At 65.0% G+C, this 115,343-nt stretch carries 96 protein-coding genes, 1 tRNA gene and 3 pseudogenes (2 of these 100 running past the window's edge); 65 read left to right on the plus strand and 35 right to left on the minus strand.

Translation table 11 applies throughout. The features are described from left to right. From OKW43_RS19710 to OKW43_RS19745, 8 genes are all read right to left on the minus strand, one after another. Positions 1-353: the 5' end (the start) of a MotA/TolQ/ExbB proton channel family protein gene (locus tag OKW43_RS19710; protein WP_429449222.1), read on the minus strand. Its footprint begins 379 nt before the window's first position; 353 of the gene's 732 nt are visible here — the first part of the coding sequence; it begins with the start codon at positions 351-353; its stop codon lies beyond the left edge, outside the window. 27 nt (positions 354-380) lie between these two features. After that, complete coding sequence (locus OKW43_RS19715; protein WP_429449224.1) at positions 381-1,124, minus strand: energy transducer TonB; 744 nt, start codon at positions 1,122-1,124, stop codon at positions 381-383. Between the two features lie 329 nt (positions 1,125-1,453). Further along, a complete protein-coding gene (locus OKW43_RS19720) occupies positions 1,454-1,708 on the minus strand; it encodes a (2Fe-2S)-binding protein (protein ID WP_187638914.1) in 255 nt (84 codons plus the stop codon). A gap of 173 nt (positions 1,709-1,881) precedes the next feature. Next, a complete protein-coding gene (gene murI, locus OKW43_RS19725) occupies positions 1,882-2,775 on the minus strand; it encodes a glutamate racemase (protein WP_429449226.1) in 894 nt (297 codons plus the stop codon). Positions 2,776-2,929: 154 nt separating this feature from the next. Continuing rightward, positions 2,930-3,409, minus strand: coding sequence for a bacterioferritin (bfr, locus tag OKW43_RS19730; RefSeq protein WP_429449228.1), 480 nt, complete (start codon positions 3,407-3,409; stop codon positions 2,930-2,932). Positions 3,410-3,607: 198 nt separating this feature from the next. Continuing rightward, positions 3,608-5,131: a fumarate hydratase gene (locus OKW43_RS19735; protein WP_429449230.1), complete on the minus strand. Its 1,524-nt coding sequence runs from the start codon at positions 5,129-5,131 to the stop codon at positions 3,608-3,610. 48 nt (positions 5,132-5,179) lie between these two features. Beyond that, positions 5,180-5,746: a TIGR00645 family protein gene (locus OKW43_RS19740; RefSeq protein ID WP_429449232.1), complete on the minus strand. Its 567-nt coding sequence runs from the start codon at positions 5,744-5,746 to the stop codon at positions 5,180-5,182. Positions 5,747-5,954: 208 nt separating this feature from the next. Further along, positions 5,955-6,857, minus strand: coding sequence for a DMT family transporter (locus tag OKW43_RS19745; RefSeq protein ID WP_187639456.1), 903 nt, complete (start codon positions 6,855-6,857; stop codon positions 5,955-5,957). 410 nt (positions 6,858-7,267) lie between these two features. On the opposite strand from OKW43_RS19745, the gene acs reads away from it, so the two are divergent. The 4 genes from acs to OKW43_RS19765 all read left to right on the plus strand — a co-directional run bounded on the left by acs (position 7,268) and on the right by OKW43_RS19765 (position 11,995). Beyond that, positions 7,268-9,250: an acetate--CoA ligase gene (gene acs, locus OKW43_RS19750; protein ID WP_429449234.1), complete on the plus strand. Its 1,983-nt coding sequence runs from the start codon at positions 7,268-7,270 to the stop codon at positions 9,248-9,250. A gap of 156 nt (positions 9,251-9,406) precedes the next feature. Next, positions 9,407-9,811: a DUF4212 domain-containing protein gene (locus tag OKW43_RS19755; RefSeq protein ID WP_187639458.1), complete on the plus strand. Its 405-nt coding sequence runs from the start codon at positions 9,407-9,409 to the stop codon at positions 9,809-9,811. Then, entirely contained in the window at positions 9,765-11,834 is a 2,070-nt protein-coding gene (locus OKW43_RS19760) for a sodium:solute symporter family protein (RefSeq protein ID WP_429449236.1), read from the plus strand. The genes OKW43_RS19755 and OKW43_RS19760 overlap by 47 nt, the downstream gene beginning before the upstream one ends. 70 nt (positions 11,835-11,904) lie before the next feature. Beyond that, positions 11,905-11,995: transfer RNA gene (locus tag OKW43_RS19765), tRNA-Ser, on the plus strand. 132 nt (positions 11,996-12,127) lie between these two features. On the opposite strand, the gene OKW43_RS19770 is transcribed toward OKW43_RS19765, so the two are convergent. Continuing rightward, positions 12,128-12,529 carry a hypothetical protein gene (locus OKW43_RS19770; protein WP_429449238.1) on the minus strand — a complete coding sequence of 134 codons (402 nt, stop codon included), beginning with the start codon at positions 12,527-12,529 and terminating at the stop codon, positions 12,128-12,130. Positions 12,530-12,565: 36 nt separating this feature from the next. Between OKW43_RS19770 and OKW43_RS19775 the strand changes: the two genes are divergently transcribed. From OKW43_RS19775 to OKW43_RS19800, 6 genes are all read left to right on the plus strand, one after another. Continuing rightward, entirely contained in the window at positions 12,566-12,958 is a 393-nt protein-coding gene (locus OKW43_RS19775) for a hypothetical protein (protein WP_429449240.1), read from the plus strand. Next, on the plus strand, positions 12,942-13,385 hold the full coding sequence (locus OKW43_RS19780; protein ID WP_429449243.1) for a DUF4279 domain-containing protein: 444 nt from the start codon (positions 12,942-12,944) through the stop codon (positions 13,383-13,385). The genes OKW43_RS19775 and OKW43_RS19780 overlap by 17 nt, the downstream gene beginning before the upstream one ends. 598 nt (positions 13,386-13,983) lie before the next feature. Continuing rightward, a complete protein-coding gene (locus OKW43_RS19785) occupies positions 13,984-14,367 on the plus strand; it encodes a hypothetical protein (RefSeq protein ID WP_429449246.1) in 384 nt (127 codons plus the stop codon). A gap of 121 nt (positions 14,368-14,488) precedes the next feature. Further along, complete coding sequence (locus tag OKW43_RS19790; protein ID WP_429444807.1) at positions 14,489-15,754, plus strand: IS256 family transposase; 1,266 nt, start codon at positions 14,489-14,491, stop codon at positions 15,752-15,754. A 79-nt stretch (positions 15,755-15,833) separates the two neighbouring features. Then, positions 15,834-16,322, plus strand: a complete 489-nt coding sequence (locus OKW43_RS19795; protein ID WP_429449248.1) for a hypothetical protein — start codon at positions 15,834-15,836, stop codon at positions 16,320-16,322. Next, a complete protein-coding gene (locus tag OKW43_RS19800) occupies positions 16,319-16,585 on the plus strand; it encodes a hypothetical protein (protein WP_429449250.1) in 267 nt (88 codons plus the stop codon). The genes OKW43_RS19795 and OKW43_RS19800 overlap by 4 nt, the downstream gene beginning before the upstream one ends. A gap of 24 nt (positions 16,586-16,609) precedes the next feature. Here the strand turns inward: OKW43_RS19800 and OKW43_RS19805 are convergent, their stop codons facing one another. The 6 genes from OKW43_RS19805 to OKW43_RS19830 are packed head-to-tail and all read right to left on the minus strand — an operon-like array spanning position 16,610 to position 22,697. Further along, positions 16,610-16,996: a Na+/H+ antiporter subunit G gene (locus tag OKW43_RS19805; protein WP_429449252.1), complete on the minus strand. Its 387-nt coding sequence runs from the start codon at positions 16,994-16,996 to the stop codon at positions 16,610-16,612. Between the two features lie 14 nt (positions 16,997-17,010). Next, positions 17,011-17,286 carry a K+/H+ antiporter subunit F gene (locus OKW43_RS19810; RefSeq protein WP_187632916.1) on the minus strand — a complete coding sequence of 92 codons (276 nt, stop codon included), beginning with the start codon at positions 17,284-17,286 and terminating at the stop codon, positions 17,011-17,013. Beyond that, a complete protein-coding gene (locus OKW43_RS19815; protein ID WP_187632915.1) occupies positions 17,280-17,774 on the minus strand; it encodes a Na+/H+ antiporter subunit E in 495 nt (164 codons plus the stop codon). Before OKW43_RS19815 ends, OKW43_RS19810 begins: the two co-directional genes overlap by 7 nt. Positions 17,775-17,776: 2 nt before the next feature. Next, the gene (locus tag OKW43_RS19820) at positions 17,777-19,567 is read right to left on the minus strand and encodes a monovalent cation/H+ antiporter subunit D (protein WP_429449255.1); all 1,791 of its coding nucleotides are present in this window, start codon (positions 19,565-19,567) and stop codon (positions 17,777-17,779) included. After that, positions 19,564-19,896: a Na+/H+ antiporter subunit C gene (locus OKW43_RS19825; protein ID WP_429449257.1), complete on the minus strand. Its 333-nt coding sequence runs from the start codon at positions 19,894-19,896 to the stop codon at positions 19,564-19,566. The genes OKW43_RS19820 and OKW43_RS19825 overlap by 4 nt, the downstream gene beginning before the upstream one ends. Continuing rightward, positions 19,896-22,697: a monovalent cation/H+ antiporter subunit A gene (locus OKW43_RS19830; protein WP_429449259.1), complete on the minus strand. Its 2,802-nt coding sequence runs from the start codon at positions 22,695-22,697 to the stop codon at positions 19,896-19,898. The genes OKW43_RS19825 and OKW43_RS19830 overlap by 1 nt, the downstream gene beginning before the upstream one ends. 205 nt (positions 22,698-22,902) lie before the next feature. Between OKW43_RS19830 and OKW43_RS19835 the strand changes: the two genes are divergently transcribed. The 3 genes from OKW43_RS19835 to OKW43_RS19845 all read left to right on the plus strand — a co-directional run bounded on the left by OKW43_RS19835 (position 22,903) and on the right by OKW43_RS19845 (position 26,510). Further along, on the plus strand, positions 22,903-23,805 hold the full coding sequence (locus OKW43_RS19835) for a class I SAM-dependent methyltransferase (RefSeq protein WP_429449261.1): 903 nt from the start codon (positions 22,903-22,905) through the stop codon (positions 23,803-23,805). Between the two features lie 82 nt (positions 23,806-23,887). After that, on the plus strand, positions 23,888-25,084 hold the full coding sequence (locus OKW43_RS19840; protein WP_429449263.1) for a phytanoyl-CoA dioxygenase family protein: 1,197 nt from the start codon (positions 23,888-23,890) through the stop codon (positions 25,082-25,084). 163 nt (positions 25,085-25,247) lie between these two features. Further along, complete coding sequence (locus tag OKW43_RS19845) at positions 25,248-26,510, plus strand: MFS transporter (protein ID WP_429449265.1); 1,263 nt, start codon at positions 25,248-25,250, stop codon at positions 26,508-26,510. Positions 26,511-26,634: 124 nt separating this feature from the next. Here OKW43_RS19845 and OKW43_RS19850 read toward each other — a convergent pair whose 3' ends face one another. After that, positions 26,635-27,627: a chemotaxis protein gene (locus OKW43_RS19850; protein ID WP_429449267.1), complete on the minus strand. Its 993-nt coding sequence runs from the start codon at positions 27,625-27,627 to the stop codon at positions 26,635-26,637. 271 nt (positions 27,628-27,898) lie between these two features. Here OKW43_RS19850 and OKW43_RS19855 point away from each other — a divergent pair, with 271 nt between their 5' ends. The 3 genes from OKW43_RS19855 (at position 27,899) to OKW43_RS19865 (ending at position 31,409) form a co-directional block, all read left to right on the plus strand. Beyond that, complete coding sequence (locus tag OKW43_RS19855) at positions 27,899-28,465, plus strand: DUF4142 domain-containing protein (RefSeq protein ID WP_429449269.1); 567 nt, start codon at positions 27,899-27,901, stop codon at positions 28,463-28,465. A 111-nt stretch (positions 28,466-28,576) separates the two neighbouring features. Further along, positions 28,577-30,316: a tetratricopeptide repeat protein gene (locus OKW43_RS19860; RefSeq protein ID WP_429449271.1), complete on the plus strand. Its 1,740-nt coding sequence runs from the start codon at positions 28,577-28,579 to the stop codon at positions 30,314-30,316. A gap of 67 nt (positions 30,317-30,383) precedes the next feature. After that, positions 30,384-31,409, plus strand: a complete 1,026-nt coding sequence (locus OKW43_RS19865) for an aldo/keto reductase (RefSeq protein WP_429449273.1) — start codon at positions 30,384-30,386, stop codon at positions 31,407-31,409. A gap of 95 nt (positions 31,410-31,504) precedes the next feature. On the opposite strand, the gene OKW43_RS19870 is transcribed toward OKW43_RS19865, so the two are convergent. After that, positions 31,505-32,248 carry an SDR family oxidoreductase gene (locus OKW43_RS19870; RefSeq protein ID WP_429449275.1) on the minus strand — a complete coding sequence of 248 codons (744 nt, stop codon included), beginning with the start codon at positions 32,246-32,248 and terminating at the stop codon, positions 31,505-31,507. Positions 32,249-32,367: 119 nt separating this feature from the next. Here OKW43_RS19870 and OKW43_RS19875 point away from each other — a divergent pair, with 119 nt between their 5' ends. The 5 genes from OKW43_RS19875 (at position 32,368) to rfbC (ending at position 43,353) form a co-directional block, all read left to right on the plus strand. Beyond that, positions 32,368-33,258, plus strand: a complete 891-nt coding sequence (locus OKW43_RS19875) for a LysR family transcriptional regulator (RefSeq protein ID WP_429449277.1) — start codon at positions 32,368-32,370, stop codon at positions 33,256-33,258. 113 nt (positions 33,259-33,371) lie between these two features. Next, a complete protein-coding gene (locus tag OKW43_RS19880) occupies positions 33,372-34,886 on the plus strand; it encodes an amino acid racemase (RefSeq protein WP_429449279.1) in 1,515 nt (504 codons plus the stop codon). Between the two features lie 177 nt (positions 34,887-35,063). Next, positions 35,064-40,994 (plus strand): excinuclease ABC subunit UvrA, encoded by a 5,931-nt coding sequence (gene uvrA, locus OKW43_RS19885; RefSeq protein ID WP_429449281.1) that lies wholly within the window; start codon positions 35,064-35,066, stop codon positions 40,992-40,994. Positions 40,995-41,689: 695 nt separating this feature from the next. After that, a complete protein-coding gene (locus OKW43_RS19890; protein ID WP_429449283.1) occupies positions 41,690-42,682 on the plus strand; it encodes a GlxA family transcriptional regulator in 993 nt (330 codons plus the stop codon). A 119-nt stretch (positions 42,683-42,801) separates the two neighbouring features. Next, on the plus strand, positions 42,802-43,353 hold the full coding sequence (gene rfbC, locus OKW43_RS19895; RefSeq protein ID WP_187632899.1) for a dTDP-4-dehydrorhamnose 3,5-epimerase: 552 nt from the start codon (positions 42,802-42,804) through the stop codon (positions 43,351-43,353). 214 nt (positions 43,354-43,567) lie between these two features. Here the strand turns inward: rfbC and OKW43_RS19900 are convergent, their stop codons facing one another. After that, the gene (locus OKW43_RS19900) at positions 43,568-43,729 is read right to left on the minus strand and encodes a DUF1328 domain-containing protein (protein ID WP_085481861.1); all 162 of its coding nucleotides are present in this window, start codon (positions 43,727-43,729) and stop codon (positions 43,568-43,570) included. A gap of 306 nt (positions 43,730-44,035) precedes the next feature. On the opposite strand from OKW43_RS19900, the pseudogene OKW43_RS19905 reads away from it, so the two are divergent. The 13 genes and pseudogenes from OKW43_RS19905 to OKW43_RS19965 form a co-directional block, all read left to right on the plus strand. Beyond that, positions 44,036-44,365, plus strand: a pseudogene (locus tag OKW43_RS19905) (IS5/IS1182 family transposase); the annotation flags it as partial. 117 nt (positions 44,366-44,482) lie between these two features. Continuing rightward, positions 44,483-44,846: pseudogene (locus OKW43_RS19910) on the plus strand (hypothetical protein); the annotation flags it as partial. A 398-nt stretch (positions 44,847-45,244) separates the two neighbouring features. After that, positions 45,245-45,667: a BcsR/BcsP family cellulose biosynthesis protein gene (gene bcsR, locus OKW43_RS19915; RefSeq protein ID WP_429449286.1), complete on the plus strand. Its 423-nt coding sequence runs from the start codon at positions 45,245-45,247 to the stop codon at positions 45,665-45,667. 103 nt (positions 45,668-45,770) lie between these two features. Then, complete coding sequence (gene bcsA, locus OKW43_RS19920) at positions 45,771-48,026, plus strand: UDP-forming cellulose synthase catalytic subunit (RefSeq protein WP_429449288.1); 2,256 nt, start codon at positions 45,771-45,773, stop codon at positions 48,024-48,026. Then, a complete protein-coding gene (gene bcsB, locus OKW43_RS19925; RefSeq protein WP_429449290.1) occupies positions 48,023-50,347 on the plus strand; it encodes a cellulose biosynthesis cyclic di-GMP-binding regulatory protein BcsB in 2,325 nt (774 codons plus the stop codon). Before bcsA ends, bcsB (OKW43_RS19925) begins: the two co-directional genes overlap by 4 nt. 40 nt (positions 50,348-50,387) lie before the next feature. Beyond that, entirely contained in the window at positions 50,388-52,796 is a 2,409-nt protein-coding gene (gene bcsB / locus OKW43_RS19930; protein ID WP_429449292.1) for a cellulose biosynthesis cyclic di-GMP-binding regulatory protein BcsB, read from the plus strand. Positions 52,797-52,808: 12 nt separating this feature from the next. Then, the gene (locus tag OKW43_RS19935) at positions 52,809-56,855 is read left to right on the plus strand and encodes a cellulose synthase subunit BcsC-related outer membrane protein (protein WP_429449294.1); all 4,047 of its coding nucleotides are present in this window, start codon (positions 52,809-52,811) and stop codon (positions 56,853-56,855) included. 52 nt (positions 56,856-56,907) lie between these two features. Next, complete coding sequence (locus tag OKW43_RS19940) at positions 56,908-57,558, plus strand: SGNH/GDSL hydrolase family protein (protein ID WP_429449296.1); 651 nt, start codon at positions 56,908-56,910, stop codon at positions 57,556-57,558. 50 nt (positions 57,559-57,608) lie between these two features. After that, positions 57,609-58,304: a cell division protein FtsQ gene (locus OKW43_RS19945; RefSeq protein ID WP_429449298.1), complete on the plus strand. Its 696-nt coding sequence runs from the start codon at positions 57,609-57,611 to the stop codon at positions 58,302-58,304. A gap of 153 nt (positions 58,305-58,457) precedes the next feature. After that, positions 58,458-59,867, plus strand: a complete 1,410-nt coding sequence (locus tag OKW43_RS19950) for an MBOAT family O-acyltransferase (protein WP_429449300.1) — start codon at positions 58,458-58,460, stop codon at positions 59,865-59,867. Between the two features lie 4 nt (positions 59,868-59,871). Next, a complete protein-coding gene (locus OKW43_RS19955; protein WP_429449302.1) occupies positions 59,872-61,047 on the plus strand; it encodes an alginate O-acetyltransferase AlgX-related protein in 1,176 nt (391 codons plus the stop codon). After that, on the plus strand, positions 61,025-62,689 hold the full coding sequence (locus OKW43_RS19960) for a glycoside hydrolase family 44 protein (protein WP_429449304.1): 1,665 nt from the start codon (positions 61,025-61,027) through the stop codon (positions 62,687-62,689). Before OKW43_RS19955 ends, OKW43_RS19960 begins: the two co-directional genes overlap by 23 nt. Before the next feature lie 13 nt (positions 62,690-62,702). Then, positions 62,703-62,918 (plus strand): hypothetical protein, encoded by a 216-nt coding sequence (locus OKW43_RS19965; protein ID WP_187632887.1) that lies wholly within the window; start codon positions 62,703-62,705, stop codon positions 62,916-62,918. A 16-nt stretch (positions 62,919-62,934) separates the two neighbouring features. Here OKW43_RS19965 and OKW43_RS19970 read toward each other — a convergent pair whose 3' ends face one another. Beyond that, entirely contained in the window at positions 62,935-63,564 is a 630-nt protein-coding gene (locus OKW43_RS19970) for a LysE/ArgO family amino acid transporter (RefSeq protein ID WP_187632886.1), read from the minus strand. Positions 63,565-63,680: 116 nt separating this feature from the next. Between OKW43_RS19970 and OKW43_RS19975 the strand changes: the two genes are divergently transcribed. Next, the gene (locus OKW43_RS19975) at positions 63,681-64,574 is read left to right on the plus strand and encodes a LysR family transcriptional regulator ArgP (RefSeq protein ID WP_429449307.1); all 894 of its coding nucleotides are present in this window, start codon (positions 63,681-63,683) and stop codon (positions 64,572-64,574) included. A 36-nt stretch (positions 64,575-64,610) separates the two neighbouring features. Here OKW43_RS19975 and OKW43_RS19980 read toward each other — a convergent pair whose 3' ends face one another. Next, positions 64,611-65,561, minus strand: coding sequence for a LysR substrate-binding domain-containing protein (locus OKW43_RS19980; protein ID WP_429449309.1), 951 nt, complete (start codon positions 65,559-65,561; stop codon positions 64,611-64,613). Positions 65,562-65,676: 115 nt separating this feature from the next. On the opposite strand from OKW43_RS19980, the gene OKW43_RS19985 reads away from it, so the two are divergent. Both OKW43_RS19985 and OKW43_RS19990 read left to right on the plus strand, forming a co-directional pair. Next, entirely contained in the window at positions 65,677-66,849 is a 1,173-nt protein-coding gene (locus OKW43_RS19985) for a M20 aminoacylase family protein (RefSeq protein WP_429449311.1), read from the plus strand. Positions 66,850-66,907: 58 nt separating this feature from the next. Further along, complete coding sequence (locus tag OKW43_RS19990; RefSeq protein WP_429449313.1) at positions 66,908-68,290, plus strand: MFS transporter; 1,383 nt, start codon at positions 66,908-66,910, stop codon at positions 68,288-68,290. A gap of 64 nt (positions 68,291-68,354) precedes the next feature. Here OKW43_RS19990 and OKW43_RS19995 read toward each other — a convergent pair whose 3' ends face one another. The 4 genes from OKW43_RS19995 to OKW43_RS20010 all read right to left on the minus strand — a co-directional run bounded on the left by OKW43_RS19995 (position 68,355) and on the right by OKW43_RS20010 (position 71,812). Then, complete coding sequence (locus tag OKW43_RS19995) at positions 68,355-69,005, minus strand: 2OG-Fe(II) oxygenase (RefSeq protein WP_429449315.1); 651 nt, start codon at positions 69,003-69,005, stop codon at positions 68,355-68,357. Continuing rightward, on the minus strand, positions 69,002-69,199 hold the full coding sequence (locus tag OKW43_RS20000; protein ID WP_429449317.1) for a hypothetical protein: 198 nt from the start codon (positions 69,197-69,199) through the stop codon (positions 69,002-69,004). Before OKW43_RS20000 ends, OKW43_RS19995 begins: the two co-directional genes overlap by 4 nt. 247 nt (positions 69,200-69,446) lie before the next feature. Then, positions 69,447-70,715, minus strand: a complete 1,269-nt coding sequence (locus OKW43_RS20005; protein ID WP_429449319.1) for an MFS transporter — start codon at positions 70,713-70,715, stop codon at positions 69,447-69,449. Next, entirely contained in the window at positions 70,712-71,812 is a 1,101-nt protein-coding gene (locus OKW43_RS20010) for a PRC-barrel domain containing protein (RefSeq protein WP_429449322.1), read from the minus strand. Before OKW43_RS20010 ends, OKW43_RS20005 begins: the two co-directional genes overlap by 4 nt. 367 nt (positions 71,813-72,179) lie before the next feature. Here OKW43_RS20010 and OKW43_RS20015 point away from each other — a divergent pair, with 367 nt between their 5' ends. Further along, a complete protein-coding gene (locus tag OKW43_RS20015; protein WP_429451733.1) occupies positions 72,180-73,574 on the plus strand; it encodes an NCS2 family permease in 1,395 nt (464 codons plus the stop codon). 93 nt (positions 73,575-73,667) lie between these two features. After that, positions 73,668-74,414 (plus strand): DUF899 domain-containing protein, encoded by a 747-nt coding sequence (locus OKW43_RS20020; RefSeq protein WP_429449324.1) that lies wholly within the window; start codon positions 73,668-73,670, stop codon positions 74,412-74,414. A gap of 83 nt (positions 74,415-74,497) precedes the next feature. Here OKW43_RS20020 and OKW43_RS20025 read toward each other — a convergent pair whose 3' ends face one another. After that, positions 74,498-74,680, minus strand: coding sequence for a hypothetical protein (locus OKW43_RS20025; RefSeq protein WP_429449326.1), 183 nt, complete (start codon positions 74,678-74,680; stop codon positions 74,498-74,500). A 130-nt stretch (positions 74,681-74,810) separates the two neighbouring features. Further along, positions 74,811-75,725, minus strand: a complete 915-nt coding sequence (locus OKW43_RS20030) for an NAD-dependent epimerase/dehydratase family protein (RefSeq protein WP_187632877.1) — start codon at positions 75,723-75,725, stop codon at positions 74,811-74,813. Positions 75,726-75,829: 104 nt separating this feature from the next. On the opposite strand from OKW43_RS20030, the gene OKW43_RS20035 reads away from it, so the two are divergent. The 8 genes and pseudogenes from OKW43_RS20035 to hutG all read left to right on the plus strand — a co-directional run bounded on the left by OKW43_RS20035 (position 75,830) and on the right by hutG (position 85,214). Beyond that, positions 75,830-76,753 (plus strand): LysR substrate-binding domain-containing protein, encoded by a 924-nt coding sequence (locus tag OKW43_RS20035; protein WP_429449328.1) that lies wholly within the window; start codon positions 75,830-75,832, stop codon positions 76,751-76,753. 231 nt (positions 76,754-76,984) lie between these two features. Then, complete coding sequence (hutH, locus tag OKW43_RS20040) at positions 76,985-78,505, plus strand: histidine ammonia-lyase (protein ID WP_429449330.1); 1,521 nt, start codon at positions 76,985-76,987, stop codon at positions 78,503-78,505. A gap of 25 nt (positions 78,506-78,530) precedes the next feature. Beyond that, positions 78,531-79,226 carry a histidine utilization repressor gene (gene hutC / locus OKW43_RS20045; protein WP_187632874.1) on the plus strand — a complete coding sequence of 232 codons (696 nt, stop codon included), beginning with the start codon at positions 78,531-78,533 and terminating at the stop codon, positions 79,224-79,226. A 61-nt stretch (positions 79,227-79,287) separates the two neighbouring features. Next, positions 79,288-80,976, plus strand: a complete 1,689-nt coding sequence (gene hutU / locus OKW43_RS20050; protein WP_429449332.1) for a urocanate hydratase — start codon at positions 79,288-79,290, stop codon at positions 80,974-80,976. 29 nt (positions 80,977-81,005) lie between these two features. Further along, positions 81,006-81,636 (plus strand): annotated as a pseudogene (locus OKW43_RS20055) (HutD/Ves family protein). 83 nt (positions 81,637-81,719) lie between these two features. Beyond that, on the plus strand, positions 81,720-82,961 hold the full coding sequence (gene hutI / locus OKW43_RS20060; protein WP_429449334.1) for an imidazolonepropionase: 1,242 nt from the start codon (positions 81,720-81,722) through the stop codon (positions 82,959-82,961). 3 nt (positions 82,962-82,964) lie between these two features. After that, complete coding sequence (locus tag OKW43_RS20065) at positions 82,965-84,350, plus strand: formimidoylglutamate deiminase (RefSeq protein ID WP_429449336.1); 1,386 nt, start codon at positions 82,965-82,967, stop codon at positions 84,348-84,350. A gap of 51 nt (positions 84,351-84,401) precedes the next feature. Next, the gene (gene hutG / locus OKW43_RS20070) at positions 84,402-85,214 is read left to right on the plus strand and encodes an N-formylglutamate deformylase (protein WP_429449338.1); all 813 of its coding nucleotides are present in this window, start codon (positions 84,402-84,404) and stop codon (positions 85,212-85,214) included. 207 nt (positions 85,215-85,421) lie between these two features. Here the strand turns inward: hutG and OKW43_RS20075 are convergent, their stop codons facing one another. Next, a complete protein-coding gene (locus tag OKW43_RS20075; protein ID WP_281393937.1) occupies positions 85,422-85,556 on the minus strand; it encodes a hypothetical protein in 135 nt (44 codons plus the stop codon). Between the two features lie 314 nt (positions 85,557-85,870). On the opposite strand from OKW43_RS20075, the gene OKW43_RS20080 reads away from it, so the two are divergent. Further along, positions 85,871-86,533: a hypothetical protein gene (locus tag OKW43_RS20080; protein ID WP_187632869.1), complete on the plus strand. Its 663-nt coding sequence runs from the start codon at positions 85,871-85,873 to the stop codon at positions 86,531-86,533. Positions 86,534-86,556: 23 nt separating this feature from the next. Beyond that, on the plus strand, positions 86,557-88,473 hold the full coding sequence (locus tag OKW43_RS20085) for a DUF3857 domain-containing transglutaminase family protein (protein ID WP_429451736.1): 1,917 nt from the start codon (positions 86,557-86,559) through the stop codon (positions 88,471-88,473). A gap of 61 nt (positions 88,474-88,534) precedes the next feature. On the opposite strand, the gene OKW43_RS20090 is transcribed toward OKW43_RS20085, so the two are convergent. The 4 genes from OKW43_RS20090 to glgC all read right to left on the minus strand — a co-directional run bounded on the left by OKW43_RS20090 (position 88,535) and on the right by glgC (position 93,119). After that, positions 88,535-88,996, minus strand: a complete 462-nt coding sequence (locus OKW43_RS20090; protein WP_187632868.1) for a hypothetical protein — start codon at positions 88,994-88,996, stop codon at positions 88,535-88,537. A gap of 144 nt (positions 88,997-89,140) precedes the next feature. Continuing rightward, positions 89,141-90,007, minus strand: a complete 867-nt coding sequence (pdxY, locus tag OKW43_RS20095; protein WP_187632867.1) for a pyridoxal kinase PdxY — start codon at positions 90,005-90,007, stop codon at positions 89,141-89,143. Positions 90,008-90,272: 265 nt separating this feature from the next. Continuing rightward, on the minus strand, positions 90,273-91,733 hold the full coding sequence (gene glgA, locus OKW43_RS20100; protein WP_429449341.1) for a glycogen synthase GlgA: 1,461 nt from the start codon (positions 91,731-91,733) through the stop codon (positions 90,273-90,275). Positions 91,734-91,853: 120 nt separating this feature from the next. Continuing rightward, a complete protein-coding gene (gene glgC, locus OKW43_RS20105; RefSeq protein WP_187632865.1) occupies positions 91,854-93,119 on the minus strand; it encodes a glucose-1-phosphate adenylyltransferase in 1,266 nt (421 codons plus the stop codon). 475 nt (positions 93,120-93,594) lie between these two features. On the opposite strand from glgC, the gene OKW43_RS20110 reads away from it, so the two are divergent. Then, positions 93,595-94,665: an alpha/beta fold hydrolase gene (locus OKW43_RS20110; RefSeq protein WP_429449344.1), complete on the plus strand. Its 1,071-nt coding sequence runs from the start codon at positions 93,595-93,597 to the stop codon at positions 94,663-94,665. 133 nt (positions 94,666-94,798) lie between these two features. Here the strand turns inward: OKW43_RS20110 and OKW43_RS20115 are convergent, their stop codons facing one another. Continuing rightward, the gene (locus OKW43_RS20115) at positions 94,799-95,794 is read right to left on the minus strand and encodes an LLM class flavin-dependent oxidoreductase (protein ID WP_429449346.1); all 996 of its coding nucleotides are present in this window, start codon (positions 95,792-95,794) and stop codon (positions 94,799-94,801) included. A gap of 312 nt (positions 95,795-96,106) precedes the next feature. Between OKW43_RS20115 and OKW43_RS20120 the strand changes: the two genes are divergently transcribed. The 3 genes from OKW43_RS20120 (at position 96,107) to OKW43_RS20130 (ending at position 99,867) form a co-directional block, all read left to right on the plus strand. Further along, entirely contained in the window at positions 96,107-97,708 is a 1,602-nt protein-coding gene (locus tag OKW43_RS20120) for a rhodanese homology domain-containing protein (protein ID WP_187632862.1), read from the plus strand. A gap of 593 nt (positions 97,709-98,301) precedes the next feature. Continuing rightward, a complete protein-coding gene (gene bamE, locus OKW43_RS20125; protein WP_429449348.1) occupies positions 98,302-98,853 on the plus strand; it encodes an outer membrane protein assembly factor BamE domain-containing protein in 552 nt (183 codons plus the stop codon). A 60-nt stretch (positions 98,854-98,913) separates the two neighbouring features. Next, positions 98,914-99,867: a patatin-like phospholipase family protein gene (locus OKW43_RS20130; RefSeq protein WP_429449350.1), complete on the plus strand. Its 954-nt coding sequence runs from the start codon at positions 98,914-98,916 to the stop codon at positions 99,865-99,867. Positions 99,868-99,904: 37 nt separating this feature from the next. Here the strand turns inward: OKW43_RS20130 and OKW43_RS20135 are convergent, their stop codons facing one another. Together OKW43_RS20135 and OKW43_RS20140 are read right to left on the minus strand one after the other, a co-directional pair. Continuing rightward, the gene (locus tag OKW43_RS20135; protein ID WP_429449352.1) at positions 99,905-101,185 is read right to left on the minus strand and encodes a type II toxin-antitoxin system HipA family toxin; all 1,281 of its coding nucleotides are present in this window, start codon (positions 101,183-101,185) and stop codon (positions 99,905-99,907) included. Next, positions 101,175-101,513, minus strand: coding sequence for a helix-turn-helix transcriptional regulator (locus OKW43_RS20140; protein WP_187632858.1), 339 nt, complete (start codon positions 101,511-101,513; stop codon positions 101,175-101,177). The genes OKW43_RS20135 and OKW43_RS20140 overlap by 11 nt, the downstream gene beginning before the upstream one ends. Positions 101,514-101,562: 49 nt before the next feature. On the opposite strand from OKW43_RS20140, the gene OKW43_RS20145 reads away from it, so the two are divergent. From OKW43_RS20145 to OKW43_RS20200, 12 genes are all read left to right on the plus strand, one after another. Further along, entirely contained in the window at positions 101,563-101,865 is a 303-nt protein-coding gene (locus OKW43_RS20145) for a hypothetical protein (RefSeq protein WP_429449355.1), read from the plus strand. A 105-nt stretch (positions 101,866-101,970) separates the two neighbouring features. Further along, positions 101,971-102,660 (plus strand): ABC transporter permease, encoded by a 690-nt coding sequence (locus OKW43_RS20150; protein ID WP_429449356.1) that lies wholly within the window; start codon positions 101,971-101,973, stop codon positions 102,658-102,660. Between the two features lie 5 nt (positions 102,661-102,665). Continuing rightward, positions 102,666-103,379 (plus strand): ABC transporter permease, encoded by a 714-nt coding sequence (locus OKW43_RS20155; protein WP_429449358.1) that lies wholly within the window; start codon positions 102,666-102,668, stop codon positions 103,377-103,379. A gap of 88 nt (positions 103,380-103,467) precedes the next feature. Then, the gene (locus OKW43_RS20160; protein ID WP_187632855.1) at positions 103,468-104,259 is read left to right on the plus strand and encodes an ABC transporter ATP-binding protein; all 792 of its coding nucleotides are present in this window, start codon (positions 103,468-103,470) and stop codon (positions 104,257-104,259) included. Between the two features lie 24 nt (positions 104,260-104,283). Further along, positions 104,284-105,327: a GlxA family transcriptional regulator gene (locus tag OKW43_RS20165; protein ID WP_429449360.1), complete on the plus strand. Its 1,044-nt coding sequence runs from the start codon at positions 104,284-104,286 to the stop codon at positions 105,325-105,327. Between the two features lie 195 nt (positions 105,328-105,522). Next, positions 105,523-106,758 carry an aspartate aminotransferase family protein gene (locus OKW43_RS20170; RefSeq protein ID WP_187632853.1) on the plus strand — a complete coding sequence of 412 codons (1,236 nt, stop codon included), beginning with the start codon at positions 105,523-105,525 and terminating at the stop codon, positions 106,756-106,758. A 67-nt stretch (positions 106,759-106,825) separates the two neighbouring features. Next, positions 106,826-107,878: an arginine/ornithine succinyltransferase subunit alpha gene (gene aruF / locus OKW43_RS20175; protein WP_429449364.1), complete on the plus strand. Its 1,053-nt coding sequence runs from the start codon at positions 106,826-106,828 to the stop codon at positions 107,876-107,878. Further along, positions 107,875-108,912, plus strand: a complete 1,038-nt coding sequence (astA, locus tag OKW43_RS20180) for an arginine N-succinyltransferase (protein WP_429449366.1) — start codon at positions 107,875-107,877, stop codon at positions 108,910-108,912. Before aruF ends, astA begins: the two co-directional genes overlap by 4 nt. Before the next feature lie 2 nt (positions 108,913-108,914). Then, entirely contained in the window at positions 108,915-110,378 is a 1,464-nt protein-coding gene (gene astD / locus OKW43_RS20185; protein ID WP_429449368.1) for a succinylglutamate-semialdehyde dehydrogenase, read from the plus strand. Positions 110,379-110,390: 12 nt separating this feature from the next. After that, a complete protein-coding gene (gene astB, locus OKW43_RS20190; RefSeq protein WP_429451738.1) occupies positions 110,391-111,731 on the plus strand; it encodes an N-succinylarginine dihydrolase in 1,341 nt (446 codons plus the stop codon). Then, entirely contained in the window at positions 111,715-112,809 is a 1,095-nt protein-coding gene (gene astE / locus OKW43_RS20195) for a succinylglutamate desuccinylase (protein WP_429449370.1), read from the plus strand. Before astB ends, astE begins: the two co-directional genes overlap by 17 nt. A 275-nt stretch (positions 112,810-113,084) precedes the next feature. Next, positions 113,085-114,461: an EAL and HDOD domain-containing protein gene (locus tag OKW43_RS20200; RefSeq protein ID WP_429449372.1), complete on the plus strand. Its 1,377-nt coding sequence runs from the start codon at positions 113,085-113,087 to the stop codon at positions 114,459-114,461. Between the two features lie 100 nt (positions 114,462-114,561). On the opposite strand, the gene OKW43_RS20205 is transcribed toward OKW43_RS20200, so the two are convergent. After that, positions 114,562-115,343, minus strand: the 3' portion of a protein-coding gene (locus OKW43_RS20205) for an HDOD domain-containing protein (protein ID WP_187632847.1). It continues 676 nt past the right edge of the window; 782 of the gene's 1,458 nt are visible here — the last part of the coding sequence; its start codon lies beyond the right edge, outside the window; it ends in the stop codon at positions 114,562-114,564.

Genomic DNA, 115,343 nt, shown 5'->3' on the forward strand with positions numbered 1-115,343 from the left:
TCTTTCAGGCAGCGCGTGATCCAGTCCGACACGTCCATGCGGTCATGTAGATGCGGCTGGGTCTGGTGATGATGGTCGGCCGCTTCCTGGCCTGATAGCGCGAGCGCGAGGAACGGATTGTCATGCGGCGTCGAGGTGCCGCCGCCGAGCTTCTTCACGCCGTCGGCGAGGTCGTCCGAATGCCAGAACGCCTGCTCGGCGTTCTTCGTCAGACGCTTCAGGCGCATCACGTTCCAGCCTTTGACGACGATCACGCTCCACGACATCACCGACATGATCAACAGTGTGAGCGCGATACCGCGCGTCACGAAATCCCCTTGCGCCCACACGTGCGCCAATCCGTAGTTTTGCATCGCAATTCCTTGTTTTTGAAAGCTGCTTCAGTCGGTCAGGCCGAAATTGAAAGGCTGGGTGTACGCGGCCCTGACGGGCTCGCCGTTCTCGAGATACGGCTTGCAGGCGCTCGCGCGCACGGCGGCGACGGCCGCGTCGTCGAGACGGCTGAAGCCGCTGCTTTTCTTCAACTCGATGTCCTCGAGCTTGCCGCTCAGGCCGACCACGAAATGGACGTACGCAGTGCCGGTCTCTCCGCGGCGCCGTGACAGCGTGGGGTAGTCCGGGTGGGCGACGTTGCAATCGAGATGCGACACGTTCTTGGGCGCGCTGACTTGCAGCGTCGGCTTACCGATCGCGGGCGTTGCCGCTGCGGGCGGCGTCGCCGGTGCGGCGGGCGCCGGCGGCGTCGGATCGGGCGCCGCAACCGATGTCGGCGACGGCGCGGCGGCCTGCGGCAACGGAGTCGGGGCCGGGGTCGGCTTGGGCGTCGCAACCGGCTTCGGCGGGACTTTCGGCTTGGAATGCACGGGCGGCGTCGGCCGGGGTGGCGGCGGTGCGATCGATTGAAGCGCGACCGGCGCAGCGAGCGGCGCGGGCGGCAGCAGTTCGGCGGTCATCACATGCGATTCGAGCGCGACCTGCACCGGCTCGTGACGCAGCGTCATGATCACGGCGAGCAGTGCGACGTGAACCGTGGCGACCACGGCAGTGCCGATCAGCGTGCGGGAATTCGGTCGGGTGAACGACGCCAGCGGTGCGCCGGCGGTAATGGGATGCGGAGCCTGCATGGTCAGTGTGGCAGCGCACCGTGCGGGCGGCGCGTCAAACAGGACATCGTCATGTTCGGAAAATCAGCAGCGAAATGATCAAAGTAGTCACGAAACCAATCAGCAATTCCATCTCGAACTCCTTTCCAAGGGGTGAGCGGGTAGCTGGCTGGAACGAATACTGGCTTGCTGACGGCAGTGGAATACGCAGTACGGCGGACCGTACTGCGGTTGTCTTGCAGACATGCGGCGCATTCAATGTCGCATTAAGCGCGACATTAAATGTAGGTGATGCACAGGAGCTTCAGGACGCACTGGGCACGGCTCACGCCGCACCCCGTTAATTGAACTCAGGCTGCCTTGCGCTCGTAGAACGTGACTTGCACGACCTGTGCGACGCTCTGCACCTGCTGAGGCTCGACTACGCCGCAACGGCTCGCGCAGACGCCGCTTTGCAGCATCACGTCGCGCACGGATTGCTCGCACTTGCCGCAGCACGAGGCGACGCCGAGTTCAAATTGCAACTCGTCGAACGAGTCGATGCCGTCCGCAATCGAGGAGCGGATTGTGCGGTCGGAAACGGATTTGCAGACACAGACGATCATGGCAGGCGTCATAGCTAACGTTAATGCGAATTATTATCATTATGTTTGGTTCGTTTGGCAAGCGTCCTGTGCGATTTTTTGTAACAAAACCAGACCCTTAGAATGGATTTCGGCGGACGCAAGGGCGACGCCCGGCCGCCCAGCAGGCGCGTGCCGCGCGTCGGTTGCGGCTTCTAGGCGGCGCGGGAATCCGGTGCGGCGGTGCGGGGAGACGAAATCAGCACCTGCTCGACCGTGGCCTCGATCAGCAGCAGCGTGGCGGCCAGTTGCTGTTGGTGGACGCCGTCGTCGGTGGAGTAGAAGCGCGGCAGCGGCGGGGCCGCGGCCGGCGTGGCGACGCGCAGACCGTGCTGTTCGAGCACGCGTTCGAGCTGACGCGCGATCGCCACGCTTGTGTCGATCAGCGCCAGCCGCTCGCCGACGATGTCGCGGATCGCCGCATCGAGAAACGGGTAATGGGTGCAGCCGAGCACCAGCGTGTCGGCGCCCGCATCGAGCATCGGTTCGAGGTAGCTGCGCAGCAGTGCGCGCAGCTCGGCCGAGTCGACGTCGCAGCGCTCGACCGCCTGCACGAGCCCGTGGCCGGGCTGACACAGAAAGCGGCAATCGGCGGCGTAGCGTTCGAGCAGCCCTTGGAAGCGGGCGCTGCGCAGCGTCGCCGGGGTCGCCAGCACGCCGGCGACGCGGCTTTTCGATTGCAGCGCAGCGGGCTTCACGCCTGGCTCGACGCCGATGAGCGGAATCGGCAGCTTCTCGCGCACGAGCGCAATCGACTGCGCGGTCGCCGTGTTGCAGGCGACCACGAGTGCCTTCGCGCCTTGAGCGGCGAGCCATGCGCCGATGGCTAGCGTTCGGTCGGTGATGAAGTCGTCGTCGCGCTCGCCGTAGGGCGCGTAAAGCGAGTCGGCGACATACAGCATCGCCTCGTCAGGCAACTGCGCGCGCACCGCGCGCAGCACCGACAGTCCGCCAAGCCCCGAATCGAAAATACCGATCGGCGCCTGCGACGCGGCGCCAGCGGCAACACTGCGGACAGTCGGGGACGGGGAGGGGGAGGGCGCGGGCATAGGCGAAGAAAACGAGCGTGACGTGGCGGTCGGCAAAAGGTGAAACCAGGGCGATGCGCGTGCGAGTATATCGCCCGCGCGGTACGGTCCGGCGCGCATGCCTGCTGAGCAGGCATCGCGCCGCTGCCGCGCGGGATGCTTCAGCGTGCTTCGATCAGGACTCGAACGAGCCCATTCCGCTTTGCTGGTAGTTCTGGATCCCGACCTTGTCGATCAGATCGAGCTGCGTTTCGAGCCAGTCGATGTGCTCTTCGGTGTCGTCGAGAATCGTCGTGAAGATTTCGCGCGAGATGAAATCGCGCACCGATTCGCAGTACGCAATCGCTTCCTTGCAGGTGCTTTGCGAAATCTGTTCGAGCTTCAGATCGCATTCGAGGATCTCTTTGGTTTCCTCACCGATCAGCAGCTTGTGCAGGTCCTGCAGGTTCGGCAGACCGTCGAGCATGAAAATACGTTCGATCAGCATGTCGGCATGCTTCATTTCGCCGATCGACTCGTCGTACTCGTGCTTGCCGAGCTTGTCGAGGCCCCAGTGGCCGTACATCCGCGCATGCAGGAAGTACTGGTTGATCGCGGTCAGCTCGTTCTTGAGCTGCGCGTTCAGATATTCGATGACCTTCTTGTCGCCTTGCATGTTATTTCCTTTTTCGCGGACCTTGAATTTCCAACAACAATAAACGCCATGCCCAAAAAAGCCAAGAAATCCGGTAAGAGTTTTGGCGGTGCGGCGGCTTTGCGCGCCGTCTTGCGTATGCATGATGCGCGGCAATAAAAAAGCCGGGACGGCGATCCCGGCTTTTCGACCGACCTGAGTGGCGTCAATTGCGACGCATTAAGCCGTGGCGACCGGAATCTTGCCGATCTTGGCTTGCCATTCCTTCGGGCCGGTCTGGTGCACGGAGGTGCCGTTCGAATCGACGGCGACCGTGACCGGCATATCCTGCACGTCGAACTCGTAGATCGCTTCCATGCCGAGGTCTTCGAACGCGAGCACCTTCGCGCTGCGGATCGCCTTCGACACGAGGTACGCGGCGCCGCCGACGGCCATCAGGTACGCGGCCTTGTGCTTCTTGATCGCCTCGATCGCGCCCGGGCCGCGCTCGGCCTTGCCGATCATCGAAATCAGGCCCGTTTGCGCGAGCATCGTCTCGGTGAACTTGTCCATACGCGTCGCGGTGGTCGGGCCCGCCGGTCCGACCGCTTCGTCGCGTACCGGATCGACCGGGCCGACGTAGTAGATCACGCGGTTCGTGAAGTCGACCGGCAGCTTCTCGCCCTTCGCGAGCATATCGGCGATGCGCTTGTGCGCGGCGTCGCGGCCCGTCAACATCTTGCCCGACAGCAGCAGCGTCTGGCCCGGCTTCCAGCCCGCCACTTGTTCCGGCGTCAGCGTGTTGAGGTCGATGCGTTTGCTGGTTTCCGTGTTCGGTTCCCAGTGCACCTTCGGCCATGCGTCGAGCGACGGCGCTTCGAGCTTCGCGACGCCCGAGCCGTCGAGCGTGAAGTGCGCGTGGCGCGTCGCCGCGCAGTTCGGGATGATCGCGATCGGCTTGGACGCGGCGTGCGTCGGCGCGGCCATGATCTTGACGTCGAGCACCGTGGACAGACCGCCGAGGCCCTGCGCGCCGATACCGAGCGCGTTGACCTTCTCGTGCAACTCGACGCGCAGCTCTTCGATCCAGCCCTGCGGGCCGCGCGCGATCACGTCCTGAATGTCGATCGGGTCCATCAGCGATTCCTTCGCCATCACCATCGCTTTTTCAGCGGTGCCGCCGATGCCGATGCCGAGCATGCCCGGCGGGCACCAGCCCGCGCCCATCGTCGGCACGGTCTTCAGGATCCAGTCGACGATCGAGTCCGACGGGTTCAGCATCGCGAACTTCGACTTGTTCTCGGAGCCGCCGCCCTTGGCCGCGACCTGCACGTCGACCTTGTCGCCCGGCACGATCTCGTAGTGGATCACGGCCGGCGTGTTGTCTTTAGTGTTCTTGCGCGCGCCTTCGGGCGGGCTCACGATCGATGCGCGCAGCACGTTGTCCGGGTTCAGGTAACCGCGGCGCACGCCTTCGTTGATCATGTCGGTGACGCTCATCGTGGCACCGTCCCAACGCACGTCCATGCCCACCTTCACGAACACCGTGACGATGCCGGTGTCCTGGCAGATCGGGCGCTTGCCTTCGGCGCACATGCGGCTGTTGGTCAGGATCTGCGCGATCGCGTCCTTCGCCGCCGGGCTCTGTTCGAGCTCGTACGCGCGGCCGAGCGCTTCGATGTAGTCGAGCGGATGGTAGTAGCTGATGTGCTGCAGCGAATCAGCGATGCTCTGAATCAGGTCTTCCTGTTTGATGACGGTCATGGCTAGCTCAGTGGGGGGCGCTTGTTGTCGGATCGCAGCGCGGTGCGGTCAGTCTTGCGCCTTCATGGGAGTGGAAACCTTGATGCCGCCCACGGCGCGCAAGGCCGCGGGCTCTTCGACATGTTTGGGGTGGGTGTGCGTGGAGAGACGGTCGACGAGCGCCATCACGAGCGCGGATACCAGGAACGCGCCGTGGATGATCACCTGCCACATGATCGTGTGCGTCGTGTTCTGGTCGGGGCTGATGAAGGTCTTCAGCAGATGGATCGAGGAAATGCTGATCAGCGCCATCGACAGCTTCACTTTCAGCACGCCGGCGTTCACGTGATCGAGCCATTCCGGCTCGTCCGGATGACCGTCGAGGCCGAGCCGCGACACGAACGTTTCATACCCGCCGATGATCACCATGATCAGCAGATTCGAGATCATCACCACGTCGATCAGTCCCAGCACGGCGAGCATGATGCTGGTTTCGTCGAGCCGCATCGCTTCCGTGACCAGATGCCAGACTTCCTTCAGGAACAGCACGACGTACACCGCCTGCGCGACGATCAGCCCGAGATACAGCGGCAGCAGCCAGCGGCTCATGAAAACGAGGTGGGGTAGCGCGCGCATCGGGCGGCGCGGACGGGAGGAAGCGGGTCGCGAAGCGGACATAGGCAACGGTCAGATGAAGCGCGGGTGACGGAACACGGGGCCAGGCGCCGACGGCGGTACGGGGCGCGGCCACCGAAGCGGCGCGAGACTCGCGTCAGGCGCGCCATTGTACAGCGTCGGTTGAATCTGCTGCTGTGCGGCGGGCAGCGCGCCCGCTACACCAGAATTACGATGCGATCGGCGGCACGCGGCGGACCTTCAGGCTCGCGAGGCCGATACCGGCGATCACGCAGGCGAGCGCGATGCCGTGCGCGAGCGTGGGCCGCTCGCCGAGGAACACGATGCCGTAGAGCGCCGCGGCGACCGGCAGCACCGCGCTGAACACGCCGGCGAGACCGCCGGGCACGTGTCGGATGCCCTTCATCCACAGCCAGAACGAGAAGATGCTGGCCGACAGCCCGTACCACAGCACCAGCATCCAGACGCTCGCCGGCACGGCGCGATAGTCGAAATGCGCGAGCGCACCGGCGCCGAGCGGCAGCATCAGCAGCAGGCCGAACAGATGGGTGTACGCGCAGATGTCGATCGGCGCGAGCGTTTGCGTGAGGCGGCGCGACAGGATGATGTACAGCGATTCGCAGCACACGGCGCCGAGCACCATGAAGTTGCCCGCGAGCGAGCCGGTGCCGGCCGTTGCATTCGCGCCCGCATCGACGCGCGCGACATTGATGACGACGACGCCGACGACCGCCAGCGCGATCGACCCGAGCGCGCGGCCATCCGGCCGCTCCTTCAGGATCAGCCACGACAGCAGCGCGACGACCGCCGGAATCGTGCTCGTGATCACGCCGGCCGCGACCGCGCTGGTACGCGCGACGCCATTGAGCATCAGCAGCGTGAAGCCGAAGGTGCCGAATAGCGCCTGTAAAAACAGATTGATCCATTCATCGCGTTTGACGCGGCGCAGTTTGGTCACGCGCAACAGCGGCCATAGCACGGCCATCGCGATGACGAAACGCAGCAGCGCGAACAGCGGGACGGGGACGAGGGCAACGATCGATTTACCGATTCCGACATTGCTGCCGACGAGCAGCATCGAGGTAATCAGAAGCAGGGCGTAGCGATTCAAACTGGAATCCGGACGGCTAGTTCAGTTAGCATTGTAAAAGGCCGTGCGAGAGAGCGTAAAGGCGGCGCGCGCGAGGCGATGCGTCGAGTTGGCATCAGCGGTACGCAATGTGCTGTGCTAAGCGTATAGCGCCCGGTAGAACCCGCGATCTAAGGGTTTTCGCTTGCAGATCAACGCGAGGCGCGTAAGTGGCCGGTAAGTTGCAGCGCATAGGGTAAAGCCTTAACGCGGGATAGGATCGAGCAGGGCGCCTGCATGCAGGGATGTTGCGATGCCGCACGCACGCGCGTGGGACGGCACCGCGAGGTGGGAGACAGCGCCGCTCGTGGCGGCTCGAACAGGATAAGGCCCGCGCCGCGCGCCGCGCGCCGGTACAGGTTTTACGTTTCATCTTCACCAAGGGGTTGTCGATGTCTGCGATTGAATCGGTTCTTCAGGAACGCCGCGTTTTTCCGCCCTCCGCTGACACTGCAAAGGGCGCCACGATTTCCGGCATGGACGCGTACCGGGCGCTCGCCGCCGAAGCGGAGCGCGACTATGAAGGCTTCTGGGGGCGTCTCGCGAACGAGACGCTGAGTTGGCACAAGCCGTTCACCAAGGTGCTCGACGAATCGAAAGCGCCGTTCTACACGTGGTTCGAAGACGGCCAGCTGAACGCGTCGTACAACAGCATCGACCGTCATGTCGAGGCCGGCAACGGCGAGCGCGTCGCGATCGTGTTCGAGGCCGACGACGGCACCGTCACCAACGTCACCTATCAAGACCTGCTGCAACGCGTATCGCGCTTCGCGAACGCGCTGAAAAAACGCGGCGTGAAGAAGGGCGATCCGGTCGTCATCTACATGCCGATGTCGATCGAGGGCATCGTCGCGATGCAGGCGTGCGCGCGTATCGGCGCGACGCACTCGGTCGTGTTCGGCGGCTTCTCGTCGAAGTCGCTCAACGAGCGGCTCGTCGACGTCGGCGCGGTCGCGCTGATCACGTCCGACGAGCAGATGCGCGGCGGCAAGGCCTTGCCGCTGAAGAACATCGCCGACGAAGCGCTCGCGCTCGGCGGCTGCGAGAAGGTCAGGAGCGTGATCGTGTACCAGCGCACCGGCGGCAAGGTCGCGTGGGACGCAGGCCGCGACCTGTGGATGCACGAACTCATGCAGGCCGAGTCGGACCAGTGCGCGCCGGAATGGGTCGACGCCGAGCATCCGCTCTTCATTCTTTATACGTCGGGCTCGACCGGCAAGCCGAAGGGCGTGCAGCACAGCACCGGCGGCTATCTGCTGTGGGCCGCGCAAACGCTGAAGTGGACCTTCGACTGGCGTCCCTCCGACGTATTCTGGTGTACCGCCGACATCGGCTGGATCACCGGTCATAGCTACATCACGTACGGGCCGCTGACGCTCGGCGGCACCCAGGTCGTGTTCGAAGGCGTGCCGACCTATCCGGATGCCGGACGCTTCTGGCAGATGATAGCGAAGCACAAGGTCACGCTGTTCTATACGGCGCCTACCGCGATCCGCTCGCTGATCAAGGTGTCCGAGGCCGACCCGAAAGTGCATCCGAAGAGCTACGACCTGTCGACGTTGCGCATCATCGGCACGGTCGGTGAGCCGATCAATCCGGAAGCGTGGGTGTGGTACTACGAGAACGTCGGCGGCGGCCGTTGCCCGATCGTCGATACGTGGTGGCAGACCGAGACGGGCGGCCACATGATCTCGCCGATGCCGGGTGCGACGCCGCTGGTGCCGGGTTCGTGCACGTTGCCGCTGCCGGGCATCATGGCCGCGGTCGTCGACGAAACCGGGCAGGACGTGCCGAACGGGCAGGGCGGCATTCTGGTGATCAAGCGCCCGTGGCCCGCGATGCTGCGCAACGTGTGGGGCGATCCGGACCGCTACAAAAAGAGCTATTTCCCCGAAGAGCTCGGCGGCAAGCTGTACCTCGCCGGCGACGGCGCGGTGCGCGACAAGGAGACCGGCTACTTCACGATCATGGGCCGCATCGACGACGTGCTGAACGTGTCGGGCCATCGTCTCGGCACGATGGAGATCGAGTCGGCGCTGGTCGCCAATCCGCTCGTCGCGGAAGCGGCCGTGGTGGGCCGCCCCGATGCGACGACCGGCGAGGCGGTGTGCGCGTTCGTCGTGCTCAAGCGCGCGCGGCCGCAAGGCGATGAGGCCGTCAAGCTCGCGAACGAACTGCGCAACTGGGTCGGCAAGGAGATCGGTCCGATCGCGAAACCGAAGGACATCCGCTTCGGCGAGAACCTGCCGAAGACGCGTTCGGGCAAGATCATGCGTCGTCTGTTGCGTTCGCTCGCGAAGGGCGAGAAGATCACGCAGGACGTGTCGACGCTCGAGAATCCGGCGATTCTCGACCAGCTCGGCGAGTCGATTTAAGCGTTGCAAGCGGGTCTGCGCGAGCGGCGGCGGTGTGTCGATCGACATGCTTGCGGTCGCGCCGAGCAGACCCGTCGTTCGCGCGACGGCCTTGCATCACAGCGTCGCGCGGACAATCCCAATTGCCTCGCCGATGCCTTTTTGATACATAGGCGCATGGCCGCGCCACACCTATCCTCCCACGCCACCTTGAACCCCCCGCCCGAACCGCCACCGGTCTCGGCGGCGATGGCGCTTGCGCATCGCAAGTACTGGCGTTTCAACCTCGCGCTGATCGCGGCGCTGATGACGCTCGGCTTCTGCGTCTCGTTCGTCGTGCCGTTGCTGGCACCCGCGCTAGCGCAGGTGCGCGTCAGGGGCTTCAGTCTGCCGTTCTACTTTGGCGCGCAGGGGGCGATCCTGATCTACCTCGCGTTGATCGTCGTCTATATCGTGCTGATGCAGCGTGCCGATCGTCAGTTGCAGCGGGCGTTCGAAGCGGATTCGCAGCGCGATGCCGCGAGCCGCGCGAACGATGACGTCAAGGTCGGCACCAACACGCCGGCCGCGCGCGGACGCTGAGCCCGTGAAGCGCACGCATCGGCTGATTCGCTCGTACGCGCTCTATACGCTCGCCTTCCTGCTGTTCGTGTACGTGATGTGGCGCATCGAGCGCAGCACCGGTCCCGGGGTGTGGATCGGCTATGTGTTCCTGTTCGTGCCGATCGCGGTGTATGCGGTGATCGGCGTGCTGTCGCGCACGTCCGATCTGGTCGAATACTACGTGGCGGGGCGGCGCGTGCCGTCGGCGTTCAACGGCATGGCGACCGCGGCCGACTGGCTGTCGGCCGCGTCGTTCATCGGCCTTGCCGGCTCGATCTACGCGACCGGCTACGACGGCCTCGCCTACGTGATGGGCTGGACCGGCGGCTACTGCCTCGTCGCGTTCCTGCTCGCGCCGTATGTGCGCAAGCTCGCGCGCTACACGATTCCCGATTTTCTCGGCACGCGCTATTCGAGCAACGCGGTGCGCGGCCTCGCGGCGCTCGCGGCGATCCTGTGCTCGTTCGTCTATCTGGTCGCGCAGATCCAGGGCGTCGGGCTGATTGCAACGCGCTTTATCGGCGTCGACTTCGCAGTCGGCATTTTCTGCGGGCTCGCGGGCATTCTGGTGTGCTCGTTTCTGGGTGGCATGCGCGCCGTCACGTGGACCCAGGTCGCGCAATACATCATCCTGATTCTGGCGATGCTGATACCGGTGTCGATGATCGCGCACAAGGACGGCCTCGGCTGGGTGCCTCAATTCAGCTACGGACGTTTGATGGAGCGCATGGAAGGGCTCGAGAAGCAGGTGCGCGACGCGCCGCTCGAGGCGCTCGTGCGCGACGACTATCGACGCCGCGCCGCGCTGATGCAACTGCGGCTCGATACGCTGCCGCAATCGTTCGTCGACGAGAAGCATCGGCTCACGCGGGAGGTCGGCGATCTGCGCCGCCATAACGGTCCGTTGCGCGAGATCAAGGAGCGCGAGCGCGCGCTCGAACAGTTTCCCCGCGATGCCGCCGCCGCACAGATCGTCTGGAGCCAGCAGCGCGACGACATGCTGATGCGCGCGACCGCGCCGGTGCCGATGCACGAACCGTTTCCCGCAGTCGGCGACGAAGACCGAAGCACGCATGCGCGTAACTTTCTGTCGCTGCTGCTGTGCCTGTCGCTTGGTACGGCGAGCCTGCCACACATCCTGACGCGCTACAACACGACGACTTCCGTGGCGTCGGCGCGCCGTTCGGTCGGCTGGACGCTCTTTTTCGTCGCGCTGTTCTATCTGACGGTGCCGGTGCTCGCGGTGCTGATCAAGTACGAGATTCTGTCGAATCTGGTCGGTCATCATTTTGCCGATCTGCCGCAATGGCTGATGCAATGGCGCAAGGTGGAGCCGAGCCTGATCAGCCTCGCCGATGCGAACGGTGACGGCATCGTGCGCTGGAGCGAGATCCAGATGCAGCCCGATATGGTCGTGCTCGCGGCGCCCGAGATCGCGGGGCTGCCGTATGTGATGTCGGGCTTGATCGCGGCGGGGGCGCTGGCGGCGGCGCTATCGACCGCGGATGGTCTGCTGCTGACGATCGCGAACGCGTTGTCGCACGACGTGTATTACCACATGGTCGATCCGAACGCATCGAGCCAGCGGCGCGTGACGATCTCGAAGATTCTGCTGCTAGGGGTCGCGCTGTTCGCGTCGTACGTGGCGTCGTTGAATACGGGGAATATTCTGTTTCTGGTCGGGGCGGCGTTTTCGCTGGCGGCGTCGAGTCTGTTTCCGGCGCTCGTGCTGGGCGTGTTCTGGAAACGCACGACGCGGCTCGGGGCGGTGGCGGGGATGGTCGCGGGACTGGTCGTGTGCATCTACTACATCGTGTCGACGTATCCGTTCTTCACGCAGATGACGGGGTTTACGGGCGCGCGCTGGTTTGGGATCGAGCCGATTAGTTCGGGCGTGTTCGGCGTGCCGGCGGGGTTTCTTGTCGCGATCGGGGTGAGCTTGATCGACCGCAAGGCGGACGCTTATACGATCGCGTTGGTCGACTATATCCGGCATCCGTAGGGGGTGTGGGCGGGGCTTTGGGCAGGGTGTGGCGCAGGGCGTGAAGTTTGCTATAATTCGGCTCCCCGCCGGAGAGATGGATGAGCGGTTTAAGTCGCACGCCTGGAAAGCGTGTATAGGTTAATAGCCTATCGGGGGTTCGAATCCCCCTCTCTCCGCCAGGACGAAACATCAAAACCCTGCAAGTTCAGTGACTTGTGGGGTTTTTGTTTTTTGGGCCCATCAATTGGCTCATCGAGACCCGTGGAGATTTTGGGCTGTCGCCCATGTACGTACTGCCTGTCGCACGGTAATTATCTGACTGCTGTCAACCCCGGCAGCGCCTTCAGATAGACCATCGACACACCTATGTCCCTGTCCGTACTTGAAATGCACTCCGTAGAGCTGTTCTGCCAGCGCCACCGGGTGGCTGTTATGTCATCTGCGACGAACGGCACTATAAAGCGTGCCTCGGCAAGGCCGCAGACCTTGAGAGGGCCAGGGCGGAGACGCGGGAATTTCTTGCTATCGCCGCACTGAATCGCAGGAAGTGGGAGGAGGACCGGAAGCTGGTCAGGAATTTCATTGGCCGCAGCTGGCTGTTTTTTCATAGGGTCCGGGACCGCGATCCTGACGCCGATGGCTGGTGGGTCATCGTTGCGCTTCTCGAAGAGGTTCGCCGGGGCAAACTGCTTGCCGTTAAAGGTCCGCGTCACGGCCTGTTTCCGTCACCGTACAGCAGCACGCCGTTAATGAATCCCGTAGCGAAGGCCGGCAGTCAGCCGAACGGCGAACCCATTCTGTCTGGGCAGTACGATCCGGCCACCTGGCAAACCCAACTGAACGCTGGCCGCGCGGCCAGAGCTAGCGATAGAGGCGCATCAACGCTGCTCGGCGACGCGCAGCCGTTTGAGTATGTGCCTGATGCGTTGAGCGGCGATGTCGTTGAACTCGCCGCGAGCACGAACAACCCAAACTACGCGGCGAAGATGCTGGGGTATGACCGCAAGACGTTTGGGGCTATCTTGCACAGGTTCAAGCCAGGCAATGGCTTGGGACCAGCCGATAACGTCATCTGGCATGACAACGGCGACGTGTACTTTAATGGTAACCACATCGGAAATTTTCATGACTGGGCAAACTGAGGCCGCTCCAATGGCAGATCACCAACTTGCGCACGCGACCTTTTACATATCCGGCGACTCATTGGAGCCAGCCTTTTGGACGGCGTATTTCGACATCAAGCCGGATACAGCGATTACCAAGGGACAGCCGTTCACCACACCGTCTGGGCGACCGAGCAGCGCGCCGGGCCGCGTTGGCCTTTGGGGCGTGCGCAGTGAGGGCGCAGTTCGTAGCGATTCACTTGAGCCGCATTTGCGTTACCTGATTGGGCGCCTGAATCTGCCGAGAGCGGAACTTGGCCAACTGCTCGCAGACAAGGGACTTCGGATGCGCTTCTTCTGTTACTGGTACAACGAGAGCGGCGACCGCGTGCCCGATGTGCCCGACGATATCCGCACCCTGATGGAAGCGATGGGCGGCACGGTCGAGATAGACGAGTACCGATAGCGTGTCGTGAGTCCGCCAAGACGCAGAGGCCGACCCTCGCGAGTCGTCTTTTTTGTGGGCCCATCAATTGGCCCATCGTCGGGCACATACTCGCGCGTTTGCCGCCGAAAGCCGTCGAGGTTTTGGGCGGTCGCCCATGTACGGACTGCCTGTCGCACGGTAATTATCTGACTGCTGTCAACCCCGGCAGCGACTTCAGACAGACCATCGACAAACCTATGTCCCTGTCCGTATTTGAGATGCACTCCGTGGAGCTGTTCTGCCAGCGGCCACCGGGTGGCTGTTATGTCATCTGCGACGAATGGCACTACAAGGCGTGCCTCGGCAAGGCCGCAGACCTTCAGAGGGCCAGGGCGGAGACCCGTGAATTTCTTGACATTGCCAACTGAATCACAGGAAGTGGGAGGAGGACCGGAAACTGGTCAGGAATCTCATTGGCCGCAACTGGCTGTTTTTTCATAGCGTCCGGGACCGCAACCCTGACACCGATGGCTGGTGGGTCATCCTTACTCTTCTCGAAGAGGTTCGCCGGGGTGCCGTGCTTGCCATTAAAGGCCCTCGCGATAGCCTGTTTCCGTCACCCTACAGCAGCACGCCGTTGAGGGATATCGCAGCGAGGGCCGGTAATCGCCCGAACGGCGAACCCGTGCTGTCTGTCCAGTATGACCCGGCCACCTGGCAAACCCAGTTGAACGCTGCGCGCGCGATCAGGACTGGCGATAGCGGCGCATCAACGCTGCTTGGCGATGCGCAGCCATTCGAGTATCGGCCAGACATGCCTGATGTGGACGCCGTGCAGATCGCTGGTAGTCAGGGAACACCTCGCAACAATCAGGCACAGAACAAACAAACCGATGATATCGCTCGAATTTTGCGGCTAACGCCCGGTCAATCCCGGCAGCTTCACGACGAGATCACCGGTCAAGGGCTCGGGTTTCATGAAATCATGGAGCGCGCGAAAGATATGTTCAATCTGTGGTGATTAGAGCTAAAGTCGGAAGTGGTGTACGGGGGAGTTGAGGCGGGAGATTGTAGGCGGTGGAGGTTTCAGCTGAGAATCTGATTGTCGAAGTCGGAAACCAGCAAACAACAAACCATCCACCATGAACAAGTTTACGGAAAAAGAAGTCGTTGGTCTATCGGGAGCCGGTCTGGGTCTGGACGAACTGGTGCGGCACGGAGCCCGGCAGGTGATCCAGCAGGCGATCGAAGCCGAGCTCGCGGCGCTGCTGGAGCGGTTCGAGAACGTCAAGACCTTGCACGGCCAGCGCGCCGTGGTGCGCAACGGCTATCTGCCTGAGCGCGAAGTGTTGACGGCGGCTGGGCCAATTGCCGTGAAGGTCCCGAAGGTTCGCGATCGATCAGGATCTGGTGTGAAGTTCAATTCGTCGATTGTGCCGCCGTATGTGAGGAAGTCGCCACGCGTGAGTGCTGCGCTGCCGTGGCTGTATCTGAAAGGCATCTCGACAGGCGACATGAGCGAGGCTCTGAGCGTCCTGCTAGGCGAAGATGCCAAGGGTCTGTCGGCCAATGTGGTGAGCCGCCTGAAGGCGCAGTGGGCCGACGAACATGCCAGCTGGAGCCAACGTGATCTGTCGAAATCGCACTACGTGTATTGGTGGGTCGACGGGATCCACACGGGGCTGCGAAGCGAGAATTCGGACGGCCAGTGCCTGCTGGTGATCATCGGCGTGAGGCCGGATGGGCGCAAGGAGCGCGTGGCGATCGGCGATGGGTACCGGGAGTCAAAGGCGTCCTGGCAGGAACTGCTGCTCGACCTGAAATCGAGAGGCCTGCAGGCTGGTCCGCTGCTGGCGATCGGCGACGGCGCGATGGGCTTCTGGGCCGCGCTGGAAGAAGTGTTTCCTGCGACGCGAGGCCAGCGCTGCTGGTTCCATAAGATGGGCAACGTGCTCAATGCGCTGCCGAAGTCGCAGCAAGGCAAAGCCAAAGCAGACCTGCAGGCGATCTGGATGGCCGCGACGCGCGCTGACGCATACGCCGCCTTCGATCGTTTCGTGACGGTCTACGCGGCGAAGTATCCGAAAGCCACCGAAACGTTGAAGAAGGACCGGGAAAGCCTGTTGGCCTTTTACGATTACCCGGCGGAACACTGGCAGCATCTGCGCACGACAAATGCGATCGAGTCGACGTTCGCGACCGTGCGCCACCGCACCACGCGTACGCGCAACTGCGTGTCGCGAGCGACCTTCCTGGGCCTGGCATTCAAGCTGATCGAGGAAGCCGAGAAAACCTGGCGCCGTATCAACGGCCCTGCACAGATCAAGCTGCTGCTGGAGGGCATTGCCTTCAAGGACGGCGAACAGGTGAAAGACGATCAACGGGTTCAGCAGAAACTCGCCGCCTGAAAGCGCCTGCCTTCAAGTTGCCCATACACCACTCTTGACGTTAGCTCTGGTGATTAACAAGGTCAGAACAGGAGAATTTATGATGATTGATACACAGAGAGAAATCGAGCGTCGTTTATCGGCGCTTCAGGGCCTGCAATTGAGCAGCGTGAACCGTGCTGCCGATATGCTGACTTTGGGGTTTGGCGATCTGCGGCCCGTCACCAACTTTCGCGGCGTTATCAAGAATGTCGGCGAATGGGCACTCCATATCCAATGCCCCTGGAGGCTAGAGGAAGCGGCTCAAGTTGTGGCAACTCAAGAAGATCTCAGCGGGTCCGACGAAAGGGCATACGCGACTGCGGATCACCTTCGAGGACTGCTGGTAGAGCGCGGACCATGTACTGTGGATAGCGTGTCAGTAAGTGATGACGCGGGCATGATCGTTTCGCTGTCGCGCGGATTTCGCCTCGTCGTTACCCCGGATGGAATCGAAGGAGCCGAAGACTGGCGATTTTTCGCGCCAGGCGTTGACGCGGCGCATCTTGTGATTAAAGGTGGGGCCGTCGCCCCGGAGTCGTTCGATTGAAAAGTAAAAGCCGACTCTCGCACCTCAGTTCGATCATCGTTCACTACGATACCAAGCAAAAGATGCTGGTGTGCAATGCTGTCGCCGAAGCGGCGATACGTCCATTGTGCGAGGGGAAACTGGACATTCCCGTACTGCTGGAAGAATTCGATTTCAAGCTTGACGACGAGTTCGCACGTCGTTTCGGCGCGGCAATTCTGAGCCTGCTGGCTGAATACAAGCCGGAGCTGAAACAGTTCGTTTCTGTCACGCCAGCGCGATAGAGAGGGCGCGAAGGTCTATCAAGCCTACCCGTCACCCCTCACCACCACCTCCCCCGTATCCCCCCGCTCCGCACAAGCCCCCGTAACAGGCGGCATCCCCCGCGTCGCCCCAGACAACGGCACCTGCTGCTGAATCCCAGCTTTCGCCAGCATATGAGCGCTAATCGGCGCCGTAAGAAACAAAAACGCCGGAATCAGCAACTCATGCAGACTCGCAAAATTGTCGTGCGCGCTGAAATACACCACCGATGCAAGCACGATGCCGCCAACCCCCAGTGTGGTCGATTTAGTCGGCCCGTGCAGCCGCATAAAGAAGTCAGGCAGCCGTGCGAGCCCGACCGCCCCGACCAGCGTAAACAGACTGCCGACGAGCAACAGCACACATACGATCGCTTCGATAACGGTTTGCATCGGCAGGCCTCGCGCTAGTTGAGTTCGATGATGTCGCCGCGCTGCAAGTACTTGGTCAGCGCGACCGTGCCCACGAAACCCATCACCGCGATCAGCAGCGCCACCTCGAAGAGGACAGTCGAGCGCAGGCTGATGCCATACACGACGATCAATGCGATCGCATTGATGTTGAGCGTGTCGAGCGCGACGATGCGATCGGGCAGCGACGGACCGCGCACGAGGCGCCAAAGCGTGAGCAGAAACGCGATGCCGAGGATCGCGAGCGAGATCGGAAGCACGATGGCTAGCATGCGAAGATCTCCATCAAAGGGGCTTCATAACGGGACTTGATGAGCGCGATGAGCGCTGCTTCGTCGTCGAGATCGAGCACGTGAACGGCGAGGCGAGTGCGGTCGTCGCTGAGTTCGGCACACAGTGTGCCGGGGCTCAGCGAGACCACGCTGATCAGTATCGTGAGCGCGATCTCGTGGGTGCTGTCGAGCGGCACTTCGATGAACGCGGGACGCAGCCGTTTCGTCGGGCCGAGCACGAGCAGCGCGACCTCGAGGTTGGCCACGATGATGTCGATGAACACATGCCAGGCGAGACGCGCGAGCAGCCACGGCCGACCCACGCGCACCGGCCGCAGCCACAAGCCTTCGGCGACGCTAAAAGAGATCACGCCGCCGAGCACGGTGCCGAGCAGCAGATTGCCCGGCGAAACGTCGTTCATCAACAGCACCCAGCACATGATCAGCACGACGGTGAGCCAAGGGTGGGGGAAGAGCCTTTTCAACATCGTCAGCTCCCGTTGGCGCGGTCGGCCGGTGTAGCCTGCGCCGTCGGCGCGGCGCCCGCCGCGGGCAGGATCGCGCGCACGTAAGCGGCGCGATCGAAGAGTTGCGCCGCCGTATCGGTCAGATAGTGCCGCACCGCGCCCGCGCCGAGCGTGATAGCCGCGACGCAGCCGAGCAGCAGCGCGCAAGCCGCGAGCTTCGCGTTGCTGCCGCGCGGTGCGCGCTCCTGCCGGCCGGCGGCCGCGCGCGCGGCCGGCGCGGCCCACATCAGGCGCGTGCCCGTGCGGCTCAGCGCGACGATCGACAGCAGGCTCGACAGCAGGACGGTCGGCCACAGCACGGCGGCCGCGCCGGTCGGTGTTGCGGCCAGCACCATTGCCTTGCCGAGGAAGCCTGAAAGCGGCGGCAAGCCCGCGGCGCCCACCGCGGCGATCAGATAGAGCAGCGCGGCGAGGTTCGACGGCCACGGTGCATGCGTCCGCGCGGACGCTTCAACAGTAGCTTCGGTCTCGGCGTGAGCGGATTCCACGGCAAGCACGGCGAGCGCGCCGGCCGTCTCGGCCTGCAGCGGTTGCACGCGTGCAAGCGTCGCCAGCGCCTCGCCGTCCGGGACGGGCGAGATGGCCGCCCCGGACGCGTCGTCGAGCGCTTCGAGCGAGCCTGGCTCGATCGCATTGGCATCGGCGGAAACAGTGGCGCGGGCGGCGTGGGCGGCGGGCGGCGTCGAGGCTTGCTCGGGTTCGAGCGTGTCCGCCAGCAGGAACAGCGCGCCTGTGCACAGCGTCGTGCTGATCAGGTAGTAAAGCAGCGCGCTCCATGCAAGCGGCGTCTGTTGCGCGACCGCCGCGATCAGCAGTCCCACCGAGACCAGCACGAGATAGCCCGTCGTCGTCTTCAAACTTGACACCGCCAGCGCGCCTAGCGCGCCGAACGCGATCGTCGCGATCGCAAGCCACCACGCCCACTGATGCATGAAGGCATCGAGCACGCCGCCCGCCGCGCCGAACACGAGGGCGTCGCAGCGCAACATCGCATAGATGCCGACCTTGGTCATGACCGCGAACAGCGCGGCCACCGGGCCGATCGCGCTGCGGTATGCCTGCGGCAGCCAGAACGACATCGGAAACACGGCGGCCTTGAGGCCGAACACGAGCATCAGCGTCGCGCCCGCGAACTGCGCGAGCGGCAGCGACTCCGGGCCGAGACGCGCAACACGTTCGCCCATGTCGGCCATATTGAGCGTGCCGGTGATGCCGTAGAGCACGCCGATCGCAATCAGGAAGAATGACGAGCCGACGAGGTTCATCAACAGATAGTGCAGCCCGTTGCGCACGCGTCGCGCACCGCCGCCATGCAGCAGCAGCGCGTACGACGCGATCAACAGCAGCTCGAAGAACACGAACAGATTGAAGAGGTCGCCCGCGAGAAACGCGCCGTTCAGGCCCATCAGTTGGAACTGGAACAGCGCGCGGAAATAGCGGCCGCGCCTCGCGTCATCGCTCGAAGTGCCGAGCAGGCAGCAGATCGCGAGCACGGCGGTGAGCACCAGCATCAGCGCGCCGAGCCGGTCGAGTTGCAGCACGATGCCGAACGGCGCGGGCCATGCGCCGAGCGCGTAGCTGACGACGTCGCCTTGCGCCGCACGCGCCATCAACTGGCACGCGATGGGCAGCAGCGCAACGATGGCGGCCACGTTCAGCGCGCGTTGCAGTCGTTTCGCTCGCAACGGCAGCGCGACGATGAGCCCCGCGCAAAAAAGCGGAATCAGGATCGGGAGCAGCAGAACGTGGTTCATTCGCCGCGCGTCTCCTCGCCATTGACGTGATCGTTGCCGGTGATCGAATACGAGCGCAGCGCGAGCACCACGGTGAAGGCCGTCATCGCGAAGCCGATCACGATGGCCGTCAGTACGAGCGCCTGCGGCACCGGATCGGCGTATTGCGCCCCCGCCGCGATGACCGCCGGTTTGCCGATCGCGAGCCGGCCCATGCCGAGCAGGAACAGGTTGATCGCATACGAGAACAGCGTGATGCCGAGAATCACGGGCAACACGCGCGCACACAGCAGCAGGTAGATGCCGCAGGCGCAAAGCACGCCGATTGCAATGGCAAAGGCGGTTTCCATCAGCTTTTCTCCACGGATTGCATGTCCTTGTCGCGCACGCCGAGGTGCGAGACGATCGTGAGCGTCGTGCCCACCACCGCGCCCATCACGCCGAGATCGAACAGCATCGCGGTGGACAGTTCGATTTCTCCGATCAGCGGCACGTGCAGGTGGCCGAACGCACTGGTCAAAAATGGCTGGCCGAACGCGAGACTGCCGAGCCCCGTGGCCGCCGCGATCAGAATGCCGAGGCCCGCGAACGCGCGGTAGTTCAGGTGGATGCGCGACTCGGTCCACAGCACGCCGCTCGCGACATACTGCAGCAATAGCGCGATCGAAATGATCAGCGACGCGATGAAGCCGCCGCCGGGCAGGTTGTGGCCGCGCAGGAACACGAATACGGCGACGAGCACCGTGAGCGGCAGCATCAGCCGCGCGAGGATCGCGAGCATCAGCGGATGCGATTGCGACGACCACGGCAGACCGTCCGGCCCCGCATCGGGCGACTTCATGCGCAGCCCGCGCAGCAGCGCCTTGACGGCGAGCCCAGCCACCACCAGCACGCTGATTTCGACCATCGTGTCGAAGCCGCGGAAGTCCACGAGGATCACGTTGACGACGTTGTGGCCGCCGCTGCCGGGCAGCGCGTGGGCGAGGAAGTACGGTGCGATGCCCGGCACGGGCGCGCTCGTCATGATCCGGTACGTCACACCGGCGAGCAGCAGGCCGCCCGCCAGCGCGAGCGCACCGTTGCGCAGCCGCACGGGGAGCGGCGCGACGGCGCTTTGCAGCGCGGGCAGGAAATAGACGGCGAGCACGAGCAGCAGGATCGTGACGACTTCGACGGAGACCTGCGTGAGCGCGAGATCGGGCGCGGAGAAGCGCACGAAGGCGAGCGACACCAGCAGACCGCAGGTGCTCAGCATGATGAGCGCGTACAACGTGCGCGCCCGCACGAGCACCACGCCGAGCGCGAGCAGCGCCATCAGCGCGAGCCCGCCAAGCGTCACCGGATCGGGCGGCAGGCGCGTGTGGTTGCCGCTCCAGGCATCGAGCGCGACGAGCGACACGCCCGGCACGATCAGCATCGCCGCGATCATCCAGGCGAGGTAGGCCGGCAACGAGCGCGTCTCGAACACGCGCACGATCACGCCGGCGCTATGTTCGAGACGCTGCACGACGCGCTCGAAGATGTCGCTCGCGTTCAACTCGGTGAGCATTGTGCGATGGTGGCGGAACGCATTGCGGCGCAGGACAAAGAGGGTCGCGCCCGCGGCGAACGACACCACGCTCATCACGAGCGGCGTGTTGATGCCGTGCCACAGGCTCAGGCTGTAGTCGGGCAGCTTGCCGCCGAGCGCGAACCACGCCGCCGACTCGAGCAGCCTGCCGATGCTTTGCTGCGGGAACAGGCCGATCAGCAGGCACAGCGCCACCAGAATCTCGACCGGCAGCCTCATGAAGCGCGGCGGCTCATGCGGCGGATAGTGCGGCAGATCGCGCGGCGTCTCGCCGTCGAAGAACACACCCCAGACGAAGCGCAGCGAGTACGCGACGGAGAGCGCCGCCGCCACGATCGCGATGACCGGTATGGCGAGGTTCAGCGGCCCGAACATGCTTTGCGCGAGGGTTTCGCCGAAGAACATTTCCTTGGAGAGAAAGCCGTTGAGCAGCGGCACGCCGGCCATCGACAGCGACGCCACGCACGCGAGCACGGCGGTATACGGCATGTACCTGCGCAGGCCGCGCAGACGGCCGAGATCGCGCGTGCCGGTTTCGTGATCGACGATGCCGGCCGCCATGAAGAGCGACGCCTTGAACACGGCGTGGTTCACCGTGTGAAAGAGCGCGGCGACGGTCGAGAGCTGCGTGTCGAGGCCGAACAGCAGCACGATCAGGCCGAGATGGCTGATGGTCGAATACGCGAGCAGGCCCTTCAGATCGCGCTGCAATAGCGCCATCCCCGCGCCGCCCACGAGCGTGACGAGCCCGGCGAGCGTAGCCGTGTACGCCCACAGGTGAGTCCCTTCGAAGACCGGATAGAGACGCGCGAGCAGGAACACGCCGGCCTTCACCATCGTCGCCGAATGCAGATAGGCCGACACGGGCGTGGGTGCCGACATCGCGTGCGGCAGCCAGAAGTGGAAAGGAAACTGCGCCGACTTCGTGAACGCCGCGAATAGCGTGAGCAGCAGGATGGCCGGGTAGAGCGGATCGTGCTGCACCTTATCCACCTGGGCGAGCACGTCGTTCAACTCGTAGCTGCCGCATACGCGGCCGAGCAGCAGCACGGCCGCGAGCAGCGCGAGACCGCCCGCGCCGGTGATGGTGAGCGCCATGCGCGCGCCGCGCCTTGCATCGGGCCGCGATGGCCAGAAGCCGATCAGCAGGAACGACACGAGGCTCGTGAGCTCCCAGAAGATCACGAGCAGCAGCAGGTTGTTCGACAGCACGATGCCGAGCATCGCGCCCATGAAGAGCAGCAGCAGCAGGTACAGACGCGGCAACGCATCGCTGCCGGCGAGGTAGTAGCGCGCGTAGATGAAGACGAGCAGGCCGATCGCGAGCACCAGCAGCGCGAACATAAACGACAGGCCATCGAGGCGCAGCGACAGCGCGAGGCCGATGTCGGGCACCCACTCGTGGCGCCATTGCATCACCTCGTGATCGGCCATGCCCACGCGCTCGCTCAGCAGCAGCCCGCAGCCGAACAGCGCCGCCGCGAACGCGATCCACGTGCACAGCGCGCCAGCACGCTGCCTCGTGAGCGCAATCAGCGCCGCTGCGATGAATGGAAGTACGACGAGCCACCCCAGTACCATTGGATGCCCTCCGGGAGTTCCGGTGCGTGTCATACGGTGTGGCGGCCCGGCGGGGCAGGCGGGAGTCCCGCCTGCCGGGTGGCTGCCCAAGGCACACAATCATAGCCGCAAAAATCGGCCTTTGAACGCCACCGCAACTGAGATGTTCGGCGTAGTTTCGATCGTGCCATAATCGGCGAACTTGACGACTGATCGAGGCGCCAAATTGAAAGGAACTGAACTGGATCTGTACGCCACCGACGAACCAGGCCACGCCCTGGCTTTCAATCTTTTCAATGGCACATGGGTGTCGGACGTGCCAGGTTACGGTTTAGGCATGGCGCCCCACTTCGACGACGGGCGTCTGCACTGGTTCGAGACAGTGTGCGGCGGATTCTCCGGAAAAAGCGTGCTCGAACTTGGCCCCATGGAAGGCGGCCATACGTTCATGATGGCCAAAGCCGGCGCTTCACGTGTCCTGGCTATCGAGGCCAATTCAAAATCCTTTCTGAAATGCCTGCTCGTGCAGAATGCGTTGAAGTTCAATGCCGAATTCATGTACGGCGATTTCAGGGAATTGCTCAAAAAGCGCGATCAGCGATTCGATCTGATTCTTGCAAGCGGCGTGCTCTATCACATGATCGATCCGGTATCACTACTGGAAAACATGGCGCATGCGTCCGACTCGATTTGCATCTGGACGCACTATTACGATGCCGAGGTCGCGCGCACCAATACGAACATGCAGAGCCACGTCGATCCCACGCCGACCATCTCCGAGTTTCGCGGACGCGAAGTTCACATCCATCGATACCGATATCTCGACAGCATCAACCACGCGAAATTCATCGGCGGGACTGCGCCGCAAGCCAACTGGTTGAGCCGCGAGAGCCTGATGGCCGTGCTCGACGCACTCGGAATGACGGTGATTGTCGGACTGGACGATCGCGAACACCATCCGGCCGGCCCGTCGATTCTTCTTTATGCTGCTCACATTCCGCATTTCGATGAGGCGCAATATCTTCAGCGCAACGCCGATGTAGCGCAAGCCGTTGCGCAAAAGCACATCGGCTCTGGCGCGGAACACTACATCCGCTTTGGCCGCGCGGAAGGGCGCACGTTCGGATGATCGACACCGCGGAGCCTGCGTCCTGTTCAACCCAGTTACCAAAAAACCCCAAAACGCGAACCCGGAAAGCTTCCCGTAAAAAATGGATACTTCAGAGAATCAGCGCTTCTTCGATAAGCCCGTAGTCGCGGACGTTCCGATCGACAGTCAGACGCAGGTCTTCAAATTCGAAAAATTTCCCGCGGCGGGCCCGGTTCCCTGGCTGGATCGACCCGATGCGCTGGAGCGCGTCGCGGAGCTGTTGTCCCACGGAGTCATCAACGAGCAGCAAGCCGGGTGGTGCCGAAAATGGGAGAGCGACGGCTACCTGATCATTGAAGGTTTCTTCAAGGGCGAACAGCTCGATGCGACGTGGCAAGCGTACGAAAACGCGATTGCCGACGGCACGCTGCGCCCGCCGCACGAGCCGCTTTTTGAAGGTGATACCTTGCCAGGGCGCACGCTGAATCCGCATTTCCACGTGCCGGCTGTTCGCGAGATGCTGTTCGACGCGCGCATGAACGAGATCGTCAGTCTGCTGCTGGGCGCGAAATCGGCGCCGTTCCAGACGATCGGCGGTCACAAGAGCAGCGAGCAACTCGAGCATTCCGATTCGATTCACATGTCGACCTATCCGAACGGGTATCTCGTCGCGAACTGGATCGCCTTCGAGGATATTCATCCGGACTCGGGACCGCTCGTTTATCACCCCGGCACGCACAAGCTGCCGTATCTGATGTCGACGGAATTGGGCATGCCGTTCGGTTGCGGTTATTCCGCTTATCACGACATCTACGAACCCGCGATTCAGAAGCTCATCGCTGAACGTTCATCGGGCCCACAGTATTTCTACCCGAAGAAGGGCGATGTGCTGTTGTGGCATGCGAACCTGCTGCACGGCGGCAGCAAGATGCGCGATCCCGGGCACGTGAGTCGCAAGGCACTGGTCTGTCATTTCTTCGCGGACGGTTGCCTGTGCTATCACGACCTGACCGGCATGCCGTCGAGCCTCACGCCAATCGTCGACTTCGACGGCGATGCGTACCTCGACGCCAATCCGGACGTGGCGGCGAGCGGCGGCAATGCGCTGCAGCACTACATCTACTACGGTCGATTCGAAGGCCGCCCGTTGAGCCGCGCCGCGTCGTTACAACGCAAGGCGCGGCTCGCCCAACTGCCTGACGGTTTCGATCCGAAGCTTTACCTCGAAGCGAATCCCGACGTCGCCGCGGCGGCTGTCGACGCGGTCGATCACTTCGTCGACTTCGGCCGCGCGGAGGGCCGGCCGCTGCGGCCCTGAGTCACGCATGGCGCCGAGGCAGGCGAGCGCGCCCTGCTTCGGCAAAGACGAACGGCGATCACGCCGGCCGCGCCAGCCCCCGTTCTGCGGGCCCGCCGATCTTGCTCTAAACTAGCGCCCGCCCAACCGACGCCCCGATGCGCTACGTCAAGAACAACAACCGATGCCGCCAGCCTCCGCCGATCCCGCCGATTCACCGAACTTCAGCCTGCCGAAACACCCGCCGTTCCAGCGTTTCTGGTGCACCCGCATCCTGTCGTCGCTGTCGTTCCAGATGCTCGCGGTCGCGATGGGCTGGCATGTCTACGCGCTCACGCATAGCGCGTTCGCACTTGGCCTCGTCGGTCTCGCGCAGTTCCTGCCGATGTTCCTGCTGACGCTCGTCGTCGGCCATGTCGCCGATCGTTACGATCGCCGCCGCATCGCCGCCGTCTGCCAGAGCCTCGAAAGCGTCGCTGCATTGCTGTTCGCGATCGGCACCTTCGGCGGCTGGATCAGCGCGCCGGTCATCTACGTGCTGGCTGCCTGCGTCGGCGCGTCGCGCGCGTTCGAATCGCCGGCCGTGTCGTCGCTGCTGCCTGCCGTCGTGCCGCGCGGCTATCTGCCGAAGGCGACCGCGTGGGCCACCTCGGCGAATCAGACCGCGCAGATCGCCGGTCCCGCGCTCGGTGGTCTGCTGCACGGCATCGGCCCCGGTGCCGCGTATCTCGCGTGCACGCTGTCGTTCGCGGCCGCGGCGGCATCGGTGTGGAGCATTCCGTTGCAGATGAAGCCGGCGAGCCGCGCGCCCGTCACGCTCGAATCGATCTTTTCGGGCATCGCGTTCATTCGTCGCGAGCCGGTGATTCTCGGCGCGCTGTCGCTCGATCTGTTCGCGGTACTGTTCGGCGGCGCGACCGCGTTGCTGCCGATCTTCGCGCGCGACGTGCTGCATGCGGGCCCGATCGGTCTCGGCCTATTGCGCTCGGGCACGGCGATCGGCGCGCTCGCGGGCACGATCTGGCTCGCGCATTTCCCGTTGCGCAACCGGCCCGGCGCGGCGATGTTCGGCGGCGTGATCGCGTTCGGCATCGCGACGCTCGCGTTCGGGCTGTCGCATCAGTTCCTCGTGTCGCTGCTCGCGCTGATGGTGCTCGGCGCGTCGGACACGATCAGCGTGGTGGTGCGGCTGTCGCTCGTGCAACTGCGCACGCCCGATGACATGCTCGGCCGCGTCAGCGCGGTCAATTCGTTGTTCATTGGGACGTCGAATCAATTGGGCGAGTTCGAATCGGGCCTGACCGCCGGATGGTGGGGCGCGCAGCCGGCGGTGCTGGTCGGCGGTGTCGCGACGATCGCGATCGCGCTGTTGTGGATGCGTTTGTTTCCCGAACTGCGGCACACGCGCACACTCGAGCGCGAAGAGGCGCTCGCGGCGAGCGCGTGATCGCCAGGCCCCGGGCGCCATCGCCCGATTAATCAGCCGACGAGGAGACGAACCGCATGAGCCAGTCCGAACTGCACCCCGCCGCGGCGGCCGCGAGCCGACGCGCTGCTCGGCACCGCAGGCCTCAAGCCGCCGCCGCCTTCGCCGGCGCGGCACCCAGCGCATCGCGGATCGCGTCGGCGAGCTCGCTCGCCGCGAACTTCGCGACATAGCCGTTGGCGCCGGCGTTCTTCACATGCGCCTCATTGGCCGCGCCCGTCAGCGACGAGTGAATGATCACCGGAATGTCGCGCGTGCGTTCGTCGGCCTTGATCTGGCGCGTCAGCATGAAGCCGTCCATCTCCGGCATCTCGAGATCGGTTAATACCAGCGCGATGGTGTCTTTCGCGCGCGCGCCGTTTTTCTGCGCGTCGCGCGCGACCTGCTGCAGCGTTTGCCACGCTTCTTCGCCGGTTTTCGTCATGATGTAGTCGGCGCCGATCGCGGCGAGCGCCTGCTCGATCAGCTTGCGAGCGAAGCCCGAGTCATCGGCGGCGAGGATTTTCGCGCCGCGGCGGATGCCGAGCGCCTGGCCGACCGAGGCCGGATCGACGCTCGGATGCTGCGACGGGAACACGTCGCGCAACACCTGCTCGACGTCGATCACCTGCGCGAGCCGCGAGTCGCCGGTATTGCCGTCGATGCGCGCGATGCTCGTGACGAGCTTGCCGCCCGCCGGGCCATCGGCCGACAGCACCTGGTTCCATTCGAGCCGCACGATGTCGTCGACTTCCTCGACCGCGAAGGCCTGCGTCGAACGCGCGAACTCGGTGACGAGCAGGATGTTCAGGCCGCGCGTCGGCTCGCAGCCCATCAGTCGCGGCAGATCGATCACGGGGATGATCTGCCCGCGGATGTCGACCGCGCCCATCACATACGGCGACGAGCCGGCGATCGGCGTGATGGTCGGCATCGTCGAGATTTCGCGGACCTTGAACACGTTGATCCCATACAGCTCGTGCGCGTCGCTGCCCGGCACGCAGCCGAGGCGGTATAGCAGCAGCTCGAACTTGTTGGAGCTCGTCAGGTTGCTTCGTTCGGTGTTGCGCTCGTGATTGGCACGGTGGTCGTCTGTCATCGGAATCGTTCTCCAGAATTGCGGTGCTGTGCGGTGCCTGTCTATGGTTATCGGCCTCGCTCGAAAAAAGTTCAGCACTGCGTGGTAGTTTCGGCGGCGCGCGCGATTCACGCGCAGGCCGCAAACGTGTGCGCATTCCTATGAGGGTTACTTAAGGTTACAGAAGCGACAGCAGCGTTTCACCTACCTGGCGACGTGCCTCCTAGAATCGACAGCGATAAAAGCGTATCCGTCGTTTCGCTTTCAGTTGCTTTCACCTCAAGGAGAACGTATGAACCGCCTGCCTTCCGTCCCCTTCGCCCGCATCGCCGCCGCCGCATGCTTCGGCGGTCTTCTGACGCTCGCCTCGGTGGCCAGCGCGCAGAGCGCCGCGCCCGCGGACCCGGCCCGCCTGCATGCCGCCGACCAGACCTTCATCGCAGACGGCACGCAAGCCGTCGCGACGCAGCGCGATGCCGCGCGTATCGCCACCGCGCGTTCTGCCGACCGCGATGTGAAGGCCTTTGCCGAGCGCGTGTCGAGCGACGACGCGAAGATCATTGACGCATTGCGCGCGGCGAGTCCTCGCGGTGTCGACGTGCCGAAGAACGATCCCGATGCGGCCGTGCTCGCGAGCATCAACCACCTGCGCGGCGCGGACTTCGACAAGGTGTACATCGAGCAGGTCGCGCTCGCGGGTGAACAGAAGGCGCTGTCCGCGTTCCAGGCGGAAATCGCGTCGGGCCGCGACGAGCAATTGAAGGCCGCCGCGAAACAGGCGCTGCCGACGATCCAGCAGCACTATGCGATGGCGCAGGATCTCGCGAAGCGCAAGCATCTGTCCGTGGCCGCGCAGTAAGCGGCGTCGCGTCGCCACGCGGCAGGCGGCGGTACTTCGAAGCTGGGGCATTTCGGCGATAATCGTGCGCTCCTTCCGACGATTCTTCGCGCCTCCGATTCCGGGTACCGCATGAGCAAGCACGCCAGTCTGCCGCAACAGTTGGACCATCTGCTTCGACAAGCCGTCGCGCTCCAGCAGAACGGCGCGCTGGTCGAAGCGGAGGAACTGTATCGCGAGATACTCGAACTGAAGCCGAAGCATGGCGACGCGTTGCGCTGGCTCGGCGAACTCGCGCTGCAAACGGGCCGCTTGCAGGAAGGCATCGATCTGCTGAAGAAGGCGCTCGCGCTCAACGCCAGACAGCCCGCCGTGCATTCGAATCTCGCCTATGCGCTGAACGCGTTGCAGCGTCATGACGAAGCGCTCGCCTGCGCCGAACGGGCGCTCGCGATGCAGCCGAAATTCGCCGATGCGTTGAATCATCGCGGCAACGCATTGGCCGCGCTGAACCGTCCGCTCGACGCACTCGCGAGCTACGAGCGCGCGCTTTTGCTCGTACCGGAGTTCGCGCCGGCGTGGAACAATCGCGCGTGCGTGCTGCGCGATCTCGGCCGTTATGCCGATGCGCTCGACAGCTGCGACCGGGCGCTCGCGTTGCAACCTGCCTATCCGGATGCGTGGAGCAATCGCGGCAACATGCTCGGCGATCTGAACCAGCCGCACGAGGCGCAGCGCTGCTACCAGCGCGCGCTGGAACTTGCGCCTGCTTTCGTCGATGCATGGAACAACCTCGGTCTCGCGCAGATCGATCTGAATCAGCGCGACCAGGCGTTGTCGAGCTTTCAGCGCGCGCTTGCGTTGAATCCGGCGGCGGTCGAAGCACACTGGAACCAGGCGCTGTGCCTGCTGCAGATGGGGCGCTTCGACACCGGCTGGCGCGAATACGAATGGCGTTGGGAGCGCAACCGCATCAAGGCCGCCAGGCGCGCGTTCGTGCAGCCGCTGTGGCTCGGCGATTTTCCGCTCGACGGCAAAACCATCCTGCTGCATGCGGAGCAGGGCCTGGGCGATACGCTGCAGTTCTGCCGCTATGCGACGCTCGTTGCGAAGCTCGGCGCGAAAGTCGTGCTCGAAGTGCCGCGCACGTTGTTGCGGTTGCTGTCGACGCTCGATGGTGTCGACCGGTTAGTCGAAGCGGGGCAGCCGTTGCCGCCGTTCGATTGTCATTGTCCGCTGCTGAGCTTGCCGTTTGCGTTCAGCACGAACGAAGCGAGTATTCCGGCGGCCACGCCGTATCTGTTTGCGCAGGCGGCGGCCGTGAGCGAATGGCGGCAGCGTATCGAACCCGACGCCAACGCTAGCGCGGATGCCAACACGATCCGGCCACTGAAGGTCGGCCTCGTCTGGGCCGGCGAGAACCGCGCGCACGTCGCGGAACTGCGCAAGATCGACGCGCGTCGCTCGCTCGCGTTCGAGCAACTCGCGCCGCTCCTGGACGTGCCTAACGTACGGTTCTTCAGCGTGCAGAAGGGCGCGGCCGCCCCGCAGCTTGCCGACAGTGCGCACCGTGACCGGGTCGCCGATTACACGGACCTGTTGCACGATTTCGCCGATACCGCCGCGCTCGTCGCCAGTCTCGATCTGGTGATTTCGGTCGATACGTCCACCGCGCATCTGACCGGCGCGCTCGGCAAACCCGTCTGGATCCTGAACCGCTTCGACACTTGCTGGCGCTGGCTGCTCGAACGCAGCGACACGCCGTGGTATCCGTGCGCGCGTCTGTTCCGTCAACCGGCGCTCGGTGATTGGCGCAGCGTGATCGATGCCGCGCGCGATGCGCTTGCCGATCTGAGCGCGTCGCCTTCGTGACGTGCCTTCGCGGACACGCGTAGACTGAACCTCCGTTCATCGACGGCAATGCCACGGAGATTCTTCAATGGAATACAGACATCTGGGTGCATCGGGTTTCAAGGTGCCGGTGCTGAGTCTCGGCACCGGTACGTTCGGCGGCAAGGGTGAATTTTTCCAGGCGTGGGGCGCGACCGACGTTGCCGAAGCGCGGCGTCTGATCGACATCTGCTTCGACGCCGGCGTCACGATGTTCGACACCGCCGACATCTATTCGAAGGGCGCGTCCGAGTCCGTGCTCGGCGAGGCGCTGAAGGGCAAGCGCGACAAGGCGATTCTGTCGACGAAGGCGACGTTTCGCTTCGACGACGATCCGAACGGCGTCGGCTCGTCGCGCTTCCATCTGATCAAGGCGGTCGATTCGGCGCTCAAGCGTCTGCAGACCGATTACATCGACCTGTTCCAGTTGCACGGTTTCGACGCGAAAACACCGGTTCCAGAAGTACTGTCCACCCTCGATGACCTCGTGCGCGCGGGCAAGATCCGCTACATCGGCGTGTCGAATTTCTCGGGCTGGCATCTGATGAAGTCGCTCGATGTCGCCGACCGTTACGGCTATCCGCGCTATGTCGCGAATCAGACCTACTACTCGCTGGTCGGGCGCGACTACGAATGGGAGCTGATGCCGCTCGGTGTCGACCAGGGCGTCGGCGCGGTGGTGTGGAGTCCGCTCGGCTGGGGGCGCCTGACCGGCAAGCTCAAGCGCGGCCAGCCGCTGCCGGAGACGAGCCGTCTGCACAAGACCGCCGACATGGGGCCGCCGGTGCCGGAAGACTATCTGTTCCTCGTGCTGGACGCGCTCGACGAAGTCGCCGCCGAAACCGGCAAAACGGTGCCGCAGATCGCGCTGAACTGGCTATTGCAACGGCCGACCGTCGCGACGCTGCTGATCGGCGCGCGCAACGAGGAGCAACTGCGGCAGAACCTCGGCGCGGTCGGCTGGAATCTGACGCCCGAGCAGGTCGCGAAGCTCGACGCGGCGAGCGCCGTGCGCCCCGCGTATCCGTACTGGCATCAGGAAGGCTTCGAGGAACGCAATCCGAAGGCGGTTTGATCACCGGGTCGACCAGCGGGTCGACCATGTTCCCGGCGCCGTAGCCGGCCCGCGCCGGTGGTCCGGCGCGGCGGCACGCTGGGTCCCGCTTCCCGTCAAGCGAGGCCGCCATTGGCCCGCAACACCTGCCCATTGACCCAGCCCGCATCGGGGCCGACCAGAAACGCGACCACGCCGGCCACGTCTTCCGGCTCGCCGAGGCGTTGCAGCGGCGGCATCTTCGCGAACGTCTCGATCTGCTCGTCGGTCTTGCCTTCGAGAAACAGCGCTGTCGCGATCGGTCCAGGCGCGACCGCATTCACCGTGATGTTGCGCCCGCGCAGCTCCTTCGCGAACACGCGCGTGAACGCTTCCACGGCCGCCTTGGTCGCGGTGTAGGTGCCATAGCCCGGCAGGTTCAGCGCCAGCACGCTGGTCGAGAAATTGACGATGCGTCCGCCGTCGTTGAGACGCGCGGCCGCTTCGCGCAGCGTGTTGAAAGTGCCGCGCACGTTGATGTCGAAGGTCTGGTCGTAGAGCGCGTCGGGCGTGTCGGCGAGCGGCGCCGGCTTCATCACGCCCGCGTTGTTGACGAGCACATCGACGTTGCCGAATTCGCGTTCGGTGATCTCGAACATGCGACGCACGTCGCCGGGCTTCGACACGTCGGCTTGCACCGCGAGCGCCTTGCCGCCGGCTTCGCGGATCGCGCCGACGAGCGCGTCGGCTTCGCCGGCACTCGATGCGTAGTTGACGGCGACCGCGTAGCCGTCCTGCGCGAGCCGCTGTGCGATCGCCCTGCCGATGCCGCGCGATGCGCCTGTCACGATGGCGACTTTCGCTGGTTGGTTGGTGTTCATCATTCGTTTCCTCGCAGAAGGGTGTTGGATCGGTGAGTTGAATCATGAGCGCTTTCGGCGTTGAGATAATCACGCTAGACTTGGCATCATCATTCCGTTCGCTTTAATAATCCGCCGATATGGACCGTTTCGAAGAAATGCGCGTATTCGTGCGGATTGCCGAGCGCCAGAGCTTCACGCGCGCCGCCGACGATCTGCAAATCCCGCGCGCGACCGTCACCAACCTGATGAAGCGCCTGGAGCGGCGGCTCGGCGCGCGGCTGCTCGAACGCACGACGCGCACGGTGCGGCTCACGCCCGACGGCGAAGCGCACTACCAGCGCTGCGTGCGCCTGATCGCCGACATCGAGGAGGCCGAGGGGGCGTTTTCCAATCTCGCGCCGAAGGGGCTGCTGCGCGTGAACGTGCAGGGCACGCTCGCGCGGCACTTCGTGGTGCCGGCGCTGCCCGCGTTTCTCGCGCGCTTTCCCGACATCGAACTGATGATCGGCGAGGACGACCGGCTGGTCGACCTCGTTCGCGAGGGCATCGATTGTGTGCTGCGCGCGGGCGTGCTGCAGGACTCGTCGATGGTCGGGCGGCGCGTTGCGCAACTGCGGCAGGTCACGGTCGCGAGTCCCGCCTATCTGGCCGCGTATGGCGAGCCGGCCGATCCTGCCGCGCTGTCGACGCATCGCGCGGTCAACTACGTGTCGAGCGCGACCGGCAAGCCGGTGCCGCTCGAATTTCGCGTCGATGGGCGTGATACCGCGCTCGTGCTGCCGTCGGCGGTGTCGGTCAGCGGCGCCGAACTGTACACGGGCGCGGCCGTCGCCGGGCTCGGCATCGTGCAGGTGCCGCGCTACCGGGTCGACGGCGAGCTGGCGGCGGGACGGCTGCGGGTCATTCTGGCGGACTATCCGCCGCCGCCGATGCCGGTGTCGGTGCTGTATCCGCAGAATCGGCAGTTGTCGTCGCGGGTGCGGGTGTTCGCGCAGTGGCTGCGGGACATTTTCGAGGCGGTGAGTTGAAGGAGCGAAATGGCTAACCCCCGGACATCTGCGCCCCACATAATGTCATTCTCGCGCGCGCAGAAAGCCACCCGATCGACGGTGGACGCACGGAATGACCGGGGAACCTGACCATGAATCGTTTTCGTTCGCTGGGTGTGGTGACTGGCGCAGCGCAGTTCGCCAGCGCCGACATCCTCAGCCGGATCAGCGCGGCGTCGCGCCGGCCGGGCGCGGCGCGCCCGTTTGATCTGATTCTCGAACCGCGCTCGTGGCACGGGCCGGCCACGCCCGATGCGACCGACGCGCAGTTCAAGATCCACGTGTTCGACACGATGCGCGCGTTCGAAAAGCGCGGTGTCGACGCGATCGTGCTGCCGTGCTTCGTTAGCCATACCTTCATCGACGAACTCACGGCCAACCTCACCGTGCCGGTCGTCAACATCATGACCGCGCTGTCAGTGCATGTGCGGCGTACCTATCCGTCGGCGCGGCGCATCGGCGTGCTGACATCGGACGCGATTCGCGCGAACGGCCTGTTCGAACGCTACTTCGAAGCCGGCCGGTTCGACGTGTGCTATCCGCGCACCGACGCCGGTTTCGACTGCGTGACGAGCGCCGTCTTCGGCGACGAGGGCGTCCGCAATGGGTGCCTGCACGGGCGTCCCGTCGAACTGCTGCGCGCGGCGTGCGCGGATCTGGTCGCGCAAGGCGTCGACGTGATCGTGCCGGGGCTCGCGGAGATCGGCCTCGTGCTGCGTTCACTCGGGCGTATCGAAGTGCCGCTCGTCGATGCGAACCAGGTGTACGCGCGCTACGTCGCGGCGGCCCAGTACACGCAGCCGGAGCGCGCGTTCCGCCTCGGCGTGGTTGGCGGCATCGGGCCGGCCGCGACCGTCGATTTCATGGACAAACTGGTGCGCCACACGCCGGCCGCGCGCGACCAGGACCATATCCGCATCATGGTCGAGCAGAATCCGCAGATCCCGGACCGTACCGCGGCGCTGCTAGCGCGCGGCGACGACCCGACGCTCGCGCTATATGCAGCCTGCAAGACGCTCGAGGAGGGCGGCGCGGATCTGATCGCGATGCCGTGCAATACCGCGCATGCGTTCATCGAGCGGCTTCAGCCGGCGCTGCGCGTGCCGATCGTCAATATGCTCGGCTGCACCGCCGATTATCTGCGCGAGACCTTTCCGGGCTTGCGCGAAGTGGGCGTGCTGGCCACCTCGGGCACGCTCGCGAGCCGCGTCTACGAACAGGCGCTCGACGCGCGCGGCTTCGTGCAGATCGCGCCGTCCGCGGCCGCGCAGGCGCGTCTGATGAACGCGATCTACGGGCCGCGCGGCGCGAAGGCCGGCCAGACGTCGGGCGAATGTTGCGACGACCTCGCGGCGGCCGTCGACGATCTGGTCGCGCGGGGCGTGCAAGTGATCGTGCTCGCGTGCACCGAGTTGCCGTTGCTGTTGCGCGAGCCGGTGCTCGTGTGTCCGGGCGGGCGCGTGGTGCGGCTTGTCGATCCGACCGATGTGCTGGCGAGGCGTTGCGTCGCGTATGCGCTTGGCGACGGTGTTGCGCCTGAGACGCCGATGGATTGCGCGACGCCGGAGGCGGCGGGGTGCTCGCAGGTGGAAAGCGCGCTTGGCTAGCCGGGCGCCGTCATCGCGGCACGAGCCCGTCATGGAAAGCTGTATAAACATACAGTATAGTATCCCCCTACTGCCAGGCTTCCGGGCGCCCTTCGCGCCGTGCCGGCTGCACCGAACTTGCGCGGTCGCGAGAGCCGGCCGTCAGAGGTGACCCACTCCTTCACACGGTCGGAAAAATTGTCCTCCAACGACGCAACCCCAAACACCCTCGCTCACACCCCCCAAAGCGGCAACCCGAGCAGCAACAGGATCCAGGGCACGATCCGCATTCGCGGCGCGCGCCAGCACAACCTGAAAAACGTCGATCTCGACGTGCGCACCGGCGAAATGACGGTCGTCACGGGGCCGTCGGGCTCGGGCAAGTCGAGCCTCGTGTTCGACACGCTGTATGCGGAAGGCCAGCGCCGCTACGTCGAAACTTTTAGTGCGTACGCGCGCCAGTTCCTCGACCGGATGGACCGGCCGCAGGTCGACCGCGTCGACGGCGTACCGCCCGCCATCGCAATCGACCAGACCAACCCGGTGCGAAGCTCGCGCTCCACGGTCGGCACGATGACTGAGCTCAACGACCATCTGAAGCTGCTATATGCACGCGCGGCCGAGCTATTCGACCGCCAGACCGCTCAGCGGGTGCGCCACGACACGCCGGAGACGATCTACGCGGAACTGCTCGAGCGCACCGCGCTGCAGGAGCCCCGCCTCGTCGTCACGTTCCCGGTCGAGCTGCCGGACTCGGCGTCCGAGCAGGAGGTCGAGCAGTGGTTGTCGGCGAGCGGCTATACGCGCGTGCAGGCGCAGCGCGAAGTCGATTCGGCGACCGGCAGGCGCAAGCTGCTCGACGTCGTCGCCGATCGCTTCCGGCTGCGCTCGGTCGACAAAGCGCGCGCGATCGAGGCAATCGAGGCATCGCTGAAGCGCGGCGGCGGGCGCGTCAACATTTACGTGCTGCCGGCCGCGTCGGACGAAGCGCAGACCGAAGGCACCGAGCCGCGCATCTGGCGCTTCTCCACCGGTCTGCACAGCCCCGAAAGCGATCTGCGCTATGCCGACCCGCAGCCCGCGCTGTTCTCGTTCAACTCGGCCTATGGCGCGTGCGACGCCTGCCGCGGCTTCGGCCGCGTGATCGGCGTCGACCTCGGTCTCGTGATTCCGGACGCCCGCAAGACGCTGCGCGAAGGCGCGGTCAAGCCGATGCAGACGCCCGCGTGGAAGGAGTGCCAGGACGACCTGATGCGCTATGCGGCGAAAGCCGACATCCGCCGCGACACACCGTGGGGCGAGCTGAGCGAACGCGAGCGCGGCTGGGTCATCAACGGCTCGCCGGACTGGAACGGCAAGTGGCAGACGCATTGGTACGGCGTCAAACGCTTCTTCGACTATCTCGAATCGAAGGCGTACAAGATGCATATCCGCGTGCTTCTGTCGAAGTACCGCAGCTATACGCCGTGCGAAACCTGCGGCGGCGCGCGCCTGAAAACCGAATCGCTGCTGTGGCGCCTCGGCAGCAAGGCCAACGCGGACCAGGTGCTGGCGCCCGCGCAACGCTTCATGCCGCGCGGCGTTCAGTGGTCGCGCGCGCAGCTCGAAGCGTTGCCGGGCCTGACCGTGCATGACCTGATGCTGATGCCGATCGAGCGCATCCGCCGTTTCTTCGACGACATCAAGCTGCCGAGCGCGTTGCTCGACGACGCGCTGAAGCTGCTGCTCGCCGAGGTGCGCACGCGCCTCAAGTATCTGTGCGACGTCGGCCTCGGCTATCTGACGCTCGACCGACAAAGCCGCACGCTGTCGGGCGGCGAGGTGCAGCGCATCAACCTGACCACGGCGCTCGGCACGTCGCTGACCAAGACGCTGTTCGTACTCGACGAGCCGAGCATCGGTCTGCATCCGCGCGACCTGAACCGCATCGTCGAGGCGATGCACCGGCTGCGCGACGCGGGCAATACGCTCGTCGTCGTCGAGCACGATCCGTCGGTGATGCTCGCGGCGGACCGGCTGATCGACATGGGGCCGGGGCCCGGCGAGCGCGGCGGCTCGATCATTTTCGACGGCGCGCCCGAGGCGATCCGTTCGACTGGCACGCTGACCGGCGAGTACCTCGGCGGCCGGCGCCATGTCGCGGATGCCGCGCACTGGTCGCGTCGTGCGGTCGACGCGAGCACGCCGCGCATCGTGCTCGAAGGCGCGAGCGAGCACAATCTGCGCGACGTCACGGTGGAAATCCCGTTGCAGCGGCTCGTCTGCGTGACCGGCGTGTCGGGTTCCGGCAAATCGACGCTGCTGCAGGACGTGCTGTATCCGGCAATGGCGCGCCACTTCGGGCTCGCCACCGAACCACCCGGCGCGTTCAACGCGCTGAATGGCGCCGATCAGGTCACCGACGTCGTGTTCGTCGACCAGTCACCGATCGGCAAGACCGCGCGCTCGAATCCGGCCAGCTACGTCGGCGCGTTCGACGAAATCCGCAAGCTGTTCGCGAAGGCACCGCTCGCGCAGCAGCGCGGCTACGGCCCCGGCATGTTCAGCTTCAACTCGGGCGACGGCCGCTGCCCGACCTGTGGCGGCTCGGGCTTCGAGCACATCGAAATGCAGTTCCTCTCCGACGTGTACCTGCGCTGCCCCGATTGCGACGGGCGTCGTTATCGCGCGGAAATCCTCGAGGTGAAGATCGAACGAGGCGAGTCCGCGCGCGCGTTGAGCATCGCCGACGTGCTGGAGTTGACCGTCAGCGAGGCCACCGGGTACTTCGCGAAAGACACCGAAGTATTGCGCGTGCTGCAGCCGATCGTCGACGTCGGGCTCGAATACGTGAAGCTCGGCCAGCCGGTACCGACGCTGTCGGGCGGCGAGGCGCAGCGGCTCAAGCTCGCCGGCTTTCTCGCGGAGTCGGCGCAGGCGCGCGGCACACGTGGCGCGAAGCGTCTGTTCATGTTCGATGAACCGACCACCGGTCTGCATTTCGACGACATCGCGAAGCTGATGCAGGCGTTCGGCAAGCTGCTCGCGAGCGGTCATTCGCTGATCGTGATCGAGCACAATCTCGACGTGATCCGCGCGGCCGACTGGATCATCGACCTCGGTCCCGAAGGCGGCGACGGCGGTGGCCGCGTGTTGTGCGCGGGCACGCCGGACGGAGTCAAAGCGTGTGCCGAATCGCATACCGGCCAGGCACTGTTGCACTACGACCGCGCGATGGACACCGCGACCGAAGCGCAGCAAGGCATCCCGCTGCAGAGGGCATTGAGCGCGGCCCGCGCACGCCGCGCGATCGAAGGCGAGGACGTGGTGCGCATCGTCAACGCGCGCGAGCACAATCTGAAGGCGCTCGACGTCGACATTCCGCACGGGAAGTTCAACGTGATCACCGGCGTGTCGGGCTCGGGCAAATCGACGCTCGCGTTCGACATCCTGTTCCATGAAGGTCAGCGGCGCTACCTCGAATCGTTGAACGCGTATGCGCGCTCGATCGTGCAGCCAGCCGGCCGGCCCGAAGTCGACGCGGTGTACGGCATTCCGCCGACCGTCGCGATCGAGCAGCGGTTGTCGCGCGGCGGCCGCAAGAGTACCGTCGCGACGGCCTCGGAGGTGTGGCACTTCCTGCGTTTGTTGTACGTGAAGCTCGGCTTGCAGCATTGCATTCACGACGGCACGCCGGTCACGTCGCAGAGCGCCGAATCGATTGCGGCGCAGTTGCTGCGCGATCACAAGGGCCAGCATGTCGGCTTCCTCGCGCCGCTCGTCGTGAACCGCAAGGGCGTCTACACGGACCTCGCGAAATGGGCAAAAGCGCGCGGCAATACGCATCTGCGTGTGGACGGCGAGTTCGTGCCGGTCGATCCTTGGCCGAAGCTCGACCGCTTCCGCGAGCACACGATCGAGCTGCCGGTCGCGGACCTCGTCATCTCGGCCGATCATGAAGCGGAACTGCGTGAAGCGCTCGATCGTACGCTCGACATCGGTAAAGGCATCATGCATCTGCTCGCGCCGCTCGACGGCTTGCACGACGCGATCAACGGTGGTCAGTCCACCGCGAAGCTCGGCGACGTGAAGGTGTTGTCGACGAAGCGCGCGTGTCCGGTGTGCGGCACCAGCTACCCCGAACTCGATCCGCGCATGTTCTCGTACAACAGCAAGCATGGCTGGTGCACGAGCTGCGTCGGCACCGGGCTGTCGCTGACGCGCGAGCAGCGCGCCGCGTACGACGACACGATCGTCGTCGACGACAATCGCGGGCGCGAACAGAGCTTGCCGTCGGAGGAGCAGGAACCGGAAGGGCTCGTCGACGAGCCGTGCCCGGATTGCGCGGGCACGCGTCTGAATCCGGTCGCGCGCGCAGTCACGTTCGACTCGCAGGCGATCGTCGATGTCGCGCAATGGACCGTGTCCGACACGCGCGCGTGGATCGATAAGCTGCACATGACGGGCCGCGACGCCGAAATCGCGCGCGACGTGGTCAGTGAAATCGGCAGCCGGCTGCAGTTCCTCGAAGAAGTCGGGCTCGGCTATCTGAGCCTCGATCGCGCCGCGCCGAGTTTGTCGGGAGGCGAAGCACAGCGCATCCGGCTGGCCGCGCAGCTGGGCAGCAACCTGCAGGGCGTGTGCTACGTGCTCGACGAGCCGACCATCGGTCTGCATCCGCGCGACAACCAGATCCTGCTGAACGCGCTGCGCAAGCTCGGCGACAAGGGCAATACGCTCGTCGTCGTCGAGCATGACGAAGATACGATCCGGCGCGCCGATCACATCATCGATATCGGGCCGGGCGCGGGCAAGCGCGGCGGCACGCTGATCGCGCAGGGCAGCGTCGCGGACCTGTCCGCGCAGCCCGAGTCGCTGACCGGGCGCTTCCTCGCGCAGCCTATCGTGCACCCGCTGCAGCCGCGTCGCGAGGTGGTCGCGCCGGGCAAGCGCGCCGTCGCGGTGCCGGAGAACTGGCTGACCGTGCATGGCGGCAAGCTGCACAATCTGCGCGACGTGACGGTCGGCATTCCGCTCGCGCGGCTCGTCGCGGTGACGGGCGTCAGCGGTTCCGGCAAATCGACGCTCGCCCGCGACGTGTTGATGACCAATCTGCTCGATGCGGTCGGGCGCTCGGTGCTGTCGTCGCCGGCCACCCGCCGCGCGCGCGCGGCCGCTGAGGAGAAGCCAGCCGCGAACCGGCGCTCGAGCGTGCTCGCGCGCTCGGCGCCGCGCGCGCCGCTGAACGTCACGCATACGTGGCAGGGCTGCGATTCGGTGACCGGCTGGGAGAGCATCGACCGCGTGCTCGAAGTCGATCAGACGCCGATCGGCAAGACGCCGCGTTCCTGTCCCGCCACCTACATCGGCGTGTGGGATGCGATCCGCAAGCTGTTCGCGGGCACGCTGGAGGCGCGCGCGCGCGGCTATACCGCGTCGCGTTTCTCGTTCAACACCGGCGAGGGTCGCTGCCCCGCGTGCGAGGGCCAGGGCGTGCGCACGATCGGCATGAGCTTCCTGCCCGACGTGAAGGTGCCGTGCGACGTGTGCCACGGCCAGCGCTTCAATCCGGAGACGCTCGCGGTGACGTGGCGCGGCAAGAATATCGGCGACGTGCTGACCATGGAAATCGACGAAGCGGTCGAATTCTTCGCGTCGATCACGAACATCGGACATCCGCTGCAACTGATGAAGGACGTCGGGCTCGGCTATCTGACGCTCGGCCAGCCGTCGCCGACGCTGTCGGGCGGCGAGGCGCAGCGCATCAAGCTCGTCACGGAGCTAAGCAAGGTGCGCGACGACATCACGCGGCGGGGCCAGAAGCCACCGCACACGCTGTACGTGCTCGACGAGCCGACGGTCGGACTGCATATGGCGGACGTCGCGAAGCTGATTCGCGTGCTGCATCGGCTGGTGGATGGCGGGCATAGCGTCGTCGTCATCGAGCACGACCTCGACGTGATCGCCGAGGCCGACTGGATCATCGACCTCGGTCCGGAGGGCGGCGTAGGCGGCGGTACGATCGTTGCGGCAACGGATCCGGAAAGCCTGGCGCGCGTGAGCGCGAGTCACACGGGCGCGGCTTTGCGTCCGGTGCTCGCGCGCACCGCGGCTAAGGCGACGCTGGCCGGCGAAGGGACGAACGGCTGAGATGACGTGTGCCGTTGCAACCGCAGAGGTTGCAACGGCAGCGCCTCGCGATTGCTGCATTGCGTCCGATCATCCGAGGCTCGACCAACACCGCGCATGAGCGCTTTCAAATCATACGAAAGCGCCCGACGATGTTTCAATAAAGAAACATTTTCGAACGCACGATATATCTGCATTTGGATATTAATTTCCCACCGGAACGAATGGCCACGGAAACGCCTAATGCCGAAGCCGATAAATTTACGGTTTGCGAATAAAATACCGAATTGCGCGGGCGTTATCGCGAGTTAAGCAGTTCACAATTGAAACATTTTTTGAAGTGCGCAAGAAACGTACTCGGTGACGCGGGAATCACCGCGCTTCGCATTATCGGCAAGCTTGATCCGAATGCGTGAAAGCGCCGTCCATCAAGGCTGTGCGGTAAGCTAACAACAAGCTCCGCGCGCGGCCTTGTACATTTGCTCGCGCCGCCGAGGCGATCATATCAATTGCCCAATAACAAGTTTTCGTCAGACATAGGCCGTCGTGATGAAATCCTTTTTTCAAATTTACTATAGCGATCCATTCCGCTAACATCACGTTTAATCCTTTATGCGGCGTGGGTCTGCTTTTCCGCCGTAATAACGCATTCTCTCGTTCCGTCTGGTTACGGGGCAAATCGGGGTCAACAACGTATGACCGTTTGGGGAAAGATCATGCCGCACATGCACCTTGAGACAACGAGAATTACGTGGCTGCACACGCCCGCCTTGAACGTCCGTACCGCAGCGCGGCGAATCGGCATTCTGCTGTTCGACGGTTTCTGGCTGCTCGGCCCCGGTACCGTCGTGGAAATGTTCCAGACCGCCAATGAGTTCGCGGGCGCGCGAGCCGGCGAAGATCCGCCGTACGAAGTGCAGTTTCTGTCGATGGACGGCGGCAATGTCGCAAGTTCGTCATCGGCGCGCGTCTGGACCGACCGCATCGACACGCGCTTTGGCGGCGGTTTCGACGTGTTGTTCATCGCGGGCGGCTATGGCGCCCACGTGGCCGCGCGCGACGAACGAGTGCTGAACTGGCTGCGCACCGTGCAATCGCGCACACGAGCGATCGAAACGATCGGCGAGGGACGCCTCGTGCTCGAAGCGGCCGGCCCGACCGAGCATGATGGCCTGATGAGCCGCTATCCGGGCGCGAGCGCGAGCGAAGGCGCGTTCAGCGCGGCCAACGACCGTCACGACTGCGCCCGCAGCGCGCTGATGTTCATCAAGCGCGACCTGGGCGCCGAGCTCGCGCGCAGCGTCGCCGATCGCGTGATGCCCGGCATGGCCGCGACGTGGGTGCCGCTGCCGGCCGAGGGCGGCACGCTGAGCGTCGCCGAAAAGATTCGCGCGGCCGCGCGCTGGATGGAGGCGAACTGCGACCGTCCGGTATCGGTCGCCGATGCCGCGCAGGTCGCTGCGATGAGCGAGCGCAATTTCCTGCGCCGTTTCAAGCATGAGATGCAGGTCACGCCGTCGGACTACCTGCTCCAGGTGCGGCTGCGCATCGCGTGCAACTTCCTGACCGAGACCGAATTGCCGGTCGACAAGATCGCGCGCCGCAGCGGCACCGGCAACGGCGATCGTCTCGCGAAAATCTTCCGCAAGCGCATGGCATTGTCGCCAACCGAGTATCGTGCCCGCAGCAGGGCGGCCACTGAGGCGTAGCATGTCTATTTAGCATGCGATAGGGCGCCCGCGCGGCGGGTGCGCCTCGTCGTCTGTCGGACGCGGCCGCAACAGCGGTCGCATCTTCGCTGGCCAGCCTTTTTACGAGCACAGTGGCGATGGGCAACAAGGTCATGGCGATGGCATTGCCGGAGGTGAAACTCATCGAGCCGGAAGTGTTTGTCGACGAGTTCGGCTTCTGCTTCGAGAGTTTCAGCGCGGACGAGTTTGCGGACGACGTCGCGCAAGGTTTCAACTTCGTGCAGGACCGCCATCTGCGCGCCGTGCACGGCGTGCTGCGCGGCTTGCACTACCAGGTGCAGCGACCCCAGGGACGGCTGCTGCGCGTCGTGCGCGGCGAGATCTTCGACGTCGCGGTCGACGTGCGCCTCACCTCACCGAACTTCGGCAAATGGAGCGGCGAGTATCTGAGCGAAGCCAACCAGCGCCAGATGTGGGTGCCGCCCGGTTTCGCGCACGGCTTCGTCGTGCTGTCCGATGTCGCCGAGTGCGTGTGGAAGACCACCGAGTACTGGTTTCCCGAACTCGAGCGCTGCCTGCTGTGGTCCGATCCCGACATTGGCATCGCGTGGCCGATCGACTTTCAGCCGATCCTCGGCAGCAAGGATGCGGCGGGCCGGCGTCTGTACGAAGCGGAAAACATCGCGTGAACGACTCGTCGGCACGATGACGCTTTATGCTTCGGATGACGAAGATAATCGGAAGAAAAATTGAAGCGCCCGATGCGTCGGCAACTATTGCAATTTGCCGCGGCAAGTATTGCAACGGCGAAGATGAGCGGTGCAAACATCAATGCGGCACCCACTCAACATCGCCGGTTCGCATCGGGCGAGGCTTGAATTCACCGAACGCTGTATTCCACCGTCAGCGTCGGATCACGCCCATCAGCAGGGTGACGAGGAAAATCACCACGAAGATGAAGAACAACACCTTGGCGATTTCGGTTGCGCCCGCGGCAATACCTCCAAAGCCGAACACGGCGGCGATGATGGCGATGATGAAGAAAATCACAGCGTATCGAAGCATGGTGCCTCCACCGGTGGATTGTTGAAACGACGTTTGAACGGCGCCCCGTTGCGTACGTCACGCGGCTTCACGGGTGAGATGCCGGCGAGCGGAATTCAGCAATAGACGTGCCATCGCTTGATTGCCGCCAACGTTTGCGGAAGGGCTGCCTCGCGGCAAGCGAAATAGCCGTTGAACCCGCGCTAACGTTTGCACCCCTGGGCGCGCAACCATGCCAACCATGGTGCGGACAACGTAGAACCCGTTGCGCGTCACCCACCCAGCCAGCGATACGTAAGCGGCCCGCACAACAGGCCCCACGTCAGCGCACATGCGAAGCAGTACAAACATGAGAAAAGCGTTGCGCACGTTACGCTCGCACGTTGGCCGGGTCATGCGTGATGTGGAGCGACAGGTGGCCCAGGTGGCCGACTCAGACCGTGCTGCCTTGATGGAGCTGATTGGCGGCACGAAACGCATCCTGGCGCAAAAGCAGAAGGACAAAAACAAGCTCTGTGCGCTGCACGCCCGGAAGTCGAGTGTCTGGCGAAGGGCAAGGCTCGCACTCCCTACGAGTTCGGCGTGAAAGTGTCGATCACGACAACGCACAAGGAGGGCCTGGTGGTCGGCATGCGCTCGATGCCGGGCAATCCGTATGCCGAGCTGTGGCTTCTTTGTGTCTTCATCCTTGCTGCGCTATTCAACCACAAGATCGCCGCCGACCTGATGACCTGACGTTGGCGATACGAGAAACGAATTGTTCAGGGGTGACTCTATAGCCTGCAGGTCGACGGCGAGAAAGAGCTTGCGACGATGGCGTCCGACGGACTGGATGTTTGTCGACTGCACGAAAGAGCTGAAGTCGTTCGACGAGTCGGCGACGCTCGTCGGCAATCTCGATCTGGTCATTACCGTATGCACGTCGGTTGCTCATCTGTCGGGCGCGCCCGGTGTGCCGACACGGCTGCTGCTCGACGTCAACCCGCGTTGGGTGTGGATGCTCGGGCGCGACGACAGTCCGTGGTATCCATCGATGCGGATTTACCGACAGCAACACCACGGCGCGCTTTTCAAAACCGATTCCCAGCGCAAATTCGGGAATAATCGGACGCCCAATAAAAGGCAAACGTTTGACTGACAATATTTAACATTTTAAACGCTTAACTTTGCTCTGGAATAGCCGATATATAGATTGGAGTTATTTGGGGCCACGTATTAAGTTCCGCTGTACAATACGCGCCGCTCATCCTGAGCCCAAGGGTATCTCATGAGTTACACGCTCGTACCGCCGCGGCGCGGCCCTCGGTCGCCTTGGCTGAAAAATAAGACCTGGGCGCGGCCCTCCTGAAGAGGTCTCTAAAGGGCGGGTGTATCAACGGTGCCGCCTCACGATTTGGGAATTATTTATGGCGGACGCAATGATGTAACGGAAATAATGGTTTCCTTATTCGGTAAGTAAAAATTACAGCAGATTGCCCGGGCGGTACGCGGCGCAATCTGCAACAAATAATATGGCCAGTTCGACGGGGATGGCGCATGAGCAGTGCATCAGACATTTCGAATCTCTTCCAGATGTTGGGCGTGAGCCCGTCGCATTATCAAGAAATAGAAAGAAAAGAGCAGGTGCAAGGTTCGCGTGGGCGTTGGTCCATGCAGACCACGTCGTCGCCAGGGGACACGACCCGGGACGACCCGGCTCGCGAGGCTGAAGCCGTTCTTCCCGCCGATGTGACTGAAGTGGCACCCGCTGCGCCGCCGCAGCTGATTGCGCCAGCCGTCCCCGCTGCGGTGTCCGGATCTCTTCCGGTATTGCAAGCCGCCCCCGAACAGCCGGTCCTTCAGTTCAATCCCGAACCTGTCACCGCTCCTCAACAGCCGGACTCTCTGAGCGCCGTGTTTGCGCGCCTGCGGGAACGGAGTGAGCCTCAAGAAGGTGTTCCGCAACGCCAGACGTCATGAACTTCGTCACAGTCTTTTCCGTCAATGACGGCCTGGTTAAAACCACGGTAGCCGCGAACCTGCGCGTCGTGCCGAACCGGCGCACGCGCTAGAAGGCCTTTCCATGGCACAGATCAAACGTAGGCTCAGCAAGACGGAGCAGCGGCGGCAAACGCGCAACACGGACCAGAGTGACGATGCCGGAGGTTGGGACCACAAACTTCTGGAAGCGGGGACACCGCTATGGGCGTCGAACTGGCTGCGGCTGGCAGTGACGCTATTGGCCGCGCTGTTGTTCACTTCTGCCATGACGGTCAATCTGGCCGTGTCGAAGCAATGGACGTTTGGCATCCTTTGCATGGTCGTCGCGATTCTGCTGAACCGCATTCGCGGCAGGATCATCACGGTGTCCATGGTGGCGTTGTCGGTGTTTATGTCCTTGCGCTACCTGTACTGGCGCCTGACGCAGACGCTGTCCTTTACCACCTCGCTCGACATGACCTTTGGCTGCCTTCTGCTGCTGGCCGAAGGGTATGCGGTGCTCATGCTGTTGTGCAGCTACTTTCAGACGCTCTGGCCTCTGCATCGCCGGCCTGCGCGATTGCCGGCCGATAGCTCGGCATGGCCGACGGTGGATGTGTACATTCCCACGTTCAATGAGCCGCTTCAGGTCGTGCGGCAGTCGGTGCTGGCCGCCACGCTGCTCGACTGGCCGGCCGACAAGCTGCGCGTGTATGTGCTGGACGACGGCCGTCGTGACGAATTCCGGCAATTCTGCGAGCAGGCTGGCGTGGATTATCTGACCCGGCCGGACAACGCGCATGCCAAAGCAGGCAATCTCAACGCGGCACTCTCCAGGACGAGCGGCGAGTACATCGCAGTGTTCGACTGCGATCACGTCACCACGCGCTCGTTCCTGCAGGTCTGCATGGGTTGGTTCCTGAAAGATCCGAAGATGGCCATGGTGCAGACGCCGCACGTCTTCTACTCGCCCGATCCGTTCGAGCGCAACCTCGAAACCTTCCGCAAGGTGCCCAACGAGGGCGACCTGTTTTACGGCGTGCTGCAAAACGGCAACGACTTGTGGAATGCCGCCTTTTTCTGCGGTTCCTGCGCGGTGCTGCGGCGTTCGGCGCTGGAGGATGTAGGCGGCGTGGCGACGGAAAGTGTCACGGAAGATGCGCTCACCGCGCTCAAGATGAGCATGAGGGGCTACAACACGGCCTATCTCGCCATCCCTCAGGCAGCGGGTCTCGCCACCGAGAGTCTGGGGCGTCACGTCGGCCAGCGCATACGCTGGGCACGAGGCATGGCGGAAATATTCCATCGCTTCAACCCGCTGTTGATCGCAGGGCTAACACTGCCACAGCGTCTGTGTTACCTGAGCGCGATGATGCACTTTTTCTTCGGCTTGCCGCGCATCGTGTTTCTGATCACACCGATGGCGTATCTGTTCTTTGGCGCGCAAGTCTTTCATGCTTCCGCGCTGATGGTGCTGGCCTATGTCGTGCCGCACCTCGTCATTTCGAGCGTCGGCGCCTCGCGCATTCAAGGGCGTTTCCGACATTCATTCTGGAGCGAAGTCTATGAAACGGTACTGGCCTGGTACGTGATTCTGCCCGCGTTGCAAGCCGTACTCTTTCCAGGCAGCAAAGGCTTCAACGTGACGTCCAAGGGCGGTGTGATCCGTCAGTCCTTCCTGGACTGGGCGATGGCCCGGCCCTACATCGTTCTGCTGCTCATCAATCTGACCGGATTCATGGTGGGTGTCGCAGGTCTGATCCGCAGTCCGGGCTGGCCCGAAGCGACGAGCATTCTGTTCAACCTGGTATGGGTAACCTACAACATCATGAACCTCAGCGCGGCCGCGGGCGTAGCGAGCGAATCGAGACAGTTGCGTCTCGCTCCGCGGGTCCAGATCGAACTGCCGGCCGCCGTGATTCACGCCGACGGAACTCGCATCGACTGTCAGACCAGCGACTATTCGCACGGTGGTCTGGGGCTGGTGCTGCCTGAGGGTGCACCGTTGCCGGAGCACGGCGATCGCATCACGGTGGCGGTGTTGCGCGACGACTACGAGGACGTTTTCCCGGCCGAAGTGCAGGTGTGCCGCGGACGCACCATCGGCGTGAGTTTTCCGACCCTGACAATCGCTCAGGAGCGCGCCTGGATAGGGGCGACGTTTTCGCGCGCCGACAGCTGGATCGCCTCATGGGGCAGATATCGTCTCGACAGGCCGCTGCGAAGCCTGTTTGAGGTGCTCGGCATCGGCATGCGCGGCTTCGGGGAGTTGTTCCGGCATCTGTTCCTGGGTGGGCGTGAGCGCCTTGGCCGTTCGTCCGCAGACCCGGCAAGCGACTTGGGAACAAAGCAATCGTGAGGGTCGGCTACCTGTCGCTTTTGCGCTCCTTGACGAGCGCGCGCCGGTTGGGCGCGGTGTTGTGTTCGGTCCTGTTGCTCGGAGCGGGCGACGTGCTGGCCGCGTCGGCTGTCCCGGTCGATGCCGTGCGGCAAAGCCCGCACCCGGAACTCAGCGCGGCGGCGCCGGCCGACGCGTATACCTACCGGATCCCGCTGTTGCGGCAAAACGCGGAGCAGGGATTGACCTTGCTCGGCGAGGATGCCTATGCGGGCATGAACTTCGGTTTGCGCCGCGACGAGCGCGTGGTCAGCGCGCGGCTCGTGCTGGACTACAGTTACTCGTCCACATTGCTGCCTACGCTCTCGCATCTCAATGTGTTGCTCAACAGCGTTGTGGGGGCGACCGTAGCGTTGCCCGAACCGGCACCGCGGACGCCGGCGCATATCAGTGTGGATCTGCCGGTGTCGCTGCTGTCCGGGTTCAACCAGCTCGCCCTCGAGTTGATCGCGCATAGCAAGGCGAGCGATCAGGGCAACAATCCGCTGAGTTCCGACCTGTGGCTGAAGCCCGGGCCGGACAGTGCGCTGGAACTGACCGTGGTTCCGGCGACCCTGTCCAGTGACCTGTCGCAACTGCCCGCGCCGTTCCTCGACGTGCGCGATGTGCGCAGGGTGGACCTGCCCGTCGTGCTGCCGCAAGCGCCTCGCGCGCAGCTCCTCGAATCGGCCGGTATCGTGACCTCGTGGCTGGGTGCGCAGGCGGGCTATCGCGGTGCGCACTTCTCCGCGAGCCTGGGTGCGATACCCGCGCATGGACATGCGGTGGTGCTCGCGCTGCCGGGCGAGGTGCCGGGCTTGACCCTGCCTGCGGTGGAAGGGCCGATGCTGGCCATCGTGCCCAACCCGAATGACGCTGACGGCAAGCTGCTGCTGGTCATGGGCCGCAACGACGCGCAGATCCGCGAGGCCGCGACCGCGCTGGTGCTTGGCGCGAAGACGCTGTCGGGCTCTCGGGTCAAGATCGACGCCCCGGTTTCCGTGGTGCCGCGCAAGCCTTATGACGCACCCAACTGGCTGCCCGGTGACCGCCCGGTGCAGTTGGGCGAGATGCTATCGGCGGACCGCTTGACGGTGCAGGGCTTTCGCCCTGGGGCGATCAATGTGGACCTGCGTCTGCCGCCGGGTCTGTTCGGTTTTGACAACAGCGGCGCGGTGCTGAACCTGCATTACCGTTATACGGCCCGTCCGGAGTCAACGCGCTCGGAGCTCGGTGTGCTGGCCGGCAACACGCCCCTGCAGACCTTGCCGCTGACAGGCGACGCGTCGGACGGTTATGCGGTGATACGCGTTCCGACCTATCTGCTGCCGTCGTTGACGACGCTGCAATTCGACTATCGCTACGAGTCCGTGGCGCCGAAAGACCACGTCGAGGATGTGCCCGGCGGCCCGCTCCTGAGCGCCATCGATCCGACTTCGACGATCGACATTTCCCAACTGCCGCGTTACGCAGCCATGCCGGATCTGCGCGCCTTCGCAGACGCAGGCTTTCCGTTCACGCGGATGGCCGATCTGTCCGGGACGGCGGTGATCCTGCCCGCACAGCCGGTCGCTGGCGACTATTCCGCTTACCTGACGCTGATGGGCAGCATGGGTCAAACCACGGGTTATCCGGTGCTGGGCGTGACGGTGGGCGATCCAGCGCAGGTTGACGCGCTGCGTCGCAAAGACCTGCTCGTGCTGGCGTCGGGCGATAACCAGCCGTTGCTCAAAGCATGGCGTGATGATCTGCCGCGCGGCTTCTTCGCTCCGGTTGCTTCATCGGACCGCTGGATCGCCGCGTGGTGGGAAAAGCTGACGGGCGGGCATGCGCAGGCTGAACGCGAGGCCGCCATCGCCGCACTGTATAGCAGCGACGACCATGACGGCATGTTGGCGGGACTCGAGTCGCCGCTAGCTCGCGGCCGCAGCGCAGTGGTCGTATCGGGCAATACGCCGGACGGTCTCGACGCTGTCGTGGACGTGCTGCAAGCCAACCGCTACCTCATCAGCAAGCGTCCGGACGACAAGATCAGCGGCAGCCTCGTGGTCGTGCATGACGGCACGCTCACCACGCTGAGCAACGATCAAAGCTATTTCGTCGGGTCCTTGCCGCCTGGGCTCGCGCTCGAATGGTTCTTCGCGAGCCACATCCTGCTGCTGCTCGTGGCGACGCTCGCCAGCGTCGTGCTCATAGGTTTGCTCGGCGGCGTGTTTCTGCACCGGCGTGCCCTGAATCGATTAGACCTGGATATTCCCCAGACATCGCAACGTGAAGAAGGACGAAGAGGTTCTCATGTTTAGAAGACGGCCTGACATCTCGCGGGCACGCCTTGCGCGTTGCATGACTGCGCAACCCGTATGGCCGGCACTGTTGCTCGGTTGTGTGTTTGTCACATCGACGGTAACCCAGGCCGCGCAACCAGCGGCGGCTGCCGCCGCTGCGCGGCAGGATGCGTCGGCTTCGGCCGGCGGTGCGGTCAACCCGTCCGCGCGGCCGGTAACGGGCGATAGCAACGCGGCGCCGCTGCAGTCCGCGCCGGACGCCGGAGCCGCTACCGCGGCTTCTTCGACGGTGACCTATTCGCTGCAGCAACTCGGCGCGCAATACGCGCTCAACCTGCGCGGCGTCGACGGCAGCAATACGCTGCCGGTCGGCGTGCGCGACGATCGGGTCGTCACAGGTGCGCGACTGAACCTGCGCTATGCCTATTCGCCGGCGCTGCTGCCCGATCTGTCGCACATCAATGTGCTGGTCAACGATCAGGTGGCGGCATCGATCGACGTGCCCAAAAACTCGTCCGGCACCAACCTGCAGCGCACTATCACGCTGCCGCCGTATCTGTTCACCGCGAACAGCAAGCTTCGTCTGCAACTGATCGGCCACTACACCAACCAGTGCGAAGACCCGCTGCATTCGAGCCTGTGGGCCAACATCAGCAACGACAGTACGCTGAGCATCGACACCCAGCCGCTGGCGCAGGCCAGCGATCTGGCTCGCCTGCCGCGACCCTTCTTCGACGAGCACGATATTCGCCGGTTGAACCTGCCGTTCGTGTTCGCCGGCAATCCTGATACGGCCGCGCTGGAAGCGGCCGGCGCCGTGTCGTCGTGGTTCGGCGCCTTGGCGAGCTATCGCGGCGCGGATTTCCCGGTATCGATCTCCAGCGTCCCCGCCAGGGGCGACGCAGTCGTCATCGTCGAAAGCGCGGCGCAGGCGAGCCTCGCGGCGTCGCCGCTGCAAGGTCCGACGCTCGCAGTCGTGGCCAACCCCAACGATCCCAACGGCAAGCTGTTGCTGGTGATGGGCCGTGACGGCAAGGAACTCAAGCAGGCCGCCGACGCGCTGGTCACGGGCAGCCAGACGCTGTCGGGTTCGAGCGCGCTGATCACGCGGTTCGCCGACCTCGCGCCGCGCAAGCCGTACGATGCGCCGCGCTGGCTGCGCACCGACCGTCCGATGTCGTTGGGCGAACTCGTCGACGCCAAACAATTGCAGGTGTCGGGCTACAGCCCCGATCTGATCCGCATCAATACGCGCGTGCCGCCCGACCTGTTCGGCTGGCACGCGCCCAACGTGCCGATCGACCTGCATTACCGCTATACGCCGCAGCCTTATATGGTCAATTCGTCGCTGCTGTTCAGCGTCAGTGACCAGTTCATGAAGTCGATTCCGCTGCTCTCGCTCGAACGGCTCGAGGGCGGCAGCAAGCTGCGGGGTGAAGTTTTACCCGACAGCAGCCTGCCGCGCCAGGCGCAACTGGAAGTGCCGCTGGAGGCGCTGTTGCAGCCGAATACCCAGTTGCAGTTCCGCTACATGTACGACTACATCAAGCAGGGCGAGTGCCGGGACATCATCATCGACAACGTGCGCGGCGCGGTCGATCCCGAATCGACGATCGACCTGTCGCAGTACCCGCACTACATCGCCATGCCGAACCTGGCCTCGTTCGCCCAGGCGGGCTTCCCGTTCACGCGGATGGCCGACCTGTCCGGAACGGACGTCGTATTGGGCCCCAACGCGGGCACACCGGAATACAGCACGTATCTGGCGGTGATGGGCCGCATGGGCGATTCGACCGGCTATCCGGCGCGCGGCGTCACCGTGCTGCGCGGTCAGCGCATCGACGCGATGCCGTCCGACAAGGATCTGCTCGTGATCGCCTCGGGTGCGGATCAAGCCTGGCTCATGGACTGGGCGCAGACCATGCCCGCGGTGTATGACCACAGCGCGCAGTTCGCCGTATCGGATCTGCCGGGTCGCGTGCTGGGCTGGTTCCATGCCAACCCGCGCCTCGACGCCGAACCCCGCCGCCTGTCGCTGGCCTGGTCGGGGCCGGGCGTGAGCGCCGTGCTCGCAGGCTTCGAATCGCCGAAGCAACCGGGCCGCAGCGTGGTCATGCTGGCCAGCAATCAGCCCGACGGCCTGAAGGATGCGGTCTCCGCGTTGCTGGATGCGCCGAACTCCGGCAAGCAGCCCATCCAGGGAAGCCTCGTGTCCATCCGCGGCACGCAAGTCGATTCGCTCGTGAGCGAGCATACCTACTACGTCGGGCATCTCGGCATCTGGCGCGGCCTCGACTGGTGGCTGGCTTCATTCGGCTTGTCGCTCGCGTGGATGCTGAAGGCGCTGGGCATCATCGCGCTCGTGCTGATCGTGGTTGGTCTGTTTTCGTTCTTGCGGCGCCGCCAGGCCCGGCGCGACGCTGAAGCCCGTGAGCGGCTGCGGGCATCGCGGCAGCAACAATCATAATCAAGGAAAGTCATGTCAGTCAGACGCAGCCGCAACCGGGCCTGGATTCTCGGACTGATGGTCGCCTCGGTCGGCCACCCGGGCTGGGCGCAGGATGCTACGTCCAACATGCTGCTGGAACAGGGCCGCTACTGGCAAACGCATGACAAGCCCGATCTGGCCGCGCAATCCTGGTCGAAACTGCTGCTGAGCGACCCGAAGCAGCCCGAGGCGCTGTACGGGATGGGCACGATCGCCGTCGGCAAGCAGCAGTTCGCGGCGGCGAACGGGTATCTGGCCAGACTTCGTGCGGCCGCGCCGGGCAGCCGCTTCGTGCCGCTGCTCGAGCAGACCTTGCGCCTCGCGGTCGAACCGGGTAAGTCCACGTTCGCCAAGGCGCGCCAGATGGCGCAAGACGCCGTCAACCAGAAGGACCAGGCCGCGTTGTTGGCGGCCATCACCGAATATAACAAGGCCTTGGGCGGTAAAGCGCCGCAGGGCAGTGTGGCGCGAGAGTATTACAGCTATCTGGGCTATACGGATGGCGGCGTGGATCAGGCCATCCAGGGCCTCGAGCGCCTGAATGCCGAGACGCCGAACGATCCGAACCTCATGTTGCTGCTGGCCCAGCATATGGTGCGCGACGAACAGGATCGCGCGGCGGGTGTCGCCCTTCTGGAAAAGCTTGCCGCTCGTCCGGACATCGGCGGCGAAGCGACGGAAGTCTGGCGCTCCGTGCTGACTTGGGTCACGCCCACGCCGAAAAACAGATCGTGGTTTGAAGACTATCTGAAGCTGCATCCGGACGACGACGAAATACGCCATCAGATGCTGGCGCCGCATCCGCTCGCACCTGCCGGTCCGGTCGTGGATGCACGACTGACACGCGGTTTCGCCGCGTTCAAGTCAGGCGACATCACCACGGCCGAGCAGTCCTTTTCCGCTGTGCTGCGTGACAAACCCGACAGCACGGATGCGCTGGGGGGACTGGGCCTCGTGCGCATGCAGCAAGGCGACCTGGCGCAGGCGCAGACGCTGCTGTCGCGGGCGGTGTCGCGTCCGGGCGCGGGCGCGAACTGGGCCAAGGCCCTCAATTCCGCGCGCTACTGGCTGCTGGTGAACCAGGCCGAGGGCGCGCAAAACGTGGGCGACTTCGCCGCCGCGCGACGCGAACTCGATCAGGCGTTGCGGCTGGATCCAGCCGAGCCGGGCGGGCGCAATGCGTCGGCCCGGTTGTATGCGGCGCAGGGCGATCTGACGCGTGCTGAAAAGGGCTACCGCGACGTGCTGGCGACAAGCCCCGATAACCGCGAGGCGGTCAGCGGCCTCATCGATATCCTGGCGCAGACGGGACGCGCTGATGAGGCCCACAAGTTGATCGACGGCATGTCACGCGAACAGAAGGCCGGCATCGGCGGGCTCGATCGGCTGCGCGCCGCCGTCGCCGCCGGTCGGGCCGATGCCGCTGCGCAGCGTGGCGATCTGAGCGCGGCCCGGCACATTCTGGAAGACGCCCAGCGCAGCGCGCCCGACAACCCGTGGATTCGTCTGGAACTGGCGCGTTACGATCTCAAACAGGGTCATGCCGACGAAGCGAAGCAACTCGTCGACGGCCTGCTCGTCACGAACCCGGACAACCCCGAAGCGCTCTATGCGAGCGCGCTGCTGGCCATGCAGATGGGCGACTGGACGCGCGCGCAGGACACGATGACGCGCATCTCCACCGCCTCGCGCACGCCGAACATGGTTGCGACGGCGCAGCAGATCGATTTTCAGATGGTCGTGGCGCAAGCCTCGCAAACGGCGCTCGAAGGCAATCCGGAGGATGCGCGCAGTATGCTGGCGCGGCTCGAACCCGCGGCGGGTCAAGACCCGGCCAAGGTGGGCGCGTTGGCGCAGGCGTATGTCGACGCGGGCAACACGCCGCGCGCCATGAGCCTGATGCACGGGCTGATGCCTAACGGTCTGAAGGGCAGCGGTCCGGATGTGCAACTGGCTTATCTGGGCCTGTTGCTCAAGACCGGCCAGAACGTGCAGGCCGGGCTCGCGATGCGCGAGTTGCACGGCCAGACGCTGAGCGCGGACCAGCGCCGGCAACTGGACGAGCTCAACTACCTCTACACCGTGCGACTGGCTGACCAGCAACGTCAGCAAGGTGACCTCGCGCAGGCCTACGACACGCTGGCGCCGATCCTCGCGAAGCGGCCCGACGACAGCCTCGCCACGGCCGCGCTCGCGCGCATGTACGCCGCCGATGACAAGTATGACCAGGCACTGTCGCTTTACCAGAAGGCGCTCGTCAACGACCCCAACAATCCGGGTTTGCAACTGGGCGTCGCGATGGCGGCAGTGCAGGCCGGCAAGAACAGCGTTGCCGATGCGGCATTGAAAGAGGCCGTTGCGAAGGCGCCCAACGATCCCGACGTGCTGGCCGGCGCCGCGCGCATTTACGTCATGCAGGGCAAGACTCGCGAAGCGCAGTCGCTGCTGGAATCCGCCATTGCCGCCAAGGAAAAGCGGCTCGGCGTGCAAGCGCAAGACGTCCACGTGGCGGGCAATCCCTTTGTCCACCACGACGACGGTCACCGTCGTCAGGTCCGCCACGGTCGCCTGCCCGCTGCCGAAACGTTCGCCCCGCAACCCGCGGCGCCGGATAGCGTGCTGGCGAACCAGAAGCCTGGATTCGGGCCCGCTGCTGCTCCGGCTGCTACCGCGGCGAGCGCGACTGCCTCGACCGTGACATCCACGGCTGCGCGCGAGCGCTCGTCCTCTGGTCCATCCGCTCTGCCAACTGTGGCGGGCACGCCGGTCGGCGGCCTGGCGCCGCAAGACACGGTCGCGGTGAGCGAGCCTCGGGACGGTTCGCCGTCGCTCGAGGAAATGCGTAACGAACTCAGCGACCTCCGAGCGCAGCGTTCACCGGAAGTCAGGGGTGGGCTGTTCGTCTCGTCGAACAACGCAGCACCCGGTACGGGTCAGTTGACGAGCGTGCAGCAAGCTCTGGAAGGGGTACTGCCGGTCGACAACGGCAAGCTTTCCATTCGCGTGACGCCGGTTGAACTCGCGGGCGGCACGTTGGGTACCGACGTCTTCAGCGCCAGTCAGTTCGGCGGCGGCCCGGCCGCCACCCGGGCGCAGCAGGCCGGCAAGGTCGCCGCACCGGGGAAACAGACCGCCTACGGCGTCGGTCTGGGTCTCGGCTACGAGACTGGGAACTGGATGGCCGACATCGGCACGACGCCTTTGGGTTTCAAGTACACCAATGTCGTTGGCGGCGTGACGTTCAGGAACTCCATCGATGCCGGGCAGGGCAGTTGGTTCAACGTGGGCGTGTCGCGCCGCGCCGTGACGGACAGCATCACGTCTTTTGCTGGCTCGACCGATTCGCGATCCGGCTTGAGCTGGGGTGGCGTGACCGCCACCGGCGTGCATGGTGCGATCGGCCTCGACAATCAGGACTACGGCGTCTACGGCTACGGTTCCGTGAAATACCTGGATGGTCATAACGTCCGGTCCAACGTCGGTGCCGAGGTCGGCGCCGGGACATACTGGTACCTCCTACGCACGGAAAACAGCATGCTGAGCGCGGGCGTGAACCTGAGCGGCATGATCTACGACCATAACGAAAACAACTTCACCTACGGCAACGGCGGCTACTTCAGCCCGCAGCGGTTCTATGCGTTCAACCTGCCGCTCACGTGGGCGCAGCGTTCAGAGCGCTGGACCTACAAGCTGCAAGGGGCCGTCGGTGTGCAGTACTACCACCAGGCCGGCTCGCCGTATTTCCCGAGCGACAGCGGGTTGCAGGCCGCAGCAGTCTCAGCGGCATCGACCATTGGCCTCGCCGACGGCGCGATCCATCCCGACCAGTCCTCGACCGGCTTCGGCTACAACCTGCTGGCCACGGCCGAATACCGCTTCACCAATCATCTGACTGGCGGAGCCTCGGTGGGCGCCAACAACTCGTCCAGCTACCGGCAGTGGGCGGCGGGCCTGTATCTGCGCTATGCCCTTGCGCCACAGACGAAGGCGCTGGATATGCCGGTCATCCCTTACCAGTCGCATTACAGCGATCAGTAGCCCGCCATACTGATCCATCGGACATTGATTATTTTTCAGGAGTCGAAGAGTCATGCTTGCTTCCGTACTTGCTGGCCTCAGCATTCTCATAGTCGGCGATAGCCATCTGAGCGAACCCGGTTATCTCATCGATACGTTGCAGGATCAGTTGATCGCCGCTGGCGCGCAGGTGCATACCTACAGCGTCTGCGGCAGTATTCCTGGCGATTGGGTGAAGTCCGCGCCCGGCACATGCGGTGGCGCCGAGCGCAACGGCAAGGCGCCCCTGGTCATCGACCACAACGCGAAGACCCAACCCGTCGATCAATTGATCGCCGCGAACAAGGCCAAGCTCGTCATCATCGTCCAGGGCGACACGATCGGCGGATACGGCAAGGACGATTTCCCGAAGGCCTGGGCCTGGCAGCAGGTCACGGCGCTGACGCAAGACCTGGCCGCCAACAAGACGGCTTGCGTCTGGGTAGGGCCGGTCTGGGGCACGGAGGGCGGCAAGTATCAGAAGAGCTTCGCCCGTGTGAAGCAGCTGTCGTCTTTCCTCGCCGCCAACGTCGCGCCGTGTCAGTACATCGACTCGCTCACGTTTTCCAGGCCGGGCGAATGGGCGACGGTCGATGGTCAGCATTTGACGACGACCGGCTACAAGTACTGGGGCACGGACATCATGAAGGCACTGGTCAAGCTGCCTGTCGTTCCGCAGAAATAACGCGCCGGGCTTCGAGCTGCGCCTGCCCAGGTCTCCCGTTTGAGAAAAGAATGAAAAATTTCCTCTCCTCCCTGTTGTTGTCCGGCTTCGCTCTGTCCGGTCTCGGTTTGTCCGTGCAGCCGGCCATGGCCGCAGAAATTCCGCTATACCCGACCGGTCCCGCGGAGGACTCGTCGTTCGTGCGTTTTGTCGATGGCGGTTCGGGTCCGGTCGACGTGAGCGCGGCGGGGTCGAAAGCGCGTCTGACGCTCGACGCCGCGAACCCGGCCACTCACTTCCTTCCGATCGCCGCAGGCAAACCAGTGGCCGGCACACTCAGAGCCGGCAGCGCGCACCGGGACGTATCGGCGACGGTGCAGCCTGGCGAGTTCGTCAGCATCGTTGCGCTCGATGGCGCGGATAAAGCGGGTGGCCTGCATACGGTGACGGTCCGCGAAAAACCCGACGACTTCAATGCGCTCAAAGCTTCGGTGGCTTTCTACAATCTCGACGCCGGCTGCGCGACACCCATGCTGAAAGTGCCGGGTCGCGACATCGTGCTGCTCGACGGCGTGGCTGTGGGACAAGCCAGGCGGCGCCAGGTCAACCCGGTCGCCCTCTCGGTGCAACTGGTCTGCGGCGGCCAGCCTGTGGGGCAGCCACTCAGCCTGGGTACGCTCGCGGCGGGGCAGCGTTATACGGTGTTGCTCGTGCCGGGCGGGGCGCATTCGCGCATCTTCATTGCGAACGACGCGGTGAGCCACTGATCGCATTTGCGCCTCCTCCTTGAAAGCGACGCCGCTCATCGCCGATTTCCGGCCGTTCCCCGTTTTTCATCTGGTTACGACGGGCAGAGCGGGGTTCGGTGTGTTTCGCGATGGCGCGTCGGTCCAGATATCTTTTTCGATTGAGAACGATGCATGGTTTTCGCGTCCCTCGAGTTCCTGACGCTGTTTCTGCCGGCCTTTCTGGCGATCTACGTCGCGTTGCCCGCGCGTTGGCGCAATGGCGTGCTGCTGTTTTGCAGCTGGCTTTTCTACGGCTGGTGGAGCCCGGTCTTTCTGCTGCTGTTCATCGCGCTGACCTTCTGGGGCTGGTTCGGCGGCATGGTCATAGACAGGGCGCCGAGCCAGCGTGCACGCGGTGGCTGGCTGGCCGTGTTCATCGTCGTCAACGTCCTGATATTGGGCTGGTACAAGTACGCCAACATCGTGGTCGATAGTCTCGACAGTGTGCTGGGGGCAGGCCATGCAGGGTCCATCCCCTGGCGACACGTCGTGCTGCCTATCGGGCTTTCGTTCATCGTGCTGCAATCCATCTCCTATCTGATCGACGTGCAGCGCGGCACGGTGGCGGCTGATCGCAGCATGATCCGTTACGGCGCCTATCAAGGGATGTTCGTGCATCTGATCGCGGGGCCGATCATTCGCTATGCGTGGGTGAGGCGCGAACTGGTGTCGCGCGAGGTCGACTGGGACGGTTTTGCGGCCGGCGCAAGGCGGCTCATGGTGGGCATGAGCATGAAGGTGCTGGTGGCCGACACACTCTCGCCAATGGTCGACGCGATCTTCTCGTTGCACGCGCCCACGCTGGCCGACGCCTGGCTGGGCTGCGGTTTTTACACGCTGCAGTTGTTCTTCGATTTCGCGGGCTACAGCGCCATGGCCATCGGGTTGGGGCAGATGCTGGGCTTTCGCTTTCCCGAGAACTTCAACCATCCGTACCTTGCCAGCAGCATTCAGGATTTCTGGCGCCGTTGGCACCTGTCGTTGTCGAGCTGGATACGCGATTACCTGTACATCCCGCTAGGCGGCAACCGCCACGGTGAGTGGCAAGCCTGCCGCAATCTGTTGCTGACCATGGCGATCGCCGGCCTGTGGCACGGCGGCGATAGCTGGAACTTCCTGCTGTGGGGCCTCGTTCATGGCATCGCCCTGATGGTCGCCCGCCTCTGGCGCCGGTTCGATATGCTGAGCATGCCGTCCCGGTTATCGCACGTGCTGACGCTGGTTTTCGTCATGCTCGCGTGGACACTGTTTCGCGCGGCGGGTTTCGATGCCGCGCTCGCCATGTATCGCGGCCAGTTCGGTTTGAATGGCATCGGCTTGAGCGACGCGACGCTCGTGCAGCTGCGGCCCGTGCACGCTCTGGCTGCCGGGTTGGGCATTGTGTGCGTGCTGCTGCCGCTCTGGCAACAGCGTTGGGATAGCCTTCCCGACACGGCGCTGCGGCAGCTATGGCAGGCGGGGTGGCCGCTAGCGGGTTTTCTGTTGTCGTTCGGTCTGATCGTCGCGCGCGGCGCGGTGCCTTTCCTCTACTTCCAGTTCTGACGCCATGGAAGATCCCAAGCCGCTACCTCAATTACCCGCCTCGCGCGCCAGCAAGATCGCTGCCGTCATCCTGATGGTCTTCCAGTTCGCGGGCCTGCTTTCCAATCTCAGGTTCGCGTCGACGACCGAATCGGTGTTGCCTCATGCCGTGACCCGGGCCGGCATTCTGGACGGTGCGGTATCGAAAGAACTCGCCAATCGCATGGCCGATACGCCGATCGCCGCCGACGCGGCGCGCGCGCAGCGTGCGCTGGGCTGGCTGACGCTGCACGATCTGGGGCAGCGCGTGCGGCAGGGATGCCCGGGCTGGTTGTTCCTGCGCGACGAACTCAGCGTGGATGCCGATAGCGACAGTCATCTCGCCACGCGCGCGGACACGGTGGCCGCCGTGCAGCGCGGCCTGGCGAGGCACGGTATCGCGTTGCTGGTCGTCGTGGTGCCCGACAAGTCGCGTATCGAGCCGCAACATCTGTGCAGTCTGTATCGTCCGGTTTCGTTGGGTGCGCGTCTCGCTGACTGGACCTCGCGTCTGACCGCTGACGGCGTGCAGGTGCTGGATCTAAGTCCGGCGCTGCGTGGCGCGCCGGGCGGCGCTTTTTTTCGGACTGACACGCACTGGACCGAGGACGGCGCGGGCGCCGCGGCGCAGGCCGTGGCGCAGCGCATCCGTGCGATGGGGGTCCCGCTGGGTTCGAGTAAGCCCGACTATCGCGTCACAGACAAGCCTCCCGGCCGGCGGCCCGGCGATCTTGTGCGTCTGGCCGGCCTGGATGATTTGCCGCCGTCCTGGCAGCCGAGGCCTGAGATTGCGGCCAGCCGGGACTACATTCCTCAGGCTCAGGCGGCCGCGTCAGCCGACGATCTGTTCGGCGATGCCGATCTGCCTGGCATCGCCGTGATCGGCACTTCTTATTCGACGACGTCCGATTTCGTGCCTCAGCTCGCTTTGGCACTCGGAACAGGCGTGGGTAATTTCGCACGCGAGGGCGGCAAGTTCGGCGGCTCGGCGCGCGCCTATTTCGCGAGTCCGGCTTATGCTCAGACACCGCCCAAGCTCGTCGTTTGGGAATTGGACGAACGGGATCTGCAGTCGCCGCTCGAAGCGGAAGATACGGTCGTCGTGCCGAAATCCAGCGCCATAGACTCACGGACTCCGCATGTCGAAGCCAGCACACTTTAACTGCCATAGCTTGATGACGATGATGCTAGGGGCGGGCGCGCTGCTATACGCCGATCTGCCCATGGCTGCGCCGCTGCCGGTGATCATTACGGTGGATGCCGCGGCCAACCGACATCCAATCAGCCCGCTCATCTATGGCTTGAACTTCGGGACGGCGGATATCCTGCGGGATCTGCGCGTGCCGATCAACCGCTCGGGCGGCAACACCGCTTCGGCTTACAACTGGCGGGTCGACGCTCACAACACGGGCCAGGACTGGTTTTTCGAAAGCCTGCCGACCGATCCAAAAGACATCTACCAATATAACGACCGTTTCGCGGCGCTTACCCGTGACGCACACGCTTCCCCGATGCTGACCATCCCGATGATCGGCAGGGTAGCGCGACTCGATAAGGACGGTAAGCCGCTCGTCAGTTTTTCGGTCAACAGGTACGGCAAGCAGCAGAGTGTCGACGCTCACGGTTTGTCTGACGCGGGCAACGGCATCGCAGCCGACGGCACACCTATCAAGAACGACCCGGACGATGCTTCGTTGCTGGACGATCCGCAGAGCCAGCAGGAGCGCGTCAGGCAACTCACGCGTGGATCCGGTAGTGCCGGCTCGGACGGTGTGCATTACTACCTGATGGACAATGAGCCGAGTCTGTGGCAACTCAACCATCGCGACATGCATCCCATCGGCGCCCATGCCAGCGAGGTAGCGAACAAGGTGATCGCCTATTCGCACGCCGTGAAGGCGGCAGACCCGGGCGCGCGGGTCGTGGCACCGGAAGAGTGGGGTTGGACCGGGTATCGCTTTAGCGGCTTCGATCAGCAGTACTTCGCCGCGCACGGTCAGGGCAATCCGCCGGACAGGGAAAACGAAACGCGAGGCATGGATTACGTCCCATGGCTGCTCACGCAATGGAAGCAGGCCGGCCGCCCTATCGACGTTTTCAGCCTGCACTTTTACCCGCAGGGCGGAGAATTCAAGGAAAACCAGAATGCGGCCACGGCTGAGGCGCCTGCCATTGAACTCACCCGCAACCGCTCCACGCGCGACCTGTGGGATACGAACTACAAGGACCCGACCTGGATCAACAGCGTGGTGGCCCTGATCCCGATGATGCGGCGGTGGGTCGACAGCTATTACTACGCGGGTACACCGATCGCGCTGACGGAATACAGCTGGGGCGGCAATACGACCATGAACGGCGCCACGGCCCAAGCCGACGTGCTGGGCATCTTTGGCCGGGAAGGGTTGGACATTGCCACGCGCTGGGGCACATTGAATCGGGACATGCCGGTCTACAAGGCGATCAAGCTCTATCGCAACTACGATGGCCAGGGCTCGGGCTTTGGCACCACCAGCATCGCCGACACGCAGCCCGACCCGGATCGGGTCTCGTCTTTTGCCGCCGTGCGTGATCACGACCGCGTCATGACCATCGTGGTTATCAACAAGCAGCTTGATCAACCGGCTGACGCCACAATTGCGATCAACAACTTTGATGTGACTCAAGGCAAAGCCCAGACCTGGCAACTCATGGACAATGCCATATCCCGTCTGCACGACACCGACTATGCGAGCGGCCAATTGCACCTTACTCTGCCGCCGAAAACCGTAACCTTGCTGGTTTTGCACGGCGCGGGCCGGCAATGACTCCGTTACTCGCATGCTGGTGCGGGCCAATTCCGGCCCGGTGCTGTATGACTTTGGGCATCATCCGCCGCTTATGAAGCGCTTGAGCACCCGCTTGATGACGCGAAAGGGGTGCTTAACCTTGGCACGGATGCCGGCCGTGCTCGCGCGGCTGATGAATCTGGCGCCGCGCGACGAAGCCGATGCGCCAGCCGCCCGAGGCGAACCGCACGACTCGGCGCAGAAATAAGGCCCGCGTCGAACGTTCAACGCAACTGCGTGAACGCGAGCAGCAACACCATGCTGCCGATCGCGCCATCCAGCACGCGCCACGCGGTTGCGCGGCGAAACAGCGGCGCGAGCATGCGCGCCCCATAGCCGAGTCCGAGGAACCAGACCGCGCTGACCGTCATCGCGCCGAGCGCGAAGGCGACCCGCGCGCCTTCCGGCTCACGCGCGCCGGCCGTGCCGATCAGCAGAAACGTGTCCAGATAGACGTGCGGATTGAGCCACGTGAACGCGAGTGTCATCAGCACGATCGGCAGCGCGCGTTGCAAGTGTGGCGCTTGGTCGGCGGATGCGCCGGCCGAGCCATCCAGCACCGCGTGTCCGGGCCGCACCGCGCGGCGCAGCGCGCTGATGCCGAACCAGGCGAGATACGCGAGGCCGACATAGAGCATCGCGTGCACGAAGCGCGGGTAACGCTCCATCAGCACCGCGGCGCCGCCGACGCCCGCGCCGATCAGAATGAAATCCGATAGCGTGCACAACAGCACGATCTTGCCGACGTGCGAGCGCATGATGCCCTGCCGCAGCACGAACGCGTTCTGCGCGCCGATCGTGACGATCAGCGATGCACACAGCGCCGCGCCATGGGAAAAAGACAACCAGTTCATAAACGGTCCGGGGAAAAGGAAGCAGTGGGATAGACGGGAACATCCAACAGCGCTAGTCTGCGAGTTCGCGTCTCATAAGAGAAGCTAATTTACTTAATGCCGATTAAGGAGCGCTAATGCTCGACTACGCGTTGCTCGACGCGCTGGCCGCGGTGGTCCGTCACGGCTCGTTCGACCGTGCCGCGAGCGAACTCAATATCACGCCGTCCGCGGTGTCGCAGCGGGTCAAGCTGCTCGAGGAGCGGGTCGGCAGCGTGCTCGTGAAGCGCGGCCAGCCGTGCGTCGCGACCACCTCCGGCGCGCTGCTATGCCGCCATACCGAGCGCGTGCAACTGCTCGAAGCGGAGTTGAACGGCCGCCTGCCGGCACGGCCCGGCGCGCTCGTCGAGCCGTGGCCGGCACTACGCGTCGCGGTCAACGACGACAGCGCCGGCACCTGGTTCATCGACGCGGTCGCACCGTTCTGCGTCGAACGCGAGATGCTGCTCGACCTCGTGATCGACGACCAGGACTACACCGCGCAGCGCATTCGCGACGGCAGCGTGCAGGGCGCGATCACGACGCAGGCCGAACCGGTGCAGGGCTGCCGCTCGACGCGTCTGGGCCGCATGCGATACCTCGCGGTCTGCTCACCCGCGTTTTTCGCGCGCTATTTCGCCGACGGCGTCACGCGCGACAGCCTGCGGCGCACACCGTGCGTCGACTTCAATCCGAAGGATCGGCTGCAAAAGCGCTTCATGCGGCGCATCACGCGCGCGGAGCTCGATCCGCCGCTGCACTGGATTCCCCACGTCGCCGGCTTTTTGCGCGCGTGCGTGATGAGCCTCGGCTGGGGCATGTGCCCCGAGCGGATGATCGCCGGGCATCTGCAGCGCGGCGAACTGGTCGAGATCGCGCCGGGCAAGCATATCGACGTCGAGCTGTACTGGCAGAGCTGGCGGCTGTCGATCGGCTGGCTCGACGATTTCAGCGCGATGCTCAGAAAGCGGGCGGGGGAGTTTCTCGATTGACTACGCGGCGTGCCGCATGAAAAACCGCGCCAGCCGCTACAGCAACAGCTCGATCGAATGAAACAGCCGGCGCTGCTCGGGGTCCTGCGAGCGCGCGCCTTCGTCGATCGTCTCGCGCAGGCAGTCGAGAAAGCAGGCGGCCGTGGGGCTCATGGGCGCGCCACGCCGCGACGTAATGCTGATGATGGTTTCGTCCAGCGTTTCGCGCAGCGGCAGCGCCCACAGGTTTTCCTTCGCGCGTATCACCTCGACGAGCGGCCACGGAAAGATGCTGACCATGTCCGTGTGAGCGAGCAGGCCGAGCACGATCGCGAGCGAATGCGCGAGCACGATCGTGTGCGGCACCCGCATGCCGCGCTTGACGAACAGATTGTTCGACATCGACTCGCGGCTCGCCGGGTCCCAGTTCAGTATCCATTCCGCGTCTTCGAGGTCGAGCAGCGTGCGGCATCCGGCCTTCGGATGGTCGCGCCGCGCGACCACCGCAGCATGCGTCGAAAAAAGCGGCGCGTTCTGAAACTCCGACTGTGGCGACGCGGGCGGCGGCCGGCCGATCGAAAAATCGAGGCTGCCGTCGCGAAGACGCGGCTGCACGACCGCGAGCAGGCCCTCGAAGAATTCGAGCTGCACGTCCGGCATCCGCTCGCGAAAGCGCTGCACGGCGGGCGGCAGAAAAGTCAGCGCGACCCAGGGCGTGACGCCGATCGACAGCTTGCCAGCTGCGGCTCCGCGCAACGCCTCGATCTCGGCTTGCGCGCGCTGCAACTGGCCGAGCACGAGCCGCGCATGCACGACGAGCGCGCGGCCGAACTCGGTGAACGCGACACCGCTCGCGCTGCGCACGACGAGCGGCGCGTGCAGATCGGCTTCGAGCTCGCGCATCGCTTTGGTCACGGCGGCCGGCGAAAGTCCCAGCGAGCGGGCTGCGGCCCGGATACTCCCGGTATCCGCGATCGCCGCCAACGTATTGAGCTGATGCAGTTTCATCCGAATGCGAAGCGTGAAGGGGGCAACCAAGGGTTGGCACCGCAACGATTCTACGCCTGCCGCCCGAATATCGGCGCCGCTATGCTGGGTTCACGCTGACAGGAAGAGAGACGGCATGAACACGATGGTCATTCCGGCGGGCATCGCCGAAGTCGAAGCAGAAATGATCGCGCTGCGACACAGCATCCACGCGCACCCGGAGCTGGCCTACGAGGAGTTCGCGACCGGCGATCTGGTCGCCGAACGCCTGCGGGAGTGGGGCTACAGCGTGCATCGCGGCATCGGGCGCACGGGCGTGGTCGGGCAACTGAAGGTCGGCAACGGCGCGCGCCGGCTCGGCCTGCGCGCCGACATGGACGCGCTGCCGATCCACGAAACCACTGGCCTGCCGTATGCGAGCAAGCTGGCCGGCAAGATGCACGCATGCGGTCACGACGGCCATACGGCGATGCTGCTCGCCGCCGCGAAGCATCTGGCGCGCGAAAAAAGCTTCGACGGCACGCTGAATCTGATCTTCCAGCCGGCCGAGGAAGGACTTGCCGGCGCGAAGAAGATGCTCGACGACGGCCTGTTCGAGCAGTTTCCCTGCGACGCCGTGTTCGCGATGCACAACATGCCGGGCTTTCCCACCGGCAAGCTCGGCTTCATGCCGGGGTCGTTCATGGCGTCGTCGGATACGGTGATCGTCAAGGTGATCGGCCGCGGCGGTCATGGCGCGATGCCGCACAAGGCGGTCGATCCGGTCGTCGTATGCGCGCAGATCGTGCTCGCGTTGCAGTCGATCGTGTCGCGCAATATCGCGCCGCTCGATATGTCGATCATCACGGTCGGCGCGATTCACGCGGGCGAAGCGCCGAACGTGATCCCCGAAACGGCCGAGATGCGCCTGTCGGTGCGCGCGCTGCGGCCCGAGGTGCGTGACCATCTGCAGCAGCGCATTACCGAGGTCGCGACCGGTCAGGCGGCGGTGTTCGGCGCGCGTGCCGAGGTCGACTATCAGCGCCGCTACCCGGTGCTCGTCAACGATGCGGCCATGACCGCGCTCGCGCGCCAGGTCGCGCTCGACTGGCTGGGCGAGGACGGGCTGATTCGCGACATGCAGCCGTTGACCGGCAGCGAGGACTTCGCGTTCCTGCTCGAACGCTGCGCGGGCAGCTATCTGATCATCGGCAATGGCGACGGCGAGGGCGGCTGCATGGTCCACAACCCCGGCTACGACTTCAACGACGCTTGCCTCGCGACCGGCGCGGCTTACTGGGCCAAGCTCGCGCAGACGTTCCTCGTTTGACGCGGTGACGGCTCGCGCGCCGTGCCGTAGCAGCAACAAGATCACGATGGAGACATAGATGGACTATTCCGCCACACCGCGGCCCGCGAGCGCCAATGGGCTCGAAGCGCTCGATGCGCAGCGCCTCGCCGACGAGCCTCGAAAGCGCCTCGGCCATGCGAAGGCAATCGCCGCGATCACGCTCGGCAACGGCCTCGAGTTTTTCGACTTCACGATCTACAGCTTCTTCGCGACGATCATCGGCAAGCTGTATTTCCCGGTCGAAGGACAACTGGTGCAACTGATGCTCGCGGTCGGCACGTTCGGCGTCGGCTTCATCATGCGGCCGGTGGGCGGCGTCGTGCTGGGCGGCTACGCGGACCGCGCGGGACGCAAGGCCGCGATGAGCCTGACGCTGTGGCTGATGACGCTCGGTTCCGCGATCATCGCGTTTGCGCCGACTTATGCGGCGATTGGCGTCGCGGCGCCGCTGCTCGTGATTCTCGCGCGGCTGATCCAGGGTTTCGCGCTGGGAGGGGAGGTGGGCGCATCGACGGCGCTGCTGCTCGAATACGGCAGCGATCGCACGCGTGGTTTTTACGGCAGCTGGCAGTTCGTGAGCCAGGGGATGAACACGGTGGTGGGCTCGCTGCTCGGCGTCGCGCTGGCCGCGTCGCTGTCGCGGGCCGCGCTCGAAAGCTGGGGTTGGCGCGTGCCGTTCGTGATCGGCATGGCGATGGGGCCGATCGGCATCTATATCCGACGGCATCTCGACGAGACGCTGCCGGGTATCGAAGATGGCGCGGCAGCGGCGGGCGGAGTGGTGGCGCAGGCTGCTTCGCAATCGCCGTCGCTGCCCGTGCGCGACCTGTTCCGCGACCACGCGCGCTCGATCACGACCGGCGTGCTGACGACGATCGGCGGCACCGCGGCGAACTACATCGTGCTGTTCTATCTGTCGACGTACGCGATCCGCATCCTGCATCTGCCGATGGCGACCGCGCTATGGGCCGCATGGACCGGCGCGGTGGTCACGGTAATCTGCTCGCCGTTCGCGGGCGCGCTGTCCGATCGGATCGGCCGCAAGCGCGTGCTGTGGGTGTCGCGCGTGCTGCTGATTCTCGCCGTCTACCCAGCGTTCATGATGATCAACGCGTCGCCGACGGTGCCGGTGCTGCTCGCGGTGGTCGTCGGCCTCGCGCTGCTCGTCACGTTCACCGCGGTGCCCAATATCGTGATGCTGCCCGAGCTGTTTCCGCGCGCGATCCGCGCGACCGGCATGTCGATCGTGTACTGCCTCGGCGTGTCGATTTTCGGCGGCTTCGCGCAGTTTTTCGCGACCTGGCTGATCCAGATTTCGGGCAGCAATCTCGCGCCGGCGTGGTATCTGATCGGCTGCAGCGTCGTGTCGTTGCTGCCGCTGCCGTTTATGCGCGAGACTGCGGGCAGGGCGATCGATTGATGTGAGGGTGACTGCGGTTGGCTGAAAAACGAGCGCCCCCCGGGAGGCCTGCCGTGTGTGCGCGTTAGTCGTTAGTCTCTTTGTGATAGACGTGCTTGTTCTCAACGATGCCCTTCGGGAAAACCTTGCGCACAAGACCACGCGCGGTCGCGTCGGCCCGCAGCACGACATCGCGCACCCGTTGCTCAGGGCGTCCGCGAAACGACGTCGGGTGAAAGTATTCCGCGTCGCCAACCGGCTGACTTGAGAAGTAGTAGTTCGACACGCAGCAACGCGCTTCGCTGGTCAGGTTCGGTGATACTGAATGCCACGAATGCTGGTTGGTGACCATCACGGCAAGCCGGTTGAACTTGCTGACGATCGTGACCGGCTCTCCCTTCGGGCCCTCTGGCCACACTTCGAGATTGCAGCCGTTTTCGGCCCGCCAGCCTGGCGACACGTAATACAGCAAGTTCAGCACGCGGTAACGCTGGCGATCCTTGTCGTGCGAATTATCAAGATGCGGGTTCAGGAAGTGACCTTGGCCCATCATCGAGATGCCCCCCGCGTAAAGGTGTTCGTCCGGGTCGAGCGACGTGAGGCCGGTGATTTGTGAAACGAGCTTCACCACTTCCGGTTGCTGGAAAGCGTATAGCGCTTCCTCCAGGATCGGCGCGTGCTGATTCATTTGCGCTGAAACGTATTTGAGTTCGCGCAGGCTCTTGCGAAGCATCATTGTCGATGCATCGGGAAAGCCTTACGCATCTTCATGGCAAGTTCTTCAGGAAGAATGTCGTCGATGAAGAAGTGATTAACAGGTGCGCTTTCCTGCCACTGGCGCCGAGCGGCATCCGTATTGTCTCGCAGCCGTGCTGCGATCAACTCGCCAATGCCAGTCCGTTGCAACCCGATAGCTTCGATCGCTTCCATGTCCGCTCCTTGACCAACGTGAAGGAAGATTCATACAACCGGCGATAGTTGCCGCAGCACGGCAATAATCTGCACAATCATCGGTCTGTCTCACGTAACAGAATGTGCGGAAGCTCTCGTTTGTAAGCTGCTTGTATTGCGATGAGTAGATCTCTGTATGTTCTGCGCCCGCGGTGGATGCCTAAGCCGCCTCTTTCGCCATTCGCACCGCGGCGCTAAAACAAACGCCGCGCGTCACTCACGCGACTCACCTCGCCGCCGACTTCCCACGACCGGTCACGGCGGCGCCATTGCCATCGCCGTTGCTGGCCGCCGCCGCGTCGCGCGTCTCGGGCATCGCCGCCCACACCAGCAACACCGCGAGCGCACCGGCCGCCGCGAGACAGAAGAAGCTCACCGCATTGCCGAAATGATCGGCGACGAAGCCCGCCGCCGTCGTGCTCAGCGTCGCGCCGATGCCTGCCGCTAGCCCGAACAGGCCGATACAGAGGTTATAGCGGCCCTTGTCGCCGGCGACGTCGGCGGCGATCAGCGGCAGCATCACGCCGAACACCGCGGCGCTCAAACCGTCGAGCATCTGCACCGGCACGAGCAGATAAGGGCTGCTGATGCCCGCGAACAGCAGCGCGCGGATCGGCAGCGCGGAGAAGCCGAGCAACAGGATCGGCCGGCGGCCCCAGCGTTCGGCCGAGCGCCCGACCCACGGCGACATCATCGCGACGATCGCCTGCGGCACGATGATGCACGCCGCGATCACGAGCTGCACGTTGTCTCCCATGCCGGCCGTCACTTCGCCGGCGGCCAGGTTCAGCATCGCCGCGTTCGACAGATGGAACAGCACGATGCACGCGGCGAATAGCAGCATGCGCCGGTCGCGCAGCAGCTCGCGCAGGCTTTCGCGCCGCTCGAGCTGCTCGGGAGTGGGCGCCGCCTGCGGCAGCTCGATCGTGTCGGTGCGCTGGATCATCGCAAGGGCGAACAGCGCGGGAACCGCGAGGCCCGCGGTCAGAACGAACACCGCGCGCGGCGAGTAGTACTCGCCGAACAGGCCCATCAGACTGGCCGCGACCGCGCTGCCGATCGACGCCCAGCGCGCGTTGCGGCCGAGCCGGTCGCCGAGATTCGCGCGACCCACCAGCGCGAACGAGATCGCCGCGAGCGCCGGCGTCAGCATGCAGCTCGCGAAGCCGTGGAACACTTCTGCGGCGATCACCGGCAGCACGGTCGGGCTCACCGCGAGCAGCATCGCGCTCAGGATGATCGCGCCGATCGCCCACGCGGCCGCGGCCTTCTTGTTGCGCAACGCGTCGACCGCGGCGCCGCCGGGCACCTGGCTGACCATCGCGCTGATCGTGCCGACCGACAGCACCATGCCGATCTCGCCCTGTGTCCACTTGTGCGACGCGAGGTACGACGCGATGAACGGCCCGAAGCCCGTCTGCACGTTGGCGACGAAGAAGTTGAGCCAATCGAGCGCGCGCAGACTTCGCGCCGTGACAAAGGTACGGACCGTCATCGGACCGCCCGTGCGTTTGAAACCGCGACCGCCGTCGACGCGGCCGCCGTCGACGCGGCCGCCGGCGCCGAGGCCGCCGGCGCGGCGCTCGCCGCGGGCGCGGCAGGCGGCGCCGGCGACACCGCGCGGATCGGTTTGTCGCTCGCATAGAGCGGCGTCGCGTTGATCTGCGCGTCGCTCAGATCGATCTGCGGATGTAGTTCCTTGTCGCGCGTGACGAAGCGCAACGCCGACCAGTTCGCGGCGATCGTGCGCCGGTCGGTGCTGACCAAGTCGCCCACGTCGAGCACGATCGCCTGCGGTTGCGCGTTGCCGTCGATCAGCACATCGATAACGCGCCCCACCTTGGCGCCATTCGCGCGCTCGACGGTCGCATCGAGCAGCGGCAGTTCCAGCGGGTTCGACTTGTTCGCGGTGCTCGGCACGGCCGTCGGGTTCAGCGTGATCGGCGCCCCCTTCGCGGTCGGTGTGAAGCGGAACGCGCCCCATGGGAAGTTGACCTTGCGGTCGCCGACGCCGAGGAAGCCCTGCAGATTGACGATCATCTCGCGCGGCTTGCCGGCCGCGTCGGCGGTCATGTCGACGGCGCGGCCGACCACCTTGCCGTCGGGCTTCTGCACCGGGCTGTCGAGCAGCGCGCGCGCGTCGCTGCGCTCGATCGTGCGCAGCACGATCAGCGGCGGCGGTGGTGGGGGCGGCGGCGGAGCCGGCACGACGACGGGCGGCGGCGGTTCGACCTTGTGCGGCTTCACGACCGGCTTCTTCGGTTTCTTCGGCTCCTCGGGCCCCTCGTTCGCCTCGGTCTCGACCGGCTGCGGCGCGGAAGCCGCGACCGGCGCGCTAGCCGGCTCGACGGGCATCACCGTCGCCTCGACGATCGGCGCCTGCTGCGTACCCCACAGCAGGCTGCTGCAGCCGGACAGCGCGGCGAGCGCGAACAGCGCCGCCATCATCCACAGCCAGCGGAACAGACGAAGCAGATCGAGCGAATCGGGCGAATCGGGCGAATCGAGCGGTCCAGGCGGGGCGATCGGGACAATCGGGACAATCGGGACAATCGGCAGGCGCCGGGCGGGGCGCGGAAAACCGCCAGTCATCAGGAAAAACTCCACGGGCTGTGCGGACAGGCGCGATGAGCCGCCGCGGTTGGATGGGTACGGCCCAGAGTTTAACCTGCGCTGCCGCGTGGGCAGGCTTTCGCGAACGGCGTGGAAGGCTGTTTCGCGGATGGCCGAATCCGGTAGGTGTAAACGCGCGGCGCGCTCGCGCGAGCGACCGTCGCGCAAAAGTTATACGTCGCGCGACATGTCCGGCATGCCATTCATGCGATTGGACACATAGTTGTGTTCACCTACATTTCGACTCAGAAAAGCGCTACCCACACCGACAAATCCACGAGACGAACCTGATGACGGCCGCTCAAGCGGCCGTTTCAGCACGCTGATAAAGGAGGCACTCATCATGATGGAACCCCAGGCCCTCGCGAATTCCGACGTCGCGAGCGAATCCTTCGACACCGAGCCATTCCACCCCAAGGGCTTTCTCGACCGCTACTTCGACATTTCCGCGCGCGGCAGCACGCAGCGCCAGGAGATCGTCGCGGGCATCACGACCTTTCTCGCGATGGTCTATTCCGTGTTCGTCGTGCCGGGCATGTTCGGCAAGGCCGGTTTCGACACCAGCGCGGTGTTCGTCGCCGTCTGTTTGACGACGGCGTTCGGCTCGCTGCTGATGGGCGCGTGGGCGCGTCTGCCAATTGCGATCGGCTGCGCGATCTCGCTGACCGCGTTTACCGCGTTCGGGCTCGTGCTCGGCAAGGGCCTGCATCCGAACGTCGCGCTCGGCGCGGTGTTTCTGATGGGGGTCGTGTTCACCGCGATTTCGGTGACCGGCGTGCGCTCGTGGATCCTGCGCAATCTGCCGGCCGGCATCGCGCATGGCACCGGGATCGGCATCGGCCTGTTCCTGCTGCTGATCGCCGCGAACGACGTCGGGCTCGTGGTCAAGAATCCGGGGGTCGGGCTGCCGGTGTCGCTCGGGCAGATTACGGCATTGCCGGCGTTGATGTCGGTCGCCGGACTCGCCGCGATCGTCGGGCTCGTGCGGCGGCGCGTGCCGGGTTCGATCCTGATCGTGATCGTCGCGATCTCGGCGATCGGGCTCGCGATCGATCCGGCCGTGGCGTTTCATGGTGTGTTCGCGGTGCCGTCGTTGAGCGCGCCGGGTCATGCGTCGCTGATCGGCGCGATGGACGTGAAGGGCGCGCTGTCGATGGCGGTGCTGCCGAGCGTGCTCGCGCTCGTGATGACCGCCGTGTTCGACGCGACCGGCACGATCCGCGCGGTCGCGGGCCAGGCGGGCCAGCTCGACGAGAACGGCCGCATCATCAACGGCGGCCGCGCGCTGACCGCCGATTCGCTGAGCTCGATCTTCTCGGGCCTGCTCGGCGGCGCGCCGGCGGCCGCCTATATCGAGTCGACGGTCGGCGTCGCGGCGGGCGCGAAGACGGGGATGGCGGCGGCGGTGGTCGGTCTGCTGTTTCTCGTCGTGATGTTTTTCTCGCCGCTCGCCGCGCTGGTGCCTTCGTATGCGACCGCGCCCGCGCTGATGTACGTGGGGCTGCTGATGCTGTCCAACGTGAGCAAGCTGCATATGGACGACATGGTCGACGCGATGGCGGGGCTCGTGTGCGCGGTGTTCATCGTGCTGACCGCGAACATCGTGACCGGCATCATGCTCGGCTTCGCCACGCTCGTGATCGGACGCGTGGTTAGCGGCGAGTATCGCAAGCTCAATGTGGGCACCGTGGCGATCGCGGTGGTGCTGGTCGGGTTTTATCTCGGCGGCTGGGCGATTTGAGTTGAGTGGCGGGTATTGGCAGGTCTGCACCTTGACTTTCGCGCCAGCGCTTCTAAACCATAACCGTATGGTCACGAGGAAAAGGAGACGCAGATGGAACCGCAACATCGCATCGCCAGTCGCGAAGAGTGGCTTGCCGCGAGCCGCGCGCTGCTCGCCGAAGAAAAAGCGCATATGCGCGCCGGTGACGAACTCGCGCGCAAGCGTCGGGAGTTGCCGTGGGTCAAGGTCGAAAAGCTTTATACGTTCGAAACGCCGGAAGGCCGCAAGACGCTCGCGGAGCTGTTCGATGGCCGCAGCCAGCTGATCGTTTATCACTTCATGCTGGGCCCCGACTGGCAGGAAGGTTGCGTCGGCTGCTCGTTCCTGTCGGACCATATGACCGGCATACTCACACATCTCGTTCATCACGACGTCAGCTACGTGACGGTATCGCACGCGCCGCTCGCGAAGATCGACGCGTTCAAACGGCGCATGGGATGGACCTTCCCGTGGGTGTCGTCGAGCGGAAGCGATTTCAATTTCGACTACCACGTGTCGTTCACGCCGGAGCAACTGGCGAGCAAAAAGGCGTTCTACAACTTCACCGAGCAGGACGTCGGCATCGACGAACAGCACGGCCACAGCGTGTTCTACAAGGACGAAAGCGGCGACGTGTACCACACGTACTCATGTTACGGGCGCGGCGACGAGCGCTTCGTGAACACGTATGCGCTTCTGGACATCGCGCCAAAAGGCCGTAACGAGAACAGCAATCTGACCGACTGGGTCAGGCATCACGACCGCTATGACGACCACGCGCAGGCGGTTTGTCCGGCGTGCGGATCGTATACGGTGTGACGGGGTGAAACGTGTGGACCAAGAGCGCGACGGGCGCGCGCGCCGCGCTAGCCGGCGCGCCGCCTCTGCGCTGCATGAATGCGCTACAGCGCCATCTCGAAGGCGGGTCTGAGGAACAGCTCCATCGCCATGACGATGAGGCTCATCACCGCGGCGGCGAGCGTCAGCACGCCGTATTCGTCGTAGCGCGTGTCGTACAGACACGCGACGACGAACAGAATCGCCATCAGGTTGGTCAGCCAGTCGAAGTTCAGCGCGAAGCTCATCGGTCGAATCGGGGCGTGTGTGCGACGGTGGAATCGCACCGTCAGGTGCCCGCGATTCTATCGAAAGGAGCTTACGGATTCGCAACGGCCGCGCTTACACAGCTTACGTCGCGCGGCGCGCAAAGCCGCGTCAAACGGTGCTTTGCGGCACCATCATGGCGCGCTCGATCCATTCGATTACCGACGTGCGCCGCGGTTGCCAGCCGAGCAGCTTGCGCGCGCGTTCGCCGCGCACGCGGCTGTTCGAGCCAAGACCGTACGAGGCCATTTCATAGCCCCACTCCTGTTTCGCGTCTTCGAGCGGCCAGTCCTGCGGCGCGTCGAGCTTCATCGCGCGTGCGATCGCTGCGCTCATGTCGCGGAACGACGCTTCGCCGCTTTCGACGAAATAGAACGTGCCGGCAGGGGTTTTATCGAGCGCGAGCCGATACAGCTCGGCGACGTCGTCGATATGCACGTTCGACCAGATGTTGCCGCCGCTGCCCACATGACGCACGACGCCGCTCTTCTGCGCCTGGCGCACGAGCCGCGGCAACTGCACGCTCGCGCTGCCGGCCACCGCGCCGTGACCGTAGATCAGCGTATTGCACAGCACGGCCGAGCGAACGTTGCGTTGCGCGGCGTCGAGCACCAGTTGATCGATTGCGACGCGCGCGGCCTTGTCGGCGCTCGGCGTGGGCAGCGCGTCTTCGTGATAGATGCGTGCTTCACCCGCTTCGCCGCCCGACGCATCGCCGACGATGCTCGACCCGCTCGTGTGCAGGAACACCTTGCCCGAACCCGCGAGTCCGTCGATCAGCGCGCGCACCGCGCCTTCGTGATCGCTGCTCGCGGCGTTGACGACGGCGTCTGCCGCTTGCGCTTCGGCGCTCAGCAACGCGCGGTTCTCGAGCGTGCCGAGCACCGGTTCGATGCCGAGCCGTTGCAACTCGGCGCTGTGTTCGGGCTTGCGAATCAGCCCGCGCACCTGATGGCCGGCGCGCGCCAGATGCGCCGCGACCGAGCCGCCAATAAAACCGCTTGCGCCAGTAACGAAAATCTTCAAGACGTTCTCCTGATGGAAAGACTGCTACAGGCACGCAGTATCGCTCGCGCGGATTCTCGCAAAAAGCGTGTTAGTCTCAAATCAATCTTGATTTGAAATCAACAATGAAAACGTCCACCGACGAGTTGCTCGTGTTCGTCACCGTGATCGACAGCGGCTCGATTACCGCGGCGGCCGAGAAGCTGGGGCAGACCGTCTCCGGCGTGAGCCGCGCGCTCACGCGGCTCGAGCGGAAGCTCGACACCGCGCTGGTGACGCGTACGACGCGGCGCCTGCATCTGACCGAGGAGGGCGACGCGTTCCTGCGGCGCGCCCGCGCGATTCTCGACGCGCTCGAAGAGGCCGAGGAATCGGTCGCGCGCGGCCGCCGACGGCCGTCGGGGCGCTTGCGCGTCGACGCGGCGTCGCCGTTCATGCTGCATTGCGTGGCGCCGCATATGACCGCGTTTTCGGCGCTGTATCCGGAGATCCGGCTCGAGCTGACCAGCAACGAGCGGATCGTCGATCTGCTCGAGCAGAAGGTCGACATCGCGATTCGCATCGGCGCGCTGCAGGATTCGACGCTGCATGCGCGCGCGCTCGGCGACAGCAGGCTGCGCGTGCTCGCGAGTCCGGCATATCTGGCTGAGCACGGCGAGCCGGCGACGCTCGACGCGTTGCGCGCGCATCGGCTGATCGGTTTTACGGCGCCGGAACATCTGAATCGCTGGCCGCTGCGCGCGGGCGGCAACGGGCGTCGCAAAAGCCGGGCTCGACATGACGAAGCCGCGCTGCTGAAGATCGAACCGTCGATCACCGCGTCGAGCGGCGAAACCTTGCGGCAACTGGCGTTATCCGGCTGGGGCATCGCCTGTCTGGCCGACTTCATGACCGCCGCCGACGTGCGCGAAAACCGCCTCGTGCCGATTCTCGGCAACCTGCTTGTCGATGAACGGCAACCGGTGCATGCGGTGTACTACCAGAGCGCATCGCTCGCGGGGCGCGTGCAGTGCTTTCTGGATTTCATCGCGGCGCGGGTCAAGCTGTAATCGCGCGTCAGGAGGGTGTATATACAACTGTGGAGAAAACCACGGCGGCCCATGCCGACCCCAGGCGTCCCGAACGAGCCGCAGGCGACGCCCGGGCGAGCGTCCCGGTTTCCCGCCGACGCCACACGTCAAATAATGGAAATCCCCAGGCGCGAAATCTCGAAAAACAAGTTGTATATACAAGGCTCGCCGGCTAGACTTATTTGAACTTGTATAGACAGGATGACAATCATGATTCTGAAGCCCGGCTACCTGACCCTCCCGCAACTGCGCCAGATCGCGCGTGAACACGTCACCCTGCAACTCGATGCCGCGAGCCATGCCGCCATCGACGCGTGCGCGCAGGCCGTCGCCGACATCGCGGCGAAGGGCGAGCCGGCCTACGGCATTAATACCGGCTTCGGCCGCCTCGCCAGCACGCACATCCCGCGCGATCAGCTCGAACTGCTGCAGCGCAATCTGGTGCTGTCGCACGCGGTCGGCGTCGGCGAGCCGATGTCGCGCCCGGTCGTGCGTCTGTTGATCGCGCTGAAGCTGTCGAGCCTCGGCCGCGGCCACTCGGGCATCCGCCGCGAAGTGATGGAAGCGCTGATCGCGCTGTTCAACGCCGACGTGTTGCCGGTGATCCCGGTCAAGGGCTCGGTCGGCGCATCGGGCGACCTCGCGCCGCTCGCGCATATGTCGGCGATCCTGCTCGGCGTCGGCGAAGTGTTCGCGAAGGGCGAGCGCGTGCCCGCCACCGAAGGCCTCGCGCTCGTCGGTCTGAAGCCGCTCACGCTGCAGGCGAAGGAAGGTCTCGCGCTGCTGAACGGCACGCAGGCTTCGACCGCGCTCGCGCTCTACAACATGTTCGCGATCGAAGACCTGTTCCGCACGGCGCTGGTGACCGGCGCGCTGTCGGTGGATGCGGCGATGGGCTCGGTCAAGCCGTTCGATGCGCGCATCCACGAATTGCGCGGCCATCAAGGCCAGATCGACGCGGCGGCGGCTTATCGCTCGCTGCTGCAAGGTTCGGCGATCAACGTGTCGCACATCGACTGCGACAAGGTGCAGGACCCGTACAGCCTGCGCTGCCAACCGCAGGTGATGGGCGCGTGTCTCGACCAGATGCGTCAGTCCGCCGAAACGCTGCTGACGGAAGCGAACGCGGTCTCCGACAATCCACTGATTTTCCCGGATACCGGCGAAGTGCTGTCGGGCGGCAACTTCCACGCCGAGCCGGTCGCGTTCGCCGCGGACAACCTCGCGCTCGCCGTGGCGGAAATCGGCGCGCTCGCGGAACGCCGCATCGCACTGCTGATCGACGCGACGCTGTCGGGCCTGCCGCCGTTCCTTGTCAAGGATGGCGGCGTGAACTCCGGCTTCATGATCGCGCACGTGACGGCCGCCGCGCTCGCGTCGGAAAACAAGACGCTCGCGCATCCGGCCTCGGTCGATTCGCTGCCCACGTCGGCGAACCAGGAAGACCACGTGTCGATGGCGACGTTCGCCGCGCGCAAGCTCGGCGATATTGCCGAGAACACCGCGAACATCCTGTCGATCGAACTACTCGCCGCCGCCCAGGGCGTCGATCTGCGCGCGCCGCACAAGACCAGCCCGAGCCTGCAGAAGGTGATGGACCTCGTGCGCAAGGACGTTGCGCACTACGAGCTCGATCACTACTTCGCACCGGACATCGCGGCGGTCACGAAGCTCGTACAGGCCGGCGCGGTCGCGAAGCTGAGCCCGTTCTCGTTCGCGTCGGAACGATAAGTCGTCGACAGCGCGGATCACACCGATGAACGCACCCGCTTATCAGGGCATCAAGGACTTCATCCTCGCGCGCATTGATGCGGGCGAGTGGGGCGAAGGCGACCAGGTGCCGTCCGAAAACGAGCTGGCGCGCGAGTTCAGCGTCGCGCGCATGACGGTCAACCGTGCGTTGCGCGAATTGACCTCGGAGCAGGTGCTCACACGCGTACAAGGCTCGGGCACTTTCGTCGCCCGGCCCAAGTACGAGTCGACCCTGGTGGCGATCCGCAGCATCTCCGATGAAATCGTCGCGCGCGGTCATCGCTATCACGCGAAGGTGCTGAACCTCGGCGCAAGCATCGCCGATGCGGCGCTCGCCGAAGAGATGCAGGTGAGCGCTGGCAGCCCCGTATTCCATTCGCGCCTGCTGCATTTCGAAAACGACGAGCCGGTGCAACTCGAGGAACGCTGGGTCAACCCGGCCGTCGCGCCCGAATACGCGTTGCAGGACTTCACGAACACGACGCCGAATCAGTACCTGGTGCGTGTCGCGCCGCTGCAGCGCGTCGAATACCGCATCGAGGCGCTCGCGGCCGACGACACGACGCGCGAGCTGCTGAGCATGAGTGAACGCGAGCCGTGTCTCGTGCTGCACCGGCGCACGTGGTCGCAAGGCGAGGTCGCCTCGATTGCGAATTTGTGGCATCCGGGCACCCGTTACCGCTTCACGGGGCATTTCTGAATTCGCTTTCCCGTCTTCGTCGAATCTTTGTCGAACATCTTCACGCCTTCCGAGGGACACCATGAACAATCCGAAACACATCGATCCGCGTTTTGATCCGACTCGCACGATCCGCGCACCGCGCGGCGCCGAAAAGACCTGCAAGAGCTGGATCGCGGAAGCCGCGTACCGGATGATCCAGAACAATCTGGACCCCGAAGTGGCCGAGCACCCGCACGCGCTCGTCGTGTACGGCGGCATTGGCCGCGCCGCGCGCAACTGGGATTGCTTCGACCAGATCCTCGCATCGCTGAAGGACCTGAACGAAGACGAAACGCTGCTGATTCAATCGGGCAAGCCGGTCGGCGTGTTCCGCACGCATGCGGACGCACCGCGCGTGCTGCTCGCGAACTCGAACCTCGTACCGCACTGGGCGACGTGGGAACACTTTCACGAACTGGACCGCAAGGGCCTGATGATGTACGGCCAGATGACAGCGGGCAGCTGGATCTATATCGGCAGCCAGGGCATCGTGCAGGGCACCTACGAGACGTTCTTCGCGGTCGCCAACCAGCACTTCAACGGCGATCCGCAAGGCCGCTGGATTCTGACCGGTGGTCTCGGCGGCATGGGCGGCGCGCAGCCGCTCGCGGCGACGATGGCGGGCTTCTCGATGATCGCGGTCGAATGCGACGAGACGCGCATCGACTTCCGTCTGAAGACGCGCTACGTCGACAGGAAAGCGAAGACGCTCGACGAGGCGCTCGCGATGCTCGACGAGGCGAAGCGCGCCGGCAAGCCGGTATCGGTCGGCCTGCTCGGCAATGCCGCCGACGTGTTCGCCGAGTGCGTCGCGCGCGGCATCACGCCGGACTGCGTGACCGACCAGACCAGCGCGCACGACCCGATCCACGGCTACCTGCCGCAAGGCTGGACCGTGGAAGACTGGCGCGAACGGATGAAGACCGCGCCGGAAAGTATCGTCACGCCGGCCAGGCAGTCGATGGCGAACCAGGTGCAGGCGATGCTGACGCTGCAGCAACGCGGCGCGGCAACACTCGACTACGGCAACAACATCCGCCAGATGGCGCTCGAAATGGGCGTGGAAAACGCGTTCGATTTCCCGGGCTTCGTGCCGGCGTATATCCGTCCGCTGTTCTGCGAAGGCAAGGGCCCGTTCCGCTGGGTCGCGCTGTCCGGTGACCCGGAGGACATCTACAAGACCGACGCGAAGGTCAAGGAACTGATCCCCGACGATCCGCACCTGCACAACTGGCTCGACATGGCACGTGAGCGCATCGCGTTCCAGGGCCTGCCGGCGCGGATCTGCTGGGTCGGCGTGAAAGATCGTTATCGCCTCGGCCAGGCGTTCAACGAAATGGTCAGGAACGGCGAGCTGAAGGCGCCGATCGTGATCGGCCGCGATCACCTCGATACCGGTTCGGTCGCGAGCCCGAACCGCGAAACCGAATCGATGAAAGACGGCTCGGACGCGGTCAGCGACTGGCCGCTGCTCAACGCGCTGCTGAACACGGCGGGCGGTGCGTCGTGGGTCTCGCTGCATCATGGCGGCGGCGTCGGCATGGGCTTCTCGCAGCACGCGGGCGTTGTGATCGTCGCGGACGGCACGCAAGCCGCGCACGAGCGCCTCGGCCGGGTGCTGCTGAACGATCCGGCAACCGGCGTGATGCGTCACGCGGACGCGGGTTATGAACTCGCGCAGCAAACCGCGCGCGACGCTGGCCTCAACCTGCCGATGCTGGGCCGCTGATCGTCACCGTTGCCAACGACGCGGGCAACATGGCAGGCGTCACGCTGATTCGCGGCGCCGAGCTCGTGGCGGCGCCGTGGAAAAACGGCGGCGGGGTCACGCGCGAGGTCGCGGCGTTTCCGCCGCCCGGCGGCGGCCAGCGCGCGGGCGAGCAACGACTTCATGTGGCGCGTGAGCGTCGCCGATGTCGCGCAGGCGGGACCGTTCTCGCGCTTCGACGGCGTGGACCGGACGCTCGTGTTGCTGTGTGGCGCGGGCATGCTGCTCGATGAGCTGGGCGATGCGGGCGTCGTCAACACGCATGTGTTGCGCCAGCCGCTCGACTTTGCACGCTTCGACGGCGAGGCGCGTATCGACGCTCGGCTCGTCGACGGCGCGACGCGCGACTTCAACCTGATGGTTCGGCGCGATGTGGCGCAGGGCCAGATGGAAGTGTGGCGCACCGGCGCGCAGCCGGATGCGGCGCGCATGCTCGACAGCGACGTGGTCCTGCTGTTTTGCGCGGCCGGCGCGGTGACGGTCGCGTTGGCGGCGGAGCACGCGCAAACTGTGCGGCTCGACACCGGCGACACGCTGCGCGTCGACGGGCCGAACGCGCTTGCTTGCACGCTGGCGGGCGATGGCGCGGTGCTCGCGATCACGATCCGCTACACGCGATGACGATTCGACCGTGAAGGGGCACCGCATGCGCTCCCTCACGGACAACCAACCACCGACATGCAACGAGCTGCAAAGAGCACGCGATGAAGCAAACCGTCTGGCAACACCTGAATCTGTGCCCGCAGGGCGATCCTCACCACACGCTCGCCGATGCCGCGATCGCGGTCGAAGACGGCCGCATCGCGTGGCTCGGCGCGGCGGCTGAAATGCCCGCGCAATATGCCGGATGGCCGCGTGAAGACCTGCGCGGCGCATGGGTGACGCCGGGTCTGATCGATTGTCATACGCACCTCGTGTATGGCGGCCAGCGCGCGGACGAATTCGCGCAGCGCCTCGCGGGCGTCAGCTACGAAGAAATCGCGAGGCAGGGCGGCGGCATCGTATCGACGGTGCGCGCGACGCGCGCGGCGGACGAAACGTCGCTGTGCACGCAAGCGGCCGCGCGGCTCGAACCGCTGCTCGCCGAAGGGGTGACGGCGATCGAAATCAAGTCGGGCTACGGCCTCGACCTCGCGAGCGAGCGCAAGATGCTGCGCGTCGCGCGGCAACTCGGCGAGCGCTATCCGGTGTCGGTCTATACGACGTTTCTCGGCGCGCACGCGCTGCCGCCCGAATTCGCGGGCCGCGCTGACGCGTATATCGACGAAGTCTGCAACACGATGCTGCCCGCGCTCGCGGACGAAGGCCTCGTCGATTCGGTCGACGTATTCTGCGAGCGCATCGGTTTTTCGCTGGCACAAAGCGAGCGCGTGTTCAACGCGGCCGCGCGCTATCAACTGCCGGTCAAGATGCACGCCGAGCAGTTGTCGAACGGCGGCGGCGCCGCGCTCGCGGCGCGGCATCGCGCGCTATCGGCGGATCATCTCGAGTTTCTCGACGAAGCCGGCGTCGCCGCGATGAAACAAGCCGGCACCGTCGCGGTGCTGCTGCCGGGCGCGTACTACTTCATTCGCGAGACGCAATTGCCGCCGCTCGAACTGCTGCGGCGCTACGAGGTGCCGATCGCGATCTCGACCGACAGCAACCCGGGCACGTCGCCGTCGACTTCTTTGCTGTTGATGATGAACATGGCGAGCACGCTGTTTCGCATGACCGTGCCCGAGGTGCTGCAAGGCGTCACCGCGCATGCGGCGCGCGCGCTCGGCAAGAACGATCGGCACGGTGCGCTGCAGGCCGGGCGCGCGGCCGACTTCGCGGTATGGTCGGTCGATTCGCTGGCCGAGCTCGCTTACTGGATCGGCCGGCCGCTGTGCGCGCGCGTCGTGCGCGCGGGTGAAACCGTTTATACGCGGCGCGAGTCGGGTGTGACTTCAACGAGAACCTGACACATGACGCAATCCAGTCAATCGCTGTTCGCCGCTGATGCATATCTGCCCGAGGGCTGGCGCCGCAACGTGCTGCTCGAATGGGACGCTGACGGCACGCTGAGCGCGGTCACGCCAGATCAGGTCGAAGCGCTGCCGGGCGTGCCACAGGCGGCGGGTCCGCTGATGCCCGGCATGCCGAACCTTCACTCGCACGCGTTTCAGCGCGCGATGGCGGGGCTCACCGAATATCGCGCCAACGCTACGGATAACTTCTGGTCCTGGCGCGAGCTGATGTATCGATTCGCCGCGCGCATGACGCCGGAAGGCCTCGCGAGCGTCGCGCAGTGGCTCTACATCGAAATGCTGAAGGCGGGTTATACGTCGGTGTGCGAGTTCCACTACGTGCATCACGCGCAGGACGGTCAGCGCTATGCGAATCAGGCCGAGCTTGCGCAACGCGTGGTGGACGCGGCATCGGCGAGCGGCATCGGCATCACGATGCTGCCGGTGCTGTATCAGTACAGCGGCTTCGGCGCGCGCGCGCCGCGCGACGATCAGCGGCGCTTCATCAATACGCCGGAGAGCCTGCTCGATCTGCTCGGCACGCTGCGCGCGGCGCGCCCCGAACATGCGGCGTTGCGTTACGGCGTGGCGCCCCATTCGCTGCGCGCAGTGTCGGAGGCGTCGTTGCGGGCGTTGCTTGGCGGCATCGACGCGAGCGCGCCCGTGCATATCCATATCGCCGAACAGACCGCCGAGGTCGACGCGTGCATCGAAACCGAAGGCGCGCGGCCCGTGCAATGGCTGCTCGATCGTTTCGACGTGGACAGGCGCTGGTGTCTCGTGCACGCGACCCACGTCGATGCGAACGAAACGCTCGCGCTCGCGAAGAGCGGCGCGGTCGCAGGTCTGTGTCTGACGACCGAGGCCAATCTCGGCGACGGCATTTTCCCCGCGCACGACTATCTCGATGCGCACGGCCGCATCGGTGTCGGTTCGGATAGCCATATCGGTGTCGACTGGCGCGCCGAGCTGCGTCTGCTCGAATACGGACAGCGTTTGACGCGCCGGCAGCGCAACGTGCTCGCGTCGGCGCAAGCTACGCATGTCGCGGATCGACTGTACGCGGCCGCGCTCGACGGCGGCGCGCACGCGAGCGGCCGTGCGGTCGGCGCGTTGCAGCCCGGCCATCGCGCGGACTGGCTGGTGCTCGACGCCGCTCATTCGAGCATCGCCGAGCATGCGCGTGAGGCGTGGCTGTCGGGCGTCGTATTCTGCGAGCACGGCGACACGCCGATCCGCGATGTCTATGCGGGCGGCGTCAAGGTCGTCGACGATCGCAGGCATCGCGATGAAGCGGGTGCGTATGCGCGCTACCGCGCGGCACTCGCGGAACTGCTCGCCTAACGGCCATGACCCGCCGAACCAATTGTTCGATCCCACTGATTCCGGACTGACATGACTGCTTCGAACTTCACGCCGGTTTTCTCGCTGCATCAGGGAAGCCTGCCGCTTCTGATCTCGATCCCGCATCAGGGCACCCGGATTCCCCCCGACATCGCCGCGACGATGACGCCGGTCGCGCAACGCACCGACGATTGCGACTGGCATCTCGACCGCCTCTACGCATTCGCGAAGCGCCTCGGCGCGTCGATGCTGACGCCGGCCTACGCACGCTACGTGATCGACCTGAACCGTCCGCCCGACGGCGCGAACCTGTACCCGGGGCAGGACACCACGGGTCTGCTGCCAGTCGATACGTTCGACAGGGAGCCGCTCTATCTCGACGGCCATCTTCCCGACGACGCCGAAGTCGCCCGCCGTCGCGACGCGTACTGGAAGCCGTATCACGACGCGCTCACCGGCGAGCTAGCGGCACTGAAAGCGAAGCACGGCAAGGTGCTGTTGTGGGAAGCACATTCGATCCGCTCGCACGTGCCGCGTTTTTTCGACGGACGTCTGCCGGACTTCAACTTCGGCACCTCGAACGGTGCCAGCGCGGCGCCGGGCATGGCCGACGCGCTGACCGCGCTAGTCGAGCGTCACGGCGGCTATTCGGCGGTCGCCAATGGCCGTTTCAAGGGCGGCTATATCACGCGGCAATACGGACGGCCCGAGCAGGGCGTGCATGCGGTGCAACTCGAACTGTCGCAGATCACGTACATGGAAGAGCGCCTGCCCTACGCGTACGATGAAAACCTCGCCGTGAAGGTCGCGCCGCTGCTCGAAGCGCTGGTGACGACGGCTCTCGCGCGCGTGAAAGCAGCCTGACCTCAAGGCGTTCGGGGATCCCGCAGGTGTAACAGCATGTGTCCGTGATTGCGTGCCGGCGCGTTCATATGGAATGGTTTGGACGTCGAGCGCGCAGGGCGTATCGTGCGCCAGCTGTTTCACGACGCGGCGCGCCATGAAAAAAAGCCCCGCGAAAGCGGGGCTTTTTGATGCGCACCGCATCCATCGGACACGGTTTCACCGCCATTAGTGGCAGCGCTTTTCCCAATGATGATGAATGTGCACCTTGTGGCACTCGTGATGATGCTCATTGGCCTGAGCGGGCGCGATCGTGCTCAGGGTGGCGACGGCTGCGGCGATGGCGACAACGATTTTCTTCATTACAAAACCCTTAAGTCAGTGTTGTGGAGCAACCGACGCGGCACCACGCGCGCCGCATCGGCGGGTCAGCATGCCACATCACGCGGACGCAGGTCGGAACGGCGCGCGAATACGTGTGTCAATGCAACACGCGATGTGTCATCAGCCCTGTTTTGACGCGCGTTGCGCTGAATTTGGCCGATGCGGGGGCCACACCGCACGCCAGGCGGCATACCGGCATTGCGCGCGACACCGCGACGCGACTAGTCTTTCAAAACGATGACATGCGCGATGCGGTCATCGATTCATCAGGCGACAAGATGGAAGACCCAGCGATGGAAGATTCCGACGAACTGCTGCTGCCAGTCTGGCGCGCGAACCTGGTGTTGCTGACCAGCGAGGTCGGCGCCGCGAGCCGGCTCGCGCGCATGATGACGTTTTCCGCGAGCTATCTGAAGCTGATGCTGTCCGGCCAGCGCGAATTCAGCGAGGAGTTCGTGCGCGGCGTCGAGGCGGTCACGGGTTTGCCGGGCGGCTGGATGAACGTGCCGCACGCCGATCACGAGATCCCGTCGAATGCGCGCGAGGCGATCGACAACGAGCAGCCGCTCGCGCGCTTTCGCGGCACCGCGCATCCGGTGCGCAAGAAGACGGTGCTGCGGCCCGAGCCGATTTTTGGGCAGCCGGTACCCGCGCGACGCATCGAGGAAGGAACGCTCGATGTCGAAGCGCACCGCCGTCACGCGCATTTTCGCAAGGTGCGCGATCTCGCGGCGCAGGAAGTGCGGCGCTTCGAGCGGCATCTGCTGCATGCGCCGGTGGAGCTCGCGTCGATGCGCGCGAAGGTCGAGGACGTATTGGCCGCGGCCGAACTCGACGAACGCATTCAGGCCGACCTCGAGGGCCGGCTCGAACAGATCGACAAACACCGGCACATGCTGATCAGGCACGTGGAAAAACTGCAGGCGCTGTTGAGCCAGCTCGACGACGGCGAGTGATGACGAGTGACGGCGGCCGCTTCATGCTGGGGAACATCGTCGTCACGTTGACGCACACGTCGATCGCGCTGATCGGGCTCGCGTGCATCGCCTTGTCCCTTTGCGCGGCCGCGGCCGACATCGTCACCTCCACCGACGAACCCGCGCCTTCGACGATCGAGCGCGACGTCCATCTGTTCGTGATCCAGAAGGACGGCTCCATCGAGGAACACGACGACACGCTGATGCGCGCGGACACGGCCAGCGGCGTCGACGCTATCGCGCAACGCTACGTGTGGTTCAACAAGGACATCGAGCAGGTGCAGCTGTTGGCCGCCGAAACGATCGATCCCGACGGCACCGCGCATGCGGTCCGCCCCGAGGCGATCCGCGACGTTCAGGAGCCGCGCTCGGCCGGCGCGCCGAGCTTCGAGGACGGCGTGTTGCGCACCGTGATCTTCCCGGGCGTCCAGACCGGCTCGCGCGTGCATCTCGCGTTTCGCAAGACGCGCGCGAAGGCGCTGCAGGCGAGCACCTTCGGATATCTGGTCGAACCGTCGCTCGAGCCCGTCGACGAGCAGCGTCTGATCTTCGATCTGCCCGCCGACGTGCCGCTCTATGTGGACGCGCGCGGCTACGTCGCGCTGCCGCCCGTCAGCGCGAATGGCCGCACCCGCTACGAGTTCGACTATCGGCACGGCCCGTATGCGCGGCTCGAAGCGGGCGCGGTCGGCTACGCGAACTGGGGCGACCGGCTGATGGTATCGACGGTGCCGGACTTCGCGAGCTTCGCCGCGCGCTATCGCGGTCCCGCCGACAACGACGCGACCCGCGAGGACCCGGGAATCGTCCGTCTCGCGCAACAACTGACGGCGGGCCTGACCGATCCTCGCGACAAAGCCCGCGCGCTATACGACTGGATGCGTCTGAACATCCGTTACGTCGCGCTCTTTCTCGGCGAGACGGCGGCGATTCCGCACAAGGTGGCCGACATCCTGCGCAACCGCTATGGCGACTGCAAGGACCATGTCGCGCTCTACGGCGCGCTGCTCGCGGCGGCCGGCATTCGCAGCGAGCCGGCCCTGCTCAATCTCGGCCCGTACTACACGCTGCCCGACGTGCCCGGCTACGGCGCGAGCGCGATCAATCACGTGATCGTCTGGATTCCCGAACTGGCGCAATTCGCGGACACGTCGGCGGGCGGCACCGAATTCGGCTATCTGCCGGGCGGCGTGATGGACCGGCCGGTGCTGCTCGTCGACGCCGGCGTGCTGGCGCGCACGCCCGCCACACAACGGCGCGAACGCAACGCGCGCGTGCAGATCGACATCGACGAAAACGGCACCGCGCACTACGCGTACCGCGTCGAGGATGCCGGCTATACCGCGGAACTCGAGCGCAACACGTTCCGCCGCGCGACGCGCCAGCATGCGCAGCAGCTTGCCGCGGGCCGTCTGCTGCAAACCGGCCTGCACGGCACCGCGCAGTTGCAGACCGACGATGTCGCCGTGACCGGCGGCCCGTTCGCGACGTCGATGCAAGGCAGCGTGCCGCATCTGATCTGGCCGGATGGCACGACCGCCGTGCCGGCGCTGACGAGCCTCGCCGGCGGCATGGGCTCGCAGGTCGAGGCCTGGCTCGCGGAGCCCGTCAGAACACACCCGTGGACATGCATCGGCGGGGAATTCGATGAAACGCTGGAGCTCAGCTTGCCGCGCTTCGTGCGCGAGACGGACCTGCCGACCGACAGCACGGTCGAAGACCCGCTGCTCACGTTCGCGTCGCACTACATTTTCGATCCGGCGACGCGCACGTTGCAGGTCAACCGGCATCTGCGCGCCGCCTTCGGGCATCAGATGTGCACGGCAAACGAATTCATCGCGATTCGCGACGACCTCGTGCGCATCGAGCGCGATCTCGATGCCGAGGTGGTCGTGCGGGCGGCGAGCGCAAAGCAGTAGCGCGCTCTGCGCCGGCCGGTGTGGCGGTGTTGCGTTGCTGCGAGCGGATTCGAGCTACTGCCTAGCGCTCGCCTTGCAGACGCAGCAGCTCTTCGCGCAGACGCAGCAGCGGCGCCTTCGTGTCTTCGTCGGCCCACGTGTCGAGGTCGTCGATCGCGCGCTGGCAGCCGTCGAGCACCACGTCGAGATCGACCGGCACGCCGTTGTTCAGCGCGAAACCGATCGTCTCGGCGAACTGCTGGCACTCGTCCTCGCCATACGAGATGTCGAGATTGTCGGCGATGACTTCGGCGATGTTGCTGCGCGCCTTGTCGTCGGCCGTCACCATGTCGACGATGCCGCGCGCGACGGCGAGCGAGTAGTAGAGCGCGATATCGAGCCATTGCGCCGGATCGAAGTCGGGCTGCTCGAACTGGTTCTCGAAGAACTCGATCGCTTCCTGTTCGTGCGCTTCGTCCGCGTCGACGCTGATGCACAACTGCTCGAAAAATTCTTCCCGCTCGCTGCGGATATGACCGTCCATCGATGCCTCGTCTGCTGTATGCCGGATGCTGAAAATGCCATGGAGCGCGGGCGCAAGCCCCGGTCCACGCGGCACGCATTATAGGACGACCGCCAGCAGGGCGCTGGCGAGGGTGCCCGGCGACGAGCGATGTGCTTACCGAAACTACGCCGTCTCCGCGACCCACGCATCGAACCACTCGCGCGGCTGGGCGATTTCATTTTGCATCGCCACGAGTTCGAGCTCATAGCGCCCGGCCTGCCAGGTCGCCTTGACCACCGCGTTCACCGCGGCGAGCGTGTGCTCGAAGGCCGAGCGGATCGAATCGCCAAGCAGCGTGCGCGCGACGAATACCGCGCTGGTCAGATCGCCGACGCCGACCGGTTGGCGCGCGAACGGATAGAGCGGGCGCTGTCCCATCCACGCTTCGCGCTCGGTGACGACGAGCATGTTGAAGCAGTCCGCCGGACTGTTGCGATCGAGCAGATGCTTGACGAGCACGAGCTTCGGCCCGCGCGCGAGCACCTCGCGGCACGCGGTCACGGCTTCCTCGAGCGTCTCGATCTCGCGGCCGACGAGGCGCTGCAATTCGATGTGATTCGGCGCGATCGCGTCGGCGACTCGCGGCATCTCGCGCACGAGGAATTCCTGGATGCCCGGATCGACCTTGTAGCCGCCCGCCGCGCCCATCACCGGATCGCAGAAGTACCAGGCGCGAGGATTGACCGCCTTGACCGCCTTGACGATTTCGATCACCGCCCGCGCCTGTTCCGTCGTGCCGAGATAGCCCGAGAGCACCGCGTCGCAACGCGGCAGCATGCCGATCGCGCCGATGCTTTCGACGAGTTCTTCCATCTGCGATGCGTCGATCGCGCTGCCGCTCCAGTGCCCGTATTGCGTGTGATTCGAGAACTGCATGGTGTTGAGCGGCCACACGTTGACGCCGAGCCGGCGCATCGGAAACACGGCCGCGCTGTTGCCGGCGTGACCGAACACGACATGGGACTGAATGCTCAGAACATTTTTTGTCATGGTAAGGCTCGCGCAACCGGTCATGCGCGATCAACAAAACAGGAAGGGAGGCTCGCGCGGGCGGACCGTTGACCCCGGCGCCGCGCGACAGACATGCCTGATATGGATGGTGCAGGAAAAACGCACGATCTGCATCGCCGGCAAGTTAGCAAACGATACAGGAGTTTGACAGCCGCGAGTTGATCCGTCCCCGTGCTGTTGCGCCGAACCATCAAACGCGCGTGAGGATTAACAAAATCTGACAGATTCGCGCGCGGCCGATGCTTCAGACGAGCTCGCGATACAAGGCCAGATAGCGATCGGCCGACGCGCCCCAGCCGAAGTCCCGGCGCATCGCGCGCCGCTGCGTGGCCTTCCACTCGGTGCGACGCCCGTAGAGCGCGAACGCGCGGCGGATCGCCCCGGCGAGTCCCTGCGGATCGAAGCGTTCGAACACGAAGCCGGTGGCCAGATCGTCGGCGAGGTTTTCGAGCGATGCGTCGGCGACCGTATCCGCGAGACCGCCAATGCAGTGCACGAGCGGCAGCGATCCGTAGGCGAGTGCATAGAGCTGGGTGAGCCCGCACGGCTCGAAACGCGACGGCACCGCGACCACGTCGCTGCCGGCGATGATCGTATGCGCGAGCGTTTCGTCGAAGCCGAGCTCGACCGCGACCGCTTCCGGATGCGCCTGCGCGACCATCTTGAGGCCGTTCTCGAGCGCCGGATCGCCGCTGCCGAACACGACCAGTTGCCCGCCGCGCTTGACGATCTCGGGCACCGCGCCGAGCAGCAGATCGAGGCCCTTCTGCTCGGTCAGCCGGCTGACGACGCCGAACAGCAGCGCATCGCTTCTCTGCGCGAGGCCGAAGCGTTTTTGCAGCGCTTCCTTGCAGGCGAGCTTGCCGGCCAGCCGCGATGCGCTGTAGTGCGTCGCGAGCAACGTATCGGTCGCGGGATTCCACACCGTGTAGTCGACACCGTTCAGGATGCCGCTCAGATCGTGCGCGCGATGGCGCAGCAGCGCATCGAGCCCGCCGCCGTGCGCGAGCATCTGGATTTCGCGCGCGTAGGTCGGGCTGACGGTCGTGATGCGGTCGGTGTAGTAGAGCCCCGCCTTCAGGAACGATAGCTGCCCATAGAATTCGACACCGTGCATGTTGAAGAAATCGTGCGGCAGGCCGAGCAGGCCGAACTGATGCGCGGGAAAGATCCCTTGGTAGGCGAGGTTGTGAATCGTAAACAGGCTGCGCGCGGGCGCGCGGCCGTGCTCGCGTTCGGCGGCCTTCAGGTAGGCGGGCGCGAGCCCCGCGTGCCAGTCGTGCGCGTGGACGATCCGCGGCGACCACGTCGGGTCGAGCTGCTGCGCGAGTTGCGCGGCAATCCAGCCGAGCAGCGCGAAACGCTGCGCGTTGTCGCCGTACGGCACGTGTTCGTCGTTCAGATACGGGTTGCCGGGCCGGTCGTACAGCGTCGCGGCGCGGATCACATAGACGGTGAGGCCGTTGGTGGGCAGCGTGCCGCGTTCGAGCGTCACGTTCGGCGCGCCGAAGCGGCTCCCCAGCTGCGCGACCGGCTGCAGATCCCGCAGGCCGGCGAGCACGGCCGGAAAGCCCGGCAGCAGCACCCGCACGTCGGCGCCGCGCTCGATCAGCGCGGACGGCAGCGCGCCCGCGACGTCGGCGAGACCGCCCGTTTTGAGGAGGGGATACAGCTCGCTTGCGACGTGCAGGGCGCGAATCGTCATAGGCCGGGTCTCTGTCGGGGTGGCAGCGTTGCTCGGGGTGGGCGAATAGTTCACACGGTGGTTCGGGCGAAGCCGGATGGCCGGCGGCGTGGCCGCCGGCGCGGGCATGCGGCGCGCGCGCTAGTTCGGATGCTTGCGCAACGCCTCCTGCGTGACCAGCACGACGCCTTCGTCGGTGCGATAAAAGCGCTCGGCGTCGCGCGCCGGGTCTTCGCCGATCACCGTGCCTTCCGGAATCGTGCAGCCACGGTCGATCACCACCTTCTGCAGGCGACAGCTCGGGCCGACCGTGACCTGCGGCAACAAGACTGCCTCATTGATATTACAGAACGAACTCACCTTCACGTTCGACGACAGCACCGAGCGCGAAATCTGCGAGCCCGAGATCACGCAGCCGCCGCAGACGATCAGATTGTTGCCGGAGCCCTGCAGCCCCTTCATGTCGCGTACGAACTTCGCGGGCGGCAACTGCTCCTGATAGGTCCAGATCGGCCATGACTCGTCGTACAGATCGAGCGTCGGGATCGTCGACGCGAGGTCGAGGTTCGCGGACCAGTACGCGTCGATCGTGCCGACGTCGCGCCAGTACGGCTCGACGCTCGGGTCCGATGACACGCACGACATGCTGAACGGGTGCGCGATTGCGACGCCCTGCGTGACGACGCGCGGCAGGATGTCCTTGCCGAAGTCGTGATCGGTATCGATCGCGGCGATGTTCTCCTCGAGCAACGTGTACAGGTAGTCGGCGTTGAACACGTAGATGCCCATGCTCGCGAGCGCCGAGTCGGGACGGCCCGGCATCGCGGGCGGGTCGGCCGGCTTTTCGACGAAGCCGGTCACGCGGCGGTTTTCGTCGACCGCCATCACGCCGAACGCGACCGCGTCCATGCGCGGCACTTCGATGCAGCCGACCGTGCAGTCGGCGCCGCTGTCCGCGTGATCGGCGATCATGCGCGTGTAGTCCATCTTGTAGATGTGGTCGCCCGCGAGCACGACCACGTACTTCGGGCGGATCGAGTGGATGATGTCGAGGTTCTGGAACACCGCGTCGGCGGTGCCGCGATACCAGTGCGCGCCTTCGACGCGCTGCTGGGCGGGCCAGAGGTCGATGAACTCGCCCATCTCGCCGCGCAGAAAGCTCCAGCCGCGCTGCAGATGCCGCAGCAGCGAATGCGCCTTGTACTGCGTGACCACCGCGATGCGGCGGATGCCGGAGTTCAGGCAGTTGGACAGCGCGAAGTCGATGATCCGGTATTTGCCGCCGAAGTGCACCGCCGGCTTCACGCGCTTGTTCGTGAGCGGCCCGAGCCGGGTGCCGCGGCCGCCTGCGAGGACGATCGCGAGGGTAGTGCGCTGTAAGTCGTTCAGCCGTGCCGGAGTATTCATAGGTGTCTCCTGTGGAGCGAGGCGAGCACTTCGGTGCTTGCTTCGACCCGATGCAAGATGGTTGCTTGATTGATATACCCCGGATGATCTGGTCGCTTCCTCTCCGCAGATGATTCGTGCTGCCTGGCAGTCGTGCCGCGCTACCGTTGTTGGCTGCCTGTTTCTCGCCGGTCCATGAGTCTGTTCTAGCACCGATTGGGCGCGAGCGAATAGTGTTTATCGCGGGGGCCGCGTGGCGGACCATCCTCTAACGATGGCCTGTTGCGGCGCGCCAATCGGTGCGGCGCAACACATAGAGCGCGAGGTCGCGCGCGGACGATGCATGATCCCAGGGGCCGCAATACGCATGCCACACCGCCTCAGCCGCGAGGCGGGCCCGCTGTTGCGGGCCCGGCGCCAGAGCTCGGCGGCGCGTCGTAGAATCGTGTCCTCCGAGCCTCGCGCCTTCCCGATTGCATTTTTCCAGAACATCCCGATGAATCTTCGCCGCCCATTCCTGCTTGCCGTGTCGAGTGTCTGCGCTTGTGCGATGTTGTGCGCGGCGTCTGTCGCGGTGGCCGCCACGAGCGCCGCGGCCGCGGCGTCTGTCGACGATCCCGGCCCGGCCTACGGTCCGGAACTACAGGGCTTCAGCTATCCAGCGCCGGTCGAACGCTTCGAATTCACTTCGCAGGCCGTGCCTTTGCAGATGGCGTATATCGACGTGAAGCCGGCGCATGGCAACGGCCGCACCGTGGTGTTGCTGCACGGCAAGAATTTCTGTTCGGCGACGTGGGACGCGACGATTCGCCGGTTGAGCGATGCCGGCTATCGCGTGATCGCACCGGATCAGATCGGCTTCTGTAAATCCAGCAAGCCTGAGCATTACCAGTACAGCTTCCAGCAGCTCGCGCGCAATACGCACGCGCTGCTCCAGTCGCTCGGCGTCAGCGACGTGACGGTCGTCGGCCATTCGACGGGCGGCATGCTCGCCATCCGCTATGCGCTGATGTATCCGCGCGAGACGCAACAACTGGTGCTCGTGAACCCGATCGGACTTGAGGACTGGAAGGCGAAGGGCGTGCCGTCGCTGTCGGTCGAGCAGTGGTATCAGCGGGAGCTCGAGACCACCGCCGACGGCATCCGCCGCTACGAACAGGCGACCTACTACGCGGGGCAATGGCGCGCGGACTACGACCCGTGGGTGCAGATGCTCGCGGGCATGTATCGCGGGCCGGGCAAGCAGGTCGTCGCGTGGAATTCCGCGCGGCTCTACGACATGATTTACACGCAGCCTGTTGTCTATGAACTGGGGCAGCTCAGCATGCCGACGCTGCTGCTGATCGGTCAGAAGGACACGACCGCGGTCGGCAAGGATGCGGCGCCCCCCGAGGTGCGCGCGACGCTCGGCCATTACCCGGAACTAGGCCGCGCGGCCGCGAAGGCGATCCCGCATGCGACGCTGGTCGAGTTCGCGGACCTGGGGCACGCGCCGCAGATGCAGGACCCGGACGCGTTTCACAAGGCGCTGCTCGACGGACTGGCGGCGGTGCCGACGAATCGCTGATGGTGCCCTCGAGGTGAGACGCCGGGCCGCTGTGTCCGGCTTGGTCCAACTCAGTGCAAAAGACAAGGGCGACTCGCGATGAGCCGCCCTTTTTTCGTGCATTGCGGTGTCCGCCGATCGGTTCGCGAACCGCTTATTTGCCCGCCGTCAATTCATCGCGCACCTCGGCGCCGATCTCGAACGAGCGCAGCCGCGCTTCGTGATTGTAAATCTGCGCGGTCAGCATCAACTCGTTCGCGCCGGTCTGCTCGATGATCGATTGCAGACCTTCGCGGATTGCGTCGCGATCGCCGAGCACCGTGCACGCGAGCGCGCGCGCGACGTTGTTCAGCTCCATCTCCGAGGCCTCGAGCCGCTCGACCGGAGGCTGCAATTGCCCCGGCGTGCCGCGCCGCAGATTGATGAACTGCTGCTGTAGCGACGTGAACAGCCGCGCGGCACCGTCGTTCGTGTCGGCGGCGAACAGGTTGACGCCGACCATCGCGTAGGGTTTCGCTAGCGTCGCCGACGGCCGGAACTGCGAGCGATACACCTGCAGCGCGCTCAACATGTAATCGGGCGCGAAGTGCGACGCGAACGCGAACGGCAGCCCCAGCGCCGCGGCCAGTTGCGCGCTGTACAGCGACGAGCCGAGCAGCCACAGCGGCACGTTCAGGCCCGCGCCCGGCACCGCGCGAATGCGCTGGCCCGCGACCGGCTCGGCGAAGTAACGCTGCAATTCGACGACGTCGTCGGGGAAGGTTTCGGCGCTCGCCTGCAGATCGCGGCGCAGCGCGCGGGCAGTGGTCTGGTCGGTGCCGGGCGCGCGGCCGAGGCCGAGATCGATCCGCCCCGGATACAGCGACGCGAGCGTGCCGAACTGTTCGGCGATCACGAGCGGCGCATGGTTCGGCAGCATGATGCCGCCGGAGCCGACCCGAATCGTCTTCGTGCCGCCGGCCACGTAGCCGATCACGACCGAGGTCGCCGCGCTCGCGATGCCGGTCATGTTGTGATGCTCGGCGAGCCAGAAACGCTTGTAGTTCAGCTTTTCCGCGTGCTGCGCGAGCGACAGCGTGTTCCTGAACGCGTCAGCCGGCGTGGCGCCGGCGGTGACGGGCGAAAGATCGAGAACCGAAAAGGGGATCATTGTCTGATTGCGATGGGCGGCGCTTTCGCGCGATGGCGCATTGTGGCAAAGCGGCGGTTTTTCTGCTGGCGGCGCGGCGATGCCCATGACGGCCGAAGGGTTGGCAAGGCTCGGCCGGTACCGACAAGGCGCGGAAATTGCGTTTGCATGGCGTGTTCGCGCGGCGATGCTTCGCCTTCGCCGCGCGACCGAACAAGCAATCCAGCGAGTGACCGTGCGCCGATTGGAATTCGAGAGTACGGTTTAAGTATCGGTGCGGTGACGCGACGCGTTGCCGGAAACCAGGAATGTAGCGAAGGAGTTCCCGATCCCATGAATGTCGTCAAAGAGTTTCGTACCCGGTCATTCCAGGACGTGTGCCATGCATTGCTCGATCGCGAGGAGATCGCGCTCGTCGATGTGCGCGAGGAAGATCCCCACGCGCGCAGTCATCCGTTGTTCGCCGCCAATCTGCCGCTGTCGCGGCTCGAACTAGACGCGCCGCTGCGGCTGCCGCGCCGGGCCGTGCCGATCGTCGTGTTCGATGCGGGCGAAGGTCTCGCATGGCGTGCGGCCGCGCGTCTCGCCGAGCTCGGCTATACCAACGTCGCATTGCTCGAAGGCGGCCTGCAAGGCTGGCGCGAAGCGGGCGGCGAGTTGTTCAGGGACGTCAACGTGCCGAGCAAGGCGTTCGGCGAACTGGTCGAAAGCGTGCGTCATACGCCGTCGCTATCCGCGCAGCAGGTGCAGGCGCTGCTCGATCAGGAGGCCAATGTCGTGGTGCTCGATGCACGCCGCTTCGAGGAGTTTCAAACCATGAACATCCCCGGCAGCATCAGCGTGCCGGGCGCGGAGCTGGTGCTGCGGGCGCGGCAGTTCGCGCCGGATCCGGCCACGCGCATCATCGTCAATTGCGCGGGGCGCACGCGCAGCATCATCGGCGCGCAGTCGCTGATCAACGCGGGCGTGCCGAATCCGGTCGCCGCGCTGCGCAATGGCACGATGGGCTGGACGCTCGCCGGTCAGGCGCTCGCGCATGGCAGCGCGCGGCGCATCGAAGGCGCGGTCGACGACGCTTCCCGTCTCGCCGCCGCCGACGGCGCGCGCACGGTCGCCGACCGGGCGCGTGTGCGCCGCACGTCGCGCGACGAAGCGCGCCGCTGGGCCGACGAAGCGGTGCGCACCGTGTATCGCTTCGACGTACGCACGCCCGAGGAATACGAGGCGGGCCACGTGCCCGGTTTTCGCAGCGCGCCGGGCGGCCAGCTCGTGCAGGAAATCGACCTGTTCGTGACGGTGCGCGGCGCGCGCGTGATCCTCGCGGACAGCGACGGCGTGCGCGCGAACATGAGCGCATCGTGGCTCGCGCAGATGAACGTCGAGGTCTACGTGGTCGATGGCCTGACGGCGGCCGACTTCGCCGAGAAGGGCCCGGCGCCGCCCGCGCGCAATGCGGTCACGCCGCCCGACGTCGACGACATCGCGCCGGCTGAACTCGTCGCGCTGCTGCAGTCGCCGGGTACCGTCGTGCTCGATTTCACGAGCAGCGCGAACTATCTGACCCGGCACATTCCGGGCGCGTGGTTCGTGATCCGCAGCCAACTCGCCGACGCGTTGCGCACGCTGCCCGACGCAAAGCGCTACGTGCTCACGTGCGACAGCGACGTGCTGGCGCGCTTCGTCGCGCCGGAACTCGCCGCGGCGACCGGTCGGCCGGTGCAGGTGCTGCGCGGCGGCACGATCGCGTGGATCGACGCGGGCTTGCCCGTGGAGTCGGGTGGCACGCGGATGGCGTCGCCGCGCATCGATCGTTATCAGCGGCCGTATGAGGGCACGGAGAATGCGCGCGAAGCGATGAGCGCGTATCTGGAGTGGGAGCAGGGGCTCGTCGCGCAACTTGCGCGCGACGGCACGCATGGCTTTCGGGTGATATGACGGGCCGGCCATCCGGCGGCCGGCGATCCGGCGGCCGGCGATCCGGGGGCCGGCCATCCGGAGGCCGGCCATCCGGCGGCCGGCCATCCCGCGAGCCCCTCGCGTCGCGCGAATCTTCTGCCGATTCGGTGTAAACGCGCTCTCGTCGAAAGCCCCCAATGCGTTTAGATTAACTGCATCTGGAAGGCTTATCGAGGGACCAGGGCGGCCAATAAAAGGCAGCGGTTTGTCATTCGGCGATGGCGCAAGGTGAGCAGTCAAGGCTACTCATCGCTTCGTCTGAAGCAGGCCGCTGCGCGTCGTCCGTGGTGCTTCGCGCAAGGCGGCCAACGAGCCGCCGTCACTTCCGGTTGATCGTATCGACCGACATGGCGACGCTGTACACAGCGTCGCCTTTTTGCTTCCGGCGTACCCACCTCAATTGATCCTCAGTCAATCTTTTAGCGCCGCGCGCAACAGGTTAGGTGCGTAGCAGCGCTCGTCGCGCGCGCGTCGCTCGCGGTTTTCTGCGGGCACGGTTATCCTTGTAGTACACACTACAGACCGGCCATGCGCTGCGACGGCAGATCCCGCGCATCCGGACAGGAACCGACGTGAGTCTCAAACCGCTGGGCGTCACGCTGCTGATGGCGTGCGTTGCACTGACCGGCTGCGACCAACAGCAGAGCGATCAAGCCGTGCAAAAACTCAAGGACTTTTTCAACGCGGTCAAACCGGACGCGTTGCTGCTCAAGGACATGACGCCAGGGATCACGACCGAAGCGCAAATCCTCGCGCAGATGGGCAAGCCCGAAACCGCGCGCACCTTCACCGACGGCTCGAAGCGCTTCGAATATCCGCGCGGCCCGCAAGGCCTGAACACCTACATGGTCGACATCGATCGCGACGGCAAGCTGCAGGCGATCACGCAGGTGCTGACCGCGGCCAACTTCGCGAAGATCCGCTCCGGCATGACCGAGGACGAGGTGCGGCGCTTGCTCGGCAAACCTGGAGAGATCGCGGTGTTTCCGCTGAAGCCGGAAACCGTGTGGAGCTGGAAATGGCGCGAGGGCGGCGTGACTGAAGAGGGCATCTTCAACGTTCATTTCGACCGGAACCGGAGGGTGTACACCACGTCACGCTCGGACGTGATCCGGGGGCGATAGGCGGAGGGCATGTCGGCCAGAAGGCGGGCAGAACAAGCGGGCAGAGAGAGCGGGGTAGGCATGATACGTCGACATCGATACAGCCGGATCGGGCTGGTGCTGGGGGGCGGCGCCGCGCGCGGCTGGGCGCATATTGGCGCGATTCGCGCGCTGGAAGACGCGGGCATCAAGCCCGACGTCGTGTGCGGCACGTCGATCGGCGCGCTGGTCGGCGCGGTCTATGCGAACGGCGATCTCGACTGGCTCGAAGAGTGGGTGTCACGACTCACGTGGCAGACCGTGGTGCGACTGCTCGATCTGCGCATCTCGGGCGGCCTGCTTGGCGGGCGTAAGGTGATCCAGCTATTCGCCGACAAATTCGCCGGTCGCTCGATCGCGCAATTGCACATACCGTTCGCGGCGGTCGCCACCGAACTCGACACGGGCCGCGAAATCTGGCTGCAGGACGGCAGCACGATCGACTCGGTGCGGGCGTCGATTGCGATTCCGGGCATCTTCACGCCGGTATGGCACAACGGCGTGTGGCTCGTCGACGGCGGGCTCAGCAACCCGGTGCCGGTGTCGGTCGCGCGTGGCATGCGGGCGGACTGCGTGATCGCGATCGATCTGAACAACGACATCCTGAACGGCCGCGACTTCGGCGGCGGGGTCATTGAAACGCCCGCACTCGATCCCACCGCGCCGCCGCCCGTGGCGTTGCGCCGCAACGGCAAGCCGTGGCCGCGCTGGCTCGCGCCAGCCGAAGCGAGCGCGACCGACGACGTGCGCGTGCCGCCCAAGCCAAGCGCGCACGTGCCGTCGATGCTGAGCTCGATCGCGCAAAGCATCGACATCATGCAGGTGCGCATCTCGCGCAGCCGGCTGGCCGGCGAGCCGGCCGATATCCTGATCCAGCCGCGTCTCGGCGGCATGGGCATCTTCGATTTTCATCGCGCGACGCCAGCCATCGAGGAAGGGCGCGAGGCGGTCGAGCAGATGCTGCCGGCGATTCGCGCGCGGCTAGGGCTCGACTGAGCACGAGTGGTTCGGCATCGGCGCCGGCGCGGCCGTGCTAATGCAGCAGCGCCGCGAGTTCGGGCGGGGCGCCTTCGAACGCGAACGGATTGAGGAACTGGCGCCGCCACATCAGTTCGCGATCGACCTCGCTCAACTGCGCATCAGTGCAGACTGCGTCCCAGTGCTCCAGAATGACCTCGATCTGCTGCCGCGCGATTGCCACGGCTTCATCGCGCGACAGCAGAAAGAGGGGCGCCGCCCGCAGACACGTGTCGATGCGGCTGAAGCGATCGTTACCGACGATCAGCATCGCCTGCGTCGCTTCGTTGCCGGCGCGCGCCTGCGGGCAGATGTCGTAGGCGGGCGTCAGCGCCAGCTCGCGGCCGTCCCAGTAGGCGGCGTGATTGCGGGCGTGGTCGTCGGTATTGCCGCACAGCACATTGAACAGCAGTCGCGCGAAGAGCTGCCTGAGCGTCGCGCCCGGGTTCGTGAAGCGATGGCGGATCAGCGTCGCGAATTCCTCGTAGCTCGCGTAGCGCGCCATCATCTCGTCGAGTCCGAACAGCGTTAGCGCCGACACCATCGCGCGGCGCTGCCAGCCCTGTGTGCCGCGGCTACGGTCGAAGCGCTCGATCAGCAGCACGTCCTTGCCGCCGACATGCTCCAGCTTCACCGGCGCCGCATCGATGCCGACCAGCGGCGCAATAGACATCGCAATGTATTCCGCCTTCACGACGCTGTAGACGTCGCTTTGCGACGAAAACTTCGCGATGAACTTGCGCTCGTGCGTGCTGATCATCGCCTTCGGGCGCGCGCCGCCGATCGAGCTGCCATGAAACAGCGCGCGTTCGAGGTCGGGGCTGAGCTTCACGCCGCGCTCGATACTCGATACGGCGTTTTGCAGATCGTCAAGCGACGCGCTGGCCGTTTCGCGCGGTATGTATTCGCTCGGAGAGAGTTGGAAGTCGAGCGCGCCGATGCGGTCGGAGCCGGATTCGAGCAGATAGGTCATCTCGTCGAGCTCGCCGGTGTCGATCCGCGCGCCGCGCATGCCGAGCTTGCGATTGATGATCACGCGCCGGCCCCATGCGTCGGGCGCCGCGTCGCGGACGCAGCCGGGCATCGTGAGGCCGTTCAGCAGCGGTAAGATGCCGCGTCGCAGGGGCAATTCGGGCGTATAGAGCGGGATCGCGTTGTCGCGGGCGAGGTAGCTTTGGCCGTAGTTGAACAGCATCTGGCCGCCGGCCGAGACGAGGCGCCCGGCGACCACCGGCTCGGTTACGCCAGGCAGCCAGGTCCACACGAAGGCTTCAGGATAGGCGGCGTCAGAAATCATCTTTGGTTTCGGGGCGAGGCGCGCGCACCGCGTGCGGCAAAAGCGTCAGCACGTCGGCGTTGGCGCGGATTGCGCCGCTGAGGGCCGATGTGTCGGCATCGAACAGCCGTACGCCGACGACCGCCGCTGCTTCGAACACCGCGCCGATAGAGCAGCGCGGATCGCCTTTTTCGATTCGCTGCACGAGGCTGCGCGACAGCCCGGTGCGCTCGGCAAGCTGCGCCGCGGTGATCTTGCGCTCAAGCCGCCCGCGACGGATCAGCTGGCCGAGAAGGCGGGCAGCGTCCAGACTGTAACGCGAGGCAGCGCGCGTGGTGGGAGTTGGCATGGCAGTATTGAATGGTTCATAAGTGAATCATATAGCACATTCGCGGCTCATGTATGACTCATTGCTGGAATTTCGGATCGAAACACGAAGAATGACTCGTATATACGCCGCAGAGCGCATTGCCGATCCATATATGAATCATTCAACGCGCGTCAGCGATAAACGCCGGATGCCGCTGCCGTCGGCGCGGTCTATCGAAAAAGCGACCGCAAACTTGCTAAATCACGGCACCGCCGAGCGCGCGCGGCGCGCCTGTCAAAACGATAACCCGTGTGAAACCAAGAGCTACGAACGGTCCGCCGCGCGTCGAGGCGCCATGTTGCGTCGCAGCAAGGGACCGCCCGGTATTTGAGAAATTGATTTCCGCTTGCGAGACTCCGCGCCATGCCAGAGCAGCGGACAGGCCATCAAGCCCCCGCCCTCCGCGCCAATTCAATAAACCCGGATGGAGACAAGCGTGTTCCTATACGGCTTTGGTCCCGTGCTGCTCGCCGGCACGATCCAGACGATCGAACTGTCCGTTCTATCGCTGGCGGCCGCTGTGTTGCTCGGCCTCGCGGGCGCGGCGGCGAAACTCTCGTTGAACCGGCCCTTGCGGGCCATCGCGACCGGCTACACGACGCTGATCCGCTCGGTGCCCGACCTCGTGCTGATGCTGCTGCTGTTCTACAGCATCCAGATCTGGCTCAACGATCTGACCGACATGTTCAGCTTGGAGCAGATCGACATCGATCCGTTTCTCGCCGGCGTGCTGACGCTCGGCTTCATCTACGGCGCGTACTTCACCGAGACTTTTCGCGGCGGGTTTCTCGCGGTGCCGCGCGGTCAGCTCGAAGCGGGCAGCGCGTACGGCATGAGCGGCGTGCGCGTGTTCGCACGCATCCTGTTCCCGCAGATGATGCGCTTCGCGCTGCCCGGCATCGGCAACAACTGGCAGGTGCTCGTGAAGGCCACCGCGCTGGTGTCCATCATCGGTCTCGCCGACGTCGTCAAGGCCGCGCAGGATGCGGGCAAAAGCACCTTCAACATGTTCTTCTTCATTCTCGTCGCCGCGCTGATCTATCTGGCGATTACCACCGTATCGAACCTCGTGCTGATCTGGCTGAACCGCCGCTATTCGATCGGCGTGCGACACGCGGAGCTCTGAGCGTCATGATCGACATCCTCAACCAATTCTGGCGGGCGTATCTGTTCTGGGACGGGCAGCGCCTGTCGGGCCTCGCGGTCACGTTGTGGCTGCTGCTCGCGTCGATCGCGATCGGCTTCGTGTGCGCAGTGCCGCTCGCGGTCGCGCGCGTGTCGAACAAGCGCTGGCTGTCGACGCCGGTGCGTCTGTACACCTACGTGTTTCGCGGCACGCCGCTCTACGTGCAACTGCTGTTGATCTACACCGGCGTGTACAGTCTCGCGTTCGTGCGCTCGCACAGTCTGCTCGACGCGTTCTTTCGCAGCGGCTTTCACTGCGCGATTCTCGCCTTCGCATTGAACACTTGCGCGTACACGACGGAGATTTTCGCGGGCGCGATCCGCTCGACCTCGCATGGCGAAGTCGAAGCGGCGCGCGCCTACGGCATGAGCTGGTTCACGATGTACCGGCGCATTGTGATACCGTCCGCGCTGCGCCGCGCATTGCCGTTGTACAGTAACGAAGTGATCCTGATGCTGCACGCGACGACGGTCGCGTTCACGGCCACGGTGCCCGACATCCTGAAGGTCGCGCGCGATGCGAACTCGGCGACCTACCAGTCGTTCAACGCATTCGGGCTCGCGGCGCTGATTTATCTCGCGGTGTCGTTCGCGCTGGTTGCGCTGTTCCGGCGCGCCGAGCGTCGCTGGCTCGCGTATCTTGCGGTGCGCACGCATTGAGCGTGCGTTGACCTTGCATCGGGCGCCGCGCGCTTGCGCACGGCGGCGTCCGCACCAGACCGATCCGTATTCTCACTGGGAGAGCATCTTGCTCCATACCACTCAAACCGACGCTTGCAAGCTCGCCGTGCAGGACATCCACAAGCGCTACGGCGACAACGAAGTGCTCAAGGGCGTGTCGCTGAACGCGAACAAGGGCGACGTGATCAGCATCATCGGCGCGAGCGGCTCGGGCAAGAGCACCTTCCTGCGTTGCATCAATTTTCTCGAGCGGCCGAACGCGGGGCAAATCGTCGTCGATGGCGAGGCGGTGAAGACCAAAACCGATCGCGCCGGCAATCTCGAAGTCGCCGATCACAAGCAGCTGCAGCGCATCCGCACGAAGCTCGCGATGGTGTTCCAGCACTTCAACCTGTGGGCGCACATGAACGTGCTCGAGAACGTGATCGAAGCGCCGATTCATGTGCTCGGTCTGAAGCGCAAGGAAGCCGAGGATCGCGCGCGCGAATATCTGGAAAAGGTCGGTCTCGCGCCGCGTCTCGAGAAGCAGTATCCGTCGCATCTGTCGGGCGGCCAGCAGCAGCGCGTCGCGATTGCGCGCGCACTCGCGATGGACCCTGATGTGATGCTGTTCGACGAACCGACCTCCGCGCTCGACCCCGAACTCGTCGGCGAAGTGCTGAAAGTGATGCAGAAGCTCGCCGAGGAAGGCCGCACGATGATCGTCGTCACGCACGAAATGGGTTTCGCGCGCAATGTGTCGAACCACGTGATGTTCCTGCACCAGGGCCGCACCGAGGAAGAGGGCAATCCGGGCACGGTGCTGAGCGCGCCACGCAGCGAGCGCCTGAAGCAGTTCCTGTCCGGCAGCCTGAAGTAACGCGCGCGCTTTCACTGACCACCGATGGCCCGCCCGTCCAACCCGGCTCGCACGACGCAGGTCGCGATCGTGGCACTGCCGCCCGTGTCGATGTCGGGCGTCGGTCCGATCGTCGACGCGCTCGATCTCGCCAATGAAATCGACGGCCGCGCGCTGTATCGCGTGCAGGTGTGTTCGTGGGACGGCCGCGCGGTGCCGTTGTCGGGCGGCGCGCAGTGGCCGGCCGATGCCGCGTTCGGCGACGCGATCGTGTGCGACTGGCTGATCATCGTCAGCGAGCGGTTTCAGCAGTTCGCCGACTACCGTCTGTTTCTCGCAAGCCTCGCGCGCGTCGGCCAGCGCACGCCGCTCGTCACCGGCATTCATCACGGCGTGTGGTGGCTCGCGATGGCGGGGCAGCTATCCGGCTATCGCGTCAGCGTGAACTGGGAAACCTATCAGCAGTTCTCCGAACAATTCGAACGCTCGATCGTCACGCAGCAGATCTTCGAAATCGATCGCGATCGCGCGACCTGCGCGGGCGGTCAGGCGAGCGTCGACTTCATGCTCGCGATGATCGGGCGCGAGCACGGGCCCGAACTCGCGGAGCGCATCGCCGATACGCTCGGTGTAGGCGTGCTGCGCGCGGGCGAGGAGCGGCAGCGCATTCCGTTCGTGACCGCACCGGGCGAGCGTCATCCGCGCCTGAACGACGCGCTGCTGCTGATGGAAGCCAACATCGAGGACCCGCTGACTACCGATGAGATCGCCGGCCTCGTCGGCGTCTCGCGCCGCCAGCTCGAACGCCTGTTTCGCCAGTATCTCGGCTCGATGCCGTCGAAATACTATCTGGGGCTGCGGCTGTCGAAGGCGCGCACGCAGTTGCAGCGCACCAGCAAATCGGTCGTGCAGATCAGCCTCGCGTGCGGGTTTTCGTCGGCGGCGCACTTTTCGAATGCGTATCGCGAGCGCTTCGGTGTCACGCCGCGCGAGGATCGCCGCAACTGGATCGACCGGCATACCGGCGCGCACGGCGGCGCTAGTGAACCGCGGCCCGCTGCGCTGATCGAGCGCCCCGAGCTCGATTGATCAGGCGGCGCGCGAGGCAGGCATGGCTCGTGCACGACCTGCAAGCCGTCTGAAAGCGAAGCCGCGACGAGTCCGGGGCCGACCCGGCAGCCGCGACGCGCGGAACCTCATAGAAAGCGTCGCGTATGCGCAAGACTTGCCGCGCGCGGTTTCCTACACTAACTGTATTACCTGTCACCCGTAAAAGGATTAGCCATGAACGACCTGACTGTGACACGCCAGACCTTCGACGAAGTCATGGTGCCGGTGTTTTCCCCCGCCGCCTTCGTGCCGGATCGCGGTCTCGGCTCGCGCGTGTGGGACACGCAAGGCCGCGACTATATCGACTTCGCCGGCGGCATCGCCGTCACCGCGCTCGGTCATGCGCATCCCGAACTGCTGAAAGTGCTGCATGAACAGGGCGCCAAGCTGTGGCACATCGGCAATGGCTACACGAACGAGCCAGTGCTGCGCCTCGCGAAGCGCCTTGAAAGCCTCACGTTCGCCGACCGCGCGTTCTTCGCGAACTCGGGCGCCGAAGCGAACGAGGCCGCACTGAAGCTCGCGCGCCGCGTCGCGTTCGAGCGTCACGGCGCGCAGAAAGCTGAAATCATTTCGTTTGCGCAGTCGTTCCACGGCCGCACGCTGTTTACCGTCAGCGTCGGCGGCCAACCGAAGTACTCGGAAGGCTTCGGCCCGGTGCCCGCCGGCATCACGCATCTGCCGTACAACGACATCGAAGCGGCGAAGAGGGCGATCGGCGCGCAGACCTGCGCGGTGATCGTCGAGCCGATCCAGGGCGAGGGCGGCGTGATTCCGGCCGACCCAGCGTTCCTCAAAGCGCTGCGCGCAGCATGCGACCAGCACAACGCGCTGCTGATTTTCGACGAAGTGCAAACCGGCGTGGGCCGCAGCGGCTTCTTCTACGCGTACGAGGACACCGGCGTGACGCCGGACATCCTGACCACCGCGAAGGCGCTCGGCAACGGCTTCCCGATCGGCGCGATGCTGACCACCAAAGAGCTCGCCGCGCACTTCAAGGTCGGCGTGCACGGCACGACTTACGGCGGCAATCCGCTCGGCTCGGCGATCGCGGAAAAAGTGGTCGAGCTGGTCAGCGACCCGAAGCTGCTCGAAGGCGTGCGCTCGCGCAGCGAAGTGCTGAAGGGCCACCTCGCGAAACTGAACGAGCGCTTCGGGCTTTTCACCGAAGTGCGCGGCAAGGGGCTGCTGATCGGCGCCGAACTGAACGAGCCGTTCCGGGGCCGCGCGAAGGATTTCGTCACCGCGGCCGGCCAGCACGGCGTGATCATGCTGATGGCGGGCCCGGACGTGCTGCGCTTCGTGCCGTCGCTGATCATGCCGCTCGACGACATGGCCGAAGGCTTCGCGCGTCTCGAGAAGGCGTTCGGCGAACTCGTCGGCGCGAACGCGCAGGCGGCGTCGCATTGAGGTTCAGGCAGTCCAGTACGCCCACGCTGATGCAGCGGATCATGCGTCACATTCAACAGGAACGATGATGCTCTTCGTACGTCCCGGCCGCCTTACCGATCTCGATGCGCTCGAGCATATGGCGCGCACCGCGCAACCGGTGCTGCATTCCCTGCCGCACGACCGGCGCGCGCTCGAAGCGCGCGTCGCGTTGTCGGAAGACTCGTTTCGCGCGGAGGTCGACTTTCCGGGCGAGGAGTTCTATCTGTTCGTGCTCGAAGACTCGCAGACCGGCAAGCTGATGGGCACCGCGAGCATCGTCGCGGCGGCCGGTTATGCGGACCCGTTCTACGTGTTTCGCAACGACGCGCTGATTCATGCGTCGCGCGAGTTGCACGTCAATCGCAAGATTCACGCGCTGACGATGTCGCACGAGCTGACCGGCAAGAGCCGGCTCGCGGGCTACTACATCGACCCGTCTCTGCGCGGCGACGCGGCCGCGCAGCTGATGTCGCGCGCGCGGATGATGTACATCGCCGCGAATCGCAAGCGCTTCACGCCCGAGGTGTTCTCGCTGCTGCTCGGCGTCACCGACGAAAACGGCATGTCGCCGTTCTGGGAAGCGGTGGGGCGCAAGTTTTTCGGCCGCGATTTCGCCGACATCGAAGTCGAATCGGGCGGCCGCAGCCGCACCTTCATCGCTGAAGTGATGCCGACCTATCCCGTGTATGTGCCGCTGTTGCCCGAAGCGGCCCAGCGCGTGCTCGGCGAGCCGGACGCGAACGCGTTGCTCGCGTACGAGATTCACCTCGAGGAAGGCTTCGAGACCGATCGCTACGTCGACATTTTCGACGCGGGTCCGGTACTGACCGCGCAGGTGGATCGCAGTGTCAGCGTGCAGCACAACGAAACGCGCGTAGTGCGCGAGGCGCCGGCGACGCACGGCGAAACCTACCTGATCGCGCACAACGGCGCCGGCGGCGAATTCCGTTGCGTGCTCGGCGATCTCGCGCCCGGCAACGAGGCGGGCGCCGGGTTGTCACAGGCGGCGCGCGCCGCGCTCGGCGTACGGGAAGGCGATACGGTGCGCTGCGTACCGCTGCATCAGCCGCAGGATGAACAATCGGGAGAAGCGCAATGATCGTCGTTCGCGTAGTACAACGAGGCGATGTCGATGCGCTGATGCGACTCGCGCAGGAAACCGGGCCGGGCCTGACCACCTTCAAACCGGATCGCGATGCGCTCGGAGCGCGTGTCGAACGCGCGCGCCGCACGATGGAAGACGAGGCCGAGCCGCACGAGGCCGGCTATTTGTTCGTGATGGAAGATACCGCGACCGGCGACGTGGCGGGCGTCTGCGGTATCGAAACGGCGGTGGGTCTGCGGCAGCCGTTCTACAACTATCGCGTCAGCACGGTCGTGCACGCGAGCCAGGATCTCGGCATCTGGACGCGCATGCACGCGCTCAATATCTCGCACGACCTCACCGGTTATGCGGAGGTGTGCTCGCTGTTTCTGAGTCCGCGTTATCGCACGAGTGGCGTCGGCGGCTTGCTGTCGCGCTCGCGCTTCATGTTTCTAGCGCAGTTTCGCGAGCGTTTTCCGCAGCGTCTGTGCGCGGAGCTGCGCGGCCATTTCGACGAGCAGGGCACGTCGCCGTTCTGGCGCGCGGTCGGCTCGCATTTTTACCAGATCGATTTCAACGCAGCCGACTATCTGAGCTCGCACGGCCGCAAGGCGTTTCTCGCCGAGCTGATGCCACGCTATCCGGTGTACGTCGAACTGTTGCCGGAAGAGGCACAGCGCTGCGTCGGCCTCACGCATAACGATACGATCCCCGCGCGCCGCATGCTCGAAACCGAAGGGCTGCGCTACGAGAACCACGTCGATATTTTCGACGCGGGCCCGGTGCTCGAATGCCATATCGCCGACCTGCGCACGGTGCGCGAGAGCGTGCTGGTGGCGATTGAGATTGGCGAGGCACCGGAGCGAGCCGGGCAGGACGGACCGAAGTCGATGGTGTCGAATACGTCGCTCGGCGATTTTCGCGTCGGCGTCGTGGCGGGCGTGCCGCGCAACGGTGTTTTCCGTCTGAGCGCGGCTGAGGCCGACGCGCTTCGCGTGAAGACAGGCGATCCGCTGCGGGTGCTGCCGTTGAAACACAAACAAGGATGATCATGAGCGAGCTTTTCATCGACGGCGAATGGGCCGTCGGCACTGGACCCGTATTCGCATCGCACAATCCCGGCACGGGCGCGGTGGTGTGGCAAGGCAACAGCGCGTCGGCGGACGACGTCGATCGCGCCGTACGCAGCGCGCGCCGCGCGTTCGCCGCATGGTCAGCGCTGACGCTCGACGCGCGCTGCGCGGTGGTGCGCCGCTTCGCCGCGCTCGTGACGGAGCGCAAGGAAGCGCTCGCCGAGGCGATCGGCCGCGAGACCGGCAAGCCGCTGTGGGAAGCGCGCACCGAAGCGGCCTCGATGGCCGCGAAGGTCGACATCTCGATTCAGTCCTATAACGAGCGCACCGGCGAGAAGCGCTCGGCGATGGCCGACGGCACCGCGGTGCTGCGGCATCGTCCGCACGGCGTGGTCGCGGTGTTCGGACCGTACAACTTTCCGGGTCATCTGCCGAACGGGCATATCGTGCCCGCGCTGATCGCCGGTAACGCGGTCGTGTTCAAGCCGTCCGAACTCGCGCCTGGCGTCGCGGCGCTCACGGTGCGGATCTGGCGCGATGCGGGGCTGCCCGCCGGCGTGCTGAATCTCGTGCAGGGTGAGAAGGACACGGGCATCGCGCTCGCGAATCACCGGCAGATCGACGGACTGTTCTTCACCGGTAGTTCGGATACGGGAACATTGCTGCACAAACAGTTCGGCGGACGGCCGGAGATCGTGCTCGCGCTCGAAATGGGCGGCAACAATCCGCTCGTGATCGGCCCGGTCGCGGACCTCGACGCCGCCGTGCACCACACGATTCAATCGGCGTTTCTGTCGGCGGGGCAGCGCTGCACGTGCGCGCGCCGCATCTTCGTGCCCGACGATGCGTTCGGCGAGCGTTTCCTCGCGCGCCTGACGGAAGTGAGCTCGCGCATCGGCGTCGGTGAATACAACGCCGATCCGCAGCCGTTCATGGGCGCCGTGGTGTCGGCGCGCGCGGCCTCGCGCTTGATCGGCGCGCAGCAGCGTCTGCTCGCGAGCGGCGCGAAGGCTCTGCTGAAAATGGAGCAGCGCGATTCGCAACTCGGCTTCGTCACGCCCGCGATTCTCGACGTGACCGACGTGAAGGACCTGCCCGACGAGGAGCACTTCGGCCCGCTCGCGCAGATCATCCGCTACCGCAGCTTCGACGACGCGCTCGAACAGGCGAACGATACGGAGTTCGGTCTCTCGGCGGGCCTGCTCGCCGACGACCAGGCGCTGTGGACGCATTTCCAGCGCACGATTCGCGCGGGCATCGTCAACTGGAACCGGCCGACCAACGGCGCTTCGTCGGGCGCGCCGTTCGGCGGTCCGGGCCGCTCGGGCAATCATCGGCCGAGCGCGTACTATGCGGCCGACTACTGCGCGTACCCGATGGCGTCCGTCGAGAGCGCGCAATTGAACATGCCCGCGAGCGTCTCGCCGGGCCTCCAATTCTAAGGATCGACGATGCTGCAAGCCACTGAAGCCAATTTCGACGGCCTGGTCGGCCCGACTCACAACTACGCGGGCTTGTCGTTCGGCAACGTCGCGTCGCAAAGCAACGAGAAGTCGGTCGCGAATCCGAAGGCCGCGGCACGCCAGGGTCTGCGCAAGATGAAGCAGTTGGCGGACCTCGGGTTTCATCAGGGCGTGCTGCCGCCGCAGGAGCGTCCGTCGATGCGTCTGTTGCGTGAGCTCGGCTTTTCCGGCGACGACGCTTCGGTGATCGCGCGCGTCGCGAACAACGCCCCCGAGTTGCTCGCGGCATCGAGTTCGGCCTCGGCGATGTGGACCGCGAACGCAGCGACCGTGAGCCCGTCCGCGGATACGCACGACGGCCGCGTGCATTTCACGCCGGCCAATCTGTGCAGCAAGCTGCATCGCGCGATCGAGCATGAATCGACGCGCCGCACGCTGCGCGCGATGTTCAGCGACACCGACCGCTTCGTCGTGCATGAGGCGCTGCCGGGCACGCCCGCGCTCGGCGACGAGGGCGCGGCGAATCACACGCGCTTTTGCGAGCAATACAGCGCGCGCGGGGTCGAATTCTTCGTGTATGGCCGCAGCGAGTATCGTCGCGGACCGGAGCCGACGCGCTATCCGGCGCGCCAGACGTTCGAGGCGAGCCGCGCGGTCGCGCATCGTCATGGCTTGCAGGAAGCGGCGACCGTGTACGCGCAGCAGAACCCGGAAGTGATCGACGCGGGCGTGTTCCATAACGACGTGATCGCGGTCGGCAATCGCAACACGCTGTTCTGCCATCAGCTCGCGTTCGTCGATCAGCACGCGGTGTATGACGAGCTGCGCGCGAAGCTCGCAAGCCTGCACGCTGGCTTCAACGTGATCGAAGTGCCCGACGCGCAAGTCAGTGTCGCCGATGCGGTGACGTCGTATCTGTTCAACAGCCAGTTGCTGAGCCGGCCCGATGGCAGGCAGGTGCTGGTCGTGCCACAGGAGTGCCGCGAAAATCCGCGCGTGGCCGCGTATCTGGATGAGCTGACTTCGCACAGCGGTCCGATCGACGAGGTGCTCGTGTTCGATCTGCGCGAGAGCATGAAGAACGGCGGCGGTCCCGCGTGTCTGCGTTTGCGCGTCGTTCTCGACGACACCGAACGCGCGGCCGTCGCGCCGGGTGTGTGGATCGACGACACGCTGTTCGGCCGTCTCGATGCGTGGATCGAAAAGCACTACCGCGATCGTCTCGCCCCGGCCGATCTCACCGATCCGAAGCTGCTGGTCGAGTCGCGCACCGCGCTCGATGAGCTGACGCAAATCCTCGATCTGGGCTCGCTATATGACTTCCAGCGCTGAGCACACGACGCCGGCCCCGAGCGAGATGCTCGACGATTTTCTCGCGTGGACGCTCGTGGGTTCGCGGCCTGCTGCGCATCAAGCGCAAGGCACGTGCGCGAACGGCGTGCGCTGGACGTGGCAGGGCGACGGTGTACTCGTCATCGAGCCCGCGGACCCGCACCCGGACCTATGCAGCGTGCTCGTGTCGGCCGGCGTGCATGGCGACGAAACCGCGCCGATCGAACTGCTGTCGCGCATCGTCGCCGATATCGCGCACGGCCGCGCCACGCTCGCGTGCCGGCTGCTCGTGATTCTCGGCAACATCGAGGCGATGCGCGACGGCGGCCGCTATCGCGACGACGATCTGAACCGGCTGTTCAGCGGTCGTCATCTGCAACTGCCGCACAGTCATGAAGCGCCGCGCGCGGCCGCGCTCGAACAGGCCGCGACGCGCTTTTTCGCCGACGCGTGCGCCGCGCCCGGCGCGCGCTGGCATATCGACATGCATACGGCGATCCGCGCGTCGGTGTTCGAGCGCTTCGCGCTGCTGCCGCATACTGGCAAGCCCTTGTCGCGCGCGATGTTCGAATGGCTCGGCGACGCGCGCATCAGCGCCGTGTTGCTGCACACGACGAAGGGCAACACTTATTCGCACTTCACCGCGCAAGCGTGCGGCGCCGCTGCGTGCACGCTCGAACTTGGCAAGGTTCGGCCGTTCGGCGAAAACGATCTGACGCGCTTCGAGGGCGCGGATCTGGCGGTGCGCGCACTACTGGCCGGCACGCGGGTGGGTTCGCGAACAACCCCGCAAGCCGACGCCCCTGCCGACGTGCAAGCCGCGCTGCCGCGCGTGTTCACCGTCATCGATCAGTTGACCAAGCAAAGCGACGCGTTCGAGCTGCTGCTCGCGCCCGATGTGCCGAACTTCACGCCGCTCGCAAAGGGCACCTTGCTCGCGCGCGACGGCGACTATCAATACACGGTGCAGCGCGACGAAGAGCGCATCGTGTTTCCGAACCCGACGGTCAAGCCCGGCCTGCGCGCCGGCCTGCTGGTCGTCGATACCACCGCCGATGCGCTGTCCAGGCTTGTCTAGAACGACAAGGCGTTGAAGGAAGTAACCATGCATCGAAGTGTGCAAAACGCCCGCCCGTTGCGGCCGTTTTGCTTTCTGCACGCGTGTCGCAAACGTTCAACAATTATTTCGAGATATTGCCTCGTAAGCCTGTTCGTGCCCAATCACGCTGCGATAAAATTGCGACGCACACTGCCGCGCGCGACGGAGCTTTCAACGTCACAGAAACGCGCCACCGTGCAGCGGAAAACAGAACATAGCGGCCAGGCGCCAGCGGCGCCGAGCGGGGGATTGGAATGACCACCATCGCAATCGAGACTCTGAGCCCCAGCGGCACGACCGACGACGCGTCGCTCATCGCCAGCTTCGCGCGTCAGCCCATTCTGAATCGGGACGGCATGCTGTGCGGCTACGAGATCAAGGTGCGTGCGCCCGAGCTGACGCCCGCCGACGCCGACCAAGGCGTCCCGCAAGCCGATATCCATACCCAACCCGAAGCCGACGCATTGCCGGGCCGCGCGCCCACGCCGATGCAACGCGTCGCGCGCGCGATCGTGCGCGGGCTCGTGCAGAGTGACGTGCGCGGCGCGCTGACCGGCCATCCGGCCTACGTCGACGTGAACCGCGAGCTGCTGCTCGACGACGCGATCCTGAGACTGCCCCCAGAGCGCTTCATGCTCGAACTGCCTTTGTCGCTCGACGCCGACGACGCGTTGATAGCGCGTGTCGTGTATCTGCACGGCCGCCGCTACCGCTTCGCGCTCGACGACGTCGCGCAGCCCAACGAGACCTTCGCGAAGCTGCTGCCGTACGCCGAAGTCGTCAAGATCGACGTCACCCGCGCGCCGCGTGCGCTGCTGCCGAAGCTCGCGAGCGTGCTGAAGTCGGCGGGCAAGCTGCTGCTCGCGTCGGGTGTCGATGCGCAGGCCGACTTCGAGGCAGCGCATGAACTCGGCTTCGACCGCTTCCAGGGCTATTACTTCGCGCATGCGCAAAGCTCGGCGACGCGCCGCGTCAGCGCGCCGCGCCACGCGCTGCTCAATCTGCTGCAACTGCTCGCGGGCGACCCGACGGTCGCGCAGCTCGAAGCCGAACTGAAGCTGAACCCGGTGCTCGTCATGCATCTGATGAAGCTCGCGAATTCGAGCGGCCTCGCGGTCGGTCAAAAGGTAACGACGCTGCGCGACGCGATCAACGCGACTGGCACCGACCGCATCGCGCGCTGGACGCAACTGCTGCTCTACGCCGACGGCCGCAAGGTCGCGCTCGAGGACGATCCGCTGCTGCAACTCGCGGCCGCGCGCGCGCGCTTCATGGAACTCGCGATCGAGCGCATGCCCGAGGCGGGCCGCGACGAAGCCGACGCGGCATTCCTGACCGGTGTGTTTTCGTTCGTCGATGCGGTGTTCGGCGGCTCGCTCGAAAAAACGCTGAACATCCTCACGCTGTCGCGGCCGATCCAGGCTGCGATCCTGCATCGCGAGGGCAGGCTGGGTCTGCTGCTGAGCGCGGTCGAAGCGCTCGAAGGCGGTGCATGGGAGCGCGTCGCCACGCTATGCGAGCGTCTTGCGCCGTTGACGGTGGAAGCGGTCGCGCAGATGGGTCTCGCGGCCGGCGCGTGGGCCGGCGTCGCGGATCGCAGCGCGGATGGGCTGGAGCGGATCGAGGATTGAGTGGGGCAAAAGCCCCACACGTGCCCGGAACAAATCGTTTTCGGGCAAACACGGAAAAGGTTGACAGTAAAGCGGCGTGATCAACGATCACGCCAGGTCTTCACATCGTCTCCATTTCCCGCATCTGCCCCTGGCCGAAAAAACGTCCTAACTCCTGAGCCAGTTCGTTGAGCACGCCCATCTCCTTCTGCGAGATGCGGCGCGCCTCCTGGGTGTGCGACCAGTCGCCGTAGAGCAGCGCGACAGTCTGATCGGTTTCGTCGAGGACCGGCAGCAGCACGAACGCGCGAGCGTCGTCGAACGAGCGGCGGAACCACTCCGGCAGCCGCGCGACCATCTTCGGATCGCGCGCATTCTCGATGAAGATGCCCACCGAGTTCGCGATCGCGAGATGGAACACGTCGGGCTCGAACGCGGTGTTGAACGAGAGCCGCGGCAGCGCCGCGTCGATCTTTGGCCCGAGGCCGAGACGCGCCCTGAACGTGCCGTTGCTGTGCTTGATGAACACCACGACGCGCGCGAAGCCGAGGCCCGCGAGCACGGTCTCCGCGGCCATCGCGAGCGCCGGTGCGAGCGGGCTGCCCTCGGGCAGGCCGCGCAGGTCCTCCACGCCGACCGCGATGCGCGCCTCGGGCGTGAGCGCCTCGCGCGCGATCGCATCTGCATTCGCGCGCAGTTCGACGATTTCCGCCATCACGCCGTCGCCGCCTTCCTCGCGCGCGAGCGCGACGCTCATCTGCAGCAGCACCTCGGGGTCCGTGTTCAGCGCGGCGCTGTACTCGTGCGCAAGCTCGCCGATGCGTGCCTCGCGTTCCCACTCGGGCATGTTCTGCTGCGTGAGCACGTCGGCGACCGCGGTCGAGTAATTGGTGATCGCGCGCA

Origin of the sequence: Paraburkholderia sp. WC7.3g (genome assembly GCF_050436345.1) — a bacterium.
GTDB classification, from domain to species: Bacteria; Pseudomonadota; Gammaproteobacteria; order Burkholderiales; family Burkholderiaceae; genus Paraburkholderia; species Paraburkholderia podalyriae.

Coding starts and splice junctions, on each gene's coding strand:
- OKW43_RS19715 (WP_429449224.1), bottom strand. CDS start 1,124: ATGCAGGCTCCGCATCCCATTACCGCCGGCGCACCGCTGGCGTCGTTC.
- OKW43_RS19720 (WP_187638914.1), bottom strand. CDS start 1,708: ATGATCGTCTGTGTCTGCAAATCCGTTTCCGACCGCACAATCCGCTCC.
- murI (WP_429449226.1), bottom strand. CDS start 2,775: ATGCCCGCGCCCTCCCCCTCCCCGTCCCCGACTGTCCGCAGTGTTGCC.
- bfr (WP_429449228.1), bottom strand. CDS start 3,409: ATGCAAGGCGACAAGAAGGTCATCGAATATCTGAACGCGCAGCTCAAG.
- OKW43_RS19735 (WP_429449230.1), bottom strand. CDS start 5,131: ATGACCGTCATCAAACAGGAAGACCTGATTCAGAGCATCGCTGATTCG.
- OKW43_RS19740 (WP_429449232.1), bottom strand. CDS start 5,746: ATGCGCGCGCTACCCCACCTCGTTTTCATGAGCCGCTGGCTGCTGCCG.
- acs (WP_429449234.1), top strand. CDS start 7,268: ATGTCTGCGATTGAATCGGTTCTTCAGGAACGCCGCGTTTTTCCGCCC.
- OKW43_RS19755 (WP_187639458.1), top strand. CDS start 9,407: ATGGCCGCGCCACACCTATCCTCCCACGCCACCTTGAACCCCCCGCCC.
- OKW43_RS19760 (WP_429449236.1), top strand. CDS start 9,765: ATGACGTCAAGGTCGGCACCAACACGCCGGCCGCGCGCGGACGCTGAG.
- OKW43_RS19775 (WP_429449240.1), top strand. CDS start 12,566: ATGAATCCCGTAGCGAAGGCCGGCAGTCAGCCGAACGGCGAACCCATT.
- OKW43_RS19780 (WP_429449243.1), top strand. CDS start 12,942: ATGACTGGGCAAACTGAGGCCGCTCCAATGGCAGATCACCAACTTGCG.
- OKW43_RS19790 (WP_429444807.1), top strand. CDS start 14,489: ATGAACAAGTTTACGGAAAAAGAAGTCGTTGGTCTATCGGGAGCCGGT.
- OKW43_RS19795 (WP_429449248.1), top strand. CDS start 15,834: ATGATGATTGATACACAGAGAGAAATCGAGCGTCGTTTATCGGCGCTT.
- OKW43_RS19805 (WP_429449252.1), bottom strand. CDS start 16,996: ATGCAAACCGTTATCGAAGCGATCGTATGTGTGCTGTTGCTCGTCGGC.
- OKW43_RS19810 (WP_187632916.1), bottom strand. CDS start 17,286: ATGCTAGCCATCGTGCTTCCGATCTCGCTCGCGATCCTCGGCATCGCG.
- OKW43_RS19815 (WP_187632915.1), bottom strand. CDS start 17,774: ATGTTGAAAAGGCTCTTCCCCCACCCTTGGCTCACCGTCGTGCTGATC.
- OKW43_RS19820 (WP_429449255.1), bottom strand. CDS start 19,567: ATGAACCACGTTCTGCTGCTCCCGATCCTGATTCCGCTTTTTTGCGCG.
- OKW43_RS19825 (WP_429449257.1), bottom strand. CDS start 19,896: ATGGAAACCGCCTTTGCCATTGCAATCGGCGTGCTTTGCGCCTGCGGC.
- OKW43_RS19830 (WP_429449259.1), bottom strand. CDS start 22,697: ATGGTACTGGGGTGGCTCGTCGTACTTCCATTCATCGCAGCGGCGCTG.
- OKW43_RS19840 (WP_429449263.1), top strand. CDS start 23,888: ATGGATACTTCAGAGAATCAGCGCTTCTTCGATAAGCCCGTAGTCGCG.
- OKW43_RS19845 (WP_429449265.1), top strand. CDS start 25,248: ATGCCGCCAGCCTCCGCCGATCCCGCCGATTCACCGAACTTCAGCCTG.
- OKW43_RS19850 (WP_429449267.1), bottom strand. CDS start 27,627: ATGACAGACGACCACCGTGCCAATCACGAGCGCAACACCGAACGAAGC.
- OKW43_RS19855 (WP_429449269.1), top strand. CDS start 27,899: ATGAACCGCCTGCCTTCCGTCCCCTTCGCCCGCATCGCCGCCGCCGCA.
- OKW43_RS19860 (WP_429449271.1), top strand. CDS start 28,577: ATGAGCAAGCACGCCAGTCTGCCGCAACAGTTGGACCATCTGCTTCGA.
- OKW43_RS19865 (WP_429449273.1), top strand. CDS start 30,384: ATGGAATACAGACATCTGGGTGCATCGGGTTTCAAGGTGCCGGTGCTG.
- OKW43_RS19870 (WP_429449275.1), bottom strand. CDS start 32,248: ATGAACACCAACCAACCAGCGAAAGTCGCCATCGTGACAGGCGCATCG.
- OKW43_RS19875 (WP_429449277.1), top strand. CDS start 32,368: ATGGACCGTTTCGAAGAAATGCGCGTATTCGTGCGGATTGCCGAGCGC.
- OKW43_RS19880 (WP_429449279.1), top strand. CDS start 33,372: ATGAATCGTTTTCGTTCGCTGGGTGTGGTGACTGGCGCAGCGCAGTTC.
- OKW43_RS19890 (WP_429449283.1), top strand. CDS start 41,690: ATGCCGCACATGCACCTTGAGACAACGAGAATTACGTGGCTGCACACG.
- rfbC (WP_187632899.1), top strand. CDS start 42,802: ATGGGCAACAAGGTCATGGCGATGGCATTGCCGGAGGTGAAACTCATC.
- OKW43_RS19900 (WP_085481861.1), bottom strand. CDS start 43,729: ATGCTTCGATACGCTGTGATTTTCTTCATCATCGCCATCATCGCCGCC.
- bcsR (WP_429449286.1), top strand. CDS start 45,245: ATGAGCAGTGCATCAGACATTTCGAATCTCTTCCAGATGTTGGGCGTG.
- bcsA (WP_429449288.1), top strand. CDS start 45,771: ATGGCACAGATCAAACGTAGGCTCAGCAAGACGGAGCAGCGGCGGCAA.
- bcsB (WP_429449292.1), top strand. CDS start 50,388: ATGACTGCGCAACCCGTATGGCCGGCACTGTTGCTCGGTTGTGTGTTT.
- OKW43_RS19935 (WP_429449294.1), top strand. CDS start 52,809: ATGTCAGTCAGACGCAGCCGCAACCGGGCCTGGATTCTCGGACTGATG.
- OKW43_RS19940 (WP_429449296.1), top strand. CDS start 56,908: ATGCTTGCTTCCGTACTTGCTGGCCTCAGCATTCTCATAGTCGGCGAT.
- OKW43_RS19945 (WP_429449298.1), top strand. CDS start 57,609: ATGAAAAATTTCCTCTCCTCCCTGTTGTTGTCCGGCTTCGCTCTGTCC.
- OKW43_RS19950 (WP_429449300.1), top strand. CDS start 58,458: ATGGTTTTCGCGTCCCTCGAGTTCCTGACGCTGTTTCTGCCGGCCTTT.
- OKW43_RS19955 (WP_429449302.1), top strand. CDS start 59,872: ATGGAAGATCCCAAGCCGCTACCTCAATTACCCGCCTCGCGCGCCAGC.
- OKW43_RS19960 (WP_429449304.1), top strand. CDS start 61,025: ATGTCGAAGCCAGCACACTTTAACTGCCATAGCTTGATGACGATGATG.
- OKW43_RS19965 (WP_187632887.1), top strand. CDS start 62,703: ATGCTGGTGCGGGCCAATTCCGGCCCGGTGCTGTATGACTTTGGGCAT.
- OKW43_RS19970 (WP_187632886.1), bottom strand. CDS start 63,564: ATGAACTGGTTGTCTTTTTCCCATGGCGCGGCGCTGTGTGCATCGCTG.
- OKW43_RS19975 (WP_429449307.1), top strand. CDS start 63,681: ATGCTCGACTACGCGTTGCTCGACGCGCTGGCCGCGGTGGTCCGTCAC.
- OKW43_RS19980 (WP_429449309.1), bottom strand. CDS start 65,561: ATGAAACTGCATCAGCTCAATACGTTGGCGGCGATCGCGGATACCGGG.
- OKW43_RS19985 (WP_429449311.1), top strand. CDS start 65,677: ATGAACACGATGGTCATTCCGGCGGGCATCGCCGAAGTCGAAGCAGAA.
- OKW43_RS19990 (WP_429449313.1), top strand. CDS start 66,908: ATGGACTATTCCGCCACACCGCGGCCCGCGAGCGCCAATGGGCTCGAA.
- OKW43_RS19995 (WP_429449315.1), bottom strand. CDS start 69,005: ATGATGCTTCGCAAGAGCCTGCGCGAACTCAAATACGTTTCAGCGCAA.
- OKW43_RS20000 (WP_429449317.1), bottom strand. CDS start 69,199: ATGGAAGCGATCGAAGCTATCGGGTTGCAACGGACTGGCATTGGCGAG.
- OKW43_RS20005 (WP_429449319.1), bottom strand. CDS start 70,715: ATGACGGTCCGTACCTTTGTCACGGCGCGAAGTCTGCGCGCGCTCGAT.
- OKW43_RS20010 (WP_429449322.1), bottom strand. CDS start 71,812: ATGACTGGCGGTTTTCCGCGCCCCGCCCGGCGCCTGCCGATTGTCCCG.
- OKW43_RS20015 (WP_429451733.1), top strand. CDS start 72,180: ATGGAACCCCAGGCCCTCGCGAATTCCGACGTCGCGAGCGAATCCTTC.
- OKW43_RS20020 (WP_429449324.1), top strand. CDS start 73,668: ATGGAACCGCAACATCGCATCGCCAGTCGCGAAGAGTGGCTTGCCGCG.
- OKW43_RS20025 (WP_429449326.1), bottom strand. CDS start 74,680: ATGAGCTTCGCGCTGAACTTCGACTGGCTGACCAACCTGATGGCGATT.
- OKW43_RS20035 (WP_429449328.1), top strand. CDS start 75,830: ATGAAAACGTCCACCGACGAGTTGCTCGTGTTCGTCACCGTGATCGAC.
- hutH (WP_429449330.1), top strand. CDS start 76,985: ATGATTCTGAAGCCCGGCTACCTGACCCTCCCGCAACTGCGCCAGATC.
- hutC (WP_187632874.1), top strand. CDS start 78,531: ATGAACGCACCCGCTTATCAGGGCATCAAGGACTTCATCCTCGCGCGC.
- hutU (WP_429449332.1), top strand. CDS start 79,288: ATGAACAATCCGAAACACATCGATCCGCGTTTTGATCCGACTCGCACG.
- hutI (WP_429449334.1), top strand. CDS start 81,720: ATGAAGCAAACCGTCTGGCAACACCTGAATCTGTGCCCGCAGGGCGAT.
- OKW43_RS20065 (WP_429449336.1), top strand. CDS start 82,965: ATGACGCAATCCAGTCAATCGCTGTTCGCCGCTGATGCATATCTGCCC.
- hutG (WP_429449338.1), top strand. CDS start 84,402: ATGACTGCTTCGAACTTCACGCCGGTTTTCTCGCTGCATCAGGGAAGC.
- OKW43_RS20075 (WP_281393937.1), bottom strand. CDS start 85,556: ATGAAGAAAATCGTTGTCGCCATCGCCGCAGCCGTCGCCACCCTGAGC.
- OKW43_RS20080 (WP_187632869.1), top strand. CDS start 85,871: ATGGAAGATTCCGACGAACTGCTGCTGCCAGTCTGGCGCGCGAACCTG.
- OKW43_RS20085 (WP_429451736.1), top strand. CDS start 86,557: ATGCTGGGGAACATCGTCGTCACGTTGACGCACACGTCGATCGCGCTG.
- OKW43_RS20090 (WP_187632868.1), bottom strand. CDS start 88,996: ATGGACGGTCATATCCGCAGCGAGCGGGAAGAATTTTTCGAGCAGTTG.
- pdxY (WP_187632867.1), bottom strand. CDS start 90,007: ATGACAAAAAATGTTCTGAGCATTCAGTCCCATGTCGTGTTCGGTCAC.
- glgA (WP_429449341.1), bottom strand. CDS start 91,733: ATGACGATTCGCGCCCTGCACGTCGCAAGCGAGCTGTATCCCCTCCTC.
- glgC (WP_187632865.1), bottom strand. CDS start 93,119: ATGAATACTCCGGCACGGCTGAACGACTTACAGCGCACTACCCTCGCG.
- OKW43_RS20110 (WP_429449344.1), top strand. CDS start 93,595: ATGAATCTTCGCCGCCCATTCCTGCTTGCCGTGTCGAGTGTCTGCGCT.
- OKW43_RS20115 (WP_429449346.1), bottom strand. CDS start 95,794: ATGATCCCCTTTTCGGTTCTCGATCTTTCGCCCGTCACCGCCGGCGCC.
- OKW43_RS20120 (WP_187632862.1), top strand. CDS start 96,107: ATGAATGTCGTCAAAGAGTTTCGTACCCGGTCATTCCAGGACGTGTGC.
- OKW43_RS20130 (WP_429449350.1), top strand. CDS start 98,914: ATGATACGTCGACATCGATACAGCCGGATCGGGCTGGTGCTGGGGGGC.
- OKW43_RS20135 (WP_429449352.1), bottom strand. CDS start 101,185: ATGATTTCTGACGCCGCCTATCCTGAAGCCTTCGTGTGGACCTGGCTG.
- OKW43_RS20140 (WP_187632858.1), bottom strand. CDS start 101,513: ATGCCAACTCCCACCACGCGCGCTGCCTCGCGTTACAGTCTGGACGCT.
- OKW43_RS20145 (WP_429449355.1), top strand. CDS start 101,563: ATGTATGACTCATTGCTGGAATTTCGGATCGAAACACGAAGAATGACT.
- OKW43_RS20155 (WP_429449358.1), top strand. CDS start 102,666: ATGATCGACATCCTCAACCAATTCTGGCGGGCGTATCTGTTCTGGGAC.
- OKW43_RS20165 (WP_429449360.1), top strand. CDS start 104,284: ATGGCCCGCCCGTCCAACCCGGCTCGCACGACGCAGGTCGCGATCGTG.
- OKW43_RS20170 (WP_187632853.1), top strand. CDS start 105,523: ATGAACGACCTGACTGTGACACGCCAGACCTTCGACGAAGTCATGGTG.
- aruF (WP_429449364.1), top strand. CDS start 106,826: ATGCTCTTCGTACGTCCCGGCCGCCTTACCGATCTCGATGCGCTCGAG.
- astA (WP_429449366.1), top strand. CDS start 107,875: ATGATCGTCGTTCGCGTAGTACAACGAGGCGATGTCGATGCGCTGATG.
- astD (WP_429449368.1), top strand. CDS start 108,915: ATGAGCGAGCTTTTCATCGACGGCGAATGGGCCGTCGGCACTGGACCC.
- astE (WP_429449370.1), top strand. CDS start 111,715: ATGACTTCCAGCGCTGAGCACACGACGCCGGCCCCGAGCGAGATGCTC.
- OKW43_RS20200 (WP_429449372.1), top strand. CDS start 113,085: ATGACCACCATCGCAATCGAGACTCTGAGCCCCAGCGGCACGACCGAC.